91 protein-coding genes and 1 pseudogene (2 of these 92 running past the window's edge) are annotated in these 115,343 nt (G+C 66.8%); 29 read left to right on the top strand and 63 right to left on the bottom strand.

Going from position 1 to position 115,343, the window contains the following annotated elements:
* A protein-coding gene (locus GGI48_RS28220) for a helix-turn-helix transcriptional regulator (protein WP_179601196.1) crosses the window boundary here: on the top strand, positions 1-695 show its 3' portion. The gene continues 178 nt to the left of window position 1, outside the view; only the last 695 of its 873 coding nucleotides appear in the window; its start codon lies off the left edge, out of view; its stop codon occupies positions 693-695.
* Between the two features lie 121 nt (positions 696-816).
* On the opposite strand, the gene GGI48_RS28215 is transcribed toward GGI48_RS28220, so the two are convergent.
* The 3 genes from GGI48_RS28215 to GGI48_RS28205 form a co-directional block, all read right to left on the bottom strand.
* On the bottom strand, positions 817-1,857 hold the full coding sequence (locus GGI48_RS28215; RefSeq protein WP_179601195.1) for an ABC transporter substrate-binding protein: 1,041 nt from the start codon (positions 1,855-1,857) through the stop codon (positions 817-819).
* A gap of 563 nt (positions 1,858-2,420) precedes the next feature.
* Positions 2,421-3,368, bottom strand: a complete 948-nt coding sequence (locus tag GGI48_RS28210; RefSeq protein ID WP_179601194.1) for an AEC family transporter — start codon at positions 3,366-3,368, stop codon at positions 2,421-2,423.
* Complete coding sequence (locus tag GGI48_RS28205) at positions 3,361-4,644, bottom strand: pyruvate carboxyltransferase (protein ID WP_260620554.1); 1,284 nt, start codon at positions 4,642-4,644, stop codon at positions 3,361-3,363. The genes GGI48_RS28210 and GGI48_RS28205 overlap by 8 nt, the downstream gene beginning before the upstream one ends.
* A 326-nt stretch (positions 4,645-4,970) precedes the next feature.
* Here GGI48_RS28205 and GGI48_RS28200 point away from each other — a divergent pair, with 326 nt between their 5' ends.
* From GGI48_RS28200 to GGI48_RS28190, 3 genes are all read left to right on the top strand, one after another.
* Positions 4,971-6,119: a MalY/PatB family protein gene (locus GGI48_RS28200; protein WP_103740798.1), complete on the top strand. Its 1,149-nt coding sequence runs from the start codon at positions 4,971-4,973 to the stop codon at positions 6,117-6,119.
* A 297-nt stretch (positions 6,120-6,416) separates the two neighbouring features.
* Positions 6,417-7,475 (top strand): aromatic ring-hydroxylating dioxygenase subunit alpha, encoded by a 1,059-nt coding sequence (locus tag GGI48_RS28195; RefSeq protein WP_179601193.1) that lies wholly within the window; start codon positions 6,417-6,419, stop codon positions 7,473-7,475.
* A 59-nt stretch (positions 7,476-7,534) separates the two neighbouring features.
* Positions 7,535-8,485, top strand: a complete 951-nt coding sequence (locus tag GGI48_RS28190) for a PDR/VanB family oxidoreductase (RefSeq protein ID WP_179601191.1) — start codon at positions 7,535-7,537, stop codon at positions 8,483-8,485.
* 4 nt (positions 8,486-8,489) lie between these two features.
* Here GGI48_RS28190 and GGI48_RS28185 read toward each other — a convergent pair whose 3' ends face one another.
* The 6 genes from GGI48_RS28185 to mdlC all read right to left on the bottom strand — a co-directional run bounded on the left by GGI48_RS28185 (position 8,490) and on the right by mdlC (position 16,440).
* On the bottom strand, positions 8,490-9,203 hold the full coding sequence (locus GGI48_RS28185) for a GntR family transcriptional regulator (protein ID WP_016966916.1): 714 nt from the start codon (positions 9,201-9,203) through the stop codon (positions 8,490-8,492).
* 191 nt (positions 9,204-9,394) lie between these two features.
* A complete protein-coding gene (locus tag GGI48_RS28180; protein WP_179601189.1) occupies positions 9,395-10,651 on the bottom strand; it encodes an OprD family porin in 1,257 nt (418 codons plus the stop codon).
* Positions 10,652-10,771: 120 nt separating this feature from the next.
* Positions 10,772-12,247: an aldehyde dehydrogenase family protein gene (locus GGI48_RS28175; RefSeq protein ID WP_179601187.1), complete on the bottom strand. Its 1,476-nt coding sequence runs from the start codon at positions 12,245-12,247 to the stop codon at positions 10,772-10,774.
* A 170-nt stretch (positions 12,248-12,417) separates the two neighbouring features.
* Positions 12,418-13,341: a ketopantoate reductase family protein gene (locus tag GGI48_RS28170; protein WP_179601185.1), complete on the bottom strand. Its 924-nt coding sequence runs from the start codon at positions 13,339-13,341 to the stop codon at positions 12,418-12,420.
* Between the two features lie 38 nt (positions 13,342-13,379).
* Positions 13,380-14,771: an MFS transporter gene (locus tag GGI48_RS28165; RefSeq protein ID WP_016966920.1), complete on the bottom strand. Its 1,392-nt coding sequence runs from the start codon at positions 14,769-14,771 to the stop codon at positions 13,380-13,382.
* Between the two features lie 82 nt (positions 14,772-14,853).
* Positions 14,854-16,440, bottom strand: coding sequence for a benzoylformate decarboxylase (gene mdlC / locus GGI48_RS28160; RefSeq protein ID WP_179601183.1), 1,587 nt, complete (start codon positions 16,438-16,440; stop codon positions 14,854-14,856).
* Between the two features lie 115 nt (positions 16,441-16,555).
* Between mdlC and GGI48_RS28155 the strand changes: the two genes are divergently transcribed.
* Positions 16,556-17,452 carry a LysR family transcriptional regulator gene (locus tag GGI48_RS28155; RefSeq protein WP_179601181.1) on the top strand — a complete coding sequence of 299 codons (897 nt, stop codon included), beginning with the start codon at positions 16,556-16,558 and terminating at the stop codon, positions 17,450-17,452.
* A gap of 34 nt (positions 17,453-17,486) precedes the next feature.
* On the opposite strand, the gene GGI48_RS28150 is transcribed toward GGI48_RS28155, so the two are convergent.
* From GGI48_RS28150 to GGI48_RS28120, 7 genes are all read right to left on the bottom strand, one after another.
* The gene (locus tag GGI48_RS28150; protein ID WP_179601179.1) at positions 17,487-18,812 is read right to left on the bottom strand and encodes an MFS transporter; all 1,326 of its coding nucleotides are present in this window, start codon (positions 18,810-18,812) and stop codon (positions 17,487-17,489) included.
* Entirely contained in the window at positions 18,809-19,087 is a 279-nt protein-coding gene (locus GGI48_RS28145) for a hypothetical protein (RefSeq protein ID WP_179601177.1), read from the bottom strand. Before GGI48_RS28145 ends, GGI48_RS28150 begins: the two co-directional genes overlap by 4 nt.
* A gap of 296 nt (positions 19,088-19,383) precedes the next feature.
* Positions 19,384-21,138, bottom strand: coding sequence for an acyl-CoA dehydrogenase (locus GGI48_RS28140; RefSeq protein ID WP_179601175.1), 1,755 nt, complete (start codon positions 21,136-21,138; stop codon positions 19,384-19,386).
* A gap of 59 nt (positions 21,139-21,197) precedes the next feature.
* Positions 21,198-22,439, bottom strand: a complete 1,242-nt coding sequence (locus GGI48_RS28135) for a thiolase family protein (protein ID WP_179601173.1) — start codon at positions 22,437-22,439, stop codon at positions 21,198-21,200.
* Complete coding sequence (locus GGI48_RS28130) at positions 22,436-24,319, bottom strand: feruloyl-CoA synthase (RefSeq protein ID WP_409565329.1); 1,884 nt, start codon at positions 24,317-24,319, stop codon at positions 22,436-22,438. Before GGI48_RS28130 ends, GGI48_RS28135 begins: the two co-directional genes overlap by 4 nt.
* A 114-nt stretch (positions 24,320-24,433) precedes the next feature.
* A complete protein-coding gene (locus tag GGI48_RS28125; RefSeq protein WP_179601169.1) occupies positions 24,434-25,882 on the bottom strand; it encodes an aldehyde dehydrogenase in 1,449 nt (482 codons plus the stop codon).
* Positions 25,883-25,978: 96 nt separating this feature from the next.
* Positions 25,979-26,809 carry a p-hydroxycinnamoyl CoA hydratase/lyase gene (locus GGI48_RS28120; protein WP_016964789.1) on the bottom strand — a complete coding sequence of 277 codons (831 nt, stop codon included), beginning with the start codon at positions 26,807-26,809 and terminating at the stop codon, positions 25,979-25,981.
* 208 nt (positions 26,810-27,017) lie between these two features.
* Between GGI48_RS28120 and GGI48_RS28115 the strand changes: the two genes are divergently transcribed.
* Complete coding sequence (locus tag GGI48_RS28115) at positions 27,018-27,506, top strand: MarR family winged helix-turn-helix transcriptional regulator (RefSeq protein WP_042940954.1); 489 nt, start codon at positions 27,018-27,020, stop codon at positions 27,504-27,506.
* A gap of 55 nt (positions 27,507-27,561) precedes the next feature.
* Here the strand turns inward: GGI48_RS28115 and GGI48_RS28110 are convergent, their stop codons facing one another.
* Complete coding sequence (locus GGI48_RS28110; RefSeq protein WP_179601167.1) at positions 27,562-28,887, bottom strand: OprD family porin; 1,326 nt, start codon at positions 28,885-28,887, stop codon at positions 27,562-27,564.
* A gap of 333 nt (positions 28,888-29,220) precedes the next feature.
* Here GGI48_RS28110 and mhpT point away from each other — a divergent pair, with 333 nt between their 5' ends.
* The gene (mhpT, locus tag GGI48_RS28105; protein WP_179601165.1) at positions 29,221-30,432 is read left to right on the top strand and encodes a 3-(3-hydroxy-phenyl)propionate transporter MhpT; all 1,212 of its coding nucleotides are present in this window, start codon (positions 29,221-29,223) and stop codon (positions 30,430-30,432) included.
* Positions 30,433-30,514: 82 nt separating this feature from the next.
* On the opposite strand, the gene GGI48_RS28100 is transcribed toward mhpT, so the two are convergent.
* Both GGI48_RS28100 and GGI48_RS28095 read right to left on the bottom strand, forming a co-directional pair.
* Entirely contained in the window at positions 30,515-31,522 is a 1,008-nt protein-coding gene (locus GGI48_RS28100) for a zinc-dependent alcohol dehydrogenase family protein (RefSeq protein ID WP_016965976.1), read from the bottom strand.
* 203 nt (positions 31,523-31,725) lie between these two features.
* Positions 31,726-32,697 carry a bifunctional helix-turn-helix transcriptional regulator/GNAT family N-acetyltransferase gene (locus GGI48_RS28095; RefSeq protein ID WP_260620552.1) on the bottom strand — a complete coding sequence of 324 codons (972 nt, stop codon included), beginning with the start codon at positions 32,695-32,697 and terminating at the stop codon, positions 31,726-31,728.
* A 201-nt stretch (positions 32,698-32,898) separates the two neighbouring features.
* Here GGI48_RS28095 and GGI48_RS28090 point away from each other — a divergent pair, with 201 nt between their 5' ends.
* Positions 32,899-33,840, top strand: a complete 942-nt coding sequence (locus tag GGI48_RS28090) for an alpha/beta hydrolase (RefSeq protein ID WP_179601163.1) — start codon at positions 32,899-32,901, stop codon at positions 33,838-33,840.
* 36 nt (positions 33,841-33,876) lie between these two features.
* Here the strand turns inward: GGI48_RS28090 and GGI48_RS28085 are convergent, their stop codons facing one another.
* From GGI48_RS28085 to GGI48_RS28040, 10 genes are all read right to left on the bottom strand, one after another.
* Complete coding sequence (locus GGI48_RS28085) at positions 33,877-34,347, bottom strand: Imm30 family immunity protein (RefSeq protein WP_179601161.1); 471 nt, start codon at positions 34,345-34,347, stop codon at positions 33,877-33,879.
* 190 nt (positions 34,348-34,537) lie between these two features.
* On the bottom strand, positions 34,538-35,971 hold the full coding sequence (locus tag GGI48_RS28080) for an isochorismate synthase (protein ID WP_179601159.1): 1,434 nt from the start codon (positions 35,969-35,971) through the stop codon (positions 34,538-34,540).
* Entirely contained in the window at positions 35,964-36,287 is a 324-nt protein-coding gene (locus tag GGI48_RS28075; RefSeq protein WP_179602164.1) for an isochorismate lyase, read from the bottom strand. The genes GGI48_RS28080 and GGI48_RS28075 overlap by 8 nt, the downstream gene beginning before the upstream one ends.
* A gap of 23 nt (positions 36,288-36,310) precedes the next feature.
* Positions 36,311-37,090, bottom strand: coding sequence for a thioesterase II family protein (locus GGI48_RS28070; protein WP_179601157.1), 780 nt, complete (start codon positions 37,088-37,090; stop codon positions 36,311-36,313).
* Positions 37,087-38,196 (bottom strand): saccharopine dehydrogenase NADP-binding domain-containing protein, encoded by a 1,110-nt coding sequence (locus tag GGI48_RS28065; RefSeq protein WP_181957012.1) that lies wholly within the window; start codon positions 38,194-38,196, stop codon positions 37,087-37,089. The genes GGI48_RS28070 and GGI48_RS28065 overlap by 4 nt, the downstream gene beginning before the upstream one ends.
* Positions 38,193-43,616: a non-ribosomal peptide synthetase gene (locus tag GGI48_RS28060; protein ID WP_179601155.1), complete on the bottom strand. Its 5,424-nt coding sequence runs from the start codon at positions 43,614-43,616 to the stop codon at positions 38,193-38,195. The genes GGI48_RS28065 and GGI48_RS28060 overlap by 4 nt, the downstream gene beginning before the upstream one ends.
* Complete coding sequence (locus tag GGI48_RS28055; RefSeq protein ID WP_179601153.1) at positions 43,613-47,083, bottom strand: non-ribosomal peptide synthetase; 3,471 nt, start codon at positions 47,081-47,083, stop codon at positions 43,613-43,615. The genes GGI48_RS28060 and GGI48_RS28055 overlap by 4 nt, the downstream gene beginning before the upstream one ends.
* On the bottom strand, positions 47,076-48,839 hold the full coding sequence (locus tag GGI48_RS28050; RefSeq protein ID WP_179601151.1) for an ABC transporter ATP-binding protein: 1,764 nt from the start codon (positions 48,837-48,839) through the stop codon (positions 47,076-47,078). Before GGI48_RS28050 ends, GGI48_RS28055 begins: the two co-directional genes overlap by 8 nt.
* Positions 48,836-50,581 (bottom strand): ABC transporter ATP-binding protein, encoded by a 1,746-nt coding sequence (locus GGI48_RS28045; protein ID WP_179601149.1) that lies wholly within the window; start codon positions 50,579-50,581, stop codon positions 48,836-48,838. The genes GGI48_RS28050 and GGI48_RS28045 overlap by 4 nt, the downstream gene beginning before the upstream one ends.
* On the bottom strand, positions 50,574-52,241 hold the full coding sequence (locus GGI48_RS28040; RefSeq protein WP_179601147.1) for a (2,3-dihydroxybenzoyl)adenylate synthase: 1,668 nt from the start codon (positions 52,239-52,241) through the stop codon (positions 50,574-50,576). The genes GGI48_RS28045 and GGI48_RS28040 overlap by 8 nt, the downstream gene beginning before the upstream one ends.
* 365 nt (positions 52,242-52,606) lie before the next feature.
* Between GGI48_RS28040 and GGI48_RS28035 the strand changes: the two genes are divergently transcribed.
* From GGI48_RS28035 to GGI48_RS28005, 7 genes are all read left to right on the top strand, one after another.
* A complete protein-coding gene (locus GGI48_RS28035; protein WP_042941409.1) occupies positions 52,607-53,509 on the top strand; it encodes a helix-turn-helix domain-containing protein in 903 nt (300 codons plus the stop codon).
* A 202-nt stretch (positions 53,510-53,711) separates the two neighbouring features.
* Positions 53,712-55,943: a TonB-dependent siderophore receptor gene (locus tag GGI48_RS28030; protein ID WP_179601145.1), complete on the top strand. Its 2,232-nt coding sequence runs from the start codon at positions 53,712-53,714 to the stop codon at positions 55,941-55,943.
* 6 nt (positions 55,944-55,949) lie between these two features.
* Positions 55,950-56,831 carry a PepSY-associated TM helix domain-containing protein gene (locus tag GGI48_RS28025; protein WP_179601143.1) on the top strand — a complete coding sequence of 294 codons (882 nt, stop codon included), beginning with the start codon at positions 55,950-55,952 and terminating at the stop codon, positions 56,829-56,831.
* On the top strand, positions 56,818-57,936 hold the full coding sequence (locus tag GGI48_RS28020) for an ABC transporter substrate-binding protein (RefSeq protein ID WP_179601141.1): 1,119 nt from the start codon (positions 56,818-56,820) through the stop codon (positions 57,934-57,936). The genes GGI48_RS28025 and GGI48_RS28020 overlap by 14 nt, the downstream gene beginning before the upstream one ends.
* Complete coding sequence (locus GGI48_RS28015; RefSeq protein WP_103740771.1) at positions 57,933-59,000, top strand: FecCD family ABC transporter permease; 1,068 nt, start codon at positions 57,933-57,935, stop codon at positions 58,998-59,000. The genes GGI48_RS28020 and GGI48_RS28015 overlap by 4 nt, the downstream gene beginning before the upstream one ends.
* Positions 58,997-59,827, top strand: coding sequence for an ABC transporter ATP-binding protein (locus GGI48_RS28010; protein WP_260620551.1), 831 nt, complete (start codon positions 58,997-58,999; stop codon positions 59,825-59,827). Before GGI48_RS28015 ends, GGI48_RS28010 begins: the two co-directional genes overlap by 4 nt.
* A gap of 3 nt (positions 59,828-59,830) precedes the next feature.
* Positions 59,831-61,045 (top strand): MFS transporter, encoded by a 1,215-nt coding sequence (locus GGI48_RS28005; protein WP_179601139.1) that lies wholly within the window; start codon positions 59,831-59,833, stop codon positions 61,043-61,045.
* Between the two features lie 177 nt (positions 61,046-61,222).
* On the opposite strand, the gene GGI48_RS28000 is transcribed toward GGI48_RS28005, so the two are convergent.
* The 5 genes from GGI48_RS28000 to GGI48_RS27980 all read right to left on the bottom strand — a co-directional run bounded on the left by GGI48_RS28000 (position 61,223) and on the right by GGI48_RS27980 (position 65,930).
* Positions 61,223-62,401 (bottom strand): sugar transporter, encoded by a 1,179-nt coding sequence (locus GGI48_RS28000; RefSeq protein ID WP_047304905.1) that lies wholly within the window; start codon positions 62,399-62,401, stop codon positions 61,223-61,225.
* A 131-nt stretch (positions 62,402-62,532) separates the two neighbouring features.
* The gene (locus GGI48_RS27995) at positions 62,533-63,132 is read right to left on the bottom strand and encodes a TetR/AcrR family transcriptional regulator (RefSeq protein WP_016967511.1); all 600 of its coding nucleotides are present in this window, start codon (positions 63,130-63,132) and stop codon (positions 62,533-62,535) included.
* Between the two features lie 144 nt (positions 63,133-63,276).
* A complete protein-coding gene (locus GGI48_RS27990; RefSeq protein WP_179601137.1) occupies positions 63,277-64,164 on the bottom strand; it encodes an alpha/beta fold hydrolase in 888 nt (295 codons plus the stop codon).
* 22 nt (positions 64,165-64,186) lie between these two features.
* Positions 64,187-65,242 (bottom strand): sugar phosphate isomerase/epimerase, encoded by a 1,056-nt coding sequence (locus tag GGI48_RS27985; RefSeq protein ID WP_179601135.1) that lies wholly within the window; start codon positions 65,240-65,242, stop codon positions 64,187-64,189.
* A gap of 208 nt (positions 65,243-65,450) precedes the next feature.
* Positions 65,451-65,930: an Lrp/AsnC family transcriptional regulator gene (locus GGI48_RS27980; RefSeq protein WP_047304909.1), complete on the bottom strand. Its 480-nt coding sequence runs from the start codon at positions 65,928-65,930 to the stop codon at positions 65,451-65,453.
* Positions 65,931-66,053: 123 nt separating this feature from the next.
* On the opposite strand from GGI48_RS27980, the gene GGI48_RS27975 reads away from it, so the two are divergent.
* From GGI48_RS27975 to GGI48_RS27940, 8 genes are all read left to right on the top strand, one after another.
* Positions 66,054-67,307, top strand: a complete 1,254-nt coding sequence (locus GGI48_RS27975; protein WP_047304910.1) for a methionine gamma-lyase — start codon at positions 66,054-66,056, stop codon at positions 67,305-67,307.
* Entirely contained in the window at positions 67,304-67,447 is a 144-nt protein-coding gene (locus GGI48_RS27970) for a hypothetical protein (protein WP_179601133.1), read from the top strand. The genes GGI48_RS27975 and GGI48_RS27970 overlap by 4 nt, the downstream gene beginning before the upstream one ends.
* Positions 67,444-68,577: a branched-chain amino acid ABC transporter substrate-binding protein gene (locus GGI48_RS27965; RefSeq protein ID WP_047304911.1), complete on the top strand. Its 1,134-nt coding sequence runs from the start codon at positions 67,444-67,446 to the stop codon at positions 68,575-68,577. The genes GGI48_RS27970 and GGI48_RS27965 overlap by 4 nt, the downstream gene beginning before the upstream one ends.
* Before the next feature lie 595 nt (positions 68,578-69,172).
* On the top strand, positions 69,173-69,718 hold the full coding sequence (locus GGI48_RS27960; RefSeq protein WP_179601131.1) for a phage tail protein: 546 nt from the start codon (positions 69,173-69,175) through the stop codon (positions 69,716-69,718).
* 35 nt (positions 69,719-69,753) lie between these two features.
* Positions 69,754-70,329 (top strand): phage tail protein, encoded by a 576-nt coding sequence (locus GGI48_RS27955; RefSeq protein WP_016963436.1) that lies wholly within the window; start codon positions 69,754-69,756, stop codon positions 70,327-70,329.
* Between the two features lie 29 nt (positions 70,330-70,358).
* On the top strand, positions 70,359-70,910 hold the full coding sequence (locus GGI48_RS27950; RefSeq protein WP_016963435.1) for a phage tail protein: 552 nt from the start codon (positions 70,359-70,361) through the stop codon (positions 70,908-70,910).
* Positions 70,907-71,443, top strand: coding sequence for a GNAT family N-acetyltransferase (locus GGI48_RS27945; protein WP_179601129.1), 537 nt, complete (start codon positions 70,907-70,909; stop codon positions 71,441-71,443). The genes GGI48_RS27950 and GGI48_RS27945 overlap by 4 nt, the downstream gene beginning before the upstream one ends.
* Before the next feature lie 117 nt (positions 71,444-71,560).
* Complete coding sequence (locus GGI48_RS27940) at positions 71,561-75,736, top strand: putative Ig domain-containing protein (protein ID WP_179601128.1); 4,176 nt, start codon at positions 71,561-71,563, stop codon at positions 75,734-75,736.
* A gap of 168 nt (positions 75,737-75,904) precedes the next feature.
* Here the strand turns inward: GGI48_RS27940 and GGI48_RS27935 are convergent, their stop codons facing one another.
* The 7 genes from GGI48_RS27935 to GGI48_RS27905 form a co-directional block, all read right to left on the bottom strand.
* Positions 75,905-77,305, bottom strand: a complete 1,401-nt coding sequence (locus GGI48_RS27935; protein ID WP_179601126.1) for an aspartate aminotransferase family protein — start codon at positions 77,303-77,305, stop codon at positions 75,905-75,907.
* Between the two features lie 2 nt (positions 77,306-77,307).
* Positions 77,308-78,756, bottom strand: coding sequence for an APC family permease (locus GGI48_RS27930; protein ID WP_179601124.1), 1,449 nt, complete (start codon positions 78,754-78,756; stop codon positions 77,308-77,310).
* Between the two features lie 90 nt (positions 78,757-78,846).
* The gene (locus tag GGI48_RS27925; RefSeq protein ID WP_179601122.1) at positions 78,847-80,337 is read right to left on the bottom strand and encodes an aldehyde dehydrogenase; all 1,491 of its coding nucleotides are present in this window, start codon (positions 80,335-80,337) and stop codon (positions 78,847-78,849) included.
* Positions 80,338-80,560: 223 nt separating this feature from the next.
* Complete coding sequence (gene argE, locus GGI48_RS27920; protein ID WP_179601121.1) at positions 80,561-81,724, bottom strand: acetylornithine deacetylase; 1,164 nt, start codon at positions 81,722-81,724, stop codon at positions 80,561-80,563.
* Positions 81,717-82,394 (bottom strand): DUF1028 domain-containing protein, encoded by a 678-nt coding sequence (locus GGI48_RS27915; RefSeq protein ID WP_179601119.1) that lies wholly within the window; start codon positions 82,392-82,394, stop codon positions 81,717-81,719. The genes argE and GGI48_RS27915 overlap by 8 nt, the downstream gene beginning before the upstream one ends.
* Before the next feature lie 67 nt (positions 82,395-82,461).
* Positions 82,462-82,872, bottom strand: coding sequence for a RidA family protein (locus GGI48_RS27910; protein ID WP_011061806.1), 411 nt, complete (start codon positions 82,870-82,872; stop codon positions 82,462-82,464).
* A complete protein-coding gene (locus tag GGI48_RS27905; RefSeq protein ID WP_179601117.1) occupies positions 82,872-84,176 on the bottom strand; it encodes an NAD(P)/FAD-dependent oxidoreductase in 1,305 nt (434 codons plus the stop codon). Before GGI48_RS27905 ends, GGI48_RS27910 begins: the two co-directional genes overlap by 1 nt.
* Before the next feature lie 352 nt (positions 84,177-84,528).
* On the opposite strand from GGI48_RS27905, the gene GGI48_RS27900 reads away from it, so the two are divergent.
* The 3 genes from GGI48_RS27900 to GGI48_RS27890 all read left to right on the top strand — a co-directional run bounded on the left by GGI48_RS27900 (position 84,529) and on the right by GGI48_RS27890 (position 88,850).
* Positions 84,529-85,626: a carboxynorspermidine decarboxylase gene (locus tag GGI48_RS27900; RefSeq protein ID WP_179601115.1), complete on the top strand. Its 1,098-nt coding sequence runs from the start codon at positions 84,529-84,531 to the stop codon at positions 85,624-85,626.
* Between the two features lie 29 nt (positions 85,627-85,655).
* Positions 85,656-86,900, top strand: coding sequence for a saccharopine dehydrogenase family protein (locus GGI48_RS27895; protein WP_047304927.1), 1,245 nt, complete (start codon positions 85,656-85,658; stop codon positions 86,898-86,900).
* Positions 86,901-87,110: 210 nt separating this feature from the next.
* The gene (locus GGI48_RS27890; RefSeq protein ID WP_179601113.1) at positions 87,111-88,850 is read left to right on the top strand and encodes a dipeptidase; all 1,740 of its coding nucleotides are present in this window, start codon (positions 87,111-87,113) and stop codon (positions 88,848-88,850) included.
* 83 nt (positions 88,851-88,933) lie between these two features.
* Here the strand turns inward: GGI48_RS27890 and GGI48_RS27885 are convergent, their stop codons facing one another.
* The 8 genes from GGI48_RS27885 to GGI48_RS27850 form a co-directional block, all read right to left on the bottom strand.
* Positions 88,934-89,899, bottom strand: a complete 966-nt coding sequence (locus tag GGI48_RS27885) for a fatty acid desaturase family protein (protein ID WP_179601110.1) — start codon at positions 89,897-89,899, stop codon at positions 88,934-88,936.
* The gene (locus GGI48_RS27880) at positions 89,886-90,509 is read right to left on the bottom strand and encodes a phosphatase PAP2 family protein (protein ID WP_179602158.1); all 624 of its coding nucleotides are present in this window, start codon (positions 90,507-90,509) and stop codon (positions 89,886-89,888) included. The genes GGI48_RS27885 and GGI48_RS27880 overlap by 14 nt, the downstream gene beginning before the upstream one ends.
* 49 nt (positions 90,510-90,558) lie before the next feature.
* On the bottom strand, positions 90,559-91,650 hold the full coding sequence (locus GGI48_RS27875) for a hypothetical protein (protein ID WP_103739874.1): 1,092 nt from the start codon (positions 91,648-91,650) through the stop codon (positions 90,559-90,561).
* The gene (locus GGI48_RS27870; protein ID WP_179601108.1) at positions 91,647-92,378 is read right to left on the bottom strand and encodes a hypothetical protein; all 732 of its coding nucleotides are present in this window, start codon (positions 92,376-92,378) and stop codon (positions 91,647-91,649) included. Before GGI48_RS27870 ends, GGI48_RS27875 begins: the two co-directional genes overlap by 4 nt.
* Positions 92,375-93,388 (bottom strand): hypothetical protein, encoded by a 1,014-nt coding sequence (locus GGI48_RS27865; protein ID WP_103739872.1) that lies wholly within the window; start codon positions 93,386-93,388, stop codon positions 92,375-92,377. The genes GGI48_RS27870 and GGI48_RS27865 overlap by 4 nt, the downstream gene beginning before the upstream one ends.
* A gap of 53 nt (positions 93,389-93,441) precedes the next feature.
* A complete protein-coding gene (locus GGI48_RS27860) occupies positions 93,442-94,503 on the bottom strand; it encodes a glycosyltransferase family 2 protein (RefSeq protein ID WP_260620548.1) in 1,062 nt (353 codons plus the stop codon).
* Positions 94,504-94,736: 233 nt separating this feature from the next.
* Complete coding sequence (locus tag GGI48_RS27855; protein WP_179601104.1) at positions 94,737-95,111, bottom strand: DUF1801 domain-containing protein; 375 nt, start codon at positions 95,109-95,111, stop codon at positions 94,737-94,739.
* A gap of 42 nt (positions 95,112-95,153) precedes the next feature.
* Positions 95,154-95,546 carry a VOC family protein gene (locus tag GGI48_RS27850; protein ID WP_179601102.1) on the bottom strand — a complete coding sequence of 131 codons (393 nt, stop codon included), beginning with the start codon at positions 95,544-95,546 and terminating at the stop codon, positions 95,154-95,156.
* 302 nt (positions 95,547-95,848) lie between these two features.
* Between GGI48_RS27850 and GGI48_RS27845 the strand changes: the two genes are divergently transcribed.
* Positions 95,849-96,775 (top strand): universal stress protein, encoded by a 927-nt coding sequence (locus GGI48_RS27845; RefSeq protein WP_179601101.1) that lies wholly within the window; start codon positions 95,849-95,851, stop codon positions 96,773-96,775.
* 51 nt (positions 96,776-96,826) lie between these two features.
* On the opposite strand, the gene GGI48_RS27840 is transcribed toward GGI48_RS27845, so the two are convergent.
* From GGI48_RS27840 to GGI48_RS27820, 5 genes are all read right to left on the bottom strand, one after another.
* Positions 96,827-98,458 (bottom strand): GMC family oxidoreductase, encoded by a 1,632-nt coding sequence (locus GGI48_RS27840; RefSeq protein WP_179601099.1) that lies wholly within the window; start codon positions 98,456-98,458, stop codon positions 96,827-96,829.
* A gap of 78 nt (positions 98,459-98,536) precedes the next feature.
* Positions 98,537-99,754: a mandelate racemase/muconate lactonizing enzyme family protein gene (locus tag GGI48_RS27835; RefSeq protein ID WP_103739865.1), complete on the bottom strand. Its 1,218-nt coding sequence runs from the start codon at positions 99,752-99,754 to the stop codon at positions 98,537-98,539.
* Position 99,755: 1 nt separating this feature from the next.
* Positions 99,756-101,078, bottom strand: a complete 1,323-nt coding sequence (locus GGI48_RS27830; RefSeq protein WP_179601097.1) for an MFS transporter — start codon at positions 101,076-101,078, stop codon at positions 99,756-99,758.
* Positions 101,079-101,269: 191 nt separating this feature from the next.
* Positions 101,270-102,694 carry an aldehyde dehydrogenase gene (aldA, locus tag GGI48_RS27825; protein ID WP_179601095.1) on the bottom strand — a complete coding sequence of 475 codons (1,425 nt, stop codon included), beginning with the start codon at positions 102,692-102,694 and terminating at the stop codon, positions 101,270-101,272.
* Between the two features lie 418 nt (positions 102,695-103,112).
* Positions 103,113-104,054, bottom strand: coding sequence for a LysR substrate-binding domain-containing protein (locus tag GGI48_RS27820; protein WP_179601093.1), 942 nt, complete (start codon positions 104,052-104,054; stop codon positions 103,113-103,115).
* Positions 104,055-104,368: 314 nt separating this feature from the next.
* Between GGI48_RS27820 and GGI48_RS27815 the strand changes: the two genes are divergently transcribed.
* On the top strand, positions 104,369-105,541 hold the full coding sequence (locus GGI48_RS27815) for a hypothetical protein (protein WP_179601091.1): 1,173 nt from the start codon (positions 104,369-104,371) through the stop codon (positions 105,539-105,541).
* A gap of 248 nt (positions 105,542-105,789) precedes the next feature.
* Positions 105,790-106,665: a LysR substrate-binding domain-containing protein gene (locus tag GGI48_RS27810; protein WP_179601089.1), complete on the top strand. Its 876-nt coding sequence runs from the start codon at positions 105,790-105,792 to the stop codon at positions 106,663-106,665.
* 34 nt (positions 106,666-106,699) lie between these two features.
* Here the strand turns inward: GGI48_RS27810 and GGI48_RS27805 are convergent.
* The 9 genes and pseudogenes from GGI48_RS27805 to GGI48_RS27765 form a co-directional block, all read right to left on the bottom strand.
* A pseudogene (locus GGI48_RS27805) lies at positions 106,700-108,061 on the bottom strand (MFS transporter).
* Positions 108,062-108,158: 97 nt separating this feature from the next.
* On the bottom strand, positions 108,159-109,592 hold the full coding sequence (locus GGI48_RS27800; RefSeq protein ID WP_179601087.1) for an NAD-dependent succinate-semialdehyde dehydrogenase: 1,434 nt from the start codon (positions 109,590-109,592) through the stop codon (positions 108,159-108,161).
* On the bottom strand, positions 109,589-110,623 hold the full coding sequence (locus GGI48_RS27795) for an aldo/keto reductase (RefSeq protein ID WP_179601085.1): 1,035 nt from the start codon (positions 110,621-110,623) through the stop codon (positions 109,589-109,591). Before GGI48_RS27795 ends, GGI48_RS27800 begins: the two co-directional genes overlap by 4 nt.
* A gap of 10 nt (positions 110,624-110,633) precedes the next feature.
* Positions 110,634-111,146 (bottom strand): formaldehyde-activating enzyme, encoded by a 513-nt coding sequence (fae, locus tag GGI48_RS27790; protein ID WP_047304947.1) that lies wholly within the window; start codon positions 111,144-111,146, stop codon positions 110,634-110,636.
* Between the two features lie 328 nt (positions 111,147-111,474).
* Positions 111,475-112,491 (bottom strand): Ldh family oxidoreductase, encoded by a 1,017-nt coding sequence (locus GGI48_RS27785; protein WP_103739857.1) that lies wholly within the window; start codon positions 112,489-112,491, stop codon positions 111,475-111,477.
* 58 nt (positions 112,492-112,549) lie between these two features.
* Positions 112,550-113,401: a transporter substrate-binding domain-containing protein gene (locus GGI48_RS27780; protein WP_179601083.1), complete on the bottom strand. Its 852-nt coding sequence runs from the start codon at positions 113,399-113,401 to the stop codon at positions 112,550-112,552.
* Between the two features lie 60 nt (positions 113,402-113,461).
* On the bottom strand, positions 113,462-114,124 hold the full coding sequence (locus tag GGI48_RS27775; RefSeq protein ID WP_179601081.1) for an amino acid ABC transporter permease: 663 nt from the start codon (positions 114,122-114,124) through the stop codon (positions 113,462-113,464).
* On the bottom strand, positions 114,121-114,762 hold the full coding sequence (locus GGI48_RS27770) for an amino acid ABC transporter permease (protein ID WP_047304951.1): 642 nt from the start codon (positions 114,760-114,762) through the stop codon (positions 114,121-114,123). The genes GGI48_RS27775 and GGI48_RS27770 overlap by 4 nt, the downstream gene beginning before the upstream one ends.
* A protein-coding gene (locus GGI48_RS27765) for an amino acid ABC transporter ATP-binding protein (RefSeq protein WP_179601079.1) crosses the window boundary here: on the bottom strand, positions 114,762-115,343 show its 3' portion. The gene runs 228 nt beyond the window's last position; only the last 582 of its 810 coding nucleotides appear in the window; the start codon falls outside the window, past its right edge; it ends in the stop codon at positions 114,762-114,764. Before GGI48_RS27765 ends, GGI48_RS27770 begins: the two co-directional genes overlap by 1 nt.

Below are 115,343 nucleotides of genomic sequence, written 5' to 3'. Positions count from 1 at the left end.
AGGGCCTGCCACCGCAGTTGCTGCACGAGCAAGGCATAGTCGGCGAGTACCGCGACGCGATCATCAACCGCTACTTTTCCCGGGGCTACCTCTTGGATCCCTTCTGCCTGGCCGTGGAAAACGGCCTGGCGGAAGGCTTTTACCACCTCTCGGAGATCGCCCCGGACGACTTCTTCAGCAGCCAGTACTACAAGACCTACTACCTCAAGACCGGGGGCGCCGAAGACAGCTACTACATCGTCGACCTCGACTCCCAGAGCAAGATTTCCCTGTGCATGTTCCAGGGCCTGAGCGGCGCACGCTTCGCCAGCGCGCCCCTGGCCCTGCTAAGGGCCGTGGAACCGCTGGTGCGTGAACTGTTGCGCCGTTTCGGCACCACCGGCGGCCTGCAGCAACTGCTGCGACAAGCCCCGGCGGATCGGCTGCCAACCCGGGCGCCGGCCAACCTCAACCAGCAGATCGAAGCCGCCTTCATGAGTTTCGGCAATCCGCTGTTGACGGTCCGCGAGCGGGAGATCGCCCACCTGATCCTGCGCGGTCACTCGGTGAAATCCACCGCCAAGGTGCTGCAGATCTCTCCGGAAACCGTGCGCATGCACCGCAAGAACCTCTACACCAAACTGGCCATCAACTCCCAGGCCGAGCTGTTTTCGCTGTTTATCGACTGGCTGACCCAGCCTCCCGTCGCGGACTGAAACGCCGCAGGAGTGAATGCGCGGGCGATGCCCCACCACGAAAACGCCGTGTCCACTGGGTGAACACGGCGTTTTTCAAGGTGGCACAGGCAAGCTCGCGCCAACAGGCCAGGGTCGTCCGTCAGCGCGCGGCCCAGGCGTTGAAGCGCTGCTCCAGCTCCTCGCCATGATCGACCCAGAAGGCCGCATCCACCGCCCGCGCGCCTTTCAGGTTGGCCTCATAGGTCGGCAGTTGCTGCTGCACCGCTTCAGGCAACAGCGGCAAGGCCTGACGGTGTACCGGTCCGTAGGGAATGTTCTGCGAGAACAGCTTCTGCGCCTGGGGCTGGCTGGCAAACAGGATGAAATCCTCGGCCAGGGCCTTGTTCGGCGACCCCTTGACCACGGCCCAGTACTCCGGGTCGTACAGGCTCTGGGGCCAGAGAATGCTCAAGCGCATGCCCTCCTTCTGGGCCATGGCAATGCGTCCGTTATAGGCCGCGCTCATCACCACATCGCCCGCCACCAGCCATTGGGGCGGCTGGGCCCCGGCTTCCCACCACTGGATATAGGGTTTGATCTGGTCCAGCTTGGCGAAGGCCCGGGTCACCCCTTCCGGCGTATTGAGCACCTGGTACAGCTGCTCGGGGGCGACTCCGTCCGCCAGCAGCGCGATCTCCAGGGTGTACTTGGCGCTCTTGCGCAGGCCGCGCTTGCCGGGGAAGTCCTTGAGGTTCCAGAAGTCCGCCCAGGAGCCCGGGGCCTTGGCCAGTTTCTGCGGAGCGAAGGCCATGACCATCGACCAGACATAGGTCGCCACGCCGCACTCGCTCAGGGTGCCAGGGACGTACTGCGCCGGATCGCCGAAACGTGACAGATCCAAAGGCTCGAACAGGCCCTCGTCGCAGCCGCGCAACAGCTCCGGACTTTCCACTTCGACCACGTCCCAGCTGGTCTTGCCGACATCGACCATGGCCTTGATCTTCGACAGTTCGCCGTTGTACTCACCGGCCACCACTTGGCCCGCTCCGCTCTGGTTGAATGGCTGGAAATAGGCCTTTTCCTGGGCCTGCTTGGTGGCCCCGCCAAAGGAAATGACCGTGAGGTTCTGCGCCTGGGCCGAAGCCCCGGCACACAGCACAAGCCACGACAATGCAACGCCGCAACGCAAGGTGTTGGACATGAAACCCTTCCTCAAGAAAGCCGGCTCGCCCGCACGAACCTGCACAGCAAGAGCCTGGAAGCGACCGTATTCACGGGCGGTACAGCACCAGGCACGACGAGTCTTGGTCAGCGGTGCATCGCCCGGCCCAGCACGGGCTGCACAGGCGGATCGTCACCGTTGCGGGCTCTGCGGCCCCGTTCGCTTGATGTGTTGGCGACCTGCCCGGGGTCGCCGGACGCGGTCTTGCTCGAATGGCGGTTCATCGCTTGCTCCCTGTTGTTTTTGTAGGAAGAACAAATCGATCGGCAGTGCATCGCCACAACGCACCGGGCAGTCGGGCAGGCGTATGCAGGGGTTCATTGTTTGCCTAACCCGAAGCGTTGCGAAACGAGGTTTTTCTGAGGCACAGGCAAGGGAAAAGCTGCCTAGAGGCAGACCTTGCCCAAGATAGAGGAAGGCAACGCGCACGCAACGGCGCGTCAGGACGGACCAGCCAGTCCGCCGCAGCAACAACAGACACCCCGCCAGGGCATCACCCGGGCGGGGTGTTTCAAGCACTCAAGGGTGACGAGCGCCGCGGCTCAATCCAGCAGCACCAGCAACCCCGAGATCACCCCGATGCCCATCACCGCCGAGAGCAGCATGCTGCTGGACACCTCGGTCTCGTAGGTCTTGTAGCGCGAGGCCAGGATAAAGACGTTCACCGCCACTGGCAGCGCCGCCATGATCACCGCGATCTTGACCAGGAACTCGCCCAGGCCAAACACATAGCGGGCGGACACGAACACCAGCACCGGCAACACCACCACCTTCAACAGCGCCAGGGCCAAAGCGTCGCCCTTGATCAGGTTCTGCTGGCGGTGCACGGCAAAGGCGGCGCCCAGGGCCACCAGCGCCAGGGGACCGGTGGCGTTGGTCATCTGCGTGGCGAAGATCTGCAGCGGGCTGGGCAACCGCCACTGCAGGGCGATGCACAGCGCCGCCAGGGCCACCGCCAGAATCAGCGGGTTGCTGATGATCGACTTGCCGGTGGTCAGCAGCACACGGGCCAGATCCGGCCTGTCCTGCGCATCGCGCGGCTCGGTGAGTTCCATGATCAGCGCGCCCCCCGCCAGGATCACCAGGTTGTCGGCCATGGTGATCATCAGCGTCGGCAGCGCCGCTTCGTCGCCAAACGCCATGACCATCAAGGGCAACCCCATGTAGCCCACCACCCCGGAGATGGACGACAGCCCGCGCAGACCGGCCACCCGCGCGTTGCCGCCCCAGATCAGCCGCCCGCCCACGGCGGCGATCATGAAGGTCACCAGGCAGGCCAGGTAATAGGCGCTGAGCAAGGCCCAATCCAGCTCGCCATGGTCCCGGGTGCCGAGGGTCTTGATGAAGATGAAGCACGGCAGGAACAACCAGAACACCACCCCCACCAGGCCCTTGACCGTGTCCTTGCCGATCACCTCCAGCCGCACGATCCAGTAGCCGGCGAAAATCATCGCAAACAGCGGCATCACCACGGTGAACACCTTATCCATGGGCCGATTGCTCCTGCAGAAGCTGGCGCTCGGCATAGCGGGCCAATTGCATCGGGCTGTAGGTAGAGGAACGGTAGAACTCCATCACCCCGGCCATCGCGTGCTGATAACGGACCTCGATGTCCGCCATCGAGGCGCGCATTTCCTCTTTCAGGTTCTCGACGATCGGCCACAGCTCCTCATCGGCAATCTCGGCAACCGGAGTGCTGAGCGATGAATAATCGGCCAGGGCTTGACGGATGGTCTGCGGATGCAAGCCCACATAATTGACGAAGTAAGCCTTTTCATCCTGAGTGTCCAGAAAGTCCGGAATATTCAACACGCCATAATTGGACAATGTTTCAAACTTGCCACTAACCGGACGATAGACGCCGGGCAACTGCAGCAACTTTTCCTCACAATAACGCGAGGCATCGATCAACTTGTCCAGATCCAACGCTTGCGCGCCCAACTTTATATTGTTGTCCCGACACAACTTCACAACTTGCTCCAGTGGTGCAATTCCGGAGCGGTTGCCAAATCCGGCCAGGGCCCCTTCGACCATCTGAAAACCGCATTGAATCGCCTGCATGGTATTGGCCAGGGCCAGTCCGTTGTCGTTATGGGCGTGCAGGCAGAACACCAGGTGCGGGTAGTCCACCACCAGCTTCGAGCACAGCCAGCGGGTCACATGGGGTTGCAGCGAACCCACGGAGTCGTTGATGCGGATGATCTCCACCCCCAGGTTGACGGCCCAGTCGATCTGCCGGCAGATCCCGGCATAACGCTGCTCGCATACCCCATTGCGGAAGTTGTTGAGCACGCTGGCCTTGAACTTGACGGCGCCGATGTCGCGAAACGCCCGGATTGCGCGCTCGAACTCTCGATCGTCCTGCCGGTAGGTGATCATGCCGAAGCTGAAGACGGTGTCGGCAATCCATTCCCGTCGATGAGCCCGGGCCTTGAAGTAATCAAAGGCGGTTTCCCAGCAGTTCAGCAGGATGATGAACGTGGCCTGGGTGTCGGCCGGCAATTCGCCGGCTTGCCGTGCCCGATGCAACCGGTCCCAGACCAGGGGTTCCTCCGGCCCGCAACCCACCACGAAATCCCGCAGTCCAGCCTCGACCATGGCCTTGAGGATGGATAACTTGGCGTCCACCGTGATGGGAAAGGCGGTGCGTTCAATACCCTCCCGAAGTGTTTCATCCACCAGATAGGGGACAGAAAAATCACGGTAGCGAATTCCATTTTCGAGCTTCATCGCCCTGCTCCTTTTTATTGATTTTTTCGCTGCCACACTGTTTTGCTTGGCACGCCAGTGTCCATGACAACCGCCACACCATATAACAGCAGGTAAAAACACAATCTAAGAAATACCTTAAAAAACAGTACGCACAAGATTCGACAAAAACCGCTCAAGGCCGAAACATTTGCACTACCAATATCCCTATTTAAATAAACAGGCGCGGGCACTTATTGAACCCGCAGCGCAACCTATCCGAACTGTCGCGCGGCCTTTGAGCCAGCGATACGCCGACCAGCGCCCCACCCCCGCATTCCCCGCGGGACAGCTGCGAAAGCGCTAGAATCCGCGCTACCTTTCCCAGGCGACGAGAGCCGTTCATGAGCTTCGATTTCGATACCCTGCACCCCCGTCATGGCACCGGCAGCACCAAATGGAGCCGCTACCCCGAGGATGTCCTGCCGATGTGGGTGGCCGACATGGATTTCGCCGTGGCCGACGGCATCCTCCAGGCCTTGCGCCAGCGCCTGGAGCACCCGCTGCTGGGCTACAGCGTGGCCCGCGACGAGTTGCGCGAAGCGGTGGTCGCCGACCTCTGGGACAAATACGCCTGGCGCGTGCAACCCGACGAACTGATCTTCCTGCCCGGGGTCGAGCCCGGCTTCAACATGGCCCTGCACGCCTTCGTCAAACCCGGGCAACCGGTGGTGGTGCAGACCCCCAACTATCGTCCGCTGCGCCTGGCCCCGGGCAACTGGGGCCTGGACAAGATCGAAGTGCCGTTCCAGCTCACCGCCCAGGGCACCTACGACACGCCCATGGATGCACTGCGCCAGGCCTTGCAAGGCGCCGGCGCCATGCTCCTGAGCAACCCGCACAACCCGCTGGGCAAGGTCTTCCCCCGGGATGAACTGCAGGCGGTGGCCACTGCCTGCCTGGACCAGGGCGCGCTGATCATCTCCGACGAGATCCATGCCGAACTGTGCTTCGACGGTCGCCGGCACATTCCCACCGCCACCCTGAGCCCGGAGATTGCCCGCCGCACCATCACCCTGATGTCGGCCAGCAAGGCCTACAACATCGCCGGGATGAAGACCTGCTTCGCCATCGTCCAGGACCCGGCCACCCGCCTGGCCTTCAACAACGCCCGCGCCGGCATGGTGGACAGCGTCAGCCCCCTGGGCCTGGAGGCGACCCACGCCGCCCTGACCCACGGCGGCCCCTGGCTGCAGGCGCTGCTCGGCTACCTGCAAGCCAACCGCGACTACCTGCTGCACGCGGTGCAGACCCGCCTGCCGGGCATCCGCATGCACGCGCCCCAGGGCACTTATCTGGCCTGGCTCGACTGCAGCGCCCTGGGCCTGGCCGACCCCTACGCCTTTTTCCTCAAGGAGGCCAAGGTCGGCCTCAGCGCCGGGCTGGAGTTCGGTGACGACTGCGGGCAATTCGTGCGCCTGAACTTCGGCTGCCCGCGGGCCATGCTCGAAGAAGGCATCCAGCGCCTGCAGGACAGCCTGCAACGGCGCTGAGCGCCCCACTTCCCACAGCCGCCTCCTCCCCCTAGCGCAGCCGCCGGACTCCCGCCCCTGGCGCTGCGCCCTGCCTGCACCACGCCACACGCCGCCCGACCCGAACCCTGGCGCGGAGCATGCCCAGCCACATGCCCAATGGATCCATAAAAACCCATCAATGGATCCAAAAACCTAAAACCATCGACAAGCAGCCGATTATCGAACACTAAATCGGCGTATTCGTTTGACACTCTCAGCGCGCGAACCATTTAATGGATCCATTAAATAAAAACAACAAACGCCTGGAGAGACCTCATGTACCCCAAGAATGCCTGGTACGTTGCCTGCACCCCCGATGAATTGCAGAACAAGCCCCTGGGCCGGCAGATCTGCGGCGAACGGATGGTGTTCTACCGCGCCCATGAAGGCCGGGTCGCCGCCGTCGAGGATTTCTGCCCCCATCGCGGCGCCCCGCTGTCGCTGGGTTATGTCGAGAACGGCAACCTGGTGTGCGGTTACCACGGCCTGGTGATGGGCTGCGACGGCAAGACCGTGGAGATGCCCGGCCAACGGGTTCGCGGCTTCCCCTGCAACAAGACCTTCGCCGCGGTCGAGCGCTACGGTTTCATCTGGGTCTGGCCCGGCGATCAGGCCCTGGCCGACCCGGCGCTGATCCATCACCTGGAATGGGCCGACAACGATCAGTGGGCCTATGGCGGCGGGTTGTTCCACATCCAGTGCGACTACCGGCTGATGATCGACAACCTGATGGACCTGACCCACGAAACCTACGTCCACGCCTCCAGCATCGGCCAGAAGGAGATCGACGAGGCGCCACCACAGACCACGGTGGACGGCGATCAGGTGGTCACCGCCCGACACATGCACAACGTCATGCCGCCGCCCTTCTGGCGCATGGCCCTGCGCGGCAACCAGCTGGCCGACGACGTGCCGGTGGACCGCTGGCAGATCTGCCGCTTCAGCCCGCCCAGCCATGTGCTGATCGAAGTCGGCGTGGCCCATGCCGGCCACGGTGGCTACCACGCCCCTGCGCCGTACAAGGCGTCGAGCATCGTGGTGGATTTCATCACCCCCGAAAGCGACACCTCGATCTGGTACTTCTGGGGCATGGCGCGCAACTTCAATCCTCAGGACCAGGCCCTCACCGAGAGCATCCGCGAAGGCCAGGGCAAGATTTTCAGCGAAGACCTGGAGATGCTCGAACGCCAGCAGCAGAACCTGCTCGCCCAACCCCAGCGCAGCCTGCTCAAGTTGAACATCGACGCCGGCGGCGTGCAGTCGCGACGGGTGCTGGAACGCCTGATCGCCCAGGAGCGCGAGCCCCGAGAAGCGCTGATCGCGGCAAGCCGTTAAGCCCTCCCCCGAACCCGACAGGCTGGTGGCCCGGATGCGGCCGCTGGCGAGGACCGATGATGATCGACGTACTGGTGGTCGCGCGCCACGACGAAGCCCTGGACATCTGCAGCTTCGAACTGGCCGCGGCCGACGCAAGCCCCCTGCCCGCCTTCAGCGCCGGCGCCCACATCGACGTGCACCTGGCCAACGGCCTGGTGCGCCAATACTCCTTGTGCAATCACCCTGAAGAACGCCACCGCTACCTGATCGGGGTGCTCAAGGATCCCGCCTCGCGAGGCGGTTCAAGCAGCCTGCACCAACAGCTGCAGGTGGGCGCGCGCCTGCGCATCAGCGCGCCGCGCAACCTGTTTGCCCTGGCCCCCGGCGCGCGGCGCAGCCTGCTGTTCGCCGGTGGCATCGGCATTACCCCGATCCTCAGCATGGCCGAGCAACTGACCCACAACGGCGCGGATTTCCAGCTGCATTACTGCGCCCGCTCGGCCGAGCGCGCGGCCTTTGTCCAGCGCCTGCGGCAATCGCCTTTCGCCGAGCGGGTCAGCCTGCATTTCGACCAACAGCCGGAAACCGCCCTGGACATCGCTCACGCCTTGGCCGAGCCACAGGATGATCTGCACCTGTATGTCTGCGGCCCCGGCGGCTTCATGCAGCACGTGCTGGACAGCGCCCGTGCCCTGGGCTGGAAGGAACACTGCCTGCACCGCGAATACTTCAGCGCCGCGCCCATGGACCACAGCGCCGATGGCAGTTTTGCGGTCAGGCTGGCCAGCAGCGGGCAGGTGTTCCAGGTGCCGGCCGATCGCAGCGTGGTCCAGGTGCTGCAGGACCAGGGCATCGAAGTGGCGATTTCCTGCGAGCAAGGGATCTGCGGCACCTGCCTGACCCGGGTGCTGGAGGGGGTGCCGGAGCACCGTGACCTGTTCCTCACCGAGGACGAACAGGCGCGCAACGATCAGTTCACGCCCTGCTGCTCCCGGGCCAAAACCCCGTTGCTGGTGCTCGACCTCTAGCGCCTCACGGCGAAGGCAGGATCAGTTTCATGCGCTCATCGGCCAGCGCCGAGCCGAAGATCTCGGCGTAACGCAGGGTAGCGTTGGCATGCTCGCGCATCAGTGCTTCGGCCCGCGCGCCCTGGCCGTTGACCAGGGCATCGAACACCGAGTGATGCTGCATATGGGCGTAGTTGAAGCGCCGGTATTCCCGGGCCATGTCCTGGCGATCCACCGCCAGCGCGGTGACCGAAGCGAACGGCAGGTGGTCATTGCGCGCCAGGGCATCGGCGATCGCCGGGTTGCCGCTGCCCGCCACGATCACCTGGTGAAAACGCATGTTGAGGTCGTGATAGACCTCCAGGTCTTCTTCGTTGACGTAGCCCTTGTCGAACAGCGCATCGCCCTCGACCAGACAGCGCTCAAGGATCGCCCGGCCCTCGGCCGACAGCCCGCGCTCGGCGGTCTGGCGCGCCGCCAGGCCCTCCAGCACCCCGCGCACCTCCACCGCCCCGGCGATGTCCTCGGCGCTGACCGAACGCACCTGAAACCCGCGGCCACCGAAACGCACCAAGAGGCCCTCCTGCTCCAGGGTGCGAAAGGCCATGCGCACCGGCATGCGCGACACCCCGAAGCGCTCGGCGGTCGGCACTTCCATCAAGCGCTCGCCTGCCGCCAGCTCGCCCGAGGCGATCATCTTGCGCAGCGCGACCAGCACCGTTTGACCGGGTTTACTCATGCGGGCAGCTTCCTGAAAAAACGGGCGGTCATCATAACGCAGAGCCCACCACAACACGCATCCCGACACACCCTGTAGCCGCTGCCGAGCCTTGGCGAGGCTGCGCAAAGGTCCGCAGGACCTTGCTTGGCGATCTGCCGCTGCGCTTGCTGCGCAGCCGTTCGCAGCCTGCGGCAGCGGCTACAGGTTTTTCACAGCGACAACGGGTAACTGACGATCAACCGGGTCTGGTCGAAATCGCGGTTGAAGCTGCGCCGGGTGGTGGCGTTGTTCAACCGCAAGCTGAGGTTCTTCAGGCTGCCGCTCTGCAGGGTGTAGCCGATCTCGGTATCGCGCTCCCACTCATGGCCATCCTTGCCAGCCTTGGTGCTGGCGTTGTCGCCACGCCCGTAGCGCACCATGGCCAGCAGCCCGGGCACTCCGGAGACGGCAAAATCATAGTCATAGCGCAGCTGCCAGGAACGCTCGCCGGCGTTGCTGAAGTTGCCGTTGAACATGTCGTTGCCCAGGGTCCGGCCGCTGCTGCCGTAGACCGACATCCAGGGGCTGTCACCGCTGACCTTCTGCACCCCCAAGTACAGCGTGTGCCCGGCCCGCGCCGCGGAGAACAGGCCATAGGCGGTGTGGCTGTCGATGCGGCCGATGCGCGCGCTGCCATCGTCGCGGTCAATGAAGTAGCCCAGGTTGCCCCCCAGCACCCAGTCGCCCACCGGCTGTTTGTGCTGCAGGTTGAAGTAGCTCTGGCGGTAGATGTCCTGCAGTTGCGAATGCCAGAGCCCGAACAGGGTGCGCTGCTGGTTGAAGCGGTAGTCGGCACCCACGTAGTTGAAACCGTCGGACTTCACCCCCGGCGCGGCCCAGGCCGACAGGTCCTGCATGTCCGAAGAATTGCGCAGGCTCACCGCGCGGTACTGCCCGGCCTGCAGGCCCAGGCCGTCGATCTCGCGGGACACCAGCATGGCCCCGCGAAAGGTCTGCGGCAGCAGGCGGCCATCGTCATAGCGCAGCAGCGGCACGTCCGGCAGCAGCTCGCCGAGCTTGAACTCGGTGGCGGAAATTCGCGCCTTCAAGGCCGCCCCGGCGCGGCCGAAATTATCCGCGGCGCGGCCATCGTCGTGCACCGGCAGCAACTCCGAACCGCTGACCTGGCGGCTGCTGTCGAGCTTGAGGCCGAACAGGCCGATGGCATCCAGACCAACCCCCACGGTGCCCGGGGTGTAACCAGAACTGAACTTGAGGATGAACCCCTGGGCCCACTCCTCCACCTGGCCCTTGGCCGCGTCATGGTCGCGAAAATCCCGGTTGAAGTAGTAGTTGCGCAACAGCAGGTCGGTCTTGCTCCCCTCGAAGAAACCGCTGTCGTCGCCAGCCCAGGTAGGGCCGCACAGGCCCGCAGACAGGCAAGCCCCGACCAGGGAACGGCGCAGCATCGGATGACGGGTGTTCATTATTATTGTTCTCCGCTTTGCATAGGCGCAGCCGTCCCCGACAGGCCGGCAACGGCCCGTCCATTCACGGATGCGCAAAAACCCGGCCAGGGCGGCCGGGGGGTTATTCAGAGGACCGGGTCAGAAGGGATACTGACGCGGCCGGTGTTGCAGGCTGATCCAGTGGTCGCGAGTGAATTCGTCGATTGCCCAGTCGCCATTGAAGCGTCCCAGCCCGGAGTTTTTCTCGCCCCCGAAAGGCGCGTTGGCCTCATCGTTCACCGGCACATCGTTGATATGGGTCATGCCGGCGCGCACCTGGCGGGCAAAGTTCACCCCGCGCTCCAGGTTGCCGGTGAACACCGCGCTGGCCAGACCGAACTCGCTGTCGTTGGCCAGTTCCAGGGCATGGGCTTCGTCCCGGGCGCGCAGCAGCCCCACCAGCGGCCCGAAGATTTCATGGCGCGCCAGGTCCATGTCGGCGCGCACCTCACCGTACACATGGGGCGCCAGCAGATTGCCGTTCACCCCGCCTTCGTACAGTGGCTCGGCGCCCTGCGCGCGGGCCAGGGCGATCTTGTCCTGCAGGCCCTGCAACTGGCGGGCGTTGATCACCGGGCCGATCACCGTGTCCAGCGCTTGCGGGTCGCCGACCTTGAGCTGCCTGACCCGGGCCACGAAGCGCTGGGCGAAGGCGTCGTACAGCCGCTCATCGACAATGATCCGGTTGATCGCCATGCAGATCTGCCCCTGGTGCAGGAACTTGCCGAACACCGCGGCGTTCACCGCTTGCTCAAGGTCGGCATCGTCAAGCACCACGAACGGGCTGTTGCCTCCCAGCTCCAGGGCCACATGCTTGAGATGCTCGCCGCCACTGGCGATGCGGCCGATACCGCGCCCCACCGGGGTCGAGCCGGTGAAGGTGATCAGCGCCGGCACCGGGTGCTCGACAAAGGCATCGCCAATCTCGCTGCCGGCCCCCACCACCACGCTGAACACCCCGGCGGGCAGCCCCGCTTCCTCGAAGATCCTGGCCAGCAGCAGGCCGCCGCACACCGGGGTATCGCTGGCCGGCTTGACCACCACCGCGTTGCCCAGGGCCAGGGCCGGGGCGATGGAACGCTGGGTCAGGTGCAGCGGGAAGTTCCACGGGCTGATCACCCCCACCACCCCCAGGGCACTGCGGTAGACCCGGCTTTCCTTGCCCGGCACATCGGACTCGACAATCCGCCCATGGACCCGCGCCGGGAACGACGCCGCCTCCAGGGTAATGGCCCGCGCCGCGCCCCACTCGGCCAGGGCCTTGATCCGCGTGCTGCCGGATTCGCGGATGATCCAGTCGACGATTTCCTCCTTACGCCGGTCAAAGATCGCCACCGCCCGGTGCAGCACCGCCGCGCGCTGCGACGGCCCCAGGGCCGCCCATTGCGGCTGCACCTGGGCGGCCTTGGCGTAGGCCGCATCCAGGTCGCTGCGGTTAGCCTGGGCCACCTCCAGCAACAGCGCGCCGTCAAACGGATTGGTCACCGCCAGGGTCTTGCCGGCGGCACCGGCGCGCCACTGCCCGGCGATGGGTTGCAGATGCAGATCGCGATACACCGCGTTGGATTCACTCATGGACAATCTCCTCATGAAACAGCATGCATAAACCGATGTGTCACCCAAAAGCCGGCCTGTATGGGAGCGCGCTTATATGGGGGCGGGCTTGTGTAGGAGCTGGCTTGCCAGCGAAGACGCCCGCAAAAAACACACAAGACCCAAGGCCCTGTTCGCCGGCAAGCCGGCTCCTACACGGCGGCGCGTTGTTCGATCAGCCGCAGCAGGCCGAGCAGGGTTTCGGTGTGGGGCACCGCCACCCCGGCCTGCCGCGCGCGTTCCAGCACCTGGCCATTGATGGAGCCGATTTCCGTGGGCCGTCCGGCCAGCACGTCCTGCAGCATCGACGGCTTGTGGGTGCGGTGGTTGGCCATGGCAAAGGCCACGCTGTCCAGGCAGCGCTGGGCATCCAGCACTACCCCCTGGGAGTGGGCCACGGCCACCACTTCCATGACGATGGCCCGGGCCAGCGCCACGCCTTCCGGCGCCGCGTCCAGCTGGCCCACGGTGCACCCGGTGGCCGCGCACAGGCTGTTCAGCGCCGCGTTGAAGGCGACCTTCTCCCAGATCGAGGTCCAGACCTCGGGGTCCACCGCGCAGTTGAGCCCGGCCGCGTCCAGCACCGCCGCCACCTCAGCGCTGGCCTGGCGCTCACCCTCGTCGAGGGCCAGCACCCGGACCAGACCCTGGCCGTGGGAATGCACCTGCCCCGGCCCGACCAGATCGGCCGGCCAGTTGGTCATGCCGATCAGCACCTGCCGCGGGGCCACATGCCGCGACAAGGCCTCGGCGTTGCCCAGGCCGTTCTGCAGGGTCAGCACCCGGGTGTGCCCGGCGATATGCCCGGCCACGCTGCGCAGGGCGCTGTCGGTGTGCAGGGTCTTGGTGAACACCAGCAACAGGTCCGGGTGCCCGCTGGCCTGTTCCGGGCGGCAAGCATCGAGGCCGGTGATGCGCCGCTCGCCGTGGTCGGTCGCCAGCAGCAGGCCATCGCGCTGGATCGCCGCAAGGTGCGCGTCGTTGATGTCCAGCAGCGTCACCTGCTGCCCGCTTTCCGCCAGCAGGCCGCCAAACAGCGAACCCATGGCGCCCGCGCCGAGAATGGTGATGTGCATCGAACCTCCTGATTGAGTGAGCGTTTCAAGGATCGCGTTCATCGCTGGCCCGGCAGGCGCCGGGGAATGTGCCGGCGCACGATCAGCAGCGCGAGCAAGGCCATGAGCATCACCGAGCCCAGCAGCGTCAGGTAGCCATGGGCCCCGCCCTGGGTGATCACCAGGGCCCCGGCGAAGGCACTGAGGATCGCCCCCAGGCGCCCGAAGGCCAGGGCCGAAGCGGTGCCGGTGGCGCGCACGCCGGTCGGGTAGATGAAGGCGCACAGCGCGTACATGGTGGACTGCACCGCGTTGACGAACAGGCCGTGCACGCCGAAGCCGAAAATCAGCAGGCCGGTGTTCTGGTGGATATCCACCACCTGCAGCAGGAAGGCGCTGGCCGCGCCCCCGGCACAGCAGATCAGCAGCGGCCAGAACGAGCCCCAGCGGGTGATGGCCAGCGCACAGACCAGCGCGCCGATGACCCCGCCGAGGTTGTAGGCGGTCAACCCGGAGCCGGCCACCGACAGTTCCAGGCCTTCGGCCAGGAGCATGGTCGGCAGCCAGCTGAAGGCGCTGTAGACCGCGGTCAGGCACATGAAGAAGGCTACCCAGAGGGCCAGGGTGTCGCGCCCATAACCCTGGGCGAACAAGGCGCGGAAACCGCCCTGCTTCTCGCTCTTCTGCTCCAGGGCATCGCTGTAGCTCACCCCCGGGGCCATGGGCCGTCCCATGCGCCCCAGCAAGGCGTTCAACTCGACCCAGCGCTGCGGTCGACGCGCCAGGAAACGCGGCGACTCCGGCAACGTCGCCAGCAACACGAAGCCCAGCACGATGGGCAGGCTGCCGCCAATGAAGAACAAGGTGCGCCAGCCATACAGCGGCAACACCTGGGACGCGAACAGCCCCGCCAGCATCCCGCCCAGGGGCACGCAGACAATGGTCGCGGTCACTGCCAGGGTGCGCCGCCGCGCCGGGGTGAATTCGGCCGTCACCGTGGTCGCGCTGGGCAGCGCGCCACCAATGCCCAGCCCGGCGATAAAGCGCAGCACCGCCACCGCCAGCGCATTGGGCGCCAGGCCAATGGCGCAGGTGGCCGCGCCGAACACGAACACGCTGGCGATGACCGCCATGCGCCGGCCGAAACGGTCGGCGAACAGCCCGGCACAGGCACTGCCGATGCCCATGCCGATGAGCCCGGCCGCCACCGCCGGGGCGAACGCCTCGCGGGTGATGCCCCACTCCTTGATCATCAGCGGAATGGCAAAACCGATCAGTTGGCCGTCGAAGCCGTCCATGACGATGGACAGCGCCGCCAGAAACACCACCAGCTTCTGCATGCCGGTGAAGGGGCCGTGGTCGAGCAAGGTGCCGATGTCGGCATGGGAGGCAGCGGAAGGCGCCGGCTGGGGCGCCTTGTCGATCGCTGCAGTGACCGTAGTCGTGTTCATAACCACCTCTTTTTATTCTTCTGGTGAGTCCGCAAGCTGCGGTGGGCACGGCCGGGCAGCTGGCCCGGCAACAAGACAGTCCTCAGGGTTCGATGGTCAGGGTCGGCACCTCGATCAGCACCGGGCGCTGGCCCGCCAGGGCCGCGCTCAAGGCCTCGGCAAACTCCTCGCGGGTATTGGCCTGCACCGCGTGCACGCCATAGCCGCGGCCGATGGCGCAGAAATCCAGGCCGGGCACGTCCAGCCCCGGCGCATCGCTGACCTGCAGCACCTCGGCGAACCAGCGCAGGGCGCCGTAGGTGCCGTTCTTGAGAATGATCAACACCACCGGGACCTGGTACTGGGCGGCGGTCCACAGCGCGGTGATGCCGTAGTTGGCCGAGCCGTCGCCGATGATCCCGATCACCCGCCGCTCGGGCCGGGCCAGTTGCACCCCCACCGCCGCTGGCAGGCCGAAGCCCAGGCCACCGGCCGCCGGGAAGAAGTAACTGCCGGGCTCGCGCATCTCCACCCGCTGCCAGAAGGCGCCAACGGTGGAGGTGGATTCCTTGACGTAGATCGCGTCCCTGGGCGCCAGCTCGTTGATCACATCGAACACGGTTTCCGGGCGCAGCAGACCGCCGCTTTCCTCGACCGGCGCCGGTGCCGGCAAGGCCGCCGGCTGCGGCCGGTCGCACTCCGGCAGCGCCCAGACCAGGGCCTGCAAGGTCTCGGCGATGTCCCCCACCAGCGCATCGCCCATCGGCGCCCGCGCCGCCTCGGCCGGGTCGCAGGTGATGTGCAGCAGCTCAGTGCCCTCGGGCAGGTAGTCCCCCGGGGCGAACTGGTGATAACGGAACACCGGGGCGCCCACCACCAGGATCAGGTCGTGCTCCGCCAGGCAGCGACTGATGCCGGCGATGGCCGCCGGCAACACCCCGCGAAAGCTCGGGTGGCGGGTCGGAAACGGGCAACGCGAAGCGGACGGCGCGACCCAGGCCGGCATGCCGAGTTTTTCCGCCAGCTGCACCGCCAGGTGGTTGCTCTGGCTGCCATCCACGTCCGGCCCCAGCACCAGCACCGGGTTGCGCGCCGCCGCCAGGCGCTGCACCAGATGGCGCAATTGCGCCGCCCCGGGCAGCCCGGCGCTGGCCACCTGACGCCGCGCCAGATGCTCGACCCCGGCCGGGGCCGGACGGGCCCAGTCGTCATAAGGAATCGACAGGTACACCGGGCCCTTGGGCGCCTGGCTGGCCATGTGGATGGCCTGGCTCAGGGCCCGGGGCACATCCTCGGCGCAAGCCGGTTCATGGCTCCACTTGACCAGGGGCTTGGGCAGTTGCGCGGCATCGACATTGGCCAGCATGGCTTCGACGCCGATCATCGAGCGCACCTGCTGGCCGGCGGTGATCACCAGCGGGCTGTGGGAGTACCAGGCATTGGTCAGCGCGCCCATGCCATTGCCGGTGCCCGCCGCCGCGTGCAGGTTGACGAAGGCCGGTTGGCCGCTGGCCAGGGCGAAGCCGTCGGCCATGCCGACCACCGCGCCTTCATGCAGGCCGAGGATGTAGCGGAAGTCTTCGGGAAAGCCCTTGAGAAAGGGCAGCTCGTTGGAGCCGGGGTTGCCGAACACCGTGGTCAGGCCGTGTTGCCGGAGGATGTCGTAGGACGCGCTATGGACGGTTTTCATAAGGACCTTGGCCGCTGCTTTTTAGAATTTGGGTTACTCTTGCAGCCGCGCCGAAATTGATCAAATCGATACTATTTCTATTAAAAATAAGATCCATCTATATCCATGAGGCAGCATGAGCCACATCGATCTGAACCTGATCCGCACCTTCGTCACCCTCTATGAGGCCCGCAGCGTGACCCTGGCCGCCGAACGCCTGTTCGTCACCCAGCCCTCGGTCAGCTACGCCCTGGCGCGGCTGCGCGAGCTGTTCGACGACGGCCTGTTCAGCCGCAGCCGCGACGGCATCCAGCCCAGCCAACTGGCCGATGAGCTGTATCCGCCCCTGCGCCAATCCCTGACGAGCATCGAAAACACCGTGCACAGCACCCGGCGCTTCGACCCGGCCACCACCGAACGACGCTTTCGCATCGCCCTCTCCGACCTCGGCGAAATGGGTTTCCTGCCGCTGATCCTGGCGCGCCTGAACCAGCTAGCGCCGGAGGCCGAAGTCGAAGTCCTGCCGTTGCAAGTGGACCAGGCCGGCGAATGGCTGAGCAGCGCCAAGGTCGACGCACTGATCTGCCGCAAGCCCCTGACCGGCACCCGCAGCCAGGTGCTGATCCGCGAGCGCTACGTGTGCCTGCTCAGCGACCGCCACCCGCGCATCGACACCCAGCTGAGCCTGGAGCAGTTCCTCGCCGAGCGGCACATCGCCGTGACCCGCACCACCGGCCACGGCAGCGTCGAGGACGTGCTCAAGCAGATGAACGCCAAACGTCGCATCAGCCTGCAGGTGCCGCATTTCTCGGTGCTGCCCAAGGTCTTGCCCGGCACCGACCTGCTGGCGGTACTGCCGGCGCAGATCGCCCGCCTGTTCACCCTTGAAGGCGGCCTGCGGCAACTGGAGCTGCCGTTCCCGGTAGGGGAATTCGACGTGTCCCTGCACTGGCACCCCAACAGCGACAGCTCCGCCGCCCTGACCTGGTTCCGCCAGACCGTGGCCGCGGCGATCATCGACGGCCAGTCGTGAAGCGGCGCCCGCCGCCCCATCCAGTTTCGCGGCCCTAGGCCAGGGCTGCCTGCGCCTGCGGCGACGCCGGTCGCAGCCACACCAGGCAACCGGCCGCCAGCACGAAGACCACGGCAAACACCCCGTACAGGTGCAGCGGCTGCCAGCCGGCATCCAGCAGCACCCCGGCCACCGTCGGCGAGACAATCGCGCCAATACGCCCGATGCCGATCCCCCAACCGACCCCGGTCGCCCGCACTGAAGCCTCGTAGACCACCGGCGACAAGGCATAGAGCCCGGCCACGCAGCCGTTGGCGAACAGCCCGATCAGCAGCCCCAGGCCCAGGGCCGCGGCAATCGACGAGGCACTGCCGACAAACAGCACCAGGAGCCCGGCGGTCACCAGCATGAACAGCGACAGCACCCGGGTCAGCGGCCAGCGCGAGGACAAGCCGCCGATCAGCGCCGCGCCGAAGATCCCGCCGACACTCAGCAGCACCCCGCCGGTGATCCCCTGCTGCGCCGAAAGCCCGGCGGCCACCAGCAGTTTCGGGGTCCAGCTCATGACGAAGTAGAAGCCGAACATCACCAGGAAAAACAGCAGCCAGAGCAGCAGCGTGGTGCGCCGCAGCGGCCCGGCGAACAGCTGGCCAAAGCCGCTGACGGCGCCCTCCTCGCCCAGCGCCGCAGCGGGCAGCCGCACCAGTTCCGGGTGGCCCAGGCGCCGGGCCAGGCGATTGACCCGCAACAAAGCGTCGGCCGGGCGCCGGGCCAGGAGAAAGTCCAGGGATTCGGGGAGCCAGAGCAGCACCAGGGGGATCACCAGCAAGGTGACGATGCCGCCAAACACAAATACCGAGCGCCAGCCCCAATGGCTCAGCAGCCACACCGCCAGCAAGCCGCCCAGGGTCGCCCCCAGGGCATAGCCGGTGGATTGCAGGCTCACCGCCAACCCGCGCCAGCGACGGCTGGCGTATTCGGCGGCGATCACATTGCTGCTGGCCAGGATGCCGCCGATGCCCAGCCCGGTGAGGCCGCGCAACAGCGCCAGTTGCAAGGGGCTGTGGCTGGTGGCCGAAAGCAACATGCCGACACCGGACAGCAACAGGCACCCCAGAATCAGCGGCCGGCGGCCGAAGCGGTCGGCCCAGGGCGCGATAAACAGCGAACCGGCGGCCATGCCGAACAGCCCGGCACTGAGCAGCAGGCCGACCTGCGCGCCATTGAGCTGCCACTCGGCGGACACCGAAGCGGCGGTGAAGGCCATCACCAGCACATCGAAGCCGTCGATCATGTTGAGCACGATGCAGATGCCGATCGCCAGACACTGGAAGGCGCCCATCGGGCCCTGGTCGACCCGTTGCTTGAGATCGAGGTTCATGGGCGCACCTGCCATTCGGTCAGGACCCGAAGCGCAACACCCAAAGAACCTGTGCACACAGACAGCCAGCGCGCGCCAGCCAGGCGGCTGCACGCCGTCGATAAGACATTCATGGCGAAACCCTTTTTGTTGTTTTTATGGCCGACGGTCAGGAGGGCTCCCGCCATCGCCAGGTCGCCAATAAAACGCTTAATGGATCCAATAACAAGAGACGAACGGGCTGAAACGGCCGAGCAAAAGGTCCCAGGCCAACCAGGGTCGGGGTTAATTTCCATAGGGATCAAATGCTTAGGTGCCCGACCAGGCACCGGGATTAGCGGGCGATTATCGACCAGCACCGTTCGGGCAGGCGACGAGACTCACTACCAGGCTCACTACCAGGCTCACTACCAGACTCACCGCCAAACAAGCCTGTGGTGAGGGAGCTTGCTCCCGTTCGATGGCGCAGCCGGCGCAAAGGCTGCTGGCGCGCCAGGCCGAAAGCCCTCGGAGGCCGCAGATGGGGGCGCTGCGCACCCCAGCGGGAGCAAGCTCCCTCGCCACAATATTGGATCCAATAGCCTGCATCGCCTCAGATAAAGGCCAGCGCCGCCCGGGCGCCGCGCACCGCCGTCATCCGCTGCTCGACCTGGGGCAACAGGTAGCTGAAAAAGAACCCCGCCGTCTCCAGCTTGGCCTCGCGCAGCGGATCGCCCTCGGGCAAATTTCGCGAGACCCGCGCCGCCCGGGCCCAGGCCAGTGCCAACAGGCTCAAGCCACACAAGGCGAGAAAATCCCCCGCCGCGCGGTATGGGTACTCGGCATCCTCCAGCGCCCAGCGTTGCACCTCGCCCACCAGCCCCTGCAACGCCTCGGCCAGATCCGCCAACAGCCGGGCAAAGCCCGCGCATTCGGCCACGGCGGCGCCCTGCACGGCCTCATCGCGCAGTTGCTCAAGCAACAGCGCAAAGCCCTGCCCGCCATCCCCCAGCACCTTGCGCAGCAGCAGGTCGTTGGCCTGAATCTCGTTGCTGCCTTCGTAGATCATGGCGATGCGGCTGTCGCGCAGGGTCTGCTCGATGGCGAACTCGGCGACGTAGCCGTAGCCGCCGAAAACCTGCAAGGCGTTGCTGGCCTGACGAAAGCCCTGCTCGGTAAAAAAGGCCTTGATGATCGGCGTCAGCAGTTGCGCCAGCTGATCGGCCTGACGCCGGGCCAGTGGCTCGGGGTGATGCTCGGCCTGATCCAGCAGGTGCGCGGCCCAGTAGCCAATGGCGCGCAGGCCTTCGCTGATGGCGCGCAATTCCAGCAGCACACGGCGCATGGCCGGGTGATAGCGAATCGGATCGGCAGCCTGGGCGGCGACCCCGGCGGGCCGCAACGGCGCCCGCATCTGCTGGCGCTCGCCGGCGTAGTCCCGGGCGTTCTGCCAGGCCGCTTCGACATGCCCCAGGCCTTGCAGGCCGACGTGCAGGCGCGCCGAGTTCATCATCACGAACATTGCCGCCAGACCGCGATTAGCCTCGCCCACCAACCAGCCCCGGGCCGCGTCGAACACCAGGGCACAGGTGGCGCTGCCCTTGATGCCCATCTTGTGTTCGATGCCGTCGCAGCGCACGCCGTTGTCCTGGCCCGACTCCAGGCGCTTGGGCACCAGGAACAGCGAGATCCCCCGGCTGCCCACGGGCGCGTCCGGCAGCCGGGCCAGCACCAGGTGCAGGATGTTGTCGGTGAGGTCGTGCTCGCCACCGGAGATGAACAGCTTGCTGCCGCTCAGGCGATAACTGCCATCGGCTTGCGGCTCGGCCCGACAGCGCAGCAGGCCGACATCACTGCCGGCCTGGGGCTCGCTCAGGCACATGGTGGGCAGGCTCGCGCCGCTGATGATCCCGGGCAGGTAGCGCTCCTGAAGCCAGGGCGCGCCGTGGGTCTTCAGACACAGGTAGGCGCCGTGGGCAATGCCGGTGTACATGGCCCAGGCATGGTTGCTGGCGTAGAGCATCTCTTGCAGCGCCGCGTCCAGCAGTTGCGGCAGGCCCTGGCCACCCAAGGCTTCGGCGCAGGCCAGGGCCGGCCAGCCGCCCTCGACATAGGCCCGATAGGCCTCGGCAAAACCCTCTGGGGTGCTGACCTGTCCATCCGCCCACTGGCAGCCCTGGCGATCGCCGCTGGCATTCAGCGGCGCCAGTACGCCCTGGCTGAAACGCGCCGCCTGCTCCAGCACTTGTAGCGCCAGGGGCAGGTCCAGCGCGTCGAACGCCGGGCTGCGACGCCAGGCTTCGGGGGCCTCCAGCCAGTGCTCAAGGACAAATTGCATATCGCGCAGCGGCGCCTGGTAGCTCCACATGGGGACACCTCATCGAGTAGGAAAACAGTGGCCCGCCAGGAGTGGCGGGCCGATCGGGCTCAAGCGCGCCAGGTCGGGTTTTCGATCAGCAGCGCCATGCCCTGGCCACCGCCCACGCAGGCCGCGGCGATGCCGTAGCGCAGGTTGTGCTCGCGCAGTTGCCGAGCCAGGGTCAGCACCAGGCGCAGGCCGCTGGCGGCCAGCGGATGACCCAGGGCCAGGGAGCCGCCCTGGACATTCAGCCGATCGCCGTCCAGCTCCAGCTCCCGGGCCACGGCCAGCACCTGGGCCGCCTGGGCCTCGTTGATTTCAAGGCGACCGATCTGCCCAAGGCTCAGGCCACTGCGCTGCAACAGCAGGCGGATCGCCGGGGCCGGACCGATGCCCATGAACTCCGGCGCCACCCCGACCACCGCGCTGGCCCGCAACAGCGCCAGGGGCCGGTCGCTGCACGCCGAGGCCCGCCCGACCAGGGCCGCCGCCGCGCCATCGACCACCGCGCAGCTGTTGCCGGCGGTCTGCACCCCGCCTTCGTGGATGGTCCGCAGTCGCGCCAGGGCAGACCGTTCACTGGGGCGCGGATGGCTGTCCTGACTGACCGTCTCGACCCCGCGCGGCAGGCGAATGCCGCGCGCTTGATAGCCGTCGAGTTCGAAGCGCTGCTGGCTCACGGCGACGATTTCCGCCGCGAACCAGCCCGCTTGCCGGGCGGCCAGGGCCCGCTGATGACTGGCGCAGGCGTAGTCATCCACCGCTTCGCGGGTCAGGCCGTAACGCCGCGCCAGGTTGTCGGCGGTGGCGATCATGTCCAGCCCCGGCGCCGGGTCATACAGCGCCTCCCATAAAAAGTCCTTGAACTGCACCGCCGCTCCCAGGCGAAAGCCGCCGCGATGGGTGTAGGCGGCAATCGGGTTGCGCGACATCGACTCACTGGCCACGCACAACGCCAGTTGCACCTCGCCGCGCAGTTGCTCGGCGGCCTGACGCAGCAGCTCGAAACCGGTGGCGCAGATGCGCTGCACCCCCAGGGCCGGCACCGCTTGCCCGACCCCGCTGTACAGGCCGATGTGCCGGGGCAGCAGGTAGGCGTCGAAACTGGCCTGGGCCATGGAACCGGCCAGCACGCTGTCCACCGCCTGCGGCTCGATGCCGGCCCGGGCCAGGACCTCGCGCCCGACCTTGATCCCCAGGTCGATCGGCGAGATCTCGGCCAGACTTCCGCCGAGGTCGACCCAGGGCGTGCGTACCGCCTCCAGGATCGCCACATCGGCGAACCCGCTGTACTGCCCGGCGCCGCTCATGGCTTGGGCTCGGCGCGCAGGATCGACGGCTCGCGGCCGCGATACAGGTTCTCGACCTGCTCGGCGCGCCACTGCAACACCGCGCGCTGGTTGATCGAGCCCTTGTCGGTGATCTCCCCGCGGTCGATGGACGCCGGCTCCACCTGCAGCGCGATCCACTCCAGGCGGCTGGCATTGCCGCTGGCCTCGCGATTCAGGCGCTGCAACCAGTCGCCGAACCACTGGCGCACCGGCGCGCTGGCCAGCACCTGGGCCTCGCTGGCCTCGGCGCCCAGCCCCGCCAGCCGCCGGCATTCATACAGGCGCGGGAACACCAGGGCCCCCAGGCACTCGCGGTCGGGGGCGGCCACCACCAGGTCCTGGACATAGGGCGCGCCTTCGAGCACCGCGCGATTGCGCAGCGGGCCGACGCTGACGAACACTCCGGACGACAACTTGAAGTCCTCGGCGATGCGCCCGTCGAACATCAACCCCAGTTGCGGGTCGGCGGCGTCGGCGAGCTTGAGCGCATCCCCCGAGCAGTAGAAGCCCTGGGCATCGAACACTTCGGCGGTCTGCTGCGCCGCGCGCCAGTAGCCGGGCATGATGTGCGGCCCGCGAAAGCGCCCTTCGAGCTTGCCATCCACCGGCACCAGGCGCACTTCGCAACCCGGCGCCGGCAGGCCGATGTAACCGGCCATCGACAGCGGCCCGGTGGTGAAGGTGCACGACGGCGCGGCCTCGGTCATGCCAAGCCCGGCCATCATCCGGATGCGTTCGCCGCAATGCTGCTCGGCGACCCGGTCCAGGCGGTCCCAGACACTTTGTGAAAGCCCCGCGGCGGCGAAGAAAAACAGGCTCATGCGCTTGAAAAAACACTCGCGCAGCTCGGCATCCTGCTCCAGGGCGTTGACCAGTTCCTCCCAGCCCTTGGGCACGGTCAGGTAGGCGGTGGGGGAAATTTCCTTGAGGTTGCGCAGGGTTTCAGCAAAGCCCTGGGCCGTGGGCTTGCCCTCGTCCAGGTAAAAAGTGCCGCCGTTGTAGAGCACGATGCCGACGTTATGGCTGCCGCCGAAGGTGTGGTTCCAGGGCAGCCAGTCCACCAGCACCGGCGGCGCTTCGCCGAACACCGGAAAGGTCTGCAGCAGCATCTGCTGATTGGCGCAGAGCATGCGCTGGGTGGTGATCACCGCCTTGGGCAGCTTGGTCGAGCCCGAGGTGAAGAGAAACTTGGCGATGCTGTCCGGCCCGGTGGCGGCAAAGGCTGCATCGGCCTCGGCCCCACCGGGCTCGGCCAGCAGGCTGGCAAAACTCGCCTGAGGCCGCCCCGGCACCTGGCCACGCACGCTGATCAGCGGCGTCTCGGGCGGCAGCACCGCGTCGATGGCCCGCTGGTAGGCGCTGGCGTCGCTGACGAACACCAGCCCCGGCTGCAACAGGTCACAGACGTGACGCAGCTTGGCAAAGTCCTGGGACAGCAGCGAATAGGCCGGCGACACCGGGCAATAGGGAATCCCGGCGTACATCGCGCCCAGGGCCAGTTGCAGGTGTTCGATGTCATTGCCCGAGAGCAGCGCCAGCGGCTTGTCGGCCGACAGGCCGTAACGAAGCAGACCCTGGGCGATGGCGCGCACGCTGTCGAGCATCTGCCCATAGCTGACCCGGCGCCAGTCGCCGCCGGCCTCGCGGGCGGCAATGAAGGTCTGCTCGGGGCGTACCCGGGCCCAGTGCAGCAGGCGATCGAGCAAGCGATCGGGCAAGGGCGCCAGTGGCTCCAGCGCGCGCATGTGCAGCACGCCCTGCTCTTCACTGACGGCAACCGCCGGCCGGCCAATGGACACCTGGCGATAACGCGGCGGCTCGGCCACGGGTGGGGATGGCGCTCTGGATTGGCAACTCACGTACATGTCCTCCATCAAGGCACGCCTGCGCCGCGCACGCAGGGCGGCAGCTGGCAAGCGTGGCAGCCGGTGGCTGCGGCCTTGTTATTGTTGTGCCTGGCCCGTGGCGACGGATCAGATCGGGTAGTGCCGCGGGCCGTGCTGCAAGGTGACCCAGCGCAATTGGGTGAAGTGCTCGATCGAGGCCTTGCCGCCAAAACTGCCGTAGCCGCTGGACTTGACGCCGCCAAACGGCATCTGCGCTTCGTCGTGCACGGTGGGCCCGTTGATATGGCAGATACCCGACTCGACCCGTTGCGCCAGGGCCAGGGCGCGCCCGGTGTCGCGACTGAAAATCGCCGCCGACAGGCCGAACTCGGAATCGTTGGCCAGACGCAGCAACTCTTCATCGCCGCTGCCGCGCAGCAGCACCGCCACCGGTCCGAAGGATTCCTCGCGGTACAGGCGCATGGCGTCGGTGACGCCGTCGAGCAGGGTCGGCTGCAGGATGCTGCCGTCCAGTTGCCCGCCCACCACCAGCCGCGCGCCCTGCTCCAGGGCGTCGTCGATCAGCGCCCTGATGCGTGTCCCGGCGCTGGCATCCACCAGCGAGCCGAGCACCGAGTCCGCAGCCGCCGGGTCGCCGGCACGCAAGGTCGCGACCTTGGCCGCCAGCTTGGCGACAAAGGCATCGGCGACCTTGGCATCGACGATCAGGCGCTCGGTGGACATGCAGATCTGCCCCTGATTGAAGTAGGCGCCAAACGCCGCGGCCGCCACGGCGGCGTCCAGGTCGGCATCGTCCAGCACCAGCAGCGGCGCCTTGCCGCCCAGTTCCAGCAGGGCCGGCTTGAGGTGGCGCGCCGCCAGCTCGCCGACAATCCGCCCGACCTGGGTCGAACCGGTGAAGTTGACCCGGCGCACCGCCGGGTTGGCGATCAGGCGCTCGACAATCGCCGCGGCATCGGCCGGGGCATTGCTGATGACGTTGACCACACCATCGCCCAGGCCGGCATCCTGCAGCACCTGGCCGATCAGCCGGTGCACCGCCGGGCTCAGCTCGGAGGCCTTGAGCACCACAGTGTTGCCGCAGGCCAGGGGCATGGCGATGGCCCGGGTGGCGAGAATCACCGGGGCGTTCCACGGGGCGATGCCCAGCACCACGCCGCAGGGTTGGCGCAGGGCCATGGCGAAACTGCCGGGAACATCCGAGGGAATGACTTCGCCGTTGATCTGGGTGGTCATCGACGCCGCTTCGCGCAGCATGTTGGCCGCCAGGCGCACATTGAAGCCGTACCAGTTGGCCATGGCCCCGGTCTCGCCGGCGGCGGCGATGAATTCGTCGCTGCGGGCCTGCAACTGCTCGGCGGCCTTGAGCAGACGGCTGCGCCGTTCGTTGGGGGCCAGGGCCGCCCAGGCGGGGAATGCGGCCTGGGCCGCGGCCACGGCGGCGTCGGCATCGTCCAGGGTCGCGGCGGCCACGCGCGATACCACAGCGCCGGTCACCGGGTTGCGGCGTTCGAAGGTTCGACCGTCGCCGGCGGGGCGCGACTGGCCACCGATCAGCAGGGGCACGTCCAGCATGGTGATTCCTCTTGTTGTCTTTGTCGGGAATGCAGCACAGCGGTGTAGCAGTGGCGCGGCGAACAGCGGGATGCGCCCGCCGTTCGCCGGCCGGACTCAGCGTTTATACGCCTGCAGGCCGGGCTTGATGCTCTTGTCGTCGAGGAACTGCTTCATGCCCTGCTCGCGGCCGCCTTCGGTGTCCAACAGGCGCGACTGATCGAGCTTGGCGTACAGGTAGTCTTCGTTCTGCTCCCAGGTCAGTTCGCGGCAACGCTTGAAGCCATGCTTGGCGGCACGCAGCACCACCGGGTTTTTCTCCAGCAGGTTGCGCGCCAGCTCGATGGTGACTTCACGCAATTGCGCCAGGGGCACGCTTTCATTGACCAGGCCCATCTCGGCGGCTTTCTGCCCGCCAAAGGTCTTGCCGGTCATGATGTAGTACAGCGACTGGCGATGGCCCACGGTGTCGGCCATGGCCTTGCTCACCAGGTTGCCCGGCGGGATGCCCCAGTTGATTTCCGAGAGGCCGAAGGTCGCCTCGTCGGCGCAGATCGCCAGATCGCACGCCACCAGCGGGCTGAAGCCACCGCCGAAGCACCAGCCGTTGACCATGGCGATGGTCGGCTTGGCGTACATGCGCAGCAGTTTCCATTGCCACTGGGAGGCTTCGCGGCGGATTTTTTCCTGAAGGATCTCCGGCCCGGCATCCACCTCGCGGAAGTATTCCTTGAGGTCCATGCCGGCGGTCCAGGCCTCGCCGGCGCCGGTCAGCACCAGCACGCCGGCGGCCGGGTCCTGCTCCAGGGTTTCCAGCACGTCGATCATTTCCCGGTTCAGGGTCGGGCTCATGGCGTTGCGTTTTTCCGGGCGATTGAGGGTGACCCAGGCAATGCCCTCTTCGATTTCGACCTTGACCGTTGTCCAGCGACCTTCGTAGTTGCTCATGGCGATGCTCTCTTGTTCTGGCTTGAAGATGGATCGAAATTAAACCGGGAAATTAGTTATGTCAATTAACTATTAATTGAATTAACCATTTTTCCTACCCCTGGATAAAATCCTTCTGTAGCCACTGCCAGCACAGGCAAACGTAGCTATCAGCGGCCGACCCCGGCAAACTGGATAGCCTTGTTAACCGACCCAGGATGTTTTTGTCATGGCCAAGCCCGCTCCCCTCGCCGACCCGCGCGAGGCCCCACCCGCCAACGCCGAGGTTCAGGCGCCGCTGGATTCGGCGCTGGACGAACTGATTGGCTACGCCATGCGTCGCGCCCAGCTCAAGCTGTTCCAGAACCTGATCGGCCGGCTCTCGGCCCACGACCTGCGCCCCGCGCAGTTCTCGGCCCTGGCGATCATCGACAGCAACCCGGGGCTGATGCAGGCCGACCTGGCTCGCGCCCTCGCCATCGAGCCGCCGCAAGTGGTGCCCCTGCTCAATAAACTGGAAAGCCGCGCTCTGGCGGTGCGGGTGCGCTGCAAGCCGGACAAGCGCTCTTACGGGATCTTCCTGAGCAAGACCGGCGAAACCCTGCTCAAGGAGCTCAAGCAGATCGCCGCGCAAAGCGACGTCGACGCCACCTCGGCCTTGAGCGCCGAGGAACGCGAAGAGCTGCTGCGCCTGCTGAAGAAGGTGTACCAGGACTGAAGCCAAGGTGCCGGCACCGGGCCGGCACGCTGAGGCAGCCAGGCTGCTGGCGGGCTTACCAGATCGGCAAGGTGTAGAGCACCAGGAAGCGGGTCTGGTTTTCATCGCGAAACGCCGCGCCCGCCGGGAAGTCATTGCGATAGATCGACTTGCGCGCCACCAGCCCGAGGTTCTTCAGCGGGCCGCTCTGCAGCACGTAGCCCAACTCCATCTGAAACTCGCGCTCCTTGCGCTCGCTGGCATTGAAGGCCGCCAGCTCGATATGGTCGCCGCGCACGTAACGCAGCCGACTCTTGAGCCCGGGTACGCCGGCGGCGGCAAAGTCATAGTCGTAGATGGCTTGCCAGGTGCGCTCCTTGGCATTGAGAAAGTCCGAACTCATGGTCAGCTCGCTCATGCCCATCAACTCGGTGCCGGAGATGTAGGGCGTGGCCGTGTCGCCACTGGAGTGCATGTAACCCAGGCTCACCCGGTGCCCGCCGAACTTGTAGCCAAACAGCGCCGAGAGGTTGCGGTTGTCGACCCGACCGGCCTTGGCACTGCCGTCTTCCCGGCTGAAAAAACTGCGCAGGTCGCTGCTCAGCACGCCATCGCCCAGGGGCAGGTTGTGCAGCAGGGCCAGGGTGTCCTGCTGGTAGAGGTCGGCCACCTCGGCGTGATAGGCACGCAGGCTGAGCGCCTTGTTGACCTGGTAGTCGCCGCCCAGGTACGCCAGGTGCGAGGTGCTGGCCGTGGCATTGAAGCGCCGGTTGGGCGAGGCAATGGTCATGGCCTGGTAGTCGGTGGAGTCGCGCTTGTTGATGCGGTCGATGTAGCCGGTGTTGAGGGTCAGGCCGTCGATGTCCGTGGAGCTCAGGGTGGTGCCGCGAAAGGTCTGCGGCAGCAGGCGCGACGGACTGGCAAAGGCGAACGGCAGGAAGATCGAGACATCGCCGGTCTTCACCGTGGTCCGGGCAAAGCGCAGTTTGGCGGTGGGCGCCAGCCGCGAGTATTCGTCCGCGGCGCGCTTGTCGCTGGCCGACACCGGCAGCAGTTCGGTGCCGCTGCGGTCCGGCGAGGAATCGAGCTTGACCCCCAGCAGCCCGCGCACATCAAACAGACCGAAACCGACGCGCCCCTCGGTGAACCCCGACTCCATGTTCATGATGAAACCCTGGGCCCACTCCCGCGCGGCGGTCTTGGCCCCACCGTCCTGGTAGTCGCGATCCAGGTAGTAATTGCGCAGGGTCAGGGTGCCGTGGCTGTCGTCGATAAAACCCGCCGCCCAGAGTGGGCCGGGCAACAGGCTCAAGCCCAGCACGGCCAGGGTCAGCCGCCGATGCAGACTGGGCACACAGGAAGCTGACGCCGCCGCAACGGCGTTGGTTGGGAGATTTGGCATGTCCGATGTCCATTTTTTGTTGTTGTTTTTAGGTGTCGAGCGCAGGCCTGGCAGCCAACGTCGCGGACAGAGAATGGAAACAGCCCAAGCCTTACGTCAACCGCAAATGACCGATAATCGAACATTAATAATATTATCTATTTTTACATCAAATCCTGATTGTTGATTTAACAAGCTGATTTCAATGGATTTATTTGCGTTTATCGATGGAAATTAAGGCGCTGTTCATTTTTTAGTTATCTTTGTTATCTTAATCGCCAGCCAGCAGCGCCGGCACATTCAAGCCCGGCGTCCGGCTGGCCACCACAACAAAAACAACAATGAGGTTTGCCCATGGACAGTCCATCGCGTCGTTCGACGCTGACCATCGCTTTGTGCTTTATCGTTGCGTTGATCGAGGGGTTCGATCTGCAGGCGGCCGGCACCGCCGCCGCCGGGTTGCGCCAGAGTTTTGCCCTGGACCCGAAGATGATGGGCTGGGTGTTCAGCGCCGGGATCATCGGCCTGCTGCCCGGGGCGTTCTTCGGCGGCTGGGTCGCCGACCGTATCGGGCGCAAGAAGATCCTGGTCGGCGCGGTGCTGCTGTTCGGCCTGTTCTCGCTGTGCACAGCCTATGTGGAAAGCTATTCGAGCCTGTTGCTGGTGCGCTTCATGACCGGCCTGGGCCTGGGCGTGGCGCTGCCCAACCTGATCGCCCTGTGCGCCGAAGCGGTGAGCGAGCAGCGTCGGGGCACGGCCATCAGCATCATGTATTGCGGCGTGCCCCTGGGCGGCGCGCTGGCGGCGGTGGTGGCGATGTTCTCCAGTGAACATTGGCAGACCACCTTCATCATCGGCGGCCTGGCGCCGCTGCTGGTGGTGCCACTGATGGCCGCTCTGCTGCCCGAATCCAGTGCCTTTCGCCAACACACCGCCAGCGCCGACACCCGCCGCGCCTCCACAGCCCAGGCGCTGTTCGGCGCAGGTCGCGCGCGCACCACACTGGCCCTGTGGCTGAGCTATTTCTTCACCCTGACGGTGATGTACATGCTGCTCAACTGGCTGCCCTCGCTGCTGCTCGAACAAGGCTTCAGCAAACCCCAGGCGGGCCTGGTGCAGATGCTGTTCAACATCGGCGGCGCCCTCGGCTCACTGCTCGGCGGGCTGCTGCTGGACCGCTGCAACGGGCTCAAGGTGGTGCTGTTCGTCTACGCCGGGCTGCTCGCGGCGCTGGCCGGGGTCGGACTGTCGGTGGGCATCGTGCCCATGGCCATGGCCGGGTTTGCCGCCGGATTGTTCGTGATGGCCGCGCAATTGGTGCTCTACGCCCTGGCGCCACCCGCCTACCCGACCGCGGTGCGTGCCACCGGCGTCGGCGCCGCCGTGGCCATCGGCCGCCTGGGCTCGGTGGCCGGGCCGCTGGCCGCCGGGCAGATCCTTGCCGCCGGCGCCGGCACTGCCGGCGTGCTGCTGGCCACCTCGCCAGGGCTGGTCATCGCCGCGCTGTCGATCCTGACTGTCATCGCCCGGGCCAACGCCACGCCCGAACTCAAGCCGGCGCATTGAGCCGAAGCGGCAATGCGGGCCAACGCCACACCTGGGCGGCGGCAACCCCGAGTCCAACCCGGGTGTCGCCGCGATCAACGCCTTAGAACGTCAGGCAGATTTTCCCCAGGTGCGCGCCCGAGGCTTCATGGGCGAAGGCCTTGGCGATCTCGGCCAGGGGGAAGGTGCTGTCGATGATCGGCTTGATGCCGGTGGCTTCCAGGCCTCGGACCATGTCGATCTGCTGCTGGCGACTGCCGACGATCAGGCCCTGCAGGCGCTGTTGCTTGGCCATCAGCGCCGCCGTCGGCACCGGGCCGGCCCAGCCGGTGAGCACGCCGATCAGGGCGATATGCCCGCCGATGCGGCAAGCGGTGATCGACTGCGGCAAGGTGCCCGGGCCGCCGACTTCCACCACGTGATCGACACCGCGGCCGCCGGTCAGCTTGAGCACCTCGTTGCCCCATTCAGGCTGGGTGCGGTAGTTGATGGTGTGGTCGGCCCCCAGTTCGCGCACCCTGGCCAGCTTGGCGTCCGAGGATGAGGTGGCAATCACCGTGGCACCCATGGCCTTGGCCAGTTGCAGGGCGAAGATCGACACCCCGCCGGTGCCCAGCACCAGCACGGTTTCCCCGGCCTTGAGCGCGCCATCCACCACCAGCGCGCGCCAGGCGGTGAGGCCGGCGGTGGTCAGGGTCGCGGCTTCGGCATGGCTGTAGCCCTTGGGCGCGTGGGTGAACCAGTGGCTGGGCTGGATCACCACTTCACGGGCGTAACCGTCGACGCCATCACCCGGGGTGGTGCTGAAATCGGCAATCGCCGGGCCGCCATCGTGCCAATGGGGGAAGAAGCACGACACCACCGCATCGCCGACCTTGAACTCGCTGACGCCCTCGCCCACGGCCTCCACCACCCCGGCGCCGTCGGCCATGGGAATCCGCCCATCGGCGGTGGGCAGCGCGCCGGTGACCACGGCGTAGTCATGGAAATTCAGCGAGCAGGCATGCAGACGCACGCGGATCTGCCCGGCGCCGGGTTGCCCGGGATCGGCCAGCTCGACGGTTTTAAGGTTGTCCAGGGATGCCGGCAGGCTGAGCTTGATGGCTTGCATGGGGGGTGTCTCCACAGATCGGTAATCTTCCAGGGGGCTAACCCTACCACCAATACCGGCTATCTGTAGCCGCTGCCGAATGCTGCGAACGGCTGCGCAGGAGACGCAGGTTTTCAGTGCCGCCAGAGGCTCGGCTCGGGACTGCCAAGCAAGGCCCTGCGGGCCTTTGCGCAGCTTCGCGGGCTCAGCAGCGGCTACAGCGCTCAGCGGATTGTGTCGCGTTCCGTCAGCCTGGCTCGCACAAAACACTGCTCGGTCACCGCCGCGCCCCACTGCTCGCCCACCTGCTCCTGCACCAGCACAAACCCCTGCTCTTCATACAATGCCCGCGCCGCGTCCAGGCCCTTGAAGGTCAACAAGCGGGTGGCGGCAAAGCCCCACTGGTCGCAGAACGCCAGGGCCTCGACCAGCAGCCGCCGGCCCAGCCCCTGGCCGCGCGCGGCATCGTCGAGGATGAAGCAACGCAGGATCGCCTCGTCGCCCTCGCCTTCACCGTCGATGGCAATCGAGCCGACGATCTGCGTCCCGCGCAACGCCACCCAGACCTCGTTGCGCGGGTTGTGCAAACGTCCCATCAACTCGGCCATGTCCCGCGCCACCAGGCTCTCGAAGGGCTGGCCGAAACCCGCCAGATCCGCGTAGTAACGGGCGTGCATTTCGGTGATGCGGCCAATCACCCCGGGCCGGTAGCCGCGGGCGATAGACCAGCACTCCGGCGGCTCGGGCGCCTCGCCCAGGCGCACCGCACGCAAGGCCCGGGCGTAGTCGGCGATGCCCGTCGAGGCACGACGCTGCTGGTCCGCGCTCAGGTGCGCCAGGGCCGCGGCTACCTGGGCCTGGGCGAAACGGTCGATACCGCTCAGGGTCTGACGCCCCTGGGCGGTGAGTTGCAGGCGCTTCGAGCGGGCATCCCGGGCATCGGCCTGTTCGCTGATCTCCCCCGCATCCACCAGCTTGCGCACCAGCCGGCTGACGCTGGATTTCTCCAGGCCCAGCAGGGTCACCAGATCGCCGGCGGTCAAGGCATTGCCCTGGCCGATTTCCAGCAGTGCATGCACCGCCGAGGGTGGGTAGTCGGTGGCGGCCAGGGTGCTTTGCATAAAGCCCAGCTCACGGACCATGTGCCGCGAGGCCTGGCGCACTTGCTGGATGAGTTCGGGGGATTCGACAGGCATGGCGCAGCACCTCGGCACGGGGCGAATTAGTTGTACCGTGCAACCATATCACCGACCAACCGCCTGTTTCAATCACTTGTCGCGCCCTGGCCGCCGAAACATCGGCAAACCCATCCCGCCGGCCACTGCGCCGAAATGGCTACAGCCGTGCCGGCACATCTGTTAAAACGCCCTATCGTTTGTCCTGCGGTGAAGCCTTCCATGTCCCCAACCCTGCTCCAGCGCCTGCGCCGTCGCTGGTTTTCCCTGCTGTGCCTGGTCGCGCTGCTGGTCGGCCTGCCCGTAAGCTGCGCGGTGCTCGAACACCAGGAGCGCCAGCTGGTGTTTCGCATCGAGCCCGGCACCGCCGGCTGGTATCGCGGCCTGCCGAGCACGGTGCAGGAGCTGGAACTGACGCCGCAAAGCTTCAAGGCCGGGCAGAACATCCACGCCTGGTGGTGGCCGGCCACGCGCGCCGACGCCCCGGCGATCCTCTACCTGCATGGGGTGCGCTGGAATCTCACCGGCCAGCTGTTTCGCATCGAGCAACTGCACGCCCTGGGCTACTCGGTGCTGGCCATCGACTACCGCGGCTTCGGCCAGAGCCACGGCGACCTGCCCTCGGAAAGCAGCGTGTACCAGGACGCGCGCATCGCCTGGGAACGGCTCAAGCTGCTGCAGCCCGACGCCAGCAAGCGCCTGATCTACGGCCATTCCCTGGGCGGCGCCGTGGCCATCGACCTGGCCGCCGAACTGGGGCGCACGGCCGCCGCCGAGAAAACCCCGATTGCCGCCCGCGGGCTGATCGTCGAATCCACCTTCACCACCCTGGCCGATGCCGCCCAGGCCGTGACCAAGACCTCGCTGCCGGTGCGCTGGGTGCTGTCGCAGAAGTTCGACTCCGTCGACAAGATCCGCGACATCGGCATGCCACTGCTGGTGGTACACGGCCTGAAAGACGACTGCGTACCGCCGCGCCTGAGCCAGGAACTGTTCAAGGTTGCGCTGGAGCCGAAAAAGCTGCTGCTGGTGCCCGGCGGCACCCACAACAACAGCATGAGCCTGGCGGGCAAGGACTACGCCCAGGCCATCCACGCCCTGCTGCGGGCCAAGCCGGCCTCCACCATCGCCGGCCCGACGGCCAGCGCCGTTCCTACCGGCTGACTCAGCGCATAAAAGCAGGCTTGTGCAGAAGCTGACTCATGCAGCCGGCTGAGCCGCCACCAGGATGACCATCGTCTTGGCCAGGAATTCCGGAGACTGCTGATTGATCGAATTGGCCAACTCCAGCGCCGCAGCCTTGACCGCCGCTGCGGCCTCGCGCAAGGCACGGACCATCTCCAGCCGCGCGGGCTCACTGTTGAGCACCCGGGTGAAGAGGACCTGCGCCCACCTCGGGCTGTGTTCCAGCAAGCCGGGAAGCGCTGCCAGCAACGCCGGCACGTACACCGGATCAGCGAAATGCTCAGCGGCGTGGATCAGCGAATACATCACAACGTCGTATTCGGCCTCGTCGTCCAGCAATGACAACAGCGGGCCTATGCTGGCCGGATCGGCCAACTGGGCCACCTCGGCGATACAGGCGTCGATGCGCCGCACAGCGCCCTCGCCCGAGTCGTTGAACGCGTTTTCGAGCTTGAGCAAGGTGTCAGTCAACGCGTCGGATTTCATAGGGACTCGCCAGAGTGGTCGAATGAAGGGAGACGCAAAGATACGACCACGCCGGCGTTTTTCCAATCACATAGTCCTCGCCCAAAACCGATCCCTGTAGCCGCTGCCGCAGGCTGCGCAAGGCCCCGAAGGGGCCTCGGCGCCCTCAGGATCTGCGAGCCTGCGGCTCGTTCGCAGCCTTCGGCAGCGGCTACAAGGCGCTCTGTCCGCCGCTCGCGGCCACGCTCGGCGAGGCCGCTGGCGGGCGCAACGCCTCGCCGATGGTGCGCAGCTTCAGGCAGGTTTCCTGGTATTCGCTCGCAGGGTCCGACTCGCCGACGATGCCGCAGCCGGCGAACAGGTGCGCGCGGTTGCCGCGAATCAGGGCCGAGCGCAGGGCCACGGCAAACTCGCCATCGCCCTCGGCGTTCAGCCAGCCCACTGGCGCGGCGTACCAGCCACGGTCCAGTTGCTCGTGCTCGCGGATGTAACCCAGCGCCTCACCCCGGGGCAGGCCGCCCACCGCCGGGGTCGGGTGCAGGGCATCCACCACTTGCAACAGCTCGACCTGGGGCCGCAGGCGCCCCAGCACCGGGGTCAGCAGGTGCTGGACGTGAGCCAGGCGATGCAGCTGCGGCTGCGGCGCAATCTCCAGCATGGCGCAGTAGGGTTGCAGGGACTCACGCAGGGTCTGCACCACCAGGGCGTGTTCGTGGCGATCCTTGGCGCTGTCCAGCAGGGCCTGGCCCAGTTCGGCGTCCTGCTGTTCATGCAGGCCGCGGGCGCAGGTGCCGGCCAGGGCCACGGTGCTCAAGGTGCCCCGGGCCACCCGCACCAGCCGCTCGGGGGTGGCGCCCAAAAAGCAGCTGTCGCCACGGCTGAAGGCGAACAGGAAGGCCTGGGGATAGGCCGCGCCGAGGTTTTCCAGCAAGGGGCCGCAGGGAATGCTGCGGCTCGCCTGCAGGCAGACTTCCCGGGCCAGCACCACTTTGCGCAGTTCGCCGCCCTGGATTCGCCCAATCGCCCGGGCCACGCAGTCCTGCCAGCGTTCGGCGGCCTCGGGGTCGGCCTCGGCCTCGATCCCGGCGGGCAGTTGCGCCGCCGGGGCGTGGTGATAGCGCGCCTGCAACAAGCTCCACTCCGCTTCCAGGGCCGCGGCGCACTGGACCACGTCGGCGCCGGGCTCGACCCACAGGCTGAACAGCCAGTGCTGCTGCTCGCCTTCGCTCAGCAGCAGCAGGCGCGGCAGCACCAGGGAGGTGCTGGCAAACGACTGCCACTGGGCACTGCGCGGCACCTGGGGGTCAAAGGAAAATCCACCACACAGGTACGCCTGGCGCGGCCCCACTTGATGGGCTCGCTCCAGCAACTGGCGCCAGGCCCGGGTGCTGGCGCCGAAGCGTTCCGCCGACGGCGGGCTGATTTCCTCGGTGCAGCCAAAACCCGCCAGGGCCAGCGCCCCCTGGTCGCTGGACCAGAACAGGCTCTGGCCGAACATCTGGCGGTTGGCGGCGAACAGCCGCAGCGGCTGCAAGCGCTCAGCGGCCAGACTGAACACCACCAGCACCGCCCGGCCCTCACGCCGGGCCCGGGCTTCGCCTTGTTGCAGGGCCCGGGTCAACCCGGACAGGCACGACTCATTCATCACAGGCTCCCTGTTCCAGCCCGTGCTGGCGACGCCAGTGGCGCACCTGCTGGGCAATGTTCCAGTGAATGATCTGGGCGAACAGCGGCACCACGAACATCGGGTCCAGGCCCGCCTGTTCGGCCCATTGCCCGCGTTGCGGGAGCATCGCCGCAACCCGCTCCGGGGCGGCGATGCTGTCCTGGGTCGGTTTGAACTGCGCCGCCGCCTTGACGTAGGCCAGGCGCTGGCCCAGGGCCTGGATGATCTGCCGGTCCATGGCGTCGATACCGCGGCGGACATCATCCAGGCCGCTGCACTGCTCGGGGGTCTTCATGTCGAGGTCTACCAAAGAGAGATTCATGGGGTCGAAGGCCAGCACTGCCACGGCTGCTCGCCGAGGCCCGCGAGCAATCGCGTCAGGTGGCGCAGCACGTCGGCCTGCTGCTCGCGCAGGTAGAAGTGCCCACCGGGAAAGGCCTGGAAATCGGTGACCTGGGCGCTGACTTCGGCCCAGGCATAGGCTTCGTCCTGGTCCACCTCGGTGTCCCGAGTGCCCAGGCACACGCTCAGGGGCAGGTCCAGGGCGCGACCGACGGCGCCGCGATAGCACTCGATCAGCCGGTAGTCGTTGCGCAAGGCCGGCAGGTACAGCTCGCGCAGGGTCGGGTCGTCCAGCAGCGACGGCGCACCGTCGGCCAGACGCCGCACATCCGCCAGCAACGCCTCGTCCGAGCCCAGGTGCAGCTCGCTGTGGCGCTGGCGATGGGGCGCCGGATGCGCGGACACGATCAGCCGCTGCGGCGCCGAGCCCTGTTGCTGCAGGCGCGCCGCCACCTCATAGGCCAGGGCCGCGCCCAGGCTGTGGCCGAACAGCACCAGGGGCAGGTCCACCAGGTCCGACAGGGCCCGGGTGATGGTGCCGGCCATCCACTCCAGGCTGCCGGGCCAGCTTTCGCTGAGGCGCTCCTCGCGCCCCGGGTACTGCACGCTGACCAGCTCGATATCCGTCGGCAACAGGTGGCGCCAGTCATTGAAGAAGCTCGCGCTGCCCCCGGCATGGGGCAGGCACACCAGCCGGCAACGCGGTGGTTGTGGCTGCGGATAACGCCGCAGCCAGGCACTGGGAGCCTTTCTCACAGCACGCCCTCCTCGGCCAGGGCCACGCCGGCGAAATCGGGCAACTGCACCCGAGTGTCCGGCAGCCAGCGCTGCAGCTGTTCCAGGCAGGCCGCCGGGTCCAGCACCTGGGCGGCGTAGTGCAGCCCCTCGGGCAGGTGCGCCCAGTGCAGGGCGCAGAAAGCCGCGACGCTGCCGGTCAGGCGTGAACCATCCACCGCCCGCAGCCAGGCACTGGCCTGCTGCTCACGCCCATCGCGCAAGCCGTCGATTTCCACCGCCAGCAACTGATAGGGCCGGCGCCCGGCCACGTCCAGGGCACTGGCCTGCACCAGCGCAGCGATGTTTTGCGCGCTGCTGCGCGCCTCCGGCGCCGAGCCCTGGACACGTTGCAGCGCCGCCGCCAATTGAGCGCCCTCGAACAGGTTGAAACCCTGCCCCTGGCGCACCGCTACATCAGCGAACAGACGCTGCTGCTCGGTGCTCAGGTACGGATAGGCCTGCACCCCGGCCGCTGGCAGCCAGTCGCGTTGCAATGCCTGTCCGGCACTTGCCGTGCTGCGCACCACCCGCCCTTCGCACCAGCCGCACTGGGCCTGACCGAAGCCATTGCCCAGGCTCAGCAGAAAGTCCTCGGCGGCGGTGGCCGACAAACGCCCCAGCCCACCGGCATAACAACGCATCGCGTCGACCCGCTGGAAGGACTGCGCCAGCAACCGCGGAAACAGCCCCGACAACCCCGGCAGCATGCCCGCCGACAACAGCACCCGGCGCCCCGCCGGCACCTGCCCCGACAGCCGCTCATGCAGCGGATCGTCGCCGCCCACATCCAGGTAGTCGGCCCCCGCGGCCAGCGCGGCCCGGGCCACCCGATCGAGGATCCGGTAGCTGGGCCCGGCGCAGTTGATCACCAGCGCGCAACCGGCGCAGAAATCCGCCAGGCTCTGGGGCTGCCACAGGTCGAGGACGCGCACCTCGGCGCGCGCCCCCACCTGCTGGTTCAGTTGCTCGGCGCGCTGCCGATCGCGCCCGCCCAGGCGCAGCGCTACCTGGCCGGCCAGCAGCTGCGCCACTTGCCGGCCGACGCTGCCATAAGCCCCGACCAGGCCAATCACCGCCCCCTTCATGCCGCCACCTCGGAGACCGCCGCGAAGGCCCGGGCTACGGCTTGCACCTGGGGCTGCTGCATGCAGCTGAAGTGATCCCCGGGCACATCCACCACCCGCAGTTCACCCAGGCACAGGGCCTGCCAATAGGCGCTCATGTCGCGGTGCATGCCGGGCAGCACCTGCACTTCGCCACTCTGGCGAATGAACAGCAGGTCGCCCTGATACGGCGTGGCCTCGTGCAGGGCCACCGCCGCCAGGCTGTGGCGCAGCACCCGTAACTGCTCGCCCAGCCAATGCAGGTCGCTCAGTGGCGAACCGGCGTGGCGCATCGCCTCGGCAATCGCCTGCAGGCGCTGCTCCGGAGTCTTCTCTGCCAGGCGCCGCAGACAGGCCAGGGCCTGGGCGCACTGGGCATCCTCGCTCAAGGCCAGCAGCGAACCCTGGGGCACCCGCCCCGGGGTCTGCGCCAGCACCCGGGCGATGCTGCGTTCCATGGCCTGTTCATCCTCGGGGTAACCCAGGGCCAGCGGGTCGGCCTGCATCACCCGGGCGAACACGTACTCGGCCAACAGATCGTCCTCGATCATGAACGGCACCCGGTAGCTGCTGATCACGCTCAGTTGCAGCACCTCAATGGAGCGCGCCGCCAGGCACGCCGCCAACTCGGTGGCCAGCAGCCCGCCCAGGCAGTAGCCGACGATGCTCACCTGGCGCCGGCCTTCGGCCTGCAGGGTGTCGGCATAGCGCTCGGCCAGTTGGCGAATCGCCGTGGCCGGCTCCAGGGCCAGATAGCCCGGCACATCGTTGAGCACCAGCCCTTCCAGGGGCACGTCCTCCCCCAGGGCGGCGAACAAGGCGCGGTACGGCGCCAGGGTGCCGCTGCCGTCATGGACGAAGATCCGCGTCGGGCCCTGGGCCGTGTCGCTGATGCGCACCAGCGGCGACTCGCTTTCCACGCCCTGCCCGCGCAGGTAATCGGCCAGGGCCGCCACGGTGGGCTGGTTGATCAGCTGGCGCAGCAGGTCGCTCCAGGGCACCGGCCGGGCCTGGGGCAAGGCTTCGCGCAGGCGCCCCACCACTTGCGCCACCAGCAGCGAGTCGCCGCCCAGCTCGAAGAAGCCCTGGTCGCGGCCCACCGCCGGCACCCGCAACAGGCTCTGCCAGACCTCGGCGATGCTGCGCTCCAGGTCGTCCAGCGGCGCGACCCCGCTGCTGGCCTGCTGCTCGGGGCCGGCCACGCCGATCCGGGCCAGGGCCTGGCGATCGACCTTGCCATTGGCGGTCAGGGGCATGTCGTCCAGCACCTGCCAGTCCGCCGGGATCATGTAGTCCGGCAGGCGCTGGGCCAGGTGGGCGCGCAGGGCCTCGGGCTCCAGGGTCTGGCGCTGGCTCTTGAAGCGGGTGATGAACAGGTGCTGGCCGATCTGCGACATGGCGTCGTCGGCCTCGGGCAGGCACAGGGGGCTCTCGCCCCCGGCCTCCAGCAGCAACTGCTGCCACTGCTCGCGACGGATGAAGGTGGTGTCCTGCTCGGCGCGGAAATCCTCGAAGGCGGTGAGGCCCTCCTTGAACTCCATGGACGCCATGATCTGGTAGGTGTCGCGGGTGGCCTCGATGAAGATCAGCCAGCCGCCCGGGGCCAGCATCTCGCGCAGCCGCGCCAGCACCCGGCTGGCGTGCCGCGCGTTGTGCAGCACGTTGGCGCAGAGGATCAGGTCCAGGGAGTTGGCGGCCACGCCCTGGGCCCAGTGGTCCTGGTTGAGGTCGAACAGGCCGTAGCTGACCCAGGGGTAGGCGGCGAAATGCTCCCGCGCCTCATTGAGGAAGAATTGCGACAGGTCGGTGAACTGATAGTCCACCGGCAGGCCGTCCAGGGCCGGGATCAGGTCAGCGCTGGTGCCACCGACCCCGGCGCCGATTTCCAGCAGGCGCAGGCGCTGGCCGGCCGGGCGCTGGCGGATGATCTCCTGCACCGCGGCGCACACTGCCTGGTTCAGGTACTGGCTGATCAGGTTCTTGCGGTAGGCGCCCTCGGCGGTGTCGGTGCGGCCCTGGGGGAACAGCAGGTGCAGCGGGTCCAGTTGGTCGCTCATCAGCGCCGGCAGTTGCTCCTGGCTTTCGCGCAGGTAGCGCAGCACCTCGGCGCCCCAGCCCACCGACGGTTCCAGGGCATCGATGCGCTGCCACTGCCGGCGGTATTCCTCGGCCGACACCTGCAAGCCCGAATACCGCCCGGTGTGCAGGTCCCGGTGCACCAGGCCTTCGCGGGCCAGGGCCTGCAACCAGCGGCGGATCAGGCGCTGATTGCGCGGCGCCACTTCGCAGCGCGCCACAATCTCCTCCAGCGCATGGCTCTGCCCCGCAGCCTCGAACAGCCCCGGACGCTGCAGGGCCAGGCCCATGGACAGCAGCGCGGCACGCTCGACACAAACCGACATTTCACTGACCAGGGCATCGCTCAAGCCACCGCGCACGGCCTGGGCCGCCGCCTCGGTACGCGCCTGCAACTGCGCCGGCCAGGCCAGCGGCATATCCCGCAGGCTGGCCGTCAGGCAGGCTTGCAGGCGCCGGTCGAAAGCGCCCTCGCCCGCCGCCACCACCACCGCCGACTCGACATGCGGATGGCTGAGCAAGGCGCTTTCCACTTCCGCCAGTTCAATGCGGTGGCCACGCACCTTGACCTGGAAGTCCTCGCGGCCGAGGAACTCGATCAGGCCGTCTTCCAGGTAGCGCCCCAGGTCGCCGGTGCGGTACAGGCGCTCGCCGCTGCGTGGATGCTCGACAAAGCGCTCGGCGGTCTTCTCGGCGTCCCCCAGGTAACCCAGGGCCAGGCCGCTGCCGGCGATGTACAGCTCGCCAGCCACCCCTTGCGGGCGGTCGCGGCCCTGCTCGTCGAGGATCATGAAGCGCTGGTTTGCCAGCGGCCGGCCGTAGGGAATGCTGCGCCACTGTGGGTCGACCTGGGTGATCGGGTAGTAGATCGACCAGATCGCCGCTTCGGTGGCGCCCCCCAGGCTGATCAGGCGCAGCCGGGGCAGCAGCTGGGCGGCCTCCGCCGGCAGGTTCAGGGCAATCCAGTCCCCCGACAGCAACGCCAGGCGCAGGGAGCCCGGGGCCATGGCCGGCAGCGCCTGCAGGTAATGGGTGAGCATCTGCAATTGCGCCGGCACCGAGTTCCACAGGGTCACCCCGTGCTCCCGGGCGCACTCGGCCCAGTGCGAAGGGTCGGCGCGGCGTTGCGGGTCCGGCAGCACCAGGGCGCCGCCCACCGCCAGCAGGCCGAAGATGTCGTACACCGACAGGTCGAAGCCCAGGCTGGCCAGGGCCAGTACCCGGTCATCGGCGTCGATGGCAAAGCGCTGGTTGATGTCGACGATGGTATTGAGCGCTGCCTGATGGCTGATCATCACGCCCTTGGGCACCCCGGTGGAGCCGGAGGTGTAGATCACGTAGGCCAGTTGCTGCGGGTCCACGGCCACGCTGGGCACGGGCCGCTGCGGCAGCCGCGGGCCCTGGTCGACCTGGATCACCTGGGTCACCCGCGACGGCCAGCACAGCTCATCGCTCAGCCAGGACTGGCTGAGCACCCGGCCGACCTCGGCGTTGTCCAGGATCAGCTGGCGCCGGGCTTCGGGCTGGTTGGTGTCCAGCGGCAGGTAGGCGGCCCCGGCGCGCAGAATGCCGAGCACCGCGATCACCTGTTCCAGGCCCTTGCGCATGCACACCGCGACCCTCTCCCCGGGCTGGCAGCCAGCATCGAGCAGGGCCTCGGCCACGGCTTCGGCGCGCCCGGCCAGTTCGCCGTAGCTGATCTGCGCGGCGCCCTGGATCAACGCCACGCGCTGCGGCGCGGCGGCCGCCTGATGCCAGAACGGCTCGTGCAGCAGCCCTTCGGGCAACGGCGCGGCGCTCTGGTTCACCAGCTCGCGTTGCAGGCGCTGCGCCGCCGGCAGTTCCAGGCAATCGTCCAGGGTCCAGGCCGAGGGTTCCCGGGCCAGGCGCTTGAGCAAGCGTTCAAAGGTGTCGAACAGCGCATCCAGCAGGGTTGGGCTGAACACCCCTTCGCGGATGTCCCAGTTGATCGCCAGGCCCTCGTCACGCTCGCTGACCTGGCAATCGATCAGCACCTGGGGCGTCTGGCTGATGCCGAACACCAGCTCGGCGCCGGGCATGAAGGCCCCGCCGCCGCTCTCGCCACCCGCCCCCAGGGTGCTGGTGAAGGCATAGGGCATCAGCGCCGCGTCCTGGCCCTTGCGCCGCGCCAGCTCGCGCAGCACTTCGATGCCCGAACACAGGCGATGGTCCATGTCCTGCCACAGGCGCTCCTGCAACTGCTGGCTGCGCTGGCCGAAGCTACCGCCTTGCAGGGTCTGCACTTCCAGCAGTTCCACCGAGCTGAAATCCCCCACCAGGCGGTCGACCTGGGGGTGCAGCGACAGGCGATTGAGCAGGGTCAGGCTCAGGCAGAAATGCCCGCGCCGGCTCCAGCGCCCAAGGGTTTCGGCATAGGCCGAGAGGGTCGCCGCCGACACCCCCACCCCGGCCGCCGCCGCGTTCAGGCGCAGGGCGTTGCAGTCGCGGGCTTCCAGGCTCATGGCCCGGCGCTGGAAGCGCGGCCCGCTGGGCGCCCCCAGCGTCGGCAGCTCCGGCGCTGCCGGCAGGCTGTCGACCCGCGCCCACCAATAGTCGCGGTCGCGCTGGTAGCGCGGCTGCTCGCGCAGGCGGCGCTCACCCAGCACATAGTCGCGAAAGCTGATCGGCGCCGGCGCCGGCAGGCGCTCGCCACGGTACAGCTGCTGCAGTTCGGCCAGCAGCATGCGCACGCTCTGGTAGTCACACACCAGCAGGTCCACCGACAGGTGCAGGCGCGAGGTGTCGCGGCCCTGGCTCACGCACAGCTCGATCAGCGGCCATTGCTGGGGCGCCGCGCGGCGCAGCTCCATGCGTTCGCGCAGGGCCTGCAAGGCGCTGCCGTCGTCCTGGCGCAGGTCGTGACGGGCGATGCGGTAGTGCGGCACCTGGGGCAGGATGCGCTGGTAGCCCTCCTCCAGCACCACCGCGCGCAGCATCTCGTGGCGCGCGATCAACTGGTTCCAGGCCTGTTCCAGGCGCGCCGGGTCGAGGTCCTGCTGGGCGAACTCCAGGTAGCCGTGGCAGGCCACGCCGCCGTAGCTGAAGGCCGTGGTGCGGCCCAGCAGGTAGGCGGCCTGCACATCGGTCAGCGGGAAGGGTTCTTCGCGGGCCGAATGGTCGGCCTCCAGGATTGGCAGCTGCGCCGCCTGCAGCTGTTGCAGCAACGCCTCCTTGTGCTCGCGCAACTGTTGCAGGCGCGCCTCGTCCATGACCCCGGCCGGGGCCCGATAGCGCAGGCGGCCCTGTTCTTCCCAGAGCTCCACGCCCAGTTGTTGCAGGTCCTGTTGCAGTTGTTGCAGCGTCATAACACGCCCTCCACCATTGCGTTCTGATTGACGGGCCGCTGTTCCCGGCGCGAGGCGAGCAACTGCCCCTGCTGGGCCACGGTGGCCGCGTTGAAAAAATCCTTGAGCGACAGTTCCAGCTGGAATTGCCGGGCAATGCGCTCGATCAAGCGGGCCGCCAGCAGGCTGTTGCCACCCAGGGCGAAAAAGCCCTGGTGCCGGCCCACCTGCGGCACGTGCAGCAGCTCCTGCCACAACGCGGCCAGGGCCTCTTCCCATTCCCCTTGCGGCGGCTCGGCACTCTGCGGCTGGATGCCCCGGCGCTGCTCCTGCAGCAGCCACAGCAGCGCCGCGCGATCGACCTTGCCGTTACTGCTCAGCGGCAGCTCGGGCAGGTTCAGCCAGGTGTCCGGGAGCATGTGTTCGGGCAGCCATTGCCCCAGCCACTGGCGCAGGGCCTGGGGTTCGGGCAGCGGCTCCCGGGCCAGCAGCACCGCCGCCAGCTGCGGCTCGCTGCCGGGCAGTACCAGGCTCAGCGCGCGGTCGATGGCCGGGTGGCGCTCCAGGGCCAGGTCGATTTCCGCCAGTTCGATACGAAAGCCGCGGACCTTGACCTGATGGTCCAGGCGCCCGAGAAACTCCAGGCTGGCGTCGGCCCAGTAGCGGCCCTGATCGCCGGTGCGGTACCAGCGCCGGCCCTCATGCTCGACAAAGCGCTGGGCGCTGAGGGTCGGCAGGCCGCGATAGCCGGCGGCCACCCCGGCACCGCCGATCCACAGCTCGCCGGGCACCCAGTCCGGGCAGTCCCGGCCCTGGCTGTCCACCACCCGGAAGCACTGGTTGTCCAAGGGCCGGCCGTAGGGGATCGAACGCCAGTGCGCGGGCACCTGCGCCACCTCCTGATAGTTGGACCAGATCGCCGCCTCGGTGGCGCCGCCCAAGGCCACGAACCGCACGCGATGGCCCGCCGCTTGCTCCAGGCGCCGTGGCAGGTCGAGGCCGACCCAGTCACCGGAAACCATGGCCAGGCGCAAGGCGCCCAGGCCGCCGCCGTCGCGCACTTGCAGGGTCAGCATGTCCAGCAGCGCCGGCACCGAGTTCCACACACTCACCCGCTGTTCGCGGATCAGCCGCAGCCATTCCCGGGGCTCCTTGCGCAGGCTGTCCGCGGGCAAGACCAGGGCGCCGCCGACACTCAGCGGGCCGAACAGGTCGTACACCGACAGGTCGAAATCCAGGGCCGAGACCCCCAACACCCGGTCCTCGGCGCCGACCTGATAGCGCCGGTTGATGGCGGCGACGGTGTTCATCGCCGCCTGATGGCACAGCTCGACGCCCTTGGGTTCGCCGGTGGTGCCCGAGGTGAAGATCACGTACGCCAGGGCATCCGCCGCGATCTCCAGGGGCTGCTCCAGCGCCGGTGCGAGCAGCGCCTGGGCCAGGGTCACCACCCGCAGTTCGGCGAGCCAGATGCCGCCCTCGCGGTGGGCCTGATCGGTGATCACCAGCCGCGCCCCGGCGCGCTGGTAGATCATGTCGCGGCGCGCCGGCGGCTGCTCGATGCCCACTGGCACATAGACCGCCCCGGCGGCCAGGATCCCCAACACCGCGATCACCTGCTCGCGGCCCTTGGGCAAGGTGATCGCCACCGCGTCACCCGGCTGCACCTCCCACTCGCCCAAGGCCCCGGCCAGTTGCAGGGCCTGCCGGGCCAGCTCGGCGTAGCTCAGGCAGCCCTGCTCGCCGATCAGCGCCACGGCCTCGGGGTTCAGGCGCGCCTGCTGGAAAAAGCCCTGGTGCAACAGCTGCGCCGGGGTCGGGTGGGCGGTGGCATTGGCCTGCTGGCGCCGCTGTTGTTGCGCCGCCGGCAGCGGCAAGGGCGCCACCTGCTGCCAGTCGTTGGTGCACAGCCACAGCAGCAAGGCGCGGTAGGCGTCGAACATCTCGTCCAGCAGGCCTTCGGGGAACAGCGCGTCCACCGCGTCCCAGTTCAGCAGCAGGCCGTCGGCCAGCGGGTAGCTCTGGTGGTCGAGCCAGACCTGGGGCGTCTGCGACAGCGCCCAGCCCGGTTCGCCCAGCTGTTCGCGGCAGGTGGCGTCGACAAAGACCGGGCCCAGGTTGCAGGCGAACACCACCGGTGCGCCCTGACCGCCGCCCTGGCGCAGCCGCGCCCGCTCGCGCAGCACCTCGACCCCGGGCCAGGCGCTGTGGGCGATGTCGCGGTGCAATTGAGCCTGCAACGCCAGGGCCTGCTGGCTGAAGGGCGCGGGCTGGCGCTGGTCGACTTCCAGCAGCACCAGGTTGGAAAAATCCGCCAGCAGATCAGGCACGCACGGGTGCAGTTCCTGGCGATTGAACAGCGGCACGTTGAGCAAAAAATGCTGGCTGGCGCTCCAGCGTCCCAGCACCTGGGCATAGGCGCAGGCGAGCACGCTGGCCAGGGTCAGGCCGTGTTGCCGGGCGCGCTGCTCCAGGGCCTGCAACTGGCCCTGCTCCAGACGCATGGCCAGGCGGCGAAAACGCGGGCTGGCGAGCTGCTGTGGCTCCTGGGCCAGGGGCAGTTGCGGGCCGTCCGGCAGATCGTCCAGGCGCTCCAGCCAATAGTCCCGGGCCGCCGCCAGCAGTGGCGCGCGCGCCGCCTGTTCGGCCCGCAGGTAGTCTGCGAAATTCCACTCCAGGGCCGGCAGGCTGTGCTCCTGGCCGGCATGGATCAGCGCCAGGTCGCGCAACAGGATGCCGATGCTGAGCACGTCGGCCACCAGCAGGTCGATGTTCAGGTGCAGGCGGCTGCGGCCTTCGGGCAGCAGGCTCAACTGCACGTCGAACACCTGCCCGCGGCTGACTTCCAGGCACCGGTGCGAAAGAGTTTCGCGGATCTGCTCCAGGGCCTCGGCGGCGCCGACGCAGGAGGCCTGACGCAGGTCGTGGACGCTCAGCCCGGGCCAGGGGCTCTGGGGCAGGATGCGCTGGCAGCTGTCGCTGATGAAACAGGCGCGCAGCATCGGATGGCGCTGGCACAGGCGGTGCACGGCCTGCTCCAGGCGCTGCGGCTCCAGGCCGTGGCCGTCCAGCTCCTGGTACAGGTGGCAGCCGACGCCGCCCAGGGGCAGGCCCGGATCGCGGCCGAACCAGTAGGCCTGCTGCAGCGGGGTCAGGGCGAAATCGCTGTTGCCAGGGGCGCTGGCCACAGCCTGCAGGTGCGGCGTCGCGAGGCCACGGCGGGCCTCGATCAGCGCCCACCAGGCGGTCAGGGTCGGTTGCTGGATCAGCTCGGCGAAGCTCAGGGCCACGCCTTCGGCAGCCAGCAGCGCCGGCAGACGCATGATGCTCACCGAGTCGAGGCCCTGCTCGATCAGCGACGCATCCGCTTCAAGGTCCCCAGGCTCGTAGCCGAGTAAGCGGGCGATGCCTGCACAGAGCCCTTGGGGTGAATGACTCAGGCCGGCGTGCGCGGGATGAGCGCATGCCAGTGCTGGGTGATCAGTCATGGTGGACGGTCCTTTGGGGTACGGAAGAAGGTGTGCGCAAGCGCCAGCGATTGATCGCCTCGCGCTCGTGAAACAACTGGCGATAACGGCCCGGGGCCGCCATCAGTTGGTCATGGCTGCCGTGCTGGGCCAGGCGGCCCTGGTCCAGCAGGAGGATCTGCCCGGCACTCGGGGCCAGGGTCGGCTTGTGGGTCACCAGCAGCACCGTGTGCTTGCGCGCCAGTTGCAGCAGGCAGCGGTTGACCCGGGCCTCGCTGATGGCATCCAGGGCCGCGGTGGGTTCGTCCAGCAGGATCAGGCTGGCGTCCTTGAGCAGCACCCGGGCCAGGGCCAGGCACTGGCGCTCGCCCCCCGACAGGCTGACCCCGCCCTCGCCGACCCGGGTCTGCCAGCCCTGGGGCAGGCGCCCGGCGACGCGGTCCAGGCCGGTGGCGCGGGCGGCTTCCATCAGTTGGCCGTCGCTGGCCTCGGGGCGGCCCAGGCGCAGGTTGTCCAGCAGGCTCGCGGCCAGCGGCGGGCAGTCCTGGAACATCAGGGCAATCGAGCGATCACGCTGTTCGGCCGACACCTGGCGCAGGTCGACGCCGCCAAGCAGGATGGCGCCGCTGCTGACATCGCTGAACCGCGCCAGCAGGCGCAGCAGGCTCGACTTGCCGGAGCCGGACGCCCCCACCAGCAGGTTCAGAGAAGCCGGCGGCAGGTCGAAACTGATGCCCTGCAGAATCACCTGTTCCTGGCGCACCAGCCCCAGGTCGCGCACCTGTACCTGTTGCCCCTGGGGCTCCCGGGGCTGGCTCGGCTCCGCCAGTGCCGGCAGGCGCAGCAGGTGGCGCAGGCGGTTCAGGCCGTGGCGGGTCTGGCGCAAGGTGGTGCCGAGGTTGACCAGGGTGCCCATGGGCTCCACCAGGCAGGTGGCGAGCACCGCCAGCGCCAGGTATTGGGCGGCGCCGAGGCTGGCCCCGAGCACCGCATACAGGCCGCACAAAAGCACCGCGGTGTAGCCGGCCTGGAGCGCCACCGCCAGCCCCAGGGCCGCCGGGAAGGTCCGCCAGTGCGCCCGGCGCTGGGCCCGGCGCTGTTGCTGCAAGGCTTCGCTGAGCAGGCTGAACCCCTCGCCGCTGCGGCCACTGGCCCGCAGCAGCGGCTGCTGGCGCAGGAACTCCAGGACCCGCGCCGCCGCCTCGTTGGCCGCCGCCTCGCTGCGGCTTTCGGCCTGGCCGCCCCAACGCACGCCCCAGTGGTAGAACACCAGCAGCAGCGGCACGCTGGCCAGCGCCGCCAGGGCCATGGATCGGTCGTAGAAGAACAGCGCCACAAGCAGCGCCAGGGGCGTCAGCACGGCGTTGGCCATGGGCTGCAGCAAGTGCGCCGGGGCGCTCATGATCTGCAGCACGGTGTGGGTCACCAGCCGGTTGAGCTCGGCGCTGCGGCGCTCGACGAACCACTCCAGGGGCAGGCGCGCCAGTTGCTCGCCGATGCGCAGGTTCAACGACTGCGCCGCCGCGGCGCCAGCGCGATAACCCGCGAGCTGGGCATACCGGCGCAACCCCAGGCACAGCCCCGCCAGCAGCGCAAAGGTCGCCGCCCACTGCCACGGCCCGTGCCCCGCGGCGGCCTCGAACAGGCTGGCGAACGCCATCGGCAACAAGGCCAGCGCCACGCCCTGGGCCAGGGCACTGGCGGCCATGGCCAGCAAGGCCCGGCGCAGCAGACGCGCTTCGGCCGGCTGCAAACTGCGTAACAGGGCGCCGATCATGCCTGGCCCTCCACGGTTTGCGGGGCGCAGAACTGCTGCGCCGCCCACAGCCCGGCATACACCCCTTGCTGCTCCAGCAGGGCCTGGTGCTGGCCGCATTCCACCAGTTGCCCGCCTTGCAGCACGGCGATCTGGTCAGCGTCCTGGATGCTGCTCAGGCGATGGGCGATCACCAGCACCGTGCGCCCCGCCGCCAACCGCGACAGGGCCTGCTGGATCGCCGCCTCGGACTCCGGGTCGCTGGCGGCGGTGGCCTCGTCCAGCACCAGGATCGGCGCCTGACTGAGCATCGCCCGGGCAATGCCCAGGCGCTGCACTTCACCACCGGACAGTTGCACGCCGCTGCCCAGCTGGCTGTGATAACCCTCGGGCAAGGCGACGATGCGGCTGTGGATCTGCGCCGCCCGGGCCGCCTCCTCGACCTCGGCCAGACTGGCCTCGGGGCGCCCCAGGCGCAGGTTGTCGAGAACGCTGGCGCGCAACAGGCGCACCTCCTGGAAGACAAAGGCCACTTGCCGATACAGGGTCGCGCTGTCCATGTCCCGCAGGTCGACGCCGCCGATGCGGATGGCCCCGGCGCTGACATCGGCAAAGCGCGCGAGCAAGGTCGCCAGGGTCGATTTGCCAGCCCCCGAATCCCCCACCAGGGCGGTCAGGGTGCCCGGTTGCAGGCATAGGTCGATGCCCCGCAGCACCTGGGTGCCGTCGGGGTAGCTGAAAGCCACGTCATCAAAGATCACCTGATGCCCCTCGGGCTCCCGGGACAACGCCGGCTGGGCCAGCACCGGGGTGTCCAGCAGCGCGCTGATGCGCTGCGCTGCCGCCCGGCCCTGGACCAGGGAATCGGCGCCATGCCCCAGGGCCGCCACTGGCGCCGCCAGGGCCGGACCGAGCAAGGCGAACGGCAGCAACTGCGCCGGCTGCAACCCGCCCACCGCCGTCAGCGGCACCCCGGCCACCAGCACCAGGGCCAGCACCAGCAAGGGCGAGAGCAGCACCTCGACACTCGCCCCCAAGCCCGCCCAGCGCTCCACCCACTGGCAGAAAAAACGCCCGAAACCCTGCACCGCGCGGACGAAGTCCGCCTGCACCCGCTCCGCGCGGCCGAAGGACTTGACCATGGCGATGCTCTGCACAAAGTTCAGGGTCGCCGTCGACAACTCGCCCAGGGCCGCCCCCAGGCGCTGACGCTCGGCCTGATAGGCCGGGGTGCGCATCACCCGCAGGCGCCACAGCGCCAGCAATGGTGGCAGCAGCACCACCAGGGTCATGGGCAGGCTCACCGTCAGCAGGTAGACCAGGCTGGCCAGGGGCACCACCAGCGCCGCCACCAGGTTGTTGGGCAGGTGCGCCACCAACTGGTGCAAAGCGCCGACATCATCGAGCAAGGCCCGCTCGGCGGTCTGCCGCTGCTGGCCGAACCAGGCCAGGGGCACCCGTGCCAGGTGCGCGGCGATGCGCTGGCGCAGCTGGCGTTGCAGGTCACTGTCGGCCAGGTGGGTGATCTGCAATGCCGCCGCCAGCCCCAGCAGGCGCAGGAGCAAGGCGGCGGCGCCGGCCAGCAGCCAGAACTGCGCACGCGGCGCATCCAGCTCGCCGGCCAGCAGCAGCGGCGCCAGTTCGGCCACGGCCATCAACGGCAACAGCCCCACCAGCGCCGCCAGGGCCTGCAGCAGCATGGCCGCCAGCAGGCGCCCACGCACCGGCTGTAGCAGGTCGCACAGTCCTTGCCGGTCAGCCACGGGCGCCACTTCCTTGCCGGGCTTGGGCCTGGGCACCGAAGTACAGGGCCTGGATCGCCTCGCGCAGGTGCTTGCGGCTGACCTTGCCGACCCCGGTCTGGGGGAAGGCCGGGATGAACTCGAAGCGGTCCGGCAGCTTGAACGCCGCCAGGCCCTGGGCCCGCAGGTGGCGCAGCAGTTCCGGGGCCCGGGGCGCAGCGCCTCGGGGAATGACGAAGGCGCAGGTGCGCTCGCCGAGGAAGGCGTCGGGCATCGCCACCAGGGCGATGTCGGCCACCGCCGGGTGGCTGAGCAGCAGGTTTTCCACCTCTTCGGCGGCGATCTTTTCGCCGCCGCGGTTGATCAGGTCCTTGTCCCGCCCTTCCACCATCAGGTAGCCGTCGGCGCTGAGCATGACCCGGTCGCCGGTGCGGTAGAAACCATCGGCGGTGAAGGCCTGGGCGTTGTGCTCGGGGTAACGGTAGTAACCGCGAATGGTGTAGGGGCCACGGGTCAGCAACTGCCCGACCTGCCCCACCGGCACCGGCCGGTCGTGCTCGTCCACCACGCGGATTTCGTCCGCCGGCGACAGCGGCCGGCCCTGGGTGTGCAGCACCCGTTGCGGCGGGTCCTCGGGGTCGGTGTAGCAGATCAGCCCTTCGGCCATGCCGAACACCTGCTGCAGGCGGCAACCGAGCACCGGCTCGATGCGCCTTGCGGCCTCGTAGCTGAGCTTGGCCCCGCCCACTTGCAGCAGTTGCAACGGCGCCAGGCCACGCCCGCGGGCCTGGGCCGCTTCCAGCCAGACCAGGGCCAGGGGCGGCACCAGGGCGGTGTGGGTCACGGCTTCGCGCTCGATCAGTTCGAAGCAGACTTGCGGGCTCGGCGAGGGGCTCAGCACCACCCGCCCGCCCACCGCAAAGGTGCCGATGAACCCCGGGCAGCACATGGGAAAGTTGTGCGCCATGGGCAGCGCCACCAGGTACACGCAGGCCTCGGACAGGCCGCAGCGCTCGGCGCTGGCCCGCAGGTTGTAGAGGTACTCGTGGTGGCGGCGCGGGATCAGCTTGGGCACCCCGGTGGAACCGCCGGAAAGCTGGAAGCAGGCCACCGCGTCGGCACTGGGCGCGGCAAAGGCCTGCGAGGCGTTGGCGTCGTACAGGCTGTCCAGGGCGGTGAACTCCTCGGCTGCGCCGGCGACTACCACCCACTCCAGCTGCGGGTTGCGCTCCTTGAGGTCGCGGGCCATGGCCCGGTAGTCGAAGCTGGCGTCCCGGTCGGCGCAGAAGTAGGCGCGGGCCTGGGCGAATTCACAGAAGCGCCCGATCTCAAGGTGCCGATGGGCCGGCAAGGCGAAGATCGGCCGCACCCCGAGGCGATACAGGGCAAAGCAGACTTCGACGAAGGCCGCGCTGTTGGGCAGTTGCAGCACCACGTTGTCGCCGGCCCGCAGCCCCAGCCGGTACAGGCCGGCGGCCAGTTGGTCGACCCGCAGGTCCAGTTGCCGGTAGCTCAGGCGCCGCTGGCCATCGGTCAGCGCCTCGCGCTCGCCGAAGGTCCGGGCCGCGCCCCGCAGCAGATCGCCAAAGGTTTCATCGCGCCAGTAACCGGCCTCGCGGTAAGCCTGGGCAAAAGCCTCGGGCCAAGCGGGGCAATCCTGCGAATCGTCGAAAGTGGACATGCTGTCTCCTGAGTTTTTTTTCGGCAAAAGGCCGCCCCGGGCCTGAAATGTCAGGCCCCTGGAATGAAGGGAAGATGAGCCGTCAGCGCGGCGGAAAATACGGGCCGGTCGGCGCTCCTGCGGGGCGGCGGATGGCGGGGTCGTCCATGTTCAGCGGCTGCGCTTGCAAATGAGAGTGATTATTAACCGGTAATTTCCGAGGCCCGGCAATCGGCAGGACATTCGTTTGCGCGGCTTTTTCTTTTGATTGCGCGGCAAGCCCCGGCAGTACCGGGGGCAAAAGCTAAAGGATAATCATTCTTAATTACATGAAAGGATTTTCCTGATAGCGTATGGCCTCTTTTCCGGTCTACAGGGAGTTCGCCATGCTCAGCCCCCACGCTGCGCCGCAGCCTGTCCAAGGGGATTTCACCCTGCACTTTCCCAATCCGCAGCACGCCGGCACGGCGGCCGTGGTGCCGGAAATCACCTTGTCCACCGGGACGGTGCTGATGGACAGCCAGATGTGGATGCAGGAGCCGCTCTGGCAAGGCTTGAAAATCATCCTGGTGCTCAGCGGCCAGCTCAATTGCCGGGTCGAGGGCCAGCCGGAGGTGGAGATTCGCGGGCCGACCCTGTGCGCGGTGGCCAACCAGGGCGAGCACTGCGGCGACCACCTGTTCGCCAGCGGAGTGCCGGTGCGCTACACCACGGTGCAACTGGACTTCCCGGCAATCCGCCAGGCGGGCCTTGAGCCCGAGCGCCTGCTGGACCCGCTGGGCGGCGGGCCGATGCTGTTCTGCCAGCCGGCCAGCAAGCCGCTGCTGGCCCTGGCCCAGCAGATCCTCACCTGCCCGCTGCAAGGCCCGACCCGCTCCTTCTACCTGGGCGGCAAGGCCCTGGAACTCACCGCCCTGGGGGTCGAGGGGATCCTCGCCCATGCCGAGTCGCGGCCGCTGCAGGACAGCCCCGGCAGCGCGGCGGACATCGAGCGCATCCATGCCGCCCGGGACCTGCTGCTCGGTTCCTTGCAGGCCTCGCCGTCGCTGTCCGAGCTGTCGCGCCAGGTGGGCCTGAATCCGCGCAAGCTCACCGCCGGTTTTCGCCAGGTGTTCGGCACCAGTGTCTATGCCTACCTGCAGGAACAGCGCCTGAGCGAGGCGTACCGCCTGCTGGCCAGCGGCGAAACCAATGTTTCCAGCGCCGCCTATCGGGTCGGCTACAGCCCGGCGCACTTCTCCACCGCCTTTCGCAAGCGCTTCGGGGTGTCGCCCAAGTCCTTGCGCTGAGGCGCCGTTGCCTTGAATGCCTGGAGTCTTGAACAACGCCGCCTGGTGCCGTCGAACCTCGCGCCTGTTGCCCCGGGCGTCCAGCCCGCGCGGTGCCGCAAACGAAAGAAATGGTCGCTCAAGCCAAAGTTTTAGCCGGCAACCCAGGCGCACAAATGAGATACGTTTGCATTCTCATTTAATCCCCATCACGGAGTGAAGCATGGGTAGCCGCGTTGCGCACCAAAACACCCAAGGTTGGCCGGCCACAGGTCCGGTCTTGCGTCCGGCGCTGCACCGCAGCCCGCTGGCGTGCCTGATCCATGGCCTGGCCCTGGGCCTGTCGCTGACCCAGGCCGGCGCCGCGCTGGCCGCCGATGGCGAGGCCGACCAGGACCACAGCCTGACCCTGGACACCAGCGTGATCAGCGCCACCCAGGTCGACTCGCCGACCGGCCAGCAAAGCGGCTACGTGGCCAGGCGCAGCCTCAGCGGGACCAAGACCGATGCCGCGCTGAGTGAAATTCCCCAGGCGATTTCCGTGGTCACCCGCGATCAGATGGACGCCCAGCAGGTGCAGTCGGTGAACGAGGCATTGCGCTACACCGCCGGGGTCCAGGCCAACACCACCGCCGCCAGCCAGCGTTTCGACACGATCTCGATCCGTGGCTTCGACGTCACCACCGGCATGCTCCGCGATGGCCTCAAGGGCAACACCGCCCAGGCCTGGCCCAAGGTCGAAGCCTATGGCCTGGAGCGCATCGACGTGCTCAAGGGCCCGGCCTCGGTGCTGTTCGGCCAGAACTCGCCGGGCGGCGTGGTCAACCAGATCAGCAAGCGCCCGCTGGAGCAGCCCTTCCATGAAGTGCAGATCCAGGGCGGCAGTTTCGACCGGGCCCAGGGCCAGTTCGACTTCAGCGGCCCGCTGGACGATGAGGGACAGTTCCTCTACCGCCTGGTGGGGCTGGAACGCGACAGCGGCACCCAGTTCGAGCACATCAAGGACGACAAGCAGTACTTCGCGCCCTCCTTCACCTGGAAGCCCAACGACGACACCCGCCTGACCCTGCTGGCCGACTACACCCAGGATGCGTTCGGTGCCCCCAGGGTGTTCCTGCCGGCCCGGGGCACCCTGCTCGGCAACCCCAATGGCAAGGTCAAGCACAATGTGTTCCTCGATGAACCGGGGCTGGACAACGATCGTACCCAGTACTCACTGGGCTACCTGCTGGAGCACCGCCTGAACGACGTCTGGAGCCTCAATTCCAGCGCCCGCTACGGCCACGTCAATTTGCTGACCAACACCGCCAGCGGCATGTCCCTGGAGTCGGATCTACGCACGTTGAAGCGCTCTGCCTATCGCTTTCGCATCGTCGGCGACACCTACTCCCTGGACAACAACGCCCAGGCCCGCTGGAACCTGGGCAATACGCAGATGCTGTCGCTGTTGGGGATCGACTACCGGCGCACCCGCGAGGACTACTACCTGCGCGGTGGCAGCGCCTCGCCCATCGACATCTATAACCCGGTGCATGGCGGCGTGTTCGACCCCAGCACGCCGTTCACCAACACCGTGCAGCGCGCCGATCAGGTCGGGGTCTACGCCCAGCAGCAGTTCACCTTCGATGAGCATTGGGTGCTCACCGTCGGTGGGCGCCAGGACCGCTCCAGCGCCCGCACCGACAATCGCCTGGAACAGACCGGGAGCAAGCAGAACGACGAGAAGTTCACTTACCGCACCGGCCTGGTGTACCTGGCGGACAACGGCCTGGCGCCCTACATCAGCTACTCCACCTCGTTCGACCCGGTGCTGGGCACCAACTTCTACGGCACGCCGTACAAGCCCACCAGCGCCAAGCAATCGGAAGTGGGGGTCAAGTACCAGCCACCGGGGATCGACAGCTACATCACCCTGTCGCTGTTTGACCTGACCCAGGAAAACGTCAAGACCGCCGACCCGGCCCAACGCCTGAACACCCTGCAGACCGGCGAGGTGAACGTGCGCGGCATCGAGCTTGAAGGCAAGGCCAGCCTGGCCCGGGGCCTGGACCTGCTGGCAACGCTGACCTTCAACGACGCCGAGGTGAGCAAGAGCAACAACCCGCTGGAGAAAGGCCAGCGCCCCACCGACACTCCGGAAAAGATGGCCTCGCTGTGGGCCGACTACACCCTGCCCGAAGGTCCGCTCGGCGGCCTGGGCTTTGGCGCCGGGGTGCGCTACATCGGCTCCACCGAGGCCGATGCCGCCAACACCGTCAGCGTGCCCTCCTACACCCTGCTGGATGCGGCGGTGCACTACGACTTCGACCAGCTGATCCCGGCGGCCAAGGGCCTGCGCCTGGCGGTGAACGCCACCAACCTCACCGACAAGCGCTATTACGAAGGCTGCTCGCTGACCAGTTGCAGTGCCGGCTATGACCGCAGCGTCATCGCCAGCCTGCGCTACCGCTGGTAAGCCGCCGTGGCGCGCCTGCGTGACCTCTGGCTCGGGCTGCATCGCTGGCTGGCCCTGAGCCTGGGCCTGCTGCTGGCTCTGCTGGGCCTCAGTGGTTCGCTGCTGGAGCTCAAGGGGCCGATCCTGCGCTGGGAAGTCGGGGCCTCGATGCTGCAACTGGCCCCTGGCGAACACCGCGCCCCGCTTGAGCAGAGCGCCTGGATCAACGCCGCTGCCAGCGCCTATCCGCAGTTGCAGAAAGTCTTCGGCGCGGCGCCCCCGCGCCAGGGCTTTCTCGAATCGGACAACGTGATCGTCTTCGGTGCCCTCAAGGAACGCCCCGGCACCGGCATCGCCATGATCGATCCCTACAGCGGCGAGCCCCGGGGCTTCTTCGTCTTCGAAGACCTGTGGCTGGCCAGGCTGGTGGCGCTGCACCGCAGCCTGCTGTTGCCCCAGGCCTTGGGCTCGAACTTGGTGCTGGTGTGTGGCGCGGTGCTGCTGGGCTCGCTGGGCAGTGGCCTGTACCTGTGGTGGCCGGGCCGGCGCAGCTGGTGGAAAGCCGCCAGCCTGCGCCCCGGCAGCCGCGGCACCCGACGCCTGCGCGAATGGCACAACGTGGCGGCGGCCTGGCTGTGCCTGCCGCTGCTGCTGATCGCCGCAAGCGGCGCCTGGCTGGCGCGCCCCGACCTGTTCACCTGGCTCGCGGCCCAGCCGATGGCGATAAAACCAGTGTTGTCCGCCGCCCACGGGCACCTGCTGCTGGGGGCTCCCGGCGCCTGGCTGGCTTTTCTCTGCGGTCTTTCGTTACCCCTGCTGTACATCACCGGCCTGCTGCTGTGGTGGCGCAAGCGCGTCGCCCGCCGGGCCGTCCAATCGTTCAAGGAACCCTTACATGACACACCGTGATTTCTTGCGTCGCGCCCGCCACGGGCTGCTGCTCGGCCTGCTGTGGGCCGCCACCGCCAGCGCCGCGACCCTCACCGACCTGGCCGGGCGCCAGGTCCAGGTGCCGGACAAGGTCGAACACATCCTCCTGGGTGAGGGGCGGATGATCTATTCCCTGTCACTGCTCGAAGGCCAGAATCCCTTCGCCCGCCTCGCCGGTTGGCAGGGGGACTTTCGCGGCCTCGACGTGCAGGGCTACGAGGCCTACCACAAGGCCTTTCCCGAGGCGGACAAGGTGCCGCTGGTAGGAGGAACGTCCGCCGAAACCTTCAGCGTCGAAAAGGCCCTGGCGGTGCACCCGGACCTGGCGATCATGGCCCTGAGCGGCGGCCACGGGCCGAGCCCCGACAGCGAGGCGGTGAAGCAGCTGGAAGCCGCCGGGGTGGCGGTGCTCTTCGTCGACTTCAGCGACCATCCCCTGCGCAACACCGTGCCCAGCATGCGCCTGCTGGGCCAGGCCCTGGGCCGCGTGCAGCAGGCCGAGGCGTTCATCGCCTTCTATCAACAGTCCCTGGCCCGGGTCAGCGAGACCCTGACCAAGGCCGCGCCGCTCAAGCAGCCGACGATTTTCATCGACATGCTCGCCGGCTTGCAGGATTGCTGCGGCTCGCCGGGCACCGGCAACTTCGGCGAGATGATCAAGCTGGCCGGCGGCCACAACATCGCCGACGGGCGCATCCCCGGGCCCATTGGCGTGCTCAACGTCGAATACATCCTTTCCAGCGACCCGGACGTGTATGTCGCCACCGGGGTCTTCGCCGCCGGCCAGGGCGGCGTGACCCTGGGTTATTCCGCCACCCTGCAACAGGCCCGGGACAGCCTGCGCCAGGCCGCCCAGCGCCCGCCGCTGAACGAGCTGCGGGCAGTGCGCCAGGGCCATGTGCATGGCCTGTGGCACATTTTCTATGACTCGCCGGAGCACCTGATCGCGGTCCAGGCCCTGGCCAAGTGGCTGCACCCGGAGCTGTTCAAGGACCTGGACCCGGACCAGACCCGCCGCGAGCTGTACCAGCGCTTCATGCCGATTCCCGCCAGCGGCGTGTTCGCCACGAGCCTGCAACCATGACCCGGGCCGCCACCGAGGTGCAGGACAGCATCGCCAGCGGGCATTACCGCAAACGCCATGGCCGCCGGGTGCTGCTGTTGTCCGGGCTGGCCCTGGCCTTGTTGCTGTCGCTGGCCCTGGACATCACCACCGGGCCTTCGGGCATGAGCCTGTCGCGCCTGCTGCAGGTGCTCTGGGACCCGGGCTCGATGCCCCGGGTCGAAGCGGTGATCGTGTGGAACGTGCGCCTGCCCTACGCGCTGATGGCGGTGCTGGTGGGCGCCGCCCTGGCCCTGGCCGGCGCGGAGATGCAGACCGTGCTCGACAACCCGCTGGCCAGCCCCTTCACCCTCGGCGTGTCCGCCGCCGCGGCCTTCGGCGCGGCCCTGGCGATTGTCCTCGGCCTGGGTATTCCCGGGGTGCCGGCGCAGTACCTGATCTCGGCCAACGCCTTCCTCTTCGCCCTGGCCTCGGTGGCCTTGCTCTACCTGCTGGCGCGCTGGCGCGGCTTCGGCGTCGAGAGCCTGGTGCTGTTCGGCATCGCCCTGGTGTTCGCCTTCAATGCCCTGGTGGCCCTGCTGCAATTCGTCGCCACCCAGGACAGCCTGCAGCAACTGGTGTTCTGGACCCTGGGCAGCCTGGCCCGGGCCTCCTGGGAAAAGCTCGCGCTGCTGGCCCTGGCCCTGGCGCTGTGCCTGCCGTTTTCCCTGCGCCAGAGCTGGGCCCTGACCGCCCTGACCCTGGGCGAGGAACGGGCCCGCAGCTTCGGCATCGACGTTGGCCGCCTGCGCCTGCTGGCGCTGCTGCGCATCAGCCTGCTGTCGGCCCTGGCGGTGTCCTTTGTCGGCACCATCGGCTTTATCGGCCTGATCGCCCCGCACATCGCCCGCCTGCTGGTGGGCGAGGACCATCGGCTGTTCCTGCCGGCCAGCGTGCTCAGCGGCGGGCTGATCCTGTCCATGGCCTCCATCGCCAGCAAGGCGCTGATCCCCGGGGTGCTGATTCCGGTGGGGATCGTCACTGCCTTGGTGGGCATTCCCTTTTTCATGGCCATCGTCATGCGCAACCGTCGAGGTGTCCTGTGAACTCGCCTGTGTCCTCCAACGCCGGCCTGTGCACCGCCGGCCTGAACATGCACTACGGCAGCCGCCAGGTGCTGTGCGACGTAGCCCTGCCGCCCCTGGCCGGGGGCAGCGTGACCGCGCTGATCGGCCCCAACGCGGCGGGAAAATCGACCCTGCTACGGGGCATCGCCGGGTTGCAGAAAACCACCGGACAGGTGCTGCTCGATGGCACCGATCTGAACCGCCTGCCCCAGGTGGAACGGGCGCAGCACATCGTCTATCTGCCCCAGAGCCTGCCGGAACGCACCCGCCTGTGCGCCTTCGAAGCGGTGCTCAGCGCCGCCATGGCCGGCCATCGCGCTGGCGGTTTCGCCCCCGGCCGGCCCAGCGCGGCGGTGCTGCAGGGGGTCGAACAGGTGCTCCGGGACCTGGACCTGACCGCCCTGGCCGACCGCCCGATCGACGCCCTCTCCGGTGGCCAGCGCCAACTGGTGGGGCTGGCCCAGGCCCTGGTGCGCCAGCCTCGGGTACTGCTGCTGGATGAACCCACCAGCGCCCTGGACCTGTACCACCAGTGCCAGGTGGTGGACGCCATTACCCGGGCCACCCGCGAGCGCCAGTTGATCACCCTGGTGGTGGTCCACGATATCAACCTGGCCCTGGGTTTCAGCCAGCAGGTGGTGGTGCTGCACAACGGCCGCCTGGCCGCCGCCGGACCGGCCCTGGAGGTGATCAACCCACAGCTGCTGCGCGACGTCTATGGCGTCGACGGCCACCTGGAACAGGTACGCGGTCGACCGCTGGTAATGGTCGACGGCCGCCTGCCCTCTCACTCCGCCCTGGGATAAACCATGACCCACGCTCAACAGTTGCCCCTCGACACCCTGGACACGCCCCAGGCCGCCCCGGCCTTCGACCTGCGCCCGCTGCTGGTGGCCAACCTGACCTGCACCATGGCGATGATGGCGTTCGTTTCGCTGATCGGCCCCATCGCGCGGATACTCGGCCTGGCCACCTGGCAGGCGGGCACGGCGGTGACCGTTTCCGGGGTGATCTGGATGCTCCTGGCCCGGCCCTGGGGCCGGGCCAGCGACCGCCTGGGCCGACGGCAGATCCTGCTGCTGGGCACCGGCGGCTTCACCCTGGCCTTTATCGCCCTCAGCCTGTTTATCGACGTGGCGCTGCACGCCCTGCCCTCGGCCCTGCTGGCGTTCGCCGGGCTGCTGTTGGGACGGGGCCTGACCGGAGTGTTCTACGCGGCGATTCCGGTGGGTGGCTACGCGCTGATCGCCGACAACATCGCGCCCGAGCACCGGGCCCGGGCCATGGCCTCGCTGGGGGCGGCCAACGCCTGCGGCCTGGTGCTGGGCCCGGCAATTGCTGCGCTGCTGGCGCGCCACAGCCTGAGCCTGCCGTTCTACGTGCTGGCGGTGCTGCCGCTGCTGGGCTTCGCCTTCCTCAAGGCGCGGCTGCCGCGCCAGGAACTGCACCTCAAGCAGCCACCCAAATCGGTGAGCCTGGGCGACCCGCGCCTGCGCCGGCCGCTGCTGGTGGCGTTCGTCGCCATGCTGTGCGTGGCCATGGCGCAGATCACCGTCGGCTTCTTCGCCCTCGACCGCCTGGGCATGGACCCGGCGCACGCGGCGCAGACCGCCGGCATTGCCCTGACCCTGGTCGGCGTGGCGCTGATCGCCTCGCAACTGGTGGTGCGCAAGCTGGAATGGCCGCCACTGCGGATGATCCGCATCGGCGCCCTGGTGGCCGCCGTGGGTTTTGCCGCGAGCATTGTCGCGGCCCAGGCCTGGGTGCTGTGGCTGGGGTTCTTCGTTTCGGCCGCGGGCATGGGCTGGATCTTCCCCTCGTTCGCCGCCCTGGCCAGCAACGCGGTGGACGCCGCCGAGCAAGGCGCCACCGCCGGTTCCGTCGGCGCGGCCCAGGGCCTGGGAGTGGTGGTCGGGCCCCTGGCCGGGACCCTGATCTACGGGCTGGAACCGCGCCTGCCCTACCTGCTGGCGGCGCTGTTGCTCGTCCTAGTGGCCTGCTGGCCCGAAGCCCGACGCCGCTGAACGACGCGCATTGTCGAAACCCTGCGGCCCTGTAGCCGCTGCCGAGCCTGCGGCGAGGCTGCGCAAAGGTCCGCAGGACCTTGCCTGGCGATCGCCCGCCGAACGCGCAGCGGCCTCAAGATCGCCGCGTCCCTGCGACGGAGTGCCGCCCAGACCGTTCGCAGCCTGCGGCAGCGGCTACACGCTGCTGCGAGCCATGCGCCGCAGGGCCAGGCTGTACAGCAGCAAGGCCAGGCTCGCCAGGGCGCCGCCCGCCAGGCCGACATAAGCAAAACCCAGTTGCCCGCCAACCCAGCTACCCAGCAGCGCGCCGCCACCGATGCCGATGTTGTAGATCCCGGAGAACATCGCCATCGCCACGTCGGTGGCATCCGGCGCCAGCACCAGCACCTTGGATTGCAGGGCCAGGCCGAAGCCCATGATCGCCATGCCCCAGACCACGCTCAGCGCCACCAGCGACCAGACGTGGCCATTGAGCGGCAACAGCAGGCTCAGGCACAGCGCCAGCAGCACCACCGCGGTCAGCAAGAAGCCCTGGGGACTGTGGCGATGCAGCACGCTGAACAGCAGCGAGCCGATGATGCCGGCGCCGCCGAACACCAGCAGCACCAGGGTCACCACCTCGCCGCCCAGGCCCGCCGCCACCTTGATGAAGGGCTCGATGTAGCTGTAGGCGGTGAACTGCGCGGTCACCACCAGGGCGGTGAGCACATAGATCGCCACCAGCGCCGGGCGCTTGAACAGCAACGGCAGGCTGCGCAGCGAGCCGGAGTTCTGGCTCGGCAGCAGCGGCAAGGTGCGTATCAGCCAGAGCACCAGCAGGCCGGCCATGGCGGCGATCACGCCAAAGGTGGTGCGCCAGCCCAGGGCTTCGCCCAGCAAGCGTCCCAGGGGAATGCCCAGGACCATGGCCAGCGAGGTGCCGGTGGCCAGCAGCCCCAGGGCCTGCACCTGCTTGCCCGGCGGCGCCAGGCGCACCGCCAGGGACGCGGTGATGGACCAGAACAGGGCATGGGCCAGGGCCACGCCGATACGGCTGAGCATCAGCAGGCCGAAGCTGTTGGCCACACTGGACAGGACATGGCTGACGATGAACAGGCCGAACAGCACCGTGAGCAACCGGCGCCGCTCGACGTTGCGGGTCAGCAGCATCACCGGCAGCGAGGTCAGGGACACGATCCAGGCGTAGATGGTCAGCATCAGCCCGACCCGCTCGGTGGGCAAATCGAAGCTGGCGCCGATGGCGCTGAGCAGGCCCACCGGCACGAACTCGGTGGTGTTGAAGACAAAGGCCGCCAGCGCCAGTGCGATGACCGGCTGCCAGTTGCCTTGGGGTGTCGCCGGGGAATCGCTCATGGGGGGCGTCGTACTCTTTCGCTGATGGAACAGGTCCAGGACCCGATAAAAAATGCACAACCCGGGCCAGCCTTAGCGGCCCCGGGGTCGCGGAGCAAAGCCCGTTGCCCGGAGCATTGCCGGGCACCGCTTCAGCGCCCTGGGGCGCTGCCCGGAAAGACTTGCATGGCCAGCGCCACGCCCTGCAGCAGGCGCGCCGCGCTGACCCCGTCGCGGGCCTGCACCGAGAGCCCGTGGAGCACCATGGAGTAATAATCCCCCAAGGACGTTGCATCGCTGTGGCGGGGCAATTCACCTGCCTGCACCGCCGCTTCCAGGCGCTGGATGATGCTCGCGGTACGGGCCCGGCGATGCTCGGCCAGCCATTCGCGCACGCTGTCGTTGTCGCTTGAGCAGTTCACCGCGGAGGCCACCACCATGCAGCCCCGGGGACCGTCGGGACGGGTGTAGAGGGCCACCGCGTCCTGCAGCATGCGCTCGATGGCGAGGTAGGCGTTGGGCTCCTGCAGGGCCAGGTCGGCGAAGCCGCCTTCCTGGCTTTCGTACAGCTCGATGGCCTCGCGAAACAGCGCCTCCTTGGAACCGAAGGCGGCATAGATGCGCGCCGAAGCGATGCCCAGGGCCGCCACCAGGTCGGCCATGGAGGTGGTTTCGAAACCACGGGCCCAGAACAGTTCCTGTGCCTGGCGCAGCGCCAGGTCACGATCGAATTCGCGGGGTCTTCCAGCCATGGGGGTCGGGTATCTCGTCAAGACAGGGAAGGCGTTCGGCGCAGGCCGGACAGCCGGTTGGCGCGGCGCGCCGGGACGAAATGATATTAGATTTGTACCGGCCGCGGTCATTTTCCGTGCCCGCGGCCGTGCCTGCGTCGCGCCTCAGTCACCGCCCTCCTGCAGAAACGGCAGCAGCAGCGCGAGAAATTCCTCGGGCGCCTCTTCCATGATGAAGTGCCCGCAGTCCGGCACTATGGCGCCGCGCAGGTCGCTGGCATGGCCTTGCAGGGTCAAGAGCGGCGCATCGTTGGTGGCGTGTTCGGCGCCGATCGCCAGCACCGGCATCGCCAGCGGCCGCTGGGCCCGCAGGCGGTTCTGGCGCACCGTCTCGGGAATCGCCCGGTAGTAGGCAAAGCCCGCCCGCAGGCCGCCCGGTGCCGCATAGGCGTCGATGTAGACCTCGGCGGCCACTGCTTCGCGACGATGGGACCAGTGGTCGAAGATGTAGCTCAGGTAGGCCCGTTCGCGCCCGGCGATCAGTGCCTCGGGCAGATCCCGCAGCTGGTTGAACATGAAGTGCCAGAGAAAGATGTTCTGCTCCGGCGCCACGAAAATCGGCGGCGCCTCCGCCAGCCCGGGGATCACCGCCTCGGTCAGCGCCAGGCGCTCCACCGCCTGTGGCCGGTCGCTGGCCAGGGCGTAGGCGATCCACATGCCGACGTCATGGCCGACCACGCTGTAACGGGCAAAGCCCAGTTGCAGCATCACCTGATGCAGCACCTCGGCCACCTGGCCGGTGTCGTAGCCCTGCTCCGGGCGGTCGGACTGGCCGCTGCCCGGCGGGTCCACGGCGATCGCCTGGAAGCCCTGGGCCGCCAGGGCCCGGATCACCCCGCGCCAGGCGTACCAGGTCTGTGGCCAGCCGGGAATCAGCAGCACCGGGCGGCCGCTGCCGGCGCTGACGCAATGGATGCGCTGGCCAGCGATGCGCACATAGCGATGGGTCAGGCCGTCGGTGTCGGCCTGGGTGTTGTCCGTCAAGGCATTCATGGGGTTTTCTCGCTGAGGGGGGTCAGGCCATGCCGAGCATGGCGTTGATTTGTTGGCGGTCGATCCGTGCACCGGCGAAGTCGTCGAAGATCCGCTCGGTGACCCGGATCATGTGGCGGTTGATGAACTCCACGCCTTCCCGGGCGCCGTCTTCCTGGTCCTTGAGGCAGCACTCCCATTCCAGGGTCGCCCAGCCCGGGTAGTCGTATTGCGCCAGTTTGGAAAAGATCCCCTTGAAATCCACCTGGCCGTCGCCCAGGGAACGGAAGCGCCCGGCGCGCTCGACCCAGGAGCTGTAGCCGCCATAGATGCCCTGACGCCCCGTGGGATTGAACTCGGCATCCTTGACGTGAAACATGCGGATGCGCTCGTGGTAGATGTCCAGGTAGCTCAGGTAATCCAGCTGTTGCAGCACGAAGTGGCTGGGGTCGAAGAGGATGTTGCAGCGTGGGTGACGGTCGACCAATTCATAGAAGCGCTCGAAGCTGGTGCCGTCGTGCAGGTCCTCGCTGGGGTGGATTTCGTAGCACAGGTTGACCCCCTGCTCGTCGCACACATCGAGGATCGGCCGCCAGCGCCGCGCCAGCTCGTCGAAGGCGGTTTCGATCAGGCCTTCGGGGCGCTGCGGAAAGGGAAACAGGTAGGGCCAGGCCAGGGACCCGGAGAAGGTGCCCAGCTCACTCAGCCCCAGGCGTCGCGAAGCCCTGGCCGCCAGCTTCATCTGCGCGATCGCCCATTCGGTTCTGGCTTGAGGCCTGCCCCGCAGCGCCTCGGGGGCGAACTGGTCGCACATCGCGTCGTAGGCCGGATGCACCGCCACCAGCTGGCCGAAGATATGGCTGGTCAGCTCGCTGATCTGCAGGCCCTTCTGCGCCAACTGGCCCTTGAGTTCATCGCAGTAGTCCTGGCTCTCGGCCGCCGTGGCGACATCGAACAAACGTGCATCCCAGGCAGGAATCTGCAGCGCCTTGAAACCCAGGTCGGCGGCCCATTGGGCAATAGCCGGCAGGCTGTCAAATGGCGCGCTGTCGGCGCTGAATTGCGCCAGGTGCAGGCTGGGGCCCTTGAGGGTTTTCATCGAATTGCTCCCTATTCTTTGTTGGTCGACAAAGAATAGGGAGGCGCTGCTGCCGCGTCAATCATCGCGCCGCAGAAAAACCATTCCTGGTACACCGGCTGATCGGACGGGCGAGTGCCCGGCAAGGCAAAAAAAGCCCGCGATCAAGATCGCGGGCTCGTTTTGTTTCACCTGGCAATCACCGCCGGCCATGCACCGGGCAGCCGCCTCAGGCGCCGGGCTGCGGCACCGGAATCTGCCGCAAGGGCTTGACCGACTTGAAGGAAAAACTCGAGTAGATCTCTTTCACCGCCGGCAGGGTCTGCAACACCTCGCGGGCGAACTCGCCGAAGGACTCCAGGTCCTTGGCCAGCACTTCGAGGAGAAAGTCGTAGCGTCCGGAGACGTTGTGGCAGGCGATGATTTCCGGAATCTCCAGCAGCCGCTGCTCGAAGGCCCGGGCCGTTTCCCGGGAGTGGGATTCCATCATCACGCTGACAAAGGCGGTGACGCCAAAGCCCAGGGCCTTGGGCGAGAGGATCGCCTGGTAGCCGGTGATCACCCCGCTCTCCTCGAGGATCTTCACCCGCCGCCAACAGGGCGACGTGGTCAGGGCGACGCTGTCGGCCAGTTCGGCGGTGGTCAAGCGGGCGTTGTCCTGCAGAGCAAGCAGCAGGGCTTTGTCGGTGCGATCCAGTCCACTGGGCATTTTTTGCCTCTTAATCTTGTTTTTATGAATTTTTATTTCAATTACTGGGCGTTTAGTCAGTCAAATTAGCAATTATTGCGCCGGATTTGAGCATAGCATTAGAGCAAATCCGGAGCGTTCACCATGAACAATAAAAACAGTGACCTTGGTTTTTCCACTCGCGCCATCCATCACGGCTACAACCCCCAGGAGCATCAAGGCGCGCTGATCCCGCCGATCTATCTGACGTCCACCTTCACCTTCGCCACCGCCGAATACGGCGCCGGCTGCTTTGCCGGCCAGGAGCCCGGCTACTTCTACACGCGCATCGGCAACCCGACCCTGGCGCTGCTGGAAGCGCGCATGGCGGCCCTGGAAAACGGCGAGGCCGCGGTGGCCTTCGGCTCCGGCATGGGCGCGATTGCCGCCACCCTGTGGACCCTGCTGCGGCCCGGCGACGAGATCATCGTCTGCCGGACCCTGTACGGCTGCACCTTCGCCCTGCTGCACCACGGGCTGGCCGAATTCGGAGTCAAGGTGCGCCATGTCGACCTGAGCGACCTGGGCAACCTGCGGGCCGCCATCAGCCCCGCCACACGGATGATCTATTGCGAGTCCCCGGCCAATCCCAACATGCAGCTGGTGGACATTGCCGCGGTGGCCGAAATCGCCCGCCAGCATCCGCGCATCACCTTTGCCGTGGACAACACCTATTGCACCCCCTACCTGCAGCGTCCGCTGGAACTGGGGGCCGACCTGGTGCTGCACTCGGCCACCAAGTACCTCAACGGCCATGGCGATATCACCGCCGGGGTCGTGGTCACCCGCCAGAGCCTGGCCGAGCGCATTCGCCTGGAGGGCCTCAAGGACATGACCGGCGCGGTGCTGTCGCCCCAGGACGCCTTTCTCCTGATGCGCGGCCTCAAGACCCTGGCCCTGCGCATGGAGCGCCACTGCAGCAGCGCCCAGGCCATCGCCGAATACCTGCAGCAGCAGCCGCAGGTGCAATGGGTGGCCTACCCCGGCCTGCCGTCCTTCGCGCAACACGCCCTGGCGCAGCAGCAGATGAAGTTGCCCGGGGGCATGATCGCCTTCGAGCTCAAGGGCGGACTGGCGACGGGCATCCGCTTCATCAATGCCCTGCAGCTGTTCAGCCGCGCCGTCAGCCTGGGAGACGCCGAATCCCTGGCCCAGCACCCGGCGAGCATGACCCATTCCACCTACAGCCCCGAGGAGCGTGTCGAACACGGCATCGCCGAGGGCCTGATCCGCCTGTCGGTGGGCCTGGAAGACGTCGCCGACCTGCTGGCCGATATCGCCCAGGCCCTGGATGCCTGTGCACAGCCCGCGACGCCGCATCTGGAGGCCATTCCCAGGATCGGCAAGGCCCTTCCTTGAGCCGGATCAGTACCGCCCGGGCCCGGGCGCTCTACAACACCCAGGCATTCGCCGCCGTGCCCGAGGCGCGGCGGCGAACGCCCCTGCACCACCTGCAACACCCTTTGAACCGTTACCCACAGGAGTGGAACAACCCATGAGTCGTATCAATAACAAAGCCACCCAACTGCTCAGCGCCATGATCCTGGCCGGCCTGGCCTGCCATTCCCTGGCCGCCGACAGCATCCGGATCGGCATCGCCGGGGCCAAGACCGGCCCGGTGGCGCAATACGGTGACATGCAGTTCAGCGGCGCGCGCATGGCCATCGAGCAGATCAACGCCAAGGGCGGCGTCGACGGCAAGCAACTGGTGGCCGTGGAATACGACGATGCCTGCGACCCCAAGCAAGCGGTGGCCGTGGCCAACAAGGTGGTCAATGACGGCGTCAAGTTCGTGGTCGGGCACCTGTGCTCCAGCTCCACCCAGCCGGCGTCGGACATCTACGAAGACGAAGGCATCGTGATGGTTACTCCGGCCGCCACCAGCCCCGAGCTGACCGCCCGGGGCTACAAGATGGTGTTCCGCACCATCGGCCTGGACAACGCCCAGGGTCCGGCGGCGGCGCACTACATCGCCAAGCTCAAGCCGAGCAATGTCGCGGTGCTGCACGACAAGCAGCAATACGGCGAAGGCATCGCCAGCTCGGTCAAGGACATCCTCGGCAAGGAAGGCATCAAGGTGGCGATGTTCGAAGGCATCAACGTCGGCGAGCGCGACTACTCGTCGATCCTGGCCAAGCTCAAGCAGGCCAATGTGGATTTCGTCTACTTCGGCGGCTACCACCCGGAAATGGGCCTGCTGCTGCGCCAGGCCAAGGAAAAGGGCCTGACCGCGCGCTTCATGGGGCCTGAAGGCGTGGGCAACGACTCGATTTCGCAGATCGCCAAGGACGCCTCCGAAGGCATGCTGGTGACCCTGCCCAAGTCCTTCGACCAGGACCCGGCCAACAAGGCCCTGGTGGAAGCCTTCGAAGCCAAGAAGGAAAACCCCAGCGGGCCGTTCGTGCTGCCGTCCTACTCGGCCGTGGAAGTAATTGCCGGCGGCATCGCCGCGGCCAAGAGCGAAGACCCGGAGAAAGTCGCCGAAGCGATCCACAAGGGCACCTTCAAGACCCCCACCGGCGACCTGAGCTTCGACGAGAAAGGCGACCTCAAGGACTTCAAGTTCGTGGTCTATGAATGGCATTACGGCAAGCCGAAAAGCGTAGCGGCGGAAAACGCCGGGCTGTAAGCCGGTAACGGCGCGCCGCTCCTTGCCGGGGAGCGGCGTCCCGCAGGTGTCAAAAAAACAAGTTCAACTAAAACATGGCCTTAGAGTCAAAAAACTTTACCGCGTCGTCCCCCGCCAAAAGAATAACCTACTTGGCAACTTGGGAATAACCAACCCAAAACAGTAACTAAGATATGTTACCGCCACACTTAAAGCCTGCTGTAAATCCGCCAACCTCCAGACTAGACACCCCATACTTTAGGTGTAGATCGTTAGCACGCTTAGTTCCCCAACAATCAACTTACAAGTCCGAAAAACCGAACTCGCAAGCCTCCCCCCCAAGCTGAACAACCAGCCATACCCCCACCAACGCTGGACCAAACGCTCCAGACCGAGCGACAACCAGTAACACTCCGAAAGACTTCCCTCTTGAAATCTCTTAGCCAGATAGTCAACTACCTGCTAATAGACACCCCTCCGTTAATTGCCAGCAAACAACTTGAAATAACATTTGCACACCAAATTAACTTTTGTTTATCGTGCACCTGCGCACTTGCTAGTCTATTAGTGAGAGACGGATTCCCAGCGTCAAAAACTTGTTCAAGGAGATAAGAACGTGGATCCCTTTATCGGAGAAATTCGCTTGTTCCCCTGGGGTTGGGCTCCTGAGGGTTGGCTCCCTTGCGAGGGCCAGGTTCTACCCGTCAACACCAATGTGGCGCTGGCTTCCCTGCTGGGCAGGACTTATGGCGGTGACGGCACCACGACATTCGGCCTGCCGGATCTGCGTGGCCGGGTCGCCCTGGGGCAGAACTTCAGAGCCTCCGCTGTCGATCCGATCATGGATCAGCACTTGCTGGGCACCAAAGGCGGCAGCGAAACCGTGACGATGCCGTTCAGCTCACTGGCGCAGCACTCCCATGCCGCCCATGTCTCGATCGAACCCGGCAACGACGACCCCGCCGGGAACATCCCCGCCGTCAGCTCGAACACCAAGGGCGTCATGGCAAAACCGACCTACACCCCGGCGACGGACAACCTGGTCACCCTCAACAGCCACACCGTCACTCCCACATCAGGCGCGCCCATGCAAAACATGCAGCCCTCCATCGTCGGCTATTTCTGCATCGCTACCACGGGCGTCTACCCGCCGCGCCAGTAACTGCTGCCTACAGACCCTCAAGCAAGGAAACTGACATGTCTGAAGCTTTCGTCGGAGAAATCCGCATGTTCGCCGGTAACTATGCGCCAGAGAATTGGGCGTTCTGTGACGGTACGCTGCGGTCGATCAACAATTTCCAGGTCCTCTACTCGTTGCTGGGCACCCTGTACGGTGGCAACGGCACCACCAACTTCGGCCTCCCGGACTACCGTGGCCGGATCATCGTGGGCCAGGGCGCCGGCACCGGGCTGACCCCAAGGAGCCTGACGCAGGACTTCGGCGTGGAAACCGTGACCATGCAGCCGGAAAACACCGCGGCCCATACCCATTCCTTTTGGGTGAGCACCAACAATGCCCAATCGGCCAGTCCGTCTCCCGCCACAACACCCAATGGCATGACCTTTGGCACGTTCCCGGGCGCTGGGATCATCACCGGGCTCTACAGCTCGGGTGACGCAACCTTCCCCAGCGTCAATATGAACCCTGCCTTTCTCGACTCGGCACTGACTCCGGCCAAAGGAGCCGCAACCCCCCATAGCAACATGATGGGGTCATTGGCGATCAACTACATCATTTGCCTGGTCGGCCTCTATCCGACCCGACAGCAGTGACCCCCTCACTCAATCTGGAATGACCGATCATGGATGCTTTTACCGGCGAAATCAGACTGTTCCCCTACAACTTCGTCCCGCAAAACTGGGCGTACTGCGACGGATCGCTGGTCACGGTCCAGCAGAATCCAGCTCTCTATTCGGTGATTGGCAACCTGTATGGCGGCACCCCCGGGCAGAACTTCAAACTGCCCAACCTCAACGGGCGCGTGGCCATGGGAGCTGGTAAAGGAACCGGGCTGAGCGATTGGCAGACCGGCAATGCGACAGGCGCCGACCGGATAACGATGCTGCCCGCCAACTTCGCCGGACATACCCATCAGGTCGTGGCCAAGGACGGCAGCGAATCAGCGGTCGCCCTGGATACTCCCGAACCCAACGCCTACCTGGCGCAGCCACGCAACATACGTCTGTACCGCAACACGGCACCGACCCCGACAGGTCCGAAACTGGCCGCGACAACGGTGGGGGACGCCGGCAGCGGCGCTGCGTCGACGACCCTGCGCAACACCATGCAACCCTTCCTGACGCTGGCCTACTGCATATGCCTGGACGGCGAGTACCCGATCAGAGCCTCATGATCCAGCTTGCCAATCTCCAACTGCCAACAGGCTACGTGGCTGTCCTGCGCCAGCAGCACAGCCATGACCTGGGATTTCTCCAGGACCTGTACGTCTCGCGCCGCTGGGCCGAAGTCAGTGCAGTGCCTGGCTGGAGCGACGCACAGCGCCGGGCGTTCCTGCACGCCCAGGCCGAACTGCAGCGCCAGCATTATGAAAAGCACTTTCCCGCCGCGGACTTTCTGATCATCGAGCACGCCGGCAGCCCGATCGGGCGCCTGTGCGTGCAGTACGCGGCCGACGATGTGCGCATTGTCGATATCGCCCTGCTGCCGAACTGGCATGGCCGGGGCATCGGCAGCGAGTTGCTGCGCACGGTACTGGCCAAGGCCGACGCCCAGCGTCGGACCTGCAGCCTGAGCGTCGAACAGGGCAGTCGTGCCCGCCGGCTGTATGAGCGACTGGGCTTCCGAGCCGGCGCCAACAGTGGCCTGTACACCCAAATGCAGCGTCCCGCGCGGATGGCCGCTGGGGAAGAGGACGACAGTCCCTGAGCATCAAGTAATACCTGCCCCCCAAGGGGCCGGCTGTAGCCGTGCTGTAACCGCTGGACCTTTATCAACAATCACGCTGGACACGACCCCAAACCGGTCGCAAGGCAGGAAGCCCTCATGAGAACACCGCTGACCGCACCAGGTAACTGGCTGACACGCCCGCTGATTTCACTGTTTCTGTTGCTGGTCATGCTGACCATGAGCAGCCAGGCCATGGCGGTTGCCCCCGTGATCACCAACCCGGCCTCCGGCAGCACCTTGCCCACCATTGCGGTGGGCCAGAGCATGAGCATCACCATCTCGTCCGTCGGCGGCACCATGCCCCTGGACAAGTGGGTGGAATGCGACGCCAACGATCCGGACTACGATGGCGTGACCCCCTGCCTGCCGCCGGGCCTGATCCTCGATGCGTCCCCCGGCAGCGCGACCACGGTGCTGCACGGCACCCCGACCGCCGCCGGTAACTACACCTTCAGCATCACCCTCAATGACGGCCACAACGATGGCGGGGTCGCCACCTACAACCTGCTGGTCACCAGTTCCGCGACGCCGACCCTGACCTCGGTCGCCCCCAGCAGTGGCAGCACCGCAGGCGCCACCGCCGTCACCCTCACCGGCACCAATTTTACCGGCGCCACGGCGGTGACCTTTGGCGGAGTGGCGGCCACGGGTTTCACCGTCAACAATGCCACCACCATCACCGCCACCACCCCGGCCCATGCCGCAGGCGCGGTCAACGTGGCGGTCACCACCCCGGGGGGCAGCGCGACGCTGACCAACAGCTATACCTATGCGGTGCCCGCGCCGACGGTCGGCCCGGCCAGCGCCACGGTGGCCGCCAACAGCAACGCCAACCCGATCACCCTGAGCCTCAGCGGTGGCGCCGCCACCAGCGTCGCCGTGGCCAGCCCCGCCAGTCACGGTACTGCCACCGCCAGCGGCACCAGCATTACCTACACCCCGGCCGCCGGTTTCTCGGGCTCCGACAGTTTCACCTACACCGCCACCAACACCAGCGGCACCTCCAGCCCGGCCACGGTGACCATCACCGTCACCCCGCCTACCCTGGCAATAACGCCGCCCACGCTGCCCGACGGCACCCAGGGCACGTCCTACAGCCAAACCGTCAGCGCCTCCGGCGGTACCACGCCCTACACCTACGCGATCACCGCCGGCAGCCTGCCCACCGGCCTGAGCCTGAACACCAGCAGCGGCGTGATCAGCGGCACGCCGAGCGGCACTGGCACCTTCAACCTGACCGTTACCGCCACCGACGCCAACAGCGCCACCGGCTCTCGCGCCTACAGCCTGGTGATCAACGGTCTGGCGCCAGTTGCCAACGCGGTCAGCGCCACCGTCGCGGCCAACAGCAGCGCCAACCCGATCACCCTGAACATCACCGGTGGCGCCGCCGCCAGCGTCGCCGTGGCCAGTGCCGCCAGCCATGGCACCGCCACCGCCAGCGGCACCAGCATTACCTATACCCCGACCGCTGGTTTCTCCGGCAGCGACAGCTTCACCTACACCGCCACCAACGCCAGCGGCACCTCCAGCCCGGCCACGGTGACCATCACCGTCAGCGCGCCGAGCATCAGCCTGAGCCCCGGCTCCCTGAGCAACGGCACTGTCAATACCGCCTATAGCCAAACCGTCAGCGCCTCCGGCGGCACCGCGCCCTATAGCTACAGCATCAGCGGCACCCTGCCGGCCGGTCTGAGCCTGAGCACCAGCAGCGGCGTGATCAGCGGCACGCCGATCGGCACCGGCACCTTCAACCTGACCATCACCGCCACCGACGCCAACAGCGCCACCGGCTCCCAGGCCTATTCCATCAGCATCCTTGACCAGGCACCGGTGGCCGGCGCGGTCAGTGCCACGGTCGCCGCCAACAGCAGCGCCAACCCGATCACCCTGAACATCAGCGGTGGCGCCGCCGCCAGCGTCGCCGTGGCCAGTGCCGCGAGCCATGGCACCGCCACCGCCAGCGGCACCAGCATCACTTACACCCCGACCGCCGGGTTCTCCGGCAGCGACAGCTTCACCTACACCGCCACCAACGCCAGCGGCACCTCGAGCCCGGCCACGGTGACCATCACCGTCAGCGCGCCGAGCATCAGCCTGAGCCCCGGCTCCCTGAGCAACGGCACCGTCGGCACGGCCTACAGCGCGAGCCTCAGTGCTTCCGGCGGCGCCGCGCCCTACAGCTATACGATCACCGCCGGCACCCTGCCCACCGGCCTGAGCCTGAACACCAGCAGCGGTGCAATCAGCGGCACGCCGAGCGCCAGCGGCACCTTCAACATGACCGTCACCGCCACCGACGCCAACAGCGCCACCGGTTCCCAGGCCTACTCCATCACCATCGGCGCCCTGACACCGGTGGCAGGCGCGGTCAGTGCCACGGTCGCGGCCAACAGCAGCGCCAACCCGATCACCCTCAACATCAGCGGTGGCGCCGCCACCAGCGTCGCCGTGGCCAGCGCCGCCAGCCATGGCACCGCCACCGCCAGCGGCACCAGCATCACCTACACCCCGACCGCCGGGTTCTCCGGCAGCGACAGCTTCACCTACACCGCCACCAACGCCGGCGGCACCTCCAGCCCGGCCACGGTGACCATCACCGTCAGCGCCCCCACCCTGGTACTGACTCCGGCATCCCTGGGCGCCGGTACGGCGGGCAGCGCCTACAGCGCCACCCTCAGCACCACCGGCGGCAGCGCGCCCTACACCTACAGCATCAGCAGCGGCAGCCTGCCGGCGGGCCTGAGCCTGAACACCGCCAGCGGACTGATCAGCGGTACGCCCACCACCAGCGGCACCAGCAACCTGACCATCACCGCCACCGATGCCAACGGCGCTACCGGCTCCCAGGCCTACTCGATCACCATCGCTGCGGTGGCGATCACCGTGCCGGCCACCAGTCAGATCCTCGCGGCGGGCCAGTCGGCCACCGTCGACCTGACCCAGGGCGCCACCGGCGGCCCGTTCACCCAGGCCGTCCTCGGCTCGGTCACCCCGGCATCGGCCGGGCGGGCGATGATGATCGGCCGCTTCTCGATGCGCTTCGTGCCCTCGGCGGCCTTCGCCGGCACCGCGGTGGTCAGCTTCAGCCTGCAGAACGGCGGCGGCGCCAGCGCCGCGAGCACCGTCAGCTTCATGATCCAGGAGCGCCCGGACCCGACCAAGGACGCGGAGGTCATCGGCCTGCTCAACGCCCAGACCCGCGCCGCCGAGCGTTTTGCCAGCACCCAGATGGACAACTTCAACCGGCGCCTGGAGCAACTGCACCAGATGAGCTGCGAGCGCAATTCGTTCAATGCCAGCTTGCGCAAGGAAGGCCGCGACGTGCCGCTGGGCGAGATCGCCAAAGCCGTCCAGGACCAGCTGGGAGGCAGCGCCAACCAGACCGCAGAGGAAAAACGCGAAGCCGCGGCCGCCCTGCAGGACAACTGCAAGCAGGACGCCCTGGCGTTCTGGAGCGACGGTTTCGTCAACGTCGGCTCGACCCACACCCGGGGCGCGCGGGACAACAGCTTCACCACCCTGGGCCTGAGCGTCGGTGTCGACTATCGCCTGTCGCCCACCGCCATTGCCGGTGTCGGTATCGGCTACGGCAACGACCGCAGCGACATCGGCAAGAACCACACCCGCAGCGATGGGGATGCCATCGGCATCGCCACCTACCTGAGCCTGAACCTGGCGCCGCAGGTGTATGTCGACGGCCTGCTGGGCTACAACCGCATCAGCTTCGACTCGCGCCGCTACATCACCGGCAGCAACGACGACTACGCCCGGGGCTCCCGCGATGCCGACCAGCTGTTCGCCTCCCTGACCGCCAGCTACGAGTACCGCCAGGGCCCGCTGTCGCTGACGCCCTACGGGCGCTTGAATGCCAGCAGCACGCGCCTGGATGCCTACCGCGAAAGTGGCGGCGGCATTTATGCCCTGTCCTACGACGAGCAGCGCCAACAGAACCTCACCTCCTACCTCGGTGTCCGTTCGGGCTACGACCTGATGACCCGGATCGGCGTGGTCACGCCCAAGGTCGGTCTGGCCTGGGGCCACAACTTCAGTAGCAGCAGCGACTACAAGATGCGCTACGCCGACCAGGGCGACGAAGGCACGCTGTACCGCCTCAAGCCCGACGCCCTGGACAGCGATTTCGCCAGCCTGGACATGGGGGTGGACTTCAACCTAGGACGCGCCTGGCAACTGGGCGTCTCGTACAAGACCGCCCTGGGCTCGGACGAACGCAACGACACCTTCCGCCTGGGTCTCAACGGCAAGTTCTGAACCGCAAGTTCTGCACCCTGGCCACAGATTAGTGGCCAGGGACTGAGCCCTACAGCAGGAAATGGCTCCCCCCGAGCCAAGGTAAAAAAACACATCCCGCCAGAGTCCGACTCTGGCGGGGTGTGGTGTTTTAACAGCGCCGCTCAGCGCTCAATCCGGCGCTGGCCCTCAGGCCGTCGGCAACTGCCCGCTCTCGATCTCCCGGGCCGTGCGCTCCACCGCGCGCCGGGTCTTGTCGATCAGCTCGTCGATATCGCCGCGGCTGGCCACCAGCGCCGGGGCCATGATCATCCGCCCCAGGGTCGAGCGGATGATCACCCCTTCTTCAAAGCCCAGGGTGCGGCAGCGCCAGGCGATGTCGTTCTCGTTGGCAAAGCGCTTGCGGCTGGCCTTGTCCTCGGCGAACTGCAAGGCCGCCACCAGCCCGGTGCCCTGGATCTCGCCGATCAGCGGGTGATTGCCGAACACCTCCCGCAAGCATTGCTGCAAGTAGGGACCGGTGTCGTTCTTGACCTTTGTGACCACCCCTTCATCGCGCAGGGCCTTGAGGTTGGCGATGGCCACCGCGGCCGCTACCGGGTGCCCGGAATAGGTCAGGCCGTGGGCGAACACCCCGCCCTGCTCCACCAGCACCTGGGCGATGCGCTTGCTCAGCACCAGCCCGCCCATGGGGATGTAGCCGGAGGTCAGGCCCTTGGCGATGGACAGGGTGTCGGGCTCGAACCCGAAGTGCTGGTGGGCGAACCACTCGCCGGTACGGCCGAAACCGCCGATCACTTCGTCAGCGCACAGCAGCACGTCGTACTGCCGGCAGATGCGCTGGATTTCCGGCCAGTAGCTGTCCGGCGGGAAGATCATGCCGCCGGCGCCCTGGAACGGCTCGGCGATGAAACCGGCGACGTTCTCGGCCCCCAGTTCAAGGATCTTCTCTTCCAGCTGGCGGGCGCAGCGCAGGCCGAACTCGGCCGGGGTCAGGTTGCCTTGGTGGGCGAACCAGTAGGGCTCGTCGATGTGCGCCACGTCCGGAATCAGCCCGCCCATGTCGTGCATGAACTTCATCCCGCCCAGGGCGGTGGCCGCCAGGGTCGAGCCGTGGTAGCCGTTCCAGCGGCCGATCATCACCTTCTTCTGCGGCTGGCCGAGGATCTGCCAGTAGCGGCGCACGCTGCGGATCAGCACCTCGTTGGCCTCGGAGCCGGAATTGGTGTAGATGGCGTGGCTGTAGTGCCCCGGCAACAGGCTGAACAGCAGCTCGGAGAGTTCCACCACCGCCGGGTGGGTGGTGTGGAAGAACATGTTGTAGTACGGCAACTGCTCCAGCTGGGCACTGGCGGCGGCCGCCAGGTCCTTGCGGCCGTAGCCGAGGTTGGTGCACCACAGCCCGGACATGCCGTCCAGGTAGCGCTGGCCGTCGTTGTCCCACAGGTGCAGGCCCTGGCCGCGGACGATCACCCGCGGGCCTTCGGCGTTCAGCGCCTTCTGGTCGAGAAAGGCGTGGATATGGTGCGCGGCATCCAGGGCCTGGTAGTCCTGGGTACTGCGTTGGGCGGTGAGGTTTTCAGCACTCATGGTCATTCTCCTGCACGACAAGTGGATTCAACGGAAGGCGTGGCAACGGGACTCGGCCCGGCGGGCAACAGCGGTTCGGGAACAAACAGTGGCTTGCGCATCACCCACTTGATCCAGACCACGGCGATCAGCGAAATCACGCCCAGCACCACGCCGGCGCTGCCGAAGATCCGCGCGGTCATCTCGGGCGACGGCGAGACGTGATAGATCGCAAACAGCATGCCGACGATGCCCAGCACCTGGGGCCAGGGGTAGAACGGCGAGCGGAACGGCCGCGGCGCATCGGGGTAGCGCCGGCGCAGGGCGATCACGTCGATGTGCACGATGATGTAGGCCAAGAGCCAGGCCAGGGCCGCGGCCAACAGCAGCAGGCTGATGGAATCCGGGTCCTGGCCCAGGATCAGGATCGGCAGCCCCGTGAGCGCGGCGACGAACAGCACCGCCACCCAGGGCGTGCGGGTGCGCGGGCTCAGGCGCTTGAACTGGGGAAAGGCCTGGCCGTTCTGGGCCATGCCGTAGAGCATGCGCGGCAGCGCCGCCAGGGACGAGTTGACCGTGCTGCAGGTGGCGGTGATCACCGCGCCCACCAGGAACAGCTTGCCGGCCTCGCCGAACACCGTGGTGGCGAACAGGAAATGCGGCAGCGGATGGCTCGCCAGTTGCTCCCGGGGAATGCACAACAAGGCGCCGAGGCAATACAGGGTGATCACCAGGAAAATGATGCTCAGGCCGATGATCATCGAGCGCGGGACATTGCGTTCCGGGCGGCGGGTTTCCTCCACCAGCGGGCAGACGAATTCGGCGCCGACAAAGCCCCAGATGGCCATCGCCGCCAAGGCCAGCGCGCCGATTTCCATGGGGTTCCAGCCCTGGTCCAGCGGCAGTTGCAGGTCCGCCTGCGGGCTGCCGATGGCGCCCAGGCCCAGGGTCAGGAGGATCACCACCATCACCACCGCAAGCACCGTCTGCAGCCTGGCGAAGACGTCGATGCCCAGCAGGTTGAGCGCGGTGAAGGTGCCGAGCACGCCATAGGCCACCAGCATCGGCGGCAGCGCCCCGGGGTAGACCTTGTCGATGATCAGGTCCAGAAGCAGCAGCTCGGCGGACAGGGCGAACATCGCCACCACCATGTAGCCGGAGAAGGTCGCGAGGATCGCCGGAAAGTGCCCGATGGCCACCTCGGTGTAGCTGCTCAGGCTACCGGCCCGGGGCACCATCAGCGCCAGTTCGGAGAACGACAAGGCATAGGTCAGGGCCAGCAGGTAGGCCAGCAGCAAGGGAATGAAGAAGCCCAGCCCGGCCATCCCCGCACCTTGCAGCATCAGCACCATGACCCCCTGGGACACCACCAGGCCAACGGCCACCGAGACCAGCGAACCCAGGCCCAGGACCCGGCGCAAACCGCCGTTGCTGGTGGGGCTCAGGGCCGCCGGGGAGAGATTTGCAGTCATCGCACGCACTCCTTTCTTATTGTTGTGGGCCTGCCGCGACAGCGGCAGGTGCAGCGACGCCCGGAGGACGCCGCCCAGGCTCGGCCGCGCTCAGCGCAACTGGAACCAGGTGGTTTTCAACTGGGTGTACTTGTCGAAGGCATGCAGCGACAGGTCGCGACCGAACCCCGATTGGCGGCCGCCGCCAAAGGGCACGGTGACGTCCAGGGCATCCACGGTGTTCACCGACACCGTGCCGGCGCGCAGTTGCCGGGCCACCCGGTGGGCGCGGTTCAGATCGTCGGTCCACAGCGAGGCCGCCAGGCCGTAGACGCTGTCATTGGCCAGGGCAATGGCCTGCTCCTCGTCATCGAAGGGCATCACCGCCAGCACCGGGCCGAACACTTCTTCCCGGGCGATGCTCATCTGCGGGCTCACGCCGGTGAACAGGGTCGGCTCGATGTAGTTGTCGCTGCCGTCGATGCTCAGCTGACGGCCGCCGCAGACCAACTGCGCGCCCTGCTCCCGGGCGCCGTCGATATAGCCCATGACCCGGGCGGTCTGGCGCGCGTCGACCATGGCGCCGGCGCGGCTGGCCGGATCCAGCGGGTTGCCCGGGCGCCAGTCCCAGGCCTTGGCCTTGAGGCGCTCGACGAACGCGTCATGAATGCTGCGCTGCACCAGCAGCCGCGAGTTGGCCGAGCACACTTCGCCCTGGTTGAAGAAGATGCCGAAGGCGGCTTTTTCGGCGGCCAAGTCCAGGTCCTGGCAGTCGGCGAACACCAGGTTCGGGCTCTTGCCGCCGCATTCGAGCCAGACCTGCTTGAGGTTGGATTGCGCCGAATACTGCATGAAGCACTTGCCCACCGCGGTGGAGCCGGTGAACACCAGGCCATCCACGTCCGGGTGCAGGCCCAGGGCACGCCCGGCATCGCTGCCCAGGCCCGGCACCACGTTGAACACCCCTTCCGGCACCCCGGCCTCCAGGGCCAGCTCGGCCAGGCGCAGGGCCGAGAACGGCGACTGCTCGGCGGGCTTGAGCACCACCGAGTTGCCCACCGCCAGGGCCGGCGCCAGTTTCCAGGCGGCCATGTCCAGGGGGAAGTTCCAGGGCACCACCGCGCCGATCACCCCCAGGGGCTCGCGACTGATGCTGGCGTGACTGTTGCGGGCGCCGGGGGCCAGCTGATCGTAGAGCTTGTCGACGCTCTCGGCGTACCAGGCGAAGACGTGGGCCGCACCGGGCACGTCGATGTTCCAGGCATCCATCACCGGCTTGCCCATGTTCAGGGAGTCCAGCAGCGCCAGCTCCTCGCGGTGGGCAAGCATCAGCTCGGCCAGGCGCAGCAGGACTTTCTTGCGCTGCACCGGGGCCATGCGCGCCCAGGGCCCCTGGTCGAAGGCCCGACGCGCGGCGGCCACCGCCAGGTCCACATCGGCCGCGCCGCAGGCACTGACCCGGGCCAGTACCCCAAGGGTGGCCGGGTTGACCGCATCGAAGGTGGCGCCGGACTGGGCGGCCATCCGTTGGCCGCCAATCAGCGCCTGGTCAATGAATGTCTGTTGGGCAGCCCGCTGCTGCCAGTCACCGAGTTCGAACACGCTGCACTCCCTCGTCGGCCGTTGCGACGGCCTGTTGGTTATTGGGTCCTGAGGGATGGTGCGTCACCGCGCGCCAGAGGAAAAATACTAAAAATATGCTCCAGCACCATGAAAAAGCTCTGTAGCCTTCAGGCCCCGGACGGCCCGCGCCAACGCCAGCGCCCCAGGGCATCCGCGGGATGGCCTGGGGTAAAAAAACGCCTGGATTAACCGGCGGGCAGGGTCAGGCGGAGCGTTCCAGCCAGTCCCCCAGGCGCCGCAGCATGGCGTCACAGCCGTGCAACTGCTCAAGGCTGATGAACTCGTCCGGCTTGTGGCCCTGATCCATGCTGCCCGGGCCGCAGACCACCGTGGGGATGCCGGCCTCGTGGAACAGCCCGCCCTCGGTGCCGAAGGCCACGGTGGTGAACTCCCGCGAGCCGCTGAGCAGCGCCAGCAGTTCGGCGGCCTGGCTGTCGGCGGCAGTGGCCAGCCCCGGGTAGGCGCTCAAGGGCTGCAAGGTGATCCCGGTATCGGCCTGTACCGCCTGCATCTGCGGCAGCAGTTCGGCCTCGGCATAGCCTTGCAACTGCTCCACCACGGCCTGGGCATCGTCACCCGGCAGGGTGCGCACCTCGAAATCGAACTGACACTCGGCCGGCACGATGTTCAGCGCGCGGCCGCCTTGGATGGTGCCGGTCTGCACCGTGGAAAACGGCGGATCGAAACGCGGGTCGTGGTGTTCCGGTTGCGCCAGCCGGCTGCCGATCTCCCCCAGCTTGCCGATCAGCCGCGCCGCGTACTTGATGGCATTGACCCCGTAAGGCGCATAGGCCGAATGACAGGCCGCGCCGCGCACCTGACAGCGCATCGCCAGCTTGCCCTTGTGCCCGAGCACCGGACGCAGCTCGGTGGGCTCGCCAATCAGGCACAGCAGCGGTTTGTGCGAGCGCTGCTGCAATCGTTCGAGCATCGGCCGCACGCCCAGGCAACCCACCTCCTCGTCATAGGAAAACGCCAGGTGCACCGGCAGCCGCAGGCGGCGCCGGGTCAAGCCCGGCACCGCCGCCAGCACCGCGGCGATGAAGCCCTTCATGTCGGCGGTGCCACGGCCATACAGGCGCCCTTGCCGCTCGCTCAAGACAAACGGCTCGACGCTCCAGGCCTGCCCGTCCACCGGCACCACGTCGGTGTGCCCGGACAGCACCACCCCACCGCGATCGCTGGGGCCGATGCTGGCAAACAGATTGGCCTTGGTCCGCTGCGGGTTGTAGATCAGCTCGCTGTCCACCCCATGGCGCGCCAGGTAGTCGCGGATAAAGCCGATCAGTTCCAGGTTGGAGTCGCGGCTGACGGTGGCAAAACCCACCAGATGCGCCAGCAGATCGCGGCTCGATGGCTCATTCATTGCCCGGCACTCCGTAGCTGGGGGCCGCCGTGGGGTCCAGGGCCCGGGTCAGGTAATCCTGCATCTGCGGCCGGTAGGCCTGCCACAGGCCGGCAAGCTGGCCGATGGGGTCGGCATCGGCCCAGTCCACCCGCAGGTCGACGATGGGCCAGGTCAAATCGTCCACCACGCTCAGCGCCGCCGAATGCACCGGCCCCGCCTCGCCACCGGCGGCCATGGCCGCGTGCAGCGCCGCCAACAAACGCTCGACCAGAATCCCCGGCGTCTGTTCGAACGCCTGGACCATGGCCTCGATCACCCCAGTGCCCGCCAGCAGGTTGCCGGCGGCCACGCATTGCTCGCCGGCCAGCGCGTGGTGGCTGCCCAGGGCTTGCTGGCCCGTGAACAGCGCCGTGCGCCCCTGGCCGTCAATCACCGTGACCTGGCGGTACTGGCTCCAGCCGTTGCGGCCCAGGGCCTGATCCAGGGCCCCGGCGGGGTCAAGCTTGTGATGTTCCAGCAGGTCGAGAATCTGCGGCCCCAGGGCCGGCAGGGTGACGTTCTGGGTGGCCACCGCCCCCACTCCGGCCCGCAGCCAGGGGCAACGGGCACCGACCGCGATGCTCGACGAACTGATGGCGACGCCCAACTGGCCGGTTTCGGCGCAACGGCCAACGATGGAAAAAGTCATGCAAACTCCTTGGCCCGCGGGGCCTGGGTCGACGCCGGATGTGGCGTCGGTGAACACAGCGCCGGGGTCACTCGGGAATGACCGCGATCACGTCGATTTCCATCAGCCACTGCGGCTGGCCGAGGGCCGACACCACCAGCCCGGTGGAGATCGGGAACACCCCTTTGAGCCACTTGCCCACTTCCTGGTACACCGGCTCGCGGTAGCGCGGATCGGTGAGGTAGGTGGTGGTCTTGACGATATGGGACAGGTCGCTGCCCGCCTCCTCCAGCAGCTGCTTGACGTTTTTCATCGCCTGCTCGGCCTGGGCCCGGGGATCGCCCAGGCCCACCAGCCGGCCGTCGAAATCGGTGCCGACCTGACCGCGAACGTACACCGTGTTGCCGGCGCGCACCGCCTGGCACAGGTCGTTGTCCAGGGACTGGTTGGGGTAGGTGTCCTTGGTGTTGAACATGCGGATACGGGTATGAGTCGGCATCAGAGGGCTCCCACGCTGCTGAGGTTGTGAACCGGCACCTCGGTCGGGGCCGGGCTGCCATAGGCTTGGTATTTGCGCTGGGTGGCGATGTGGTCGGCGATGTGCTTGGCGTCGTGCCACACCCCCCAGATAAACGACGAACCGCGGCGCGACAGCCAGGGCAGGCCGAGGAAATACACCCCCGGCTCGCGGGACACGCCGCGCTGGTGCAGGGGCTTGCCCTGCTCGCTGAAGGTGTCGACCTGCAGCCAGGAAAAGTCCACGGCGTAGCCGGTGGCCCAGATGATCGAGTTGATGCCCGCTTGCTGCAGGTCCAGTTCGAGGATCGGCTGCTTGACGCAGTCCGGGTCCGGCAGGCGTCGGCGGGCCTCGGGCTCCAGCGGCAGGTCGAGGCCGTTGCGCTCGACATAGGCATCGGCGGCATCCAGCAGCGCCAGGTAGTTCTCGTCGCCCCGGGCCAGGTTGTCCAGCAGGTCGGCCTTGAAGGTCACCTGCTCGCCGGCAAAGGCCTGGGTCAGCCCGACCAGGGTGATGCCCTGGTGGGCCAGGGCGCGAAAGTCGATGGTCTGGCCGCCGCGAGCGCCGCTGACGGCGATGGTCACGTGTTCGCGACCGGGCTTGGCGATCTCCGCATCCCACTCCCCCAGCACCCCGAGCCACCAGCAGAAATCCCGGTTGCGATAGGAACGCGGCGGCCGGTCATGGGCGCCCACCGACAGATAGACCCGGCGCCCCGCCCGCTGCAGTTCATCGGCGATCTGCACCCCGGACGAACCCGCCCCCACCACCAGCACCGCGCCCTCGGGCAGTTGCTGGGGGTTGCGGTACTCGGCGGAGTGGATCTGCGTCAGGCGGTCATTGGCCGGGGCAATCGGCGGGATCACCGGACGCTGGAACGGACCGGTGGCGGCCACCACGCGCCGGGCCTGGATCACCCCGTCGGAGGTTTCGACGGTGAAGCCCGGGCGACCGAGATTGCGCTGCACCTTGCGCACCTCGACCCCGGTGCGGATCGGCGCATTGAAGGTGCGGGCATAGGCTTCGAAGTAGTCCGCCACCTGCTCCTTGGCGGCGAAGGCATCGTCCGGCAGGGCGAAGGGCATCCCGGGAAAGCGGTCATGCCAGGCCGGCCCGTTGGCCACCAGGGAATCCCAGCGCGCGCTGCGCCAGGCTTCGGCGATGCGGCTGCGTTCCAGCACCAGATGGGGCACGCCGAGCTTGCTCAGGTGCTCGCTCATGGCCACGCCGGCCTGACCCGCGCCGACCACCAGGGTGTCCACTTGCAATTGTTGTTCTACGGTCATGTCTGTGTCCTTCTGCGAGACGATTGGCGCTGGCCGAAAGGCCCGGCACACGCGGTTCGGAACCCGGGATAAGTCGGATGGGACAGATGGTGCGACAGACGCCCGCGAAGGAAAATTATTAAAAATGTGCTCCCTGGATAAGAAAAAGCGAGGCAGCACGGGGCCTGTACGCCAGCCGGCGCCAGGTCGGGGCAAGGCCCGCGGGCACTGGCGGAAGCGACCCGTGCGATCAGACTGATCCGCAGGGCCTTTCAGATGATTACCCGGCGAAAATGCATTTCCGTGCTTTCGATCTGCAGGCACTGAAGGCACAATGCGTACCTTTTTGGCTGGCCCTGCCGGAGACCCTGAAATGATCAAGACGCCGTACTACCTCATCGACAAGCAGAAGCTCTTGAGCAACATGCAGAAGATCGCCTACGTGCGCGAGCAGTCCGGCGCCAAGGCCCTGCTGGCCCTCAAGTGCTTCGCCACCTGGTCGGTGTTCGACCTGATGCAGCAGTACATGGACGGCACCACCTCCTCGTCGCTGTACGAGCTCAAGCTCGGCCGGCAGAAGTTCGCCGGCGAGACCCACGCCTACAGCGTGGCCTGGGCCGACGACGAGATCGACGAGATGCTGGCCAACTGCGACAAGATCATCTTCAACTCCATCAGCCAGCTGCAGCGCTTTGCCGACGCCAGCGCGGGCAAGGTCCGCGGCCTGCGGGTCAACCCCCAGGTCAGCAGCTCGGACTACCTGCTGGCCGACCCGGCCCGGCCGTTCAGCCGCCTGGGCGAATGGGACCCGGCGAAGATCGAAGGCGTGATCGAACAGATCTCCGGCTTCATGTTCCACAACAACTGCGAGAACGGCGACTTCGGCCTGTTCGACCAGATGCTGAGCACCATCGAGGAACGCTTCGGCCACCTGCTGCACAAGGTGGAGTGGGTCAGCCTTGGCGGCGGCATCCACTTCACCGGCGAGGACTACGCCCTGGACGCCTTCTGCGCGCGGCTCAAGGCCTTCTCCGAGAAATACGGCGTGCAGGTCTACCTGGAGCCGGGCGAAGCGGCGATCACCCAGAGCGCATCCCTGGAAGTGACCGTGCTCGACACCCTGTACAACGGCAAGCACCTGGCCGTGGTGGACAGCTCCATCGAAGCGCACATGCTCGACCTGCTGATCTATCGCCTGAACGCCAAGCTGGCCCCCAGCAGCGGCGAACACAGCTACATGATTTGTGGCAAGTCTTGCCTGGCCGGAGACATCTTTGGCGAGTATCAATTCGAACGTCCGCTGGCCATCGGCGATCGACTGTCGTTCGTCGACGCGGCGGGCTACACCATGGTCAAGAAGAACTGGTTCAACGGCCTGAAAATGCCGTCCATCGTTGTGAAACAACTCGATGGTAGCGTCGACGTGGTTCGCGAGTTTGGTTTCGAAGACTACCTGTCCAGCCTTTCCTGAGCGGACAGACACGAGGAGAAGTAAATAAATTGAAGAAGAATGTTCTTATCATTGGTGCAGGAGGTGTCGCCAAGGTGGTGGCCCACAAGTGCGCGCAGCACAACGACGAACTCGGTCGTATTGCCATCGCGTCGCGCAACATCTCCAAATGCCAGGCCATCATCGACAGCGTCAAGGCCAAGGGCAGCCTCAAACAGCCCGCTGAAATAAAAGCCTTCGCCCTCAACGCACTGGACATCGAAGCGACCAAGGCGCTGATCCGCGAAACCGAATCGCAGATCGTCATCAACGTCGGTTCCGCCTTCCTCAACATGTCGGTGCTGCGTGCCTGCATCGATACCGGCGTGGCCTACCTGGACACCGCGATCCACGAAGAGCCGGGCAAGATCTGCGAAACGCCGCCCTGGTACGGCAACTACGAGTGGAAGCACCTCGAGGAATGCCAGGAGAAGAACATCACCGCCATTCTCGGCGTGGGCTTCGATCCGGGCGTGGTCAACGCCTATGCGGCCCTGGCCAAGCAACAGCATTTCGACCGCATTGAGTCGATCGACATTCTCGACGTCAATGCCGGATCCCATGGCAAGTATTTCGCCACCAATTTCGACCCGGAAATCAATTTCCGCGAATTCACCGGACAGGTGTGGAGCTGGCAGAACAGCCAGTGGACCAGCAACACCATGTTCGAAGTCAAGCGCACCGACGACCTGCCGGTGGTCGGCTCGCAAAACCTGTACCTGACCGGCCACGACGAAGTGCACTCGCTGTCGAAGAACCTCGACGTGCCCAACGTGCGCTTCTGGATGAGCTTCGGCGAGCACTACATCAATGTGTTCACCGTGCTGCGCAACCTCGGCCTGCTCTCCGAGCAACCGGTCAAGACCGCCGAAGGCCTGGAAGTGGTGCCGCTCAAGGTGGTCAAGGCGGTACTGCCTGATCCGGCCTCCCTGGCCCCGGGCTACACCGGCAAGACCTGCATCGGCGACCTGGTCAAGGGCACCAAGGACGGCCAGCCGCGCGAAGTCTTCATCTACAACGTGGCTGACCACGAAGAAGCCTACGCCGAGACCGACAGCCAGGGCATTTCCTACACCGCCGGCGTGCCGCCCGTGGCCGCCGCCCTGCTGGTGGCCCGTGGCGAGTGGGACGTGCAGCGCATGGTCAACGTCGAGGAGCTGGCCGCCGAGCCGTTCCTCAAGGCGCTGGACGTGATGGGCCTGCCGACCCGGATCAAGGACGAGCATGGCGATCGTCCTTGGGACGCCGCCCTCTAATCTAGCTCCAGCCACAGCGGGCGCCGGCAACGGCGCCCTCTGTTGCAGCCCGTTCGCCATTGTCGAGAGTGCGTCGCTTTTGCCGTTCTGTGCGACAGATCTCACAGGCGGGGCTCCCGCCCTCCTCCTTCGTAGTGTTAGCTTGAGTAGGTTTCTGTCTGACCGATCAGACGGTTCCCACTCACGCCCTGCAAAGGAATGCCCTACGTAATGGATTTCTCTCTCAAGCACCTGGCTGCGGCCACCCTGATGCTCGCCAGCCTGTCCGCGTTCACCAGCAGTGCCCAGGCCAACATCACCGCGCAGCAAAGCGCGGCCATCCTCAAGACCTTCAACGACGCCCCGGCCGGTGACTTCCGCCAGTTCCTCGGCGCCCTGGCCAAGAGCGAAACGGGCAAGAGCGCCAACCTGGGTCCGGCCATCGCCGCCTTCCTCGACAAACAGTCCCTGAGCGCCGAACAGCAGAACGAAATCCATCGCCTGCTGGGTATCTACGCCCGGGTCAAGTACGGCCAGGCCGCCACCCAAACCCTGCGCGAACTGGTGGCCATCCCCACCTTCAACATCGACGGCGTGCCGCAATACAAGAACCCCGAGTTCCTCAAGATCGCCGCCAAGATCCAGGACCTGGCCAAGGCCTTCGACCTGAACTTTCGCAACGTCGACAACCGGGTCTACGAGATTTCCCTGGAAGGCAGCGGCGATGAAGTCGTGGGCATCCACGCCCACGCCGACGTGGTGCCGGTGACCCCGGAAAACTGGGTGCTGGAAGACGGCACCCGCCTCGACCCGTTCAAGGTCACCCAGATCGGCGACCGCCTGTATGGCCGCGGCACCGAGGACGACAAGAACGGCATCGTGGTCGCGCTCTACGCGATGAAGATCATCAAGGAAGAGAAGCTGCCCCTGGCCAGGAACTTCAAACTGCTGGTGGACACCACCGAGGAAACCAGCGGCGACGCGATTCCCTACTACTTCGAGCACAACCCGGTGCCGCAATACAACCTGGCCCTGGATGGCGGCTACCCGGTGGTGATCGCCGAGAAAGGCTACGGCACGGTGATGGCAACCTTTGCCCGGCGCGCCGCCGAGGGTAAAGGCGCCGAGATCACCCACCTCACCGGTGGCCTGGCGACCAACCAGATCCCCTCCACCTCGGTCGCCACCCTGAAGAGCGACAACCCGGCGCAACTGGCCGCCAGCCTGCAACAGGCCGGGGCCGAATACGCCAAGGCCCATGGCGGCAACTTCCAGGTCGCGGCCAAGGTGGCGGGCCAGGATGTGCAATTGACCGTCACCGGCGTCTCCGCCCACTCCTCCGAGCCCGAGTCCGGGGTCAACCCGGTGGCGCGGATGCTGGATTTCATCCACAGCCTGGACGGCAAGGTCGCTCTCAAGCACAACGCCTTCACCGACGCCGCCCGCTACCTCGCCGACAACTGGGGCCTGGACTACCTGGGCAAGCAACTGGGCATCGGTTTTGCCGACGACTTCATGGGCCCGCTGACCACCTCGCCGACCCTGGTCAGCGTGGATGACCACGCCCTCAAGCTGGCGGTCAACCTGCGGGTGCCCAAGGGCAAGACCCCAGGCGCGCTGAAGGCCGAAATCACCGACAAGCTGGGCGCCTGGAGCAAGAAAACCCAGGTGGCGGTGAAGCTTGACACCTCCATCGCCGCGCCGATGTACCGCAACCCCGAAGGCGAATGGGTCAAGGCCTTGCTGGCGGTGGCCAGCGAGAACCTGGGCATGGCACACAAGTTCGGCACCTCCGCCGGCGCCACCTCGGTGCACGAGCTGCCCAACGGCGTGCAGTTCGGCCTGGCGCGTCCCGAGGTCAAGTACACCGGCCACACCGACAACGAGTTCAAGACCCAGGAGCAGTTCCTGCTGGACCTGCAGATCGTCACTGAAATGATGGGCCGCATCGGCCAGTTGCCCAAGCTCTGAGTGCCCCGGCGCGCCCGCCCGCGAGGACGGGCGCGCCACCTCCCTCCCCCAACACCCACACGCCGCCAGGGTCAGCCCGGGCTTCAGTCTGCCGACGACCTGCGCGCAGGATCGCTGACATCGCGCAGCACCCCGATGTAGCCCCGGTAGAGATTGCCCGCCGGCAGCAACTGCCGTGCGGCCAGTTGCCGATGCAAACGACGCAGACGGTAGAACGGCACCCGCACATAGAGGTGATGCTCGATGTGGTAGTGGATGGCGTGGGGACCGAACAGGAAGGTCTGCCAGTTTGGTCGCACGATGCTGCGGGCGTTCTGGCTCTGGTCGGCATGGGCCGGCAGGCCGGCGTGCTCCATGATCGCCCGCACCCGGCCCATCAGCGGCAACAGGGTCATTGCCGGCAGCAGCCACAAGCCGGGATAGAGCCAGGGGTGCCCGCTCCAGGCCAGCAGGCCGAACAGCAGGCCATTGCTCAGCAGCATGGAAAGGATCTCCGAGCACAGCAGCCCCGCAGACTTGTCGACTTTTGGCATCACCGCGCGGTAGTCGCCCCGGGCCAGTCGGCAGGCACTGATGAGGTAACCCAGCCCGAGCAGATCCGCCAGCAAGCGCCTGGCCAGCTTGCCCCGTGGCAGCGGGTAATCGCCCATGCCGAAGACCGCCATCACCGGATCGTCATGCCGCATCGGCTGGCGGTGATGCTTCAGATGACCGGCACGGTAAGTCGCCATGGACAGAAACAGCGGCCCTGCCGCCAGCCACTGCCCCACCGCATCATTGAGTGCCTGCCCGCGCAGCAGCAGGCCGTGGGCACTCTCATGCATGAGCACCGCCAGGGCCAGCTGGCTGCGGGCGATGAGCAGCGCCGCCAGCAGGTAGGTCAGCGGATGCGGCCAGAGCGCGGCGGCGCTGAACGCGGCGGCGATCAGGCCCCAGTCCGCCAGCAGGGCCAGCACGGCGATCCACGGCTTGAGCTCGAACAGCTCCGCCTCGGGGACAAAGGCACGCAGCGAACGGTTGTCGCCGGCTCGGGGTTCAGGCTGGGACACGGCGGTGGTTTCCTTGTCGTTGGGTGGCCAGGGCACAGACCAGGGCCAGGAGCGCGCCACCCGCCACATCGATCAGCGTGTGCTGTTTGAGGGTCAGGGTCGACAGGCAGATCAACAGGCCGGTGGCGGCGCTCAACCATGGGTACGGGCGGTCCCGGAGCGCCCGGCAGGCCAGGCAGGTCACCGCCACATGCAGGCTGGGACAGCCGTTGCAGGCCAGGTCCAGTTGCCACATGCGGCTCAGCCGCTGTTGCAGGAAGGCATTGTCCAGGGCGTCGATCTGCGGCCTGGGCAGCCACTCCGGAAACAGCCAGAAGCACAGCAGCGCGACGACGAAGGCCAGGCCGGTGGCGTTGCGCAGCGCGCGAAAGCGCTGCGGGCTGGCGTAGGCCGCCGCCAGCAGGACAAAGGGAAAGAACAGCACATACAGGAACCAGGACTCGGCCACGAACGGGATCCACTGATCCAGCGGCGTGACCCAGCTGTAGCGGGGCGTGACCAGGCGCTGCAGGCCGATGAACAGCGCCAGACCCAGCAGCAGGGCCAACGCCGCCGCCAGCGCCTGCCCGGGGCGGGCGGCGGATATCAGGCGGCGCAAGGGACTGGCCATGGCAACGGGCTGGACGGCGGCGGGGTCATGGCGCCTCAAGACGGCATCCTCACAAGCCGAGCAAACGGCTGACCCAGGCGTCGGTCCGCGCCCGGGCACGCTGGTTGCCCGCCGCCACGTCGGGCGCCGGCGCCGCCGCGCTCAACTGCTGCGCCGCTTGCGCCACCTGGCGGCGAAAATCCACGGCGTCGCCGCGCCAGGTCACCACCCGGTGCAGCACCTGCAGCTGGGCGGCGCGAACCGCATTGCTGGTCTGTTCGGGCTGGTCGCTGAGGACCAGCATGATCGGCCGCTGATAGACCCGGGCAATGGCCAGCGCGGCCATGCCGGGGGCCGACACCATCAGGCGGGCGCGGGCCGCGCGACTGGCCCAGTGCGGGTCGACGCCGAGCCAGCCATCGTGCCCGGCATAGCCCTCGCCCACCCGATGCCCGTGCAGACCGGCGTCTCCCAGCCCGGCGCTCAAGGCGTCGGCCAGCAAGGGCTGGCGAAAATGCGGATTGAGGTACACCGCCGCATCCGCCCCGAGCGCGTCCGGCAACGCCTCGGCCTGGGCCACCGGCGTCGGCAGACGATACAGCGCCGGGGCCTGGGCATCATCGACGTCATAGGCGAAGTCGTGCTCGATGCGCCCCCGCGCCGCATCGATCTGGCGAGCGACGATCCAGCCGAACAGGCGCCCGAACTGCCGCGGCCACAAGCCCTCGAAGTTGTTCAGCAGCGCCCGCTTGAGACTGGCGCCATAGACATGCACCACCTTGCGCCGCCACCCCGGCAGCATGCCCATGTAGAGCAACGCCGGGTGGAAGGAATCGTTGATCACCAGGTCGACGCCACGCCAGCGGCGCCCCAGGTGCCACATGTCCCGCAGCATGCGACCGGGGCGAAACAGGTAATGGGCGACATTGCGGTTGGTGGCCTGGCGCTGCATGTTCTGCTCGCGGTCGAACTGCACCGCGTAATGCAGCGAAAGGATCTGCGCCTGGATGCCGAAGCGCTGCAGAAAGGCCTGCCCCGGCGCCGAGGTGGTCAGCACATCGACCTGCGCCCCGGCTGCGCGCAGGGCATGCACCAGCAACTGCGCACGCATCAGGTGGCCGCGGGCGTCGGCGGTGGCCAGATAGAGAATCCGCACGCTCATCGACGGCGGCCCACGCCACCCAGTACCCAGCCGGCACCCAGCATGGCCAGGGCCCCGCTGACGCCGAAGCTGGCATCCACGGCGCGAATGTCCTTGAGCAAGGCCGCCAGCCGCCCCGTTTCCCCGGGCGCCACGATGCGCCGCAGGGTGTTCTGGCACAGGCGCACGTGGGCTTGCTCGTCGGCCAGCACCCGCGCCAACAGCGGATATAAGCGATGCCCGGGGTCCAGCACGGCGCAGTGGCGGCGCAACACCCGCTCGGCCATCTGCTCGGCGCAGAGCCCGGTGGCATAGGCCGGCACCAGCAGGCCATGCTCGAAATACCCGGCATAGCGATGGGCCAGCCGCTGCCAGCGCAGGATCTTGCGCCGACTCAGCCAGTCCGGTTCCAGGCGCACCGCGCCTTCGTCGCCCAGCGCCCGCAGGGCCTCGGCGAACAGGGTGACATGGCGCTGCTCATCGGCCAGATGCTGCTGCACCTGACGTTCGAGCCAGGGCGGCGACTGCGGCAGCAACTCGTCCAGCAGCGCCCGCTCGGTAGCGTCTTCACCGGCCAGGTACATGCGCAGCAACAGCCGCTCACCGCGCCGGCTCAAGTGCAGACGCCGCAACGCGGCGCGCTTGATGCGGTCCACCAGGCGCGCCTGCAACGCCCCCAGCCCCCGGGTCTGGGGCGGGTTCAGGCAACTGAAGTCGGTCGCGCCCGCCATCCCTTGCTCCGCGCTCATTGCCCGGACTGCGCCGCGGCGACGCTGCTCGCCTGCTGGCTGTGGTGCCAGGCCAGAATCAGGCCGATGAAGCTGTCTCGCATAAAGGCCGAACCGCTGGCAGCGGCGCCGGCAAAGGCCTGCTCCTGGCCGTTGAAGCGCAGGTAGCCCTGGCCGTTGACCGCGCCCAGTTCGAGACTGTCGTGCTTGTTCAGGCCGCGCTGGCGTACCTCCTGCAGCAACGGGCTGTCCTCAAGGCCGAACACAAACAGCTGGCGCTGCACCACCCACCGCGGAATCTGCCCACTCAAGGCCTGCAAGTCGAGGTTCCAGGTGCCCTGCTCCAGCACCTGCTGCAGGGCCTGGGCCGGCGCCTGCCGGGCGTTGAAGCGCGCGCGCATCAGCGACTTGGACAGCCGGCCCAGCCCCAGGCCGATGGTGATGTCGTCGGCTGCCGGGTTCTGCGCATCGCTGGGACGCACCACCACCAGGTAGCTGGCCACTTTCGCCGCGATCGACGGCTGGGCCAATGCCTTGCGCGCCTGCTCGGCGCTCAGCAGCAGGCGTTCGCCGGCCCCTTCGCGGACGCTGATGCGGTAGGGATCAAGAGCGATATCGCGAAACGCACCGCGCACCGGTGCATGCACATAGGTGTCGGTCTTCCACTGCGCAGCGGAGCGGCGCAACAGCACCTGCAGGCTCAGGGGCACGCGCTGGCCGTCACCGGCGATGCCGCTGCCGTGCAGCAGAATGTCGCCGATCACGGTCTTGTCGTCATGGTTGTCGGCGGCCTCGATCACGATGGCCCGGGCTTGCCGGTCGACGCTGGCGCGGGCGTCGGCCACGTCCAGGGCCACCCGGTTGCACTCGATGTCGCTGGAGAGCGAGGTGGCACAGCCACTGTCCGAGGCGAAGTGATACACCCCGCGACCGGCGAACTCGCTGGGCGCGGCCTGGGCCTGGGTCGCCAGGGCCAGCAGCGCCAGGCACAGCAGGGAACGCCCGAAGGAGGCAAGCGAAGGTTTGTGCATGGCAGTTTCCTCTAGGCACGCCGGCGGCGTGCAACGATGCGCCGCGACGCGGATCAATCCAGGTGGCGGTGATAGGACAGCGCTTCACTGTGGCGCGCGCTGGAGCGGCCGATCTCAAGTCCGCAACCACGGACCACGGCACCGGCGGTATCGAGCAGGGAAATGCCCGTGACCATGGCCATCGCCCCCAGGCGCCGCAACCCGCGCACGGGCGGCAGGTCCTGATGATTGAGGGCCCGCAGGCTGTAGCCCAGGCGTCCGAGCATCACGCACAGGGGGCCGAGCGGCCCGCTGCGAGCGAGCCATTGCAGCCAGCCCGGCAGGTAGGCGCGAACCAGATAAGGGGTCAGGTCGACACTGTCGCCGCCCCTGAGCCAGCGCAGCTTGAGCACTTCGCCCTGGCTGTCGGGCAAACGATGCTCGGTGTGGGCCGCGGGGGCATAGAGCACCGCCACCCCGGCCGCTTGCAAGCGCAGGCCCATGACCTGGCAATGGGCCCGGTACACCCCGTCCAGCGGCTGGTAGCGGTAGCGCTCGAAGGCGTCGCAACGAAAAACCACGTTGTTGGCATAGAAGTTACGCGTGGCGCCCTGGCGCAAGGGGCTGGGGAAGTACATGAAGTCGATGGCGGTCAGGGCGCTGCCGGCGACGCTGGGCGCATAGCTGGTGCGCCCGGCCACCGCCAGCGGTGCGTCGGGCCCGGCCAGTGGGCCAAGCAACTGCTCCAGCCAGGTGGCACAGGGAATGCAGTCGGCGTCGGCAAACACCACGTACTGGCAGCACTGCCGGTCGACCGCGTCGAAGCCGACATTCTTGGCTTCGTAGTAGCCGGTGCCGCCATCGATCTCGACAAAATCCACCGGCCGCCCCGCCAGGGCGCACAAGGCCTGGCGCGCCTCAAGGTCGAGGCCATCGTGGGTAATGATCCACTGGGCAAAGGACTGGGGCGCCAGACTCTGCCGGGCCAGCCGGGCGATCAGCCGTTCAAGACTGTGCAGGGCCTCCAGGGCGTCCTGGCCGCCACGCAGGTTGTTGGTTTCCAGCACCAGAGCGCAGGTGGCGGCAATCGCCTCCAGGCGCTCGCGCCCTTGGCTGTCGGGAGGCAACGGCGACATCCCGGTTGTCGTCTCTTGGCTATCCATTTCGTCGTGTCTCTGTGAACCCGCGGTCGCCCCAGGGGCGTGGGGGCGCAATCACAGCATTATTCCCCGGATTATTCAAACACCGGCTGCATGCGGCGCTGGCCGACGCAGCCGCTGACCCGGCTTGTCGCTGCTCCACGCTGTGTTTTCCGGGCAATCAGGTCCCGTGCGGGGGATAGCATCCCCCGCAGGAAACAACCCTTGGTTTAAGTGTTCAGTTCCAGGAACGAGTGATTGAGTGCCTGCCTTATATAGTCGGCAAGGTGCTGGTCTTGAACATCCGACAGTGTCCGCAGTTTGATATGTCGACGAAACTTTCCCGAGCCTTCCAGAACCCGATGCGGGTCTTCGAACCGATAGCCCTGGCCAAACTCCACCGACACATGTCCGGTATAGGCATAGACCCCGCAGAACGGCGCGACACGGGAAAACAGGATGCCCCCGTACTTCACCGATTCGGCGACCGGGCCGCAACACTCCTCCACCACCTGGCGTACCCGTTGCACCACCTGCAGCAGGTGGCCGTGGGTGCTGCCGATGTCCTCGAGCAAGGCCAGAACGGCATCCTCGGTTTTACCCATGCTTGGGCACTCCTTGTCGCTGTCTTGGGGCGGACCGACGAATCACTGGCCCACCGGGGTGCACAGTTCCACCAGGATCCCCGCCGGGCAGCGAACATAGGACACCACCTGCCCCCAGGGCTTTTTCTGCACTGGCGCATGTTCCGTGGCGCCGGCAGCCAGGGCCTTGGCATGGGCCTTGGGCACGTCGTCGGTGACCAGGGCGATCTCGATGCCCAGGGGTTGTTGCTGGGGGCTGCAGAACTGGTAGCCGCCTTCGCCGTTGGCATGGGCCAGCTCGCGACTGGCGAACGCCAGGGTAGTGGCGCCGCTGTCGAGTTCACCGTAATCAGCGGATTCGTCGAGAAAGCGCCGGGAGAAGCCAAAGGCGTCTTCGAAGAAACGGATCGAGGCTTCGACATCGGGGACATAAACAATCGTGTATCCAAACTTCACTGTGTCACTCCTTAAATGGCTCTGTTTATGCGACTCGCGGTGCCAGACGGCAGCAGCAGGCCAGGGTGGATTTTCCCGGTCAGGCTGGATTTGCGCCAGCACTGAATGCCCCTGCCGCCCCGGGATCCACATCGGCGGCGCACCGACCGTTGATCTGCCCCATGGGCCTCTCACCCACGCGCTTGACAAAAATCAAGCCCGTCGCCGCGGCTGGCGCCAGCATAGGGCCATGGCTGCAATGTGCCGACAGCGGACCACCCTGGTGCCTCGGCGTTGCGGCAATCACCTAGCGGAGTTCGATCATGTCCGAACCATCACGCTTCATGCTCGTCGTCTCGCCCCTGATGCACAAAAGCCCGGCCTTCGAACGGGCAGCAGCCCTGGCCAAGGCTGCGGACTCAGCCCTGCACATCGTGGCATTCGACTACCTGGAAGGCCTGGCCACTGCCGGCCTGGTCAACGGCCAGGCACTGGAGCAGATGCGCCTGGGCTATGTCGAACGTCACCGCCAGTGGCTCGAAGAGCAGGCCCACCCCTTGCGCAAGATCGGCGTCACGGTCACCACCGAAGTGGTCTGGGTGCAGAACCCGTTGCAGGAGATTCTGCTTCACCTCCAGGAACAACCGATGGCGGCGCTGATCAAGGCGCTGGACCACGAATCGCCGCTGTCGCGCCTGATGTTCACGCCCCTGGATATTCACCTGCTGCGCGAGTGCCCGGTGCCTCTGCATTTTGTCAGCCATGTACAGCACGCCATGCCGCGCCGGATCGTCGCCGCGGTCGATCCCTTCCATCGCGATGGACGCTACCGCGGCCTGAACGACAGGATCTTGCGCGAAGCCGCCAAACTGGCGAGCACCTGCAATGCGCTGCTCGATGTCATCTATGCCCATGACCTGTCGTCCATCAGCGCCGCCGAGTTCGGCTTCCACAACGCCTCGGCGTTCTTTTCCTCCAGCGCCGCCAAAGCCTTTTTCGAGGCGCAGGGCGAGGCCTTCCGGGAACTGGCCGAGCGCAATGGCATACCTGCCGAGAACCAGCACATGATCATGGGCGACCCGGCCAAGGTGCTGGCCAGTTATGCGGATGCCTACGATATCGACGTAATCGTCATGGGCCGGGTCATCCGCAAAGGCATGGGGCGCCTGATCGGCAGCACCGTGGAACACCTGCTGTACCGCATGCCGTGCAGCGTCTGGGTGGTAGCGCCGGAGAACCTGATTGACTGAGCCGCGGCGCCGCTTCGACTTGAGCGTGGTCGGTTCGCGGCTCCCGCATGCTCAGTGACCGGCTATCGACCGGGCATCCTCAAGAATCAGGTCGGCGCCCTTCTCCGCCACCATCAGCACCGCCGCGTGGGTGTTGCCGGAGGTGACGTTGGGGAAGATCGAGGCATCGACGATGCGCAGCCCTGCCAGGCCATGCACCTTGAGGCGCTTGTCCACCACCGAGCGCTGCTCGTCGCGGCCCATGGCGCAGGAGCCGCACAGGTGGTAGATCGAGCCGCTGTTCTGGCGAAAGTACTGCAGCATCTGCTCATCGCTGTCCACCGCCGGCCCTGGTAGCACTTCATCCACCGTTATGCTCTTGAGCGCCGGGGCCTGCATGATCTTGCGCAGCAGTCGGCTGCCCTGGATCACCTCGGCAATGTCCTTGTCGGTGCTCAGGTAGTTGGGGTCGATCAGCGCCGCATCCCGGGGGTTCTTCGAGGCGATCCGGATGCTGCCGCGACTGGTGGGCCGGCACGGGTTGAAGCACAGCAGGAAACCGGAATACGGCTCGGGCTTGAGGCGGGCCTTGTTGCTCTTGGGGATCTGGTACGACAGCGGGTTGAAGTACAGCTGCAGGTTGGGGTGTTCCTGCCCGGCATCGCCACGGAAGAAGCCGCCGGCCTGGTTGACGCTCATGGCCAGTGCGCCCTTGCGGGTCAGCAGGTATTGCAGGCCCAGCTTGAGCTGGCCGAACAGCGAGCTGAGCTGGTCGTTGAGGGTCGGCACATTGGCCTTGTAGTAGTAGCTGACGCACAGGTGGTCCTGCAGGTTCTGCCCCACCGCCGGCAGGTGCCGCACCAGAGGAATCTGGTGCTGGGCCAATAACCCGCGATCACCGACCCCGGACAGTTGCAGGATCTTCGGTGTGTCCACGGCGCCGGCACAGAGGATCACCTCCTTGTTGGCGCTGAAGGTCCGGACCACCCCGTGCTGGGTCACACTGATGCCCGTGGCGCGCTGTTTGTGCTCATCGAACAGCACCCGGTCGACCAGCGCGTAATGCTCGACCTTGAGATTTGGCCGGCTCAGCGCCGGATGCAGATGGGCAAAACTGCTGGAGCAGCGCTGGCCGTTGCGGGTGTTGACGTCGTAGATCCCCGCGCCCTCGAATCTGGCGCCATTGAAATCTTCGCTGCGCGGGTAGCCCAGCTCCTCGCAGCCTTTGAGGAAGGCATCACAGATGGGGTGGGTCTGGCCCTTCATCGGGGTGATGCTGATGGGCCCGCTGGCGCCGTGGTACTGGCTGTCTCCCAGGGGATGATTCTCCAGCTTGCGGAAATACGGCAGCACCTCGTCGAAGCTCCAGCCGTCGTTGCCGTTGGCCGCCCAATCATCGAAATCATGGGCCTGGCCGCGCACGTAGATCATCGCGTTGATCGAGCCGGAGCCGCCCTGCACCTTGCCTCGGGGGGCGTAGATGGCCCGGTCGTTGAGCTGCTTCTGCGGCTGGCTGTAGTACATCCAGTTGAAGGTCGGATTGTAGTACATCTTGGCGAACCCCACCGGGATCTTGAACCAGAACGAGGAGTCCTTGCCCCCCGCTTCCAGCAGCAGGACCGAGTATTGGCCCGAGGCCGAGAGCCGGTTGGCGAGGATGCAGCCGGCAGCGCCGGCGCCAGCGATGATGTAGTCGTATGTCATGCAGGGTTACCGCTCAGATCGTGTTGAAGGCAGCCATGGCGGCTGCCCATGCCCTGCCCGTCGCCGGGCCGGAAGTGCTCAGCCTTTGGCCGGGGAGCTGTCCTTGATGTCGACCGGACTTGCGGCCATTTGCAGGTGCAGGCGCTGGCCTTGATAGGGCGAGTGTCTGCGCACCACGTCCATGTTCAGCTCCACCCCCAGGCCCGGCTCGCGAGACGGGATGATGTAGCCGTCCTCCCACTGCAAGGGCTGGGTCAGCACTTCGGCGTGGAAGCCGCCCCAGGTCATGATGCTTTCCTGGATCAGGAAGTTCGGCGTGCAGGCCGCCAGCTGGAAACTCGCCGCCGCGCCAATCGGGCCGTTGTACAGGTGCGGGGCGATCTGCGCGTAGTAGACCTCGGCCATGCTGGCGATCTTCTTCGCCTCCAGCAGGCCGCCGCAGCGCGCCACGTTCATTTGCAGGATCGAGGCACCACCGGCCTGCAGCAGCTTGAAGAACTCGTACTTGGTGGTCAGGCGCTCGCCGGTGGCGATCGGGATGCTGGTCTTGGCCGCCACCTGCGCCATGGCCTGCTCCTGGCCCGGCGGCACCGGTTCCTCGAACCACAGCGGGTCGTATTGCTCCAGGCGCTTGGCCAGGCGTATGGCCGAGGACGGCACCATCTGCCCGTGGGTGCCGAACAGCAGGTCGCAGCGATTGCCCACCGCTTCGCGGATCTTGCGGCAGAAGGTTTCGCAGCGCTCCAGCACTTCCAGGGACAGCTGGTGCCCGGAGTACGCGGTGTAGGGCCCGGCCGGGTCGAACTTGAGCGCGGTGAAGCCCTGGTTCATGTTCTGCACCGCGCATTCGGCGGCCAGGTCCGGATCGTCGTAGTCGTATTCGCCGCGGCTGTTCTGCGGGTACAGGTAGGTGTAGGAGCGCAGGCGTTCGTGGACCTTGCCCCCCAGCAGCTCGTACACCGGCTTGTTCGCCGCCTTGCCGATGATGTCCCAGCAGGCCATCTCCAGGCCGCTGACCACACCCATCATGGTCAGGTCCGGGCGCTGGGTGAAACCGCTGGAATAGGCCTGGCGGAAGAAGCGTTCGATGTGGTGCGGGTCCTGGTCCAGCAGGTAGCGCTGGAACACGTCCTCGATGATCGGCTGCATTGCCTGGGGACCGAAGGTGGCGGCGTAGATCTCGCCCACGCCTTCGATGCCGCAGGCGGTGCGCAGCTTGACGAACAGCCAGTACATGCCGCCGATATGCGGTGGCGGGACAGCGACGATATGGGTTTCAAGGGCGACGATTTTCATCTCAGGCTCCTGTTTGCGAATGCTGCTGGGTGCGGTTGACGCGAGCGCGCAAGGCGATCGCGGCCAGGGTGCCGAGGGCGCCGACCGCGGCGATGTAGCCGAAGTACAGGCGGTAGCCCAAGGCCCCGGGGAAATGTTCGGTGAGATAGCCGTTGATCAGCGGGATAAAGGCGTCCGGCAGGTAGCCCACCACCGAGACGATGCCGATGGCCAGGCCGGTAATGCGCAAGGGGATCCGACAGGTATCGAGGATCGCCCAGTACAGCCCGCGAATGGCGTAGGTCATCAGGCCGATGAAAATCACGGTGGCGATCAACAAGCCCAGGCTGCCCAGGGCCGGGAACAGGATCAGCCCGACGATGCCCAGGGTCGCCAGCAACAGCGCCACGATCAGCACCGAGATATTCGAGAAGCGGTCCCCCAGCCAGCCGCCACCGATGCCACCCAGGGGTCGCATCCACAGTTTGATGGTGGTGATGGTGCCGGCCATCACCGCGGTCATGCCGTTGCCCTGCAGGTAGTCGGAGAAGCTGTAGGTGGCCCAGAAGATGTGGTAGCCGCAGAACACGATGGCGGTCACCAGCCACAGCTCGGGGATCTTCACCAGGGTCGCCAGGTCGCTGAGCAGGTTGAAGCGCCCCTGCTCCACCGGCGCCGTGTCTTGCATGGACTTGGGGTCCTTGAGCAGCACCAGCACGCAGCCGATGGCAATGCAGGTAAAGGAGTACAGGTAGACCACATGCCGGAACCCCTCGGCCGTGGACTCGCCACGGGTCTCGGTGGCCAGGGCGAACAACCCCAGGGCCAGGGTCGCCAGCAAGGCTTCCACCAGGCCACGACCGCCGTCGAGGATGCCAAAGAAACGCCCCTGCTCGTTGTGGCGGGCAATCATCTTCACCCGCTTGAGCACCGAGGCCCAGAAGGTCAGCCCGGTGGTCAGCCCCCAGCAGCCGAAGATGATCATCAGCGACGTCAGTGAGGGCGCAGTGGAGTACCACAGGCCCAGGGCGCCAGTGGCCACCAGGGAGAAGAAGATCAGCAAGCGTGGAGCGATGCGGTCCGCCAGCCAGCCACTGGGCAGGTAGCTGATCAGGAAGATGGTGCCGAGCATGGAGTACAGGTAACCCAGCTCGCTGTGGTTGATGTGCAACACCTCGAGCATGGTGGTCTGGTAGACCTGGCGCAGGTAGAGGATCGGGTAGATCGCCCCGGCGGCCAGCACCAGCAGCATCAGTTGAAAATAACGACTGCGCTTGTCGCTGTTGTCCAGCGGCAAGGCGGCAGAACCCGGGATAGCGGCCAGATCGGCGGCATTTTTTGACATGACGATGCCCTCGGGCGCCGGTATCCAGCGCCACTCATTATTATTAGTGGGGCAGCGGCAAGCTTTGAGCTTCAAGCGGCAAGAACGACTGCGCTGCTCTTGCTTGCGGCTGTCTTGATCCAACGACGGCAAGCGGCAGAGTCGATTGCACGCTTTTGCTTGGCGCTTGCCGCTTGAAACTTGCAGCTGCCTTAGAAAGGCATGACCACCAGGCGGGTCTGGGTGAACTCGAGCATGCCGTGCTTGCCGTCGTCGCCGCCCAGTCCCGAGCGCTTCCAGCCGGCGTGGTAGCCCTGGTAAGGGTCGGCCGGGGTCCGGTTGACGTACAGCTCGCCGGCCTGGATGGCCCCGGCGACTTTCATCGCGGTGCGGTAGTTTTCGGTGTAGAGCACCGAGGCCAGGCCGAACTGGTGGTCATTGGCCAAGGCCAGGGCTTCATCGATATCCCGGTACTTGAGCACCGGCAGCACCGGGCCGAAGATTTCCTCCTGCACGATCTCCATGTCCTGGCGGCAGTTGCTAAGCAGCGTCGGCGGATAGAAATGCCCCGGCCCCTCGGGCACCACGCCACCGGCTTCGAGCACTGCGCCCTGGGCGAGCGCTCGCTGCACCAGGCCATGTATCGCAACCCGCGAAGCCGCGCTGACCAGAGGCCCCATGCGGCGCGGGTCCTGGCGCCGGTCGCCGAACTGCACGGCGGCGATTTTTTCCTTGAGCAGGGCCAGGAAGCGCTGATGCACGCTTTCGTGGACATAGACCCGCTCCACCGCCGTGCACAACTGGCCGCAATGGGTGGTCTTGGACGCGATGATGGCGCTGGCGGCCTGCTCCAGGTCGGCGTCGGGCTCGATGATGGCCGGGGTCTTGCCCCCCAGTTCCAAGGACGGCTTGGCGATATTGGCCTTGCAGTAGTCGAGCACGATACGCCCGGCATTGACGCTGCCGGTCAGGGTGATCATGCCCACTGCCGGGTGGGTACAGACCGTGGCTGCGGTGGCGTGGTCCATGGTCAGGATGTTCACTACACCCGGCGGCAGGTCCGCCTGCTGCACCGCCCGGGCGATTTCAAACGCCGACAGCGGCGTGTTGTTGCTCGGCCGCACCACCACCGTGTTGCCGGCGATCAGCGCCGGCGCCACCTTGCGCAGCAGGGTGTAGACCGGGTAGTTGAACGGGATCAGGCAGGCCACGACGCCAATCGCCTCGCGGTGCAGAAACAGCTTTTCGTCGGGGCTGTCGCTGGGAATGATCTCGCCCTCGATGCGGCGCGCCCATTCCGCGTGATAACGAGTGATCTGCGCGGCGTAGCGGGCTTCGTTGCTGGCGTCGGCCAGGCTTTTGCCCGATTCAGCCGCCAGCGCCTGGCCAATGGCCTCGGCCCGCGACTCCAGGGCATCGGCCAATGCCCGCAGATAGTCAGCGCGCTGGATGCTGGTCAACGCCGCCCACTTTTTCTGTGCCGCGCTGGCGGCGCTCACCGCCCGAACGGCCTCCTCCTGAGTGGCGGCCGAGACCTGCCCGACCAGGGTTTCGCTGGCCGGATCATAAACCGCGATTGATGCACTGCTGGCTGGCTTGATGAAGTCGCCGTCAACAAAATTCTGTTCTGTTTGCATGGAGGTTGCCCCGTCGTTGGCAGAGAAATGGCGCAGGCCGCCTGGAGACGATCCAGGCCCGGCAGTCAAAGGGTCTGGCGTGATTCGGCGGGCACAGCGCAGCGATCGACGGACAGGGCAATGGCGTGCAGGCAAGGCCGGCAACCGCGGACAGGGTTACGCAACAGGCCATCGACAAGGACCGGATAAGGCATGGCTGGGCACTCGGGTTGTTGTTATGTGAGTGCCAGCAGTCTTGTCGTCCGGCGCGACAAGGACAAACGATTAATTGTGCCGACTAACATGCAAAAAACGCAGGTTACAGCGCGCTGATGAGGGTGGCCTGACGGACCTCTTCGCTGGCAAGCCCGCTCCTACACAGGTTGTGCATGCGGGCTGTTGTCGGTGTCGGCGTGCCGACGAAGGCGCTCGCCCGGCTCTAGCCCAGGGGTGTGGAGGCTGTGGACGGCTCAAGCTGGCGTTGCGCCAACCAGATTTCCTCTTCGAGCCACTGGCTGAATACCTGCAGTTGCGGCAACGGAGCCTGGGCCGGACGGGTCACCAGCCAGTAGGACTGGTGACCCTCCACATGCACGTTGTGCACCTGGGTCAACTGCCCCGCGGCCAGTTCCGCCGCCACCATGTGCCAGTCGGCAATGGTGATCCCCAGGCCCTCGGTGGCCGCGCGGATGGCCAGGTCCAGAAGGTCGAATTCATAGCCGCCCTGAGTATCGACCCCGGTGATCCGCGCGGCATCCAGCCAGTGCTTCCAGGTCAGGTAGCGCTGGTCTTCCCGGGCCAATACATGCAACAGGGTCATGCGCTTGAGATCGACGCCCTGCTCCGCCGATTCCCGGGCCAGCAGCGAAGGCGCGCAGACGGCGATGTGCCGCTCCTGAAACAGCAGCGAGCTGTCCAGGCCATCCCACTCACCGTCACCAAAGCGGATCGCGCAATCCAGGGTCGCGGTTTCCGCCAGGCTGTCCTGCAAGCGCGTGGTCAGGCTCAGCTCCAGCTCCGGATGCTGCTCGCGCAGGCGCCCCAGGCGCGGCAGCAGCCAGCGACTGGCGAAGGTCGGCGGCGCATTGAGGTGCAAGCGATTGATGTGGGATTTCTGCGCGATGCCGCGCAAGGTCAACTCGATCTTGTCGAATGACTGGTGCAGGGCTCGCAGCAATACACGCCCGGCACTGGTCAGTTCCAAGTGATGATGGCGCCGTTGCAGCAGGCTTTCCCCCAACTGTTCCTCCAGTTGCCGGACCTGGCGGCTGACCGCGCTCTGGGTGACGTTGAGCAATTCGGCGGCCCGGGTAAAGCTGCCGGTGCTACCGGCGACCTCGAAGGCCTTGAGCGCATTGAGCGCAGGCATCTTGCGTTTCACGACAGTCTCTCTGTGACCGCTGCAGGAGGCGCAGAGCATCGCATGCCAGCGCAGGCCGAATCTACGGGACTAACATGCGTTTTAGTCATGCGTGGGCGCTGAATAAATCGTTTGTCGAGCCGGGGGGAGATAGCAACACTGCAGGCCCATTACAAAAACAACAACGAGTACCGCCCATGCCTCCTTTCCCGCTTGTCTCGATGATCTGAAGCCCTAGCGCTGACCCCCACTTCTCAACGCTTTCACCCTTGGCTGCCGCCCTGGCCGCGGCCGGTTTCCTCGCACCCGACAATAACAATCCGGGAGAAAACCCCATGCTCTACAAACGCTCTGTCCTGCTGTGCAACGTCGCCCTCTTGGGCAGCCTCGCCACCCCCGCTCTGGCCGTGCAGGTCACCGACCACCTGGATCTGGGCGGCGCGGTTCGCGCGCGCTGGGACTACGACCCGGACCGGGATATCCAGACCTTCAACTTCGATACCGCGATCCTGAGCGCCAAGTACAGCTCCGACAGCTGGATCGGCGCCGCCAAATACCGCTTTTACGGCCGCGCCTACCCCTACCGCTACACCGACAAGGTGGGCGACATCGCCTTCGCCGAGAGCGCCTGGATCGGCTACCGGTTCAACCCCGAGCAGCAAGTGCAGGTCGGTCTGAACCAGATTCCCTTCGGCCTGCAACCCTATTTCGGCAGCACCTTCTTCGAAACCCTGGGCAACGTGGTGGGCCTGGAGGACATCGAGCAGATCGGTGCCAAGTACATCCAGCAGCACGGCGACTGGAACCTCCAGGCCGGCTACTACCTGCGTCCGGCCTGGCAAGGCAAGGGCACCAGCAACGGCCGCACCTATTCCAGCGTGGTGTCTTCGGCCGACAGCTACGTGGCCGACGGCAGCGACAACCGCGAACGCAACACCCTGGTGCTGCGGGTGGCGCGGGCCGTGCAACTGGGCGACTGGGCATCGGAAGTCGGCGTCTCGGGCCTGACCTCGACCCTGAAAAACAACGACACCCACAACGACGGCAGGCGCAATGCCCTGGCGGTCCACTACCGGGGTAAGAACGGCCCGTGGGGCGCGCAATTGCAGGCGGCGCGCCAGCAGATGTCGCCACGCAATCCAGGCACCGATGAGCTGATAACCCTGGGCGGCTACGACGGCACCTTCAACGTCGCCAGCCGCGGCAACCTGTATGTCGCCGACCTGAGCTACGACGTCGACGGCAAGTACCTGTTCGACCAGGTCAGCGGGGTCAAGCTGTACGCCAACTACAGCGCCTTCGACAAATCGGCCAGCGCCTACAAAACCTCCCAGCGGATGATCCTCGGCAGCTCGTTCTCCCTGAGCAAGCTGTGGATCGCTACCGAATGGCTGTTCGGCAAAAACGATCCGTACATCGGCGGCAGCAGTTATGCCCAGAGCCTGGGAGCCGGTGGCAGCAACCAATGGGAAAACCAGCTGTATGTGAATATCGGCTACTACTTCTGAATCCTTGCCGGCCCTTTCGCTGGCCGGGTTAGCAGGGAGACTCTGTAGGAGCCGGCTTGCCGGCGAAAGCGATCTCACGGACCTCTTGGCGGGCAAGCCAACCTCCGCAAAGGGCGCCTACAGCGCTAAGATGGGCGCCCTAGATGAAGTGCCCTACAACAACAATAAACCTGCCCCGCCACTTCCAGCGCTCAGCCCGCCAGACGCGGATCGCTGCTGTCTGGCGCCAGGTGCGGAGTCTGCCCGCCATGCGCCAACTGCCCTCCCTGAACATGCTCCGGGTCTTCGAGGAAGTCGCCCACCACCGCAGCTTCAGCCGGGCCGCTGTGGTGCTCAACGTCACCCAGGGCGCAGTCAGCCGACAGATCAAGCAACTGGAGGACTACCTCGGCGTGGCGCTGTTCAGCCGCTCCCCTCAAGGGCTGACGCTGACCGAAGCCGGCACGGCCCTGGCGCCGCAACTGGGCCTGGCCTTCGATCACATCGAGCGCGCCCTGCAAGCCCTGCGCGTGCCCAATCTGCGGCAACGCCTGCGCATCGTCGCGCCGCCGACCTGGGCCACCCGCTGGCTGTCGGCGCAGTTGCGGGACTTCTGCCAGCGCTACCCGGATATCAGCCTCAGCGTGACCCAGCACAACAGCCATGACAGCCCGGCCGAAGTCGATTGCGAAATCCGCTTCGGCCTGCAGGCCGCCGCTCATTGCCAGAGCCAGCTGCTGGTGATGGAGCGGCATATCGCCGTGGCCAGCCCGGAGCTGTTCAGCGCCGGCCAGGCGCCGGACCTTCAGCGCTTTGCTCTGCTGCACATCCTGCATGACGGCAAGCGTTTGCCGGTCTGGGAGAACTGGCTGGCGGCCATGGGCCGCGACGATGTCGACGCCCGGGCGGGTCTGGAGTTCAGCACCCTGGACCAGGTGATCCACACGGCCCTGGCCGGTGGTGGGCTGGCGGTGATCGACCGGCAGATGATCGAGGGGGAACTGGCGGATGGACGCCTGCTGCCGATCACCCCGGTGGAGGTGATCGGCCCATATGGCTACTGGCTGGACGTGCCGAATGGCAAACAGGGGCTGTCCAAAGTGCAGCTGTTCACCCAATGGTTGGGGCGGGTGAGCAATCCCTGACGACGGGTGGTTTCTACGAGGATGCAGGGCGATATCAGATCGGCGAGGCGACCGTCGGCAGGTCGTTCTGACTGCCGCCAACGGTGCTGGCGCTGCACGCCTGACTCAGGGTCAGGGACTTGGTTTCTGGCGCCCAGGCCCAGGAAATCAGCGCCCCCAGGGCCAGGATCCCGGCGAGGATGCCCATGGTCGGGCTGAGGCCGATCCCGGCCACGCTCACCGGCAGCAGGAAGGTGCTGATGGCCGAGCCCAGGCGACTCACCGCGGTGGCCAGGCCAATGCCGCTGGCGCGCACTTCGGTGGGAAAACTTTCCGCGGGAAACACCCCCACCAGGTTGCTCACCGCCGACAGCACCAGGGTGAACACCCCGAACAGCAACACCATCAGCCACGCCGCGCTGCCCGGCAATACCGCCAGCAGCAACAGTGCCACCGCCAGGATGATGAAGGAGTTGATCAGGAACCCCCGGCGGGAAAACTTCACCGTGCACCCGATGCCAATCAGCGCGCCGATGATCAGCAGCAGGTTGAGCATCAGCTCGGTGCCGAAGCCCTCGGCCAGGCCCATCTTCTGCAGGATCGACGGCAGGAAGGTGTAGATGGCGAAATACGGCATGACAATTCACACGAAGAACAGGCAGTTGAACGCGGTGCGCTTGCGGTATTCGCGGCTGAACAGCACGGCGTAGCCGGAGCGGCCCTGGCCGCTGGGTTGCTCGTCCAGCACCACGTTGGCTCCCAGGTGCTTGTGCACGATGGCCCGGGCCTCGGCAATGCGCCCGCGGTTGATCAGCCAGCGTGGCGATTCCGGGGTGCCGATGCGTGCCAGCAGGATCAGCCCGGCAGGAATCGCCGAGGACGCCAGCATCCAGCGCCAGGCATCGTCGCCGAGGCTGAGCATGGCGGTGCCGACAAAGGTCGCGGCGACATAGCCGAAGGTCCAGATCACGCTGAACGAACCCAACAGCACGCCTCGCTGCTTCTTCGGCGCGAACTCGGCGAGCATCGCGTGGCCGACACTGAAGTCGCCGCCCAGGCCGATGCCGATCAGCACCCGGCAGGCAAACAGGCCCATGGCCGTCTCGGCATAGAACTGCATCACCGAGGCCAGGGTGATCAGCACGAAGCTGACCAGGAAGATCTTCTGCCGCCCCAGGTGATCGGAGATCCAGCCGAAGAACAGGCTGCCGATAAACAGCCCCATCAGCGCCGAAGCACCGATCAGGCCCTGCCACAACGCATCCAGCTGCATCTGCGGACTCAGCAGGGTGAACGCGATGCCGATCAGGCCGAGGATATAGCCGTCGGTGAAGTGCGCGCCGAAGGTCAGGCCGGCGATTTTCAGGTGGAACCGGCCAATGGGCAGGTCATCGATCTTGACGGTTGCAGTGCTCATGTTCGTCTCCATTTATTGTTCTTGGATAAGAGATGAATCGAACCACGCAGGAGCCGGCCTGCTGACAAGCCAGCGCCTGCATTGGAGGGTGCGAGGGCTAGAGGCCGCCCATCAGCAGGTATTTGATCTCCAGGTAATCGTCCAGGCCGTACCTGGAACCTTCGCGGCCGAGGCCCGATTCCTTGATCCCGCCAAAGGGCGCCACTTCGGTGGAAATGATGCCTTCGTTGATGCCCACCATCCCTGCCTCCAGGCCCTCGGCCATGCGCCAGACCCGACCGATGTCGCGACTGTAGAAGTAGGCCGACAAGCCATATGGCGTGTCGTTGGCTCGCTGCAGCACCTCGGCTTCGTCCTTGAATCGAAAGCAGGCCGCCACCGGGCCGAAGGTTTCTTCCTCGGCGATCCGCATCTGGTCGCTGGCCTCGGTAAGGATGGTCGGCTCGTAGAAGGTCCCGCCCAGGGCGTGGCGACGACCGCCGCAGAGCAGCCGGGCGCCCTTCTCCAGCGCATCGCCGACATGCGCCTCGACCTTGGCCAGGGCCGCCGCGTTGATCAGCGGGCCCTGCTCGGTATCGCCGTCCAGGGCACTGCCGACCCGCAGCGCGGCAACCGCCTCGACCAGCTTGGTGGTGAACGCCTCATACACGCCGTCCTGGATAAAGAAGCGGTTGACGCAGACGCAGGTCTGCCCGGTGTTGCGAAACTTCGAGGCCATGGCGCCCTTGACCGCGGCGTCCAGGTCGGCGTCGTCGAAGACAATGAACGGGGCGTTTCCCCCCAGTTCCAGGGAGACTTTTTTCAGGGTGTCGGCGGCCTGACGCATCAGCAGCTTGCCGGTGCCGGTGGAGCCGGTGAACGACAGCTTGCGCACCACGCTCGAAGCCTGCAGCGCCTGGCCAATGGCCGGGGCATCGCCGGACACGATGTTCAGTACCCCGGCCGGGATCCCCGCCTGCTCTGCCAGCACCCCGAGGGCGAAGGCCGATAGCGGGGTTTCTTCCGAAGGCTTGAGGATCATCGTGCAGCCGGCGGCCAGGGCCGGGCCGACCTTGCGCGTGACCATGGCCAGGGGGAAGTTCCACGGGGTGATCGCCGCGACCACGCCGATGGCTTGCTTGGTCACGATGATTCGCGCGTCGGCCTTGTGGCTGGGGATCACATCACCGTAGGCACGCTTGGCCTCCTCAGCGAACCACTCCAGAAAGCTCGCGGCATACACCACCTCGCCCATGGCTTCGGCCAGGGGCTTGCCCTGTTCGCGACTGAGCAAGGTGGCCAGTTCGCGCTGCTGGGCCAGCATCAGTTCGCTCCAGCGCTTGAGCCGCTGACTGCGCTCCTTGGCGGTGAGTGCGCGCCAGGCCGGCAGCGCGCGCTGGGCGGCGGCGATGGCCAGGCGGGTTTCCTCGGCGCCGGCCTTTTGCACCTGGGTGATCAGCTCGCCATTGGCCGGGTTGTACACCGGGTAGCTGGGGCCACCGCTGGACCAGTGGCCATCGATGAAATGGCCGCTACGGATCAATGCGCTCATGCCAGTGCCTCGGTCAGGGAAAAGCGCTCCAGCCCCGGACGGGCCACGCGCAGGATACGTTTGCCGGCGGTGTAGTCGTTGATCACATCGCAGGGGGTGTAGTTGCGCTCCAGCTCGTGCAGTTCCTCGGCATCCAGGGTGGTATCCAGCGCCGCCAGGGCGCTGTCGAACTGCGCGGTGGTGTCGGCGCCCACCAGCATGCAATCGACCCCGGCGTGCCTGAGCACCCAGGCCTGGGCCACCTGGGCATTGGACAGGCCGCGGGCGCGGGCCACGCGCTGTACCGAGCGGGCAATCTGCAACGAGGCCTCATCGCTGTACATCTGTTGGGTAAAGAAGTCGGTCTGGTTGCGGGTCGACTGCACATCGCCGGTGAGCAAGCCCCGGGCCAGCGGGCTGAACACCGAGATGCCCAGGCCCTGGTCACGGCAGAACGGGATCATCTCGCGCTCTTCCTCGCGGTAGGCGCAGTTCAGTTGCAATTGCATATTGATCGGCTTGACCCAGCCATGGCGCTCGCAGGCCATGAGCAGCTTCGCCAGTTGCCCGGTGAGCATGGTGGAGACACCGATGTAGCGAGCCTTGCCGGCACGGACGATGTCGTCCAGCGCCTGCATGGTTTCTTCCACCGGGGTGTTCACATCGAAGTAATGCAGCATGAACACATCTACGTAATCCATGCCCAGGCGCTTGAGCGAGGCATCGATGCTGTCGAGGATATGTTTGCGCGAATGACCGCTGGCATTGATCCCGCTGCGGGTGCCGTAGCCGACCTTGGTGGTGATCACCAGGTCTTCGCGGCGTGCCAGGCGCTTGACGATGCGCCCCACCACCTCTTCGCCGACGCCGGCGGAATAGAAGTCCGCCAGGTCGATGAAATTCACCCCGTGGCCCAGGGCGTGGGCGACGATGGGCTCGCTCTGTTTTTCATCGAAGATCCAGGGTTTCCAGTCCGGGGTGCCCATGTTCATGGTGCCCAGGCACAGACGCGAGACTTGCAGGCCGGAGTGGCCCAAACGAATGTACTGCATGCTGCGCTCCTCAGGCCTTGGGGGTGTAGAACGGGTTGCTGATCCGGTTCACCACATCCGCCAATTGGCCGCGCTCGGGCTTGCCGGCCAGGGCCGCGCGGATCGCCGTGCGGCAGGCGTTGTAGTTGTTGAGGTAGACCGCGTCCAGATCATCGCAGTGCGGGTTGACCCAGTTGGCGGTGACGATCGCCCACTGGTCTTCGGCTTCGGCCGGCAAGGTGCCGTCCAGCAGCGCTTCGAGCACCGCCTTGGCAATACCTGCCTGGGAGGCGCCCCAGGTGGCGTTGCCGTGCAGTTCACCGGCAATCGCCGCCTTGTTCACGTACAGGGTCATGGGCTTGACCGGCAGGTTGGGCTGGGCAATCACCATGAACGGGCAATGGCCCTGGCTTGGCGACGCCAGGCTACTGGCGAAGGCCTGTCCGGCAGGACCGTTGCGCGGCCCGAGGAGAATGTTGATGTGGGCGGCATTCACGCCCGGGCCTTCGAAGCCCTCGCCGATATAGAGGTCGAGTGGTTGCATGGGTATTGACTCTTTGAGGACACAAGGAAAGAAATGACGCGGAATCGGCAGTGCCGGCGCCGCTACTGTTCGTCAGCCGGGTGCAAAGAGCGCGAGTGAACGGGGACGCAGAGAGGGTGCTGCAAAGGGACGGTAACGGACTGGGTCATGGCGCAAACGCTCTTTGTTGTTATGAGTGAGCTGTGTTTGCGTTGTTTTAGCACCGGGCTCGCTGCAGCCCGTAACCATTAAAAGTCATGCGGCCATGAGCTTTTGTCATAGCCTGTGGGCGGCGCTGCCGGTGACCCGGCCCCGGCGCAAGCGCCCTCCCCGCAGCGGCGCGCGCCCATCAGTGGCGAGGAAGCGATCGCGCCTCAAGTTGCTGGTACAGAGCCATGGGCAAGCTGATTCCCTCGTTCTGCGCCCTCGCCCAGGCTTGCTGCTTGGCCTGCCCGGGAGGATGGACGCCGAGGCTGGCCAGACGCTGCATTTGCCGCGCCAGGCGGCTCTCGAACTGCTCATCGAGCAGGTGCGGGGCGAGAGCGATCACCAGCAGCCCCGCACCCGGCGATTGCCCGCCGCTTCGAAAATCCGGCGCATCCAGCGACCAGTTGGCCCCGCTGACACCGCCGGCGAGCACCTCGACCAGCAAGGCGATGTTGGCCCCGCGGCTGCCACCGAATGCCAGCAAGGCACCGTGCATGGCCTCCCGGGCACTCAGGGTGGCAGCGCCCTGGGCATCCACCGCCCAGCCTGCGGGAATCGCCTCCCCGGCCTCGGCCGCCTTGAGCAGGTTGACGAAGGCCGTGGCGCTGCTGGCCTGGTCGATCAGCAGCAGGCGCTCGTCGCCACAGGGCGCGGCGAACGCCAGCGGGTTGGTCGAATACATCGGCTGGCGCTGGCCGGCCACGGTCAACAACGGCGGGCCATTGCAGAAGGCCAGTGCCACCAGGCCTTCGGCAGCCAGACGCCGGGTGTAGTAGCCCAGCTCGCCACAGGTAAAGCCGTTGTGCTGGGCAAACAGGCTGATCCCCAGCTGCCTGGTGTTGTCGCACAAGGCGCCAAAGGCCCGCTCGAACCCCAACTGCGCGATACCCTGGCGCGCATCACAACGGATCATCGCCGGCGCCACCTGAGTGATCAGCGGCTGTACCTGCCCGGCTATGCGCCCGCTGGCAAACCCGTTCAGGTAATCGCCCAAATGCTCGAAACCCACACTGGCCAAGCCATGGCCCTGGGCCGATACCGTGGCTTCGGCCAGGGCCTGGGCCACTTCCTGACTGCTGCCGGCGTCGAGGCAGCAGCGCTGGGCAAACGCCCTGGCCTCGGCCAACGACAGGCACTTGAACGCTGCACCTTCTGACATGGGTTGCTCCCTGAGGCTGTTGCACAACCGCCCGGGCGCTCAGGCCCCGGATCACCAGTCATTCCACCAGGCGTGGCGCACCGACGTTGGCGGCTTGTTTATCCAGGCCGAAGGCGCCGAGTATCTCGGCTATTTCACCCGATGCGTGCAAGGCCTGGATGTTGTCGTTCAGCGCCACGCCCAGCGCGGTATTGGCCTTGGTATGCGGGAAGCTAGACTGCCCCGGTTGCAAGGTGGCCCTCACCCGTGGATCGGGTTCCGAGACCTTGATGTGCTGGCCCGGGTAAGCGCCCTTCTGCTGCGAAGCCACGCCGACTGCAAAACTGTCGACGCCCAGCGCAATCCGCTTGGAGGCCAGGTCCTGGGCCATGGCCACCGGGTTGGGGTACAGCACCAGGTTGTCGCCAAAGACCTTTTTCAAATCGTCGACCCACAGGTAACCCTGCACCGTGCCGATGCGCTTGCCCTCCAGCTCGGAAATGCTCGAATAACCCTCGCTGGAGATAATCCCCATCATGTCCAGGTACAACGGCGCGGACAGGCCCAGGGCCTTGCTGCGTTCGGCGGTACGGTACCAGTCGCCGATGCCGACGTCGGCCCGCCGGGCGATCACCGACTGGATCACCGCCGCCGGGTCCACCACTGTCAGCTTGATCTCCAGGCACTCCCTGGCGGCGATGCGCTTGATGATTTCGCCATCGACCCCGCTCAACTGGTTGCCCGGCCCGGGTATCGAATAGGGCGGAAAGACCCAGGCCGCGACCGCCAGCACCCCGGGGGTCAGGGTTTCAAACGAGTGGGCCGGCTTGCAGTCCGCCTGGGCCAGGGGCGCGCCAGCCAGGGCCGCGCCGCCCACCAGGGAGGAACAAAGGAATGCCCAACGGGTAATGCGTTTGAATGAATGGATCATGGCTTCACCTGTGCATGGGTTGCGTTGAGAGAACAGCAGCCGAAAGACGGCCCGAACGGGTCACGCGTGCTGGCTGGGCGCCAGTCTTTTCTCCAGTGCCGCCACGCCCAGGGTCGCGGGGGCGCAAACCGCGGCATACATCAGGCCGGCCAGGGTCAGCACCGGCAGGTACTCGAAGGTCGATGAACCGATGGCCGAGGCGCGGCTGACGATCTCCGGCAGCGCGATGGTGAAACACAGCGACGAAGCCTGGAACATCATGATCGAGAACCCCAGCAACGACGGCAGGGCCACCCGCAGCGCCTGGGGCAGAATGATGAAACGCAGCGCATCGAAGCGGTTCAGGCCGATCACCTCGGCCGCCTCGTTCTGCCCCTGGGCCACAGCCTCGATACCGCCGCGGATGATCTCGCTGGTGTAGGCCGCGGTGCAGTAAGCCAACGCCACGGCCGCCGCCCAGAACGAACTCAGGGTCAGACCGGCCGAGGGCAGGCCGAAATAGACGTACTGCAGCAGGATCAACGCGGGGGCGCCGCGCCCCAGTTCGACGATCAGCAGCGAGGGATAGCGCACCACCCGACGGGATGCCGAAACCCCTAGCGCCAGCAGCAACCCCAGGACCACCCCCAGCACCAGGCTGACGGCGGTGACCTGCATCGACAGCACAAAGCCCTTCCACAGTTCGGGAAACCAGGCCAGCCACATCTTCAGGATCTCGCTCATCGGGCCACCCTCTGCTTCAGGCTGGCCGCCAGCCAGCGCGAGAACAGCGCCACCGGCACGCTGAGAATCAGGTAGACCAGCGCCGCCACGCTGTACACCCCCAGCCCTTGAAAGGTTTGCTGGGACAGCTGATAGGCCTGGAAGCTGACGTCACCGACACCGATGGTCGACGCCACGGCCGAGTCCTTGAGCAGGCCGATGGCATAGGTGGCCGAGGTGGGAATGGCGATGCGCACCAGTTGCGGCAGCAGCACATCGAAAAAGCGCTGGGACGGCGAAAGATTGAGCACCTGCGCCGCCTCGAACTGCCCCTGGGGAATCGCCGCGAAGGCACCGCGATAGACCTCCGCCATGTGCGCCGCGGTGATCAGCCCCAGGCCCAGCACCGCGGCGGCGAATGGCGACAAGGCGATGTAGCCGCCACCGATGCCGAAGAAGATGAAGAACAGCCAGACGATCGGCGGAATCGAACGCAGGGTCAGCACCAGCATCGCCGCCAGCCAGCGACACAGCTTCAGGTTCGACAGACGCAGGGCGCAGAGCGGAAAGCCCAGCACCACGCCCATGCAGAATGCGCCCAGGGTCACGCTCAGGGTCCAGGGCACGCCGCGCAACAGGACCAGCAGGATATCCAGCATCAGCGATTCCTCACGGTCTGGAGAAACTGCGCCACCCGCGCGTGCCGTGGCTCGCGCATCACCTGGGCACTGGGCCCCTGCTCGATGATCCGCCCTTCGGCCATGACCACCACGCGGTCGGAAACGGTTTCGGCAAAGTGCATCTCGTGGGTCACCACCAGCATCGACATGCCCTCGCGCGCCAGCTCCTTCATCACCGCCAGCACTTCCAGGCCCAGCTCGGGGTCGAGGGCCGAGGTCGGCTCGTCGAACAGCATCAGCTCCGGATCCAGCGCCAGGGCCCGGGCGATGGCGATGCGCTGCTGCTGGCCGCCGGAGCAACGGGCCGGGTAGGCGTTGGCCTTGTCCGCCAAGCCGACCCGGTCGAGCAACTGCAATGAGCGGGCATCCGCTTGCTCGGCGCTGCGACCCAGGGTGCGGATCTGCGCCAGGCTGACGTTGCGCAGCACCGTGAGGTGCGGAAACAGGTTGAACGACTGGAACACCATGCCGATGCGCCGGCGCAACTTGAGCAATTCGCTCCTGGGCAACGGGCGCCCGGCCTCGATATGCACCCCGTCCATGCTGACCCGGCCGCGGGT

Source organism: Pseudomonas protegens (assembly GCF_013407925.2).
Classification (GTDB): domain Bacteria; phylum Pseudomonadota; class Gammaproteobacteria; order Pseudomonadales; family Pseudomonadaceae; genus Aquipseudomonas; species Aquipseudomonas fluorescens_AP.
This window is presented reverse-complemented; position numbering and strand designations above follow the sequence as displayed.

What these genes read in the sequence shown, in the direction of transcription:
- GGI48_RS28120 (WP_016964789.1), bottom strand. Translation starts at nt 26,809, where the DNA reads ATGAGCAACTACGAAGGTCGCTGGACAACGGTCAAGGTCGAAATCGAA.
- GGI48_RS28110 (WP_179601167.1), bottom strand. Translation starts at nt 28,887, where the DNA reads ATGCCAAATCTCCCAACCAACGCCGTTGCGGCGGCGTCAGCTTCCTGT.
- mhpT (WP_179601165.1), top strand. Translation starts at nt 29,221, where the DNA reads ATGGACAGTCCATCGCGTCGTTCGACGCTGACCATCGCTTTGTGCTTT.
- GGI48_RS28190 (WP_179601191.1), top strand. Translation starts at nt 7,535, where the DNA reads ATGATCGACGTACTGGTGGTCGCGCGCCACGACGAAGCCCTGGACATC.
- GGI48_RS27860 (WP_260620548.1), bottom strand. Translation starts at nt 94,503, where the DNA reads ATGTCGCCGTTGCCTCCCGACAGCCAAGGGCGCGAGCGCCTGGAGGCG.
- GGI48_RS28095 (WP_260620552.1), bottom strand. Translation starts at nt 32,697, where the DNA reads ATGCCTGTCGAATCCCCCGAACTCATCCAGCAAGTGCGCCAGGCCTCG.
- GGI48_RS27995 (WP_016967511.1), bottom strand. Translation starts at nt 63,132, where the DNA reads ATGGCTGGAAGACCCCGCGAATTCGATCGTGACCTGGCGCTGCGCCAG.
- GGI48_RS27865 (WP_103739872.1), bottom strand. Translation starts at nt 93,388, where the DNA reads ATGCACAAACCTTCGCTTGCCTCCTTCGGGCGTTCCCTGCTGTGCCTG.
- GGI48_RS27855 (WP_179601104.1), bottom strand. Translation starts at nt 95,111, where the DNA reads ATGGGTAAAACCGAGGATGCCGTTCTGGCCTTGCTCGAGGACATCGGC.
- GGI48_RS27910 (WP_011061806.1), bottom strand. Translation starts at nt 82,872, where the DNA reads ATGCCGACTCATACCCGTATCCGCATGTTCAACACCAAGGACACCTAC.
- GGI48_RS28150 (WP_179601179.1), bottom strand. Translation starts at nt 18,812, where the DNA reads ATGAACCTCGATCTCAAGCAACGGGTCGACCAGGGCCCGATGGGCGCC.
- GGI48_RS27900 (WP_179601115.1), top strand. Translation starts at nt 84,529, where the DNA reads ATGATCAAGACGCCGTACTACCTCATCGACAAGCAGAAGCTCTTGAGC.
- GGI48_RS28050 (WP_179601151.1), bottom strand. Translation starts at nt 48,839, where the DNA reads ATGATCGGCGCCCTGTTACGCAGTTTGCAGCCGGCCGAAGCGCGTCTG.
- GGI48_RS28215 (WP_179601195.1), bottom strand. Translation starts at nt 1,857, where the DNA reads ATGTCCAACACCTTGCGTTGCGGCGTTGCATTGTCGTGGCTTGTGCTG.
- GGI48_RS28155 (WP_179601181.1), top strand. Translation starts at nt 16,556, where the DNA reads ATGAGCCACATCGATCTGAACCTGATCCGCACCTTCGTCACCCTCTAT.
- GGI48_RS27810 (WP_179601089.1), top strand. Translation starts at nt 105,790, where the DNA reads ATGCGCCAACTGCCCTCCCTGAACATGCTCCGGGTCTTCGAGGAAGTC.
- GGI48_RS28115 (WP_042940954.1), top strand. Translation starts at nt 27,018, where the DNA reads ATGGCCAAGCCCGCTCCCCTCGCCGACCCGCGCGAGGCCCCACCCGCC.
- GGI48_RS27835 (WP_103739865.1), bottom strand. Translation starts at nt 99,754, where the DNA reads ATGAAAATCGTCGCCCTTGAAACCCATATCGTCGCTGTCCCGCCACCG.
- GGI48_RS27955 (WP_016963436.1), top strand. Translation starts at nt 69,754, where the DNA reads ATGTCTGAAGCTTTCGTCGGAGAAATCCGCATGTTCGCCGGTAACTAT.
- GGI48_RS27965 (WP_047304911.1), top strand. Translation starts at nt 67,444, where the DNA reads ATGAGTCGTATCAATAACAAAGCCACCCAACTGCTCAGCGCCATGATC.
- GGI48_RS28185 (WP_016966916.1), bottom strand. Translation starts at nt 9,203, where the DNA reads ATGAGTAAACCCGGTCAAACGGTGCTGGTCGCGCTGCGCAAGATGATC.
- GGI48_RS28165 (WP_016966920.1), bottom strand. Translation starts at nt 14,771, where the DNA reads ATGAACACGACTACGGTCACTGCAGCGATCGACAAGGCGCCCCAGCCG.
- GGI48_RS27830 (WP_179601097.1), bottom strand. Translation starts at nt 101,078, where the DNA reads ATGTCAAAAAATGCCGCCGATCTGGCCGCTATCCCGGGTTCTGCCGCC.
- GGI48_RS28030 (WP_179601145.1), top strand. Translation starts at nt 53,712, where the DNA reads ATGGGTAGCCGCGTTGCGCACCAAAACACCCAAGGTTGGCCGGCCACA.
- GGI48_RS27875 (WP_103739874.1), bottom strand. Translation starts at nt 91,650, where the DNA reads ATGAGCGTGCGGATTCTCTATCTGGCCACCGCCGACGCCCGCGGCCAC.
- GGI48_RS28040 (WP_179601147.1), bottom strand. Translation starts at nt 52,241, where the DNA reads ATGTCCACTTTCGACGATTCGCAGGATTGCCCCGCTTGGCCCGAGGCT.
- GGI48_RS27775 (WP_179601081.1), bottom strand. Translation starts at nt 114,124, where the DNA reads ATGAGCGAGATCCTGAAGATGTGGCTGGCCTGGTTTCCCGAACTGTGG.
- GGI48_RS27990 (WP_179601137.1), bottom strand. Translation starts at nt 64,164, where the DNA reads ATGAATGCCTTGACGGACAACACCCAGGCCGACACCGACGGCCTGACC.
- GGI48_RS27940 (WP_179601128.1), top strand. Translation starts at nt 71,561, where the DNA reads ATGAGAACACCGCTGACCGCACCAGGTAACTGGCTGACACGCCCGCTG.
- GGI48_RS27795 (WP_179601085.1), bottom strand. Translation starts at nt 110,623, where the DNA reads ATGCAGTACATTCGTTTGGGCCACTCCGGCCTGCAAGTCTCGCGTCTG.
- GGI48_RS28055 (WP_179601153.1), bottom strand. Translation starts at nt 47,083, where the DNA reads ATGACTGATCACCCAGCACTGGCATGCGCTCATCCCGCGCACGCCGGC.
- GGI48_RS27930 (WP_179601124.1), bottom strand. Translation starts at nt 78,756, where the DNA reads ATGACTGCAAATCTCTCCCCGGCGGCCCTGAGCCCCACCAGCAACGGC.
- GGI48_RS28090 (WP_179601163.1), top strand. Translation starts at nt 32,899, where the DNA reads ATGTCCCCAACCCTGCTCCAGCGCCTGCGCCGTCGCTGGTTTTCCCTG.
- fae (WP_047304947.1), bottom strand. Translation starts at nt 111,146, where the DNA reads ATGCAACCACTCGACCTCTATATCGGCGAGGGCTTCGAAGGCCCGGGC.
- GGI48_RS27840 (WP_179601099.1), bottom strand. Translation starts at nt 98,458, where the DNA reads ATGACATACGACTACATCATCGCTGGCGCCGGCGCTGCCGGCTGCATC.
- GGI48_RS28015 (WP_103740771.1), top strand. Translation starts at nt 57,933, where the DNA reads ATGACCCGGGCCGCCACCGAGGTGCAGGACAGCATCGCCAGCGGGCAT.
- GGI48_RS28005 (WP_179601139.1), top strand. Translation starts at nt 59,831, where the DNA reads ATGACCCACGCTCAACAGTTGCCCCTCGACACCCTGGACACGCCCCAG.
- GGI48_RS28065 (WP_181957012.1), bottom strand. Translation starts at nt 38,196, where the DNA reads ATGAAGGGGGCGGTGATTGGCCTGGTCGGGGCTTATGGCAGCGTCGGC.
- GGI48_RS28140 (WP_179601175.1), bottom strand. Translation starts at nt 21,138, where the DNA reads ATGTGGAGCTACCAGGCGCCGCTGCGCGATATGCAATTTGTCCTTGAG.
- GGI48_RS27785 (WP_103739857.1), bottom strand. Translation starts at nt 112,491, where the DNA reads ATGTCAGAAGGTGCAGCGTTCAAGTGCCTGTCGTTGGCCGAGGCCAGG.
- GGI48_RS27815 (WP_179601091.1), top strand. Translation starts at nt 104,369, where the DNA reads ATGCTCTACAAACGCTCTGTCCTGCTGTGCAACGTCGCCCTCTTGGGC.
- GGI48_RS28075 (WP_179602164.1), bottom strand. Translation starts at nt 36,287, where the DNA reads ATGAAGACCCCCGAGCAGTGCAGCGGCCTGGATGATGTCCGCCGCGGT.
- GGI48_RS27935 (WP_179601126.1), bottom strand. Translation starts at nt 77,305, where the DNA reads ATGAGTGCTGAAAACCTCACCGCCCAACGCAGTACCCAGGACTACCAG.
- GGI48_RS28145 (WP_179601177.1), bottom strand. Translation starts at nt 19,087, where the DNA reads ATGGAAATTAACCCCGACCCTGGTTGGCCTGGGACCTTTTGCTCGGCC.
- GGI48_RS28020 (WP_179601141.1), top strand. Translation starts at nt 56,818, where the DNA reads ATGACACACCGTGATTTCTTGCGTCGCGCCCGCCACGGGCTGCTGCTC.
- GGI48_RS27980 (WP_047304909.1), bottom strand. Translation starts at nt 65,930, where the DNA reads ATGCCCAGTGGACTGGATCGCACCGACAAAGCCCTGCTGCTTGCTCTG.
- GGI48_RS27880 (WP_179602158.1), bottom strand. Translation starts at nt 90,509, where the DNA reads ATGGCCAGTCCCTTGCGCCGCCTGATATCCGCCGCCCGCCCCGGGCAG.
- GGI48_RS28135 (WP_179601173.1), bottom strand. Translation starts at nt 22,439, where the DNA reads ATGAGCGGCGCCGGGCAGTACAGCGGGTTCGCCGATGTGGCGATCCTG.
- GGI48_RS27780 (WP_179601083.1), bottom strand. Translation starts at nt 113,401, where the DNA reads ATGATCCATTCATTCAAACGCATTACCCGTTGGGCATTCCTTTGTTCC.
- GGI48_RS27845 (WP_179601101.1), top strand. Translation starts at nt 95,849, where the DNA reads ATGTCCGAACCATCACGCTTCATGCTCGTCGTCTCGCCCCTGATGCAC.
- GGI48_RS28180 (WP_179601189.1), bottom strand. Translation starts at nt 10,651, where the DNA reads ATGAACACCCGTCATCCGATGCTGCGCCGTTCCCTGGTCGGGGCTTGC.
- GGI48_RS27770 (WP_047304951.1), bottom strand. Translation starts at nt 114,762, where the DNA reads ATGCTGGATATCCTGCTGGTCCTGTTGCGCGGCGTGCCCTGGACCCTG.
- GGI48_RS28195 (WP_179601193.1), top strand. Translation starts at nt 6,417, where the DNA reads ATGTACCCCAAGAATGCCTGGTACGTTGCCTGCACCCCCGATGAATTG.
- GGI48_RS28035 (WP_042941409.1), top strand. Translation starts at nt 52,607, where the DNA reads ATGCTCAGCCCCCACGCTGCGCCGCAGCCTGTCCAAGGGGATTTCACC.
- GGI48_RS28100 (WP_016965976.1), bottom strand. Translation starts at nt 31,522, where the DNA reads ATGCAAGCCATCAAGCTCAGCCTGCCGGCATCCCTGGACAACCTTAAA.
- GGI48_RS28200 (WP_103740798.1), top strand. Translation starts at nt 4,971, where the DNA reads ATGAGCTTCGATTTCGATACCCTGCACCCCCGTCATGGCACCGGCAGC.
- GGI48_RS27915 (WP_179601119.1), bottom strand. Translation starts at nt 82,394, where the DNA reads ATGACTTTTTCCATCGTTGGCCGTTGCGCCGAAACCGGCCAGTTGGGC.
- aldA (WP_179601095.1), bottom strand. Translation starts at nt 102,694, where the DNA reads ATGCAAACAGAACAGAATTTTGTTGACGGCGACTTCATCAAGCCAGCC.
- GGI48_RS27905 (WP_179601117.1), bottom strand. Translation starts at nt 84,176, where the DNA reads ATGACCGTAGAACAACAATTGCAAGTGGACACCCTGGTGGTCGGCGCG.
- GGI48_RS28175 (WP_179601187.1), bottom strand. Translation starts at nt 12,247, where the DNA reads ATGAGTGAATCCAACGCGGTGTATCGCGATCTGCATCTGCAACCCATC.
- GGI48_RS27870 (WP_179601108.1), bottom strand. Translation starts at nt 92,378, where the DNA reads ATGAGCGCGGAGCAAGGGATGGCGGGCGCGACCGACTTCAGTTGCCTG.
- GGI48_RS27975 (WP_047304910.1), top strand. Translation starts at nt 66,054, where the DNA reads ATGAACAATAAAAACAGTGACCTTGGTTTTTCCACTCGCGCCATCCAT.
- GGI48_RS27950 (WP_016963435.1), top strand. Translation starts at nt 70,359, where the DNA reads ATGGATGCTTTTACCGGCGAAATCAGACTGTTCCCCTACAACTTCGTC.
- argE (WP_179601121.1), bottom strand. Translation starts at nt 81,724, where the DNA reads ATGAATGAGCCATCGAGCCGCGATCTGCTGGCGCATCTGGTGGGTTTT.
- mdlC (WP_179601183.1), bottom strand. Translation starts at nt 16,440, where the DNA reads ATGAAAACCGTCCATAGCGCGTCCTACGACATCCTCCGGCAACACGGC.
- GGI48_RS27985 (WP_179601135.1), bottom strand. Translation starts at nt 65,242, where the DNA reads ATGAAAACCCTCAAGGGCCCCAGCCTGCACCTGGCGCAATTCAGCGCC.
- GGI48_RS27890 (WP_179601113.1), top strand. Translation starts at nt 87,111, where the DNA reads ATGGATTTCTCTCTCAAGCACCTGGCTGCGGCCACCCTGATGCTCGCC.
- GGI48_RS28085 (WP_179601161.1), bottom strand. Translation starts at nt 34,347, where the DNA reads ATGAAATCCGACGCGTTGACTGACACCTTGCTCAAGCTCGAAAACGCG.
- GGI48_RS27800 (WP_179601087.1), bottom strand. Translation starts at nt 109,592, where the DNA reads ATGAGCGCATTGATCCGTAGCGGCCATTTCATCGATGGCCACTGGTCC.
- GGI48_RS28125 (WP_179601169.1), bottom strand. Translation starts at nt 25,882, where the DNA reads ATGCTGGACGTGCCCCTGCTGATCGGTGGCCAGTCGCGCCCCGCCGGC.
- GGI48_RS28210 (WP_179601194.1), bottom strand. Translation starts at nt 3,368, where the DNA reads ATGGATAAGGTGTTCACCGTGGTGATGCCGCTGTTTGCGATGATTTTC.
- GGI48_RS28170 (WP_179601185.1), bottom strand. Translation starts at nt 13,341, where the DNA reads ATGCACATCACCATTCTCGGCGCGGGCGCCATGGGTTCGCTGTTTGGC.
- GGI48_RS28080 (WP_179601159.1), bottom strand. Translation starts at nt 35,971, where the DNA reads ATGAATGAGTCGTGCCTGTCCGGGTTGACCCGGGCCCTGCAACAAGGC.
- GGI48_RS28000 (WP_047304905.1), bottom strand. Translation starts at nt 62,401, where the DNA reads ATGAGCGATTCCCCGGCGACACCCCAAGGCAACTGGCAGCCGGTCATC.
- GGI48_RS28060 (WP_179601155.1), bottom strand. Translation starts at nt 43,616, where the DNA reads ATGACGCTGCAACAACTGCAACAGGACCTGCAACAACTGGGCGTGGAG.
- GGI48_RS27945 (WP_179601129.1), top strand. Translation starts at nt 70,907, where the DNA reads ATGATCCAGCTTGCCAATCTCCAACTGCCAACAGGCTACGTGGCTGTC.